Genomic DNA, 115,343 nt, shown 5'->3' on the forward strand with positions numbered 1-115,343 from the left:
CCGCACGCAGCTCAATAGCCAGAATGCCCCCCGGATCAGTCGAAGCAAGTCCCCTTATACGGCGGACAAGCGTGAGCATCGAATTGTTCTGCCCCGGCAGGATGCTATGATTCAAAACACTCAGACTGCCGTTCTGGTTCGTGTTTCGCTTATAAAATTCCAGCTGCCGCTTGACCTCCTCCTTGCTGAACGATTCGCCTGAAATGCCGTTATAGAAATACATCGCATTCCCGTTGAAGCTCAGGAGGAAAATATCCGCGACCTCCGGATTGCGGATAAAGAGCGGCTCGATGCCGAGCTCCCGAATGTATTTACGCAATTCATAATAGGGGTACCCGTTCTCTCCCGGCGCCAAATCAATGAACCGCTTAACGTCATTGCTGTTCAGCAGCGACACCATCGACCGCTCATAGTTGCGTATATACAGATCCGTGTGATGGACGGCATTCCCCACCACCTGCGAGAGCTGGTTCTGCACCAGCTGATCCAGCTCACCGGACGAAGCCCTGTAGGAAAACACTCCGACGCCCGTAAGCGAAATCAGAATTACGATCAGGTACGAAATAAACAGCTTCTGAGACAGATTCAGATTCCTCATCATCGGATCCCAAGCGAAGCGCGGTATTCCGACGGAGAAACACCGAACAGCTTCTTAAATGTCTTCGTAAAATGCGGGTAGTCGTCGTAACCGACCTCGGCCGCTACATCTACGGTCCTCATATGGGGTACGGCAAGCAGCTCGCACGCCTTTTCCATCCGCTTATGAATGCGGTAGCTGACGAAGGTTTGGTTGGTCAGCTTCTTGAACAAAGCGCTGAAATATGTCGGCGTGATGCCGACCATATCCGCCACTTCCTTCAGGGTGATCTCCACGGATAAATGAGAGTCGATATAAGCCTTCGCCTCCTCCACCGGATCCTTGAAGTTGCCGCGGCGGGCGGCGAGCAGCTCGTCCATCACTGCCTGCAGCCGGTCCTCGAACTCCCGGAACAGCTCAGGCTTGGTTCGGGCTTGGAAGGCTTCGAGCAAGCCGCTGGGAATTGGGCGGTTTTTCTCCTGAAAATGCTTCTGCAGCAAGCCCAGCACGTCGTGCATCAAATCGTTCAGCTGCAGAGCCGGCAGGTGCGCGCAGCTCTCTCTCCATTCCGCAATAAGCCGGGCCGTCTCATCGGCCTGAAGAGACCACACACTCTGTTCGATCCGTTCCACCCAATCCACGTAGCGGGAGACGGGAATGTAGCTTTGCGACTGGCTTTTCAGGATCTGGTCGAATACCTCATGCAAGTCAGGCGGCGTGATCGGCTTTAGCAGGTAATGCTTCACCCCGTATGACAAGCACTTCTGTGCATATTCAAAATCACCGTAGCCGGACACAACAACCATGAGAATATGCGGATAGGCGTCATATACCCTCCGGCAAAGCTCCAGGCCGTCCATCTTGGGCATTCGGATATCGGTCACAATCAAATCAGGCTCTGAGCGTACGATCATTTGGAGCGCTTCGTCCCCGTTCTTGGCGGTTTCGATAGACTGAAACCTGTGTGTATAGTCTTGCGCCATCTTCATCAAGCCGCTGCGAATAATCGGTTCATCATCTGCGATTAATAGTCTCATGTCTCCAACCTCCACCTCTGCAGGATCTCTTTAGAAAATGACGAGTCTTTTCATAGATCTTACTATGGGTCGAAGGATTGGACAATGACTAAACGCAGGTAACGAATTCAGCCATCGTACCCCATTCTCTTTACAGCGTTCCAGCAGTACAGCCGCCGCCGTCGCCCCCCTTCATCTTACTGCCGTGCCGGCAGGCGAGCCATTGGGAAAATTGCAGCTCTCTTGTGTTTTTTTACGATGGTCGCAGCAGGTCAGGTCATCTACTCGGAATCACCCGAGTCAGCTTCTCCCCACCCCGAGATCTGACTTGCCGATCGGTCTATGCCGGTACATACAAGCGCCTCTGTCCCAAGCCGCTCCTCCAGCTGACGGGCGTAGAGGCTGAGCGGCTCGACATGCCGGCCGAAGCTTTCCCAATAGCCCTCCTCCCGGGGACGCGGGTCGAACGAATTCGGAAGGAACGGCGGAGCTTGAACGCCTACGTGGCCAATCGCGTAATTTTGCCCGGTCGGGGGCCGCTGCACCGTCAGTTGGCCTACCGTATTCCAGGCGACATACTGCGCGCCCGACCACCCGTGGCCGCTGCCCATCCAGCCGCGGTCGCGGATATTAATCGGTGCCCTAACCCGGTCATACAAGCCGCCGACCGACCACCGGTGATGCGGCTCGCTGGTGTTATAATCGTGTCTGGATTCACAGTCCACGAATGCATTAGGGCCGGGAACCATGCTGTCGACCACGAAGGCATGCCTCGCCGTCTCCACGTCACAGCGCTGCACTAGCGTCAGTTGACCGGCAAGGTGAAATGCATACCGCCGCCCTCCGGTAATGATGCTGACCATCTCGCGTACCGTGCAATCTTGAATCGTTACCCACTTGGCCGAGCGCTCGACGGTGACCAGCGAGTGCTCCAGATGAAAGCCCGTAACGTCGCGAACCCAAGCGTTCTTGACATGGTTCAGAACGGCAAAGTTGACAGCATGCTCCTCATCCGCGGCATACAGCATATCGCCCGGCTTCCCGTCAATCTGGGTATCGGTGACATGAGGATCATAATCCGACTCAACGCGCAAATTTTCCACACCAACGTTCTCTATGCGCTGCGGATCCTCATAGCGGACAAGAGTTCCTCCTCCGTAGCATTGCTCCAAGGCATTCGCGATCGGGGCATCCAGCGTGATCAGATTTCCGCTTATCCCGGTGACGATCCTGTCGAAAGCCAGGTCAAACGGTTTCCACTGTTTCGTGCCTCCTACCTTGGGACGGGGGACGATATCGTCCATGCCGATCGCGTGAATCCACGCTTCGTTACCATGCCGGACCAGCATGACGGGGTCACCGATGCGGTACGCATCCGGCTTTTCTACATGGAAAGACTTGGCCCCTGAAGGCACGTATATATCGGTGATCCTTACCGCCGTCTCAGGCAGCAGCCTGGGACCCGCCTCGCCTTCGATCCGCAGCATATCCCTGCGGCCGGCACCGGACGCATGAAGAATTGTACCGTCCTCGCCTTGACCTTCTCCGCGCAGCACGACGCCGCTCTTGCCAATACGGAGCGTCCCGGACAGCAGATAACGTCCCCGCTTCAACAGCACGGCTCCCCGAACGCCATCGGGCCCAACCGGTAGAGAGGAGACCCGTTCGATGGCCTCCTGAATCATGCCTGTCGCATCTCCGTTTCCTGGCTCCACAACGGCACGTACGGACGCCTCCGGCAGCCGGACGCCTCCGCCTTTATAACCGCAATGTGAAAAATCGGCGATTCGATTGCCCTTGTAATCGGGCACGTAGATCATGGCTCCATCCGCGCCGGCATAGGCGATACGGCCTCGGCCAGACGGTTCGCCATCTTTTACTGCTGTAAAAGCAAATGCGTCATATGCATGGGAAGCCCCGTCCTCGGAAGCAAGATGGAGAGTCAGCTCATACAGTCCTTCCTCCCTGCAGCTACCATGCAGCGAAATCACCCGTTCTTCCCCTGCCGTCAGCTCCACCTGCGGAAGCTCAAGCGTTTCCAGCTTGGTGCCGGGAAGCCGAAGCTTGAGGGTGCAACGCAAAGATACGGCTGCCCGGACCCGCAGCACAGGATAAGGGTCGCCCAGCTTCAGAAGGGCCGGTATGCCGACAGACAAGCTCATGGTCGGATGCTCCATGCTGATTTCGGCCAATGGCCTCGGTTGATGCCGATTATCAATAGTCATTCGATTCGTCCTCCCCTGCTTCTTCGTTAGTTCTCAATTGGGCAGAAGAATCAACCGTTCACCGATTGCCGTGCCGAAGGTCAGCCGATCTCCACTCAAGCTCTCGGCAGCCCTACCGTTTCGATAAACGGTTACCTCTTCGCCAGGCCAAGGATTGTGCAGCGTGCATGGACGCCCGCCTTCACTGTCCAATGCCACATAGCTCACACGGCCCTCGATGATTTCGCTGCTCACAACGAAAGCCCCGACCGCACGCAGCTTGCGGAATCGGGCCGATCGGCCCGCGGGCCATACCGGGAACAGCCGCAGCGTCCTGTCATAGCTTTGCAGCAGCATCTCCTGTAAACACACGGGTACGGCTGACGCATCCTCGATCCCTCCGCCCCCATGATGAATCGACAGGTTGGGCAGCGACTTGGTCTCACACTCGATGCGCAGCCGCTCGAGGATCACCTCCGGATCATATCCAACCCGGGCCGCTGCCGCGTAATACGTCGGAAACGCGTTAAAATCGCTCCAGCGCTGCATCTCATCGACCGTGTCCCGGGCAACGGCAAGTATTCCCGGATCACTCCCCAAGCCGATCTGACCGGCCGGAAATACATGCTGAACCGCGAGCGAATTGCGATCCCTCCAGTCCGTTCCCTCCTCGGTCAGGCGGAAGACAGTCCTGCCGCTGCGGGTCATCGTAGGATAAGCGCTGAGATGCTCAAGCATATGGCGCCATTTCTCCCGGCGATCGGCGTCAAGTCCCAGCTCCTGTCCGAGCTCCAGCGTCGCGGTTAAGATCATGCGGACGAAGCCCAGCGACAGAATGGGATTTTTCCGGTCATGCGACCTCTCATGAATATCATCATCGTAGATGACATACCGGCCGTCCTCGAAGACGAGATAATCCTCCCAGAAGCTTGCGACCTCTAGCAAATAGGGATAGACTCTACGGGCATAGTTCATATCGCCGGTATAGTCGATGTGCATCAGCAGATTCACGGCTGCGAATGCTGCGTTGGACTTTTGCCCGTGAAAGAACATAGAGCAGATCATACCTTCCGGCCCCAGCTCTACCGGCATATAGATCCCGCGACACTGCAGCTTCTCACGGGCAAACAGCCGTCCCCATGGCAGGAAATCGAGCAGAGGCTCGCAGTAGGATTCGGCCAGCCGCGTTCGATTGCCCGCATAGAGCCCCCAGTAGGGTGCCTCATAGTTGTAATTCATCGTATAGGAGCCGGTCCAGGCCGGTCGGTCTGTCGTAACCCAGTTGCCGAAGAGGCCCGGCTGATGCTTCCCGCTACGGGTACAGCAGCCGATAATATAGAACGAGCCGTAATAATATTTCTCAAGCAGCGGATCGCCGATCTCAATCTCAGACGCTTCCCAGAAGCTCCGCCACCAACGCCGATGCTCCGCTTGGTGTCGGGCCAGCGCTTCATCACCGCCGGGCCGGATCATGCAGCTCTTCACTAATTGCTTAGCGGCAGCGAAAGGATCGGCTTGATCCCGGTTGCTGATAATAGCCGTGATCACCGTTAACCGCTGCCCTTCTGCGAGGCTCGCCACAGCCTCCACATTCTGAAACCGCCATTCATGTCGAACCGATGCCCCAATCACCGCGGTGATGACCGCTACGCGCCTAGTCTGAGGCAGATTGGCGGAGTTGGCGGCATAGTGAAACCACATCAGATCCGCCTCCGCACCGTTCTCATAATTGAACACTTCGTCAGTCGTTTGTTCTCCCGCATGCAGTCTTACTTTAACCTCGCCCAGATCGCCCTTCAGACAGACCACCTCGGTAACCAGCAGATTGGTCTCGGCCGCTACCCAGGATCGCAAGCTGACCTCCGCCCGCTCCCCCGTGAAATGGCCGCGAACCTCAGCATGAAGCGGATCCTGCTCCTGGTAGTACGCCGCCCCGGCCAATCCGGGCATAAACAGCGTAACCTGACCGACGGTAATAATACGTGCCCCTGTCCTCCTTCCATGGTCGTTCAGCAGCCGCTGCTGCCGCTGTTCCCCGGTTTCCCCTACATGAGGCTGTACCCAGAAGTCGTTCTTTCCAATGTAGAAGGTTTGCTGTTCCGGTCCTCCGCCTATAGCAACTCCGACATCGCCATTGCCGAGCAGCGGGGCATCAGTCCATTTGTCCGTAGGAATTCGCACTGGCGGCTCTGTGAAAACCCCCTTGCGTCCAGACCATCGCTCCTCTTGAATCGTAATGGAAAGTTCCCTCTCGATACCCCGAATTCGATCCTTCCTTTCCTTCGTGTCCATGTCGCGCCCTCCTTCACTTTTTTGTGATCATCCTGCCCACTGGAGTCTGTTGATACGAATAAAAGGGAAAAGTATTTGTTGGCCCGCATGCGGGAACAAATACTTTTCGAGAAATTAATTTCGATTATTAGAAACAATCACATTTGTTTTTTTCTTATATCGTTCCGTAGCTTCCTTCACGATTTCGTTTCCGCCTTTGCTCTTATATTCCTCGATCACCTTCGGCCAGTCGGAGACGGCTTCCTTGCCGTAGATGATCTTGATCATATGGTCGATGATCAACTTCGGCCCTACATCGTCGCCCTGCGGCGCCAAATCCGGGAATTTCGAGAACGATTCGAGAGCCGGCACGAAACGAACGGAGCCTAGCCCCTCCTTCGATACGACCGTATCCATATACTGCATCATGTCACGGCCGTCCTGCGTCAGCTCTTCCCTCGACTTGTTATAGACCATGTCGTGGATGAACCAGAACATGCTGCGGAAGCCGTCGTCGTCAATCGCTTCCGGGGCGGTCGGCGGCGTGAACTTCACCTTGCCGTTCTCCATTGTATACGTTTCACCCTCAATTCCGAAGGAGAAGTATTTCTCCGCTTCCGGCGTTGTCATCCAATCAAAAAACTTGATGATCTGAATCGCCTTCTCCTTCGGTACCTTGCTGTTAATGTAGTAAGAGGTGTTGATGCTCGAGTACAGCAGGTGTCCGCCGCGGCCTTCCGGTCCCCGTGGGGAAGGAATGATTTCGATCTTGCCGTCAGGCAGCACGTTCTTCAGCTTGCTGCGGTAGTTGGACAGCCCTTGCGCGTTGGCCGACCACATGCCGGCCTTGCCGGATTCGATATTTTTGCCATAATCGGTTGAGCTGATCGAAGCAAAATCCTTCGGAATCAGACCCTCATCGAACATGGTCTTGAACGTCTGCAGCGCTTTCATCATATTGTCCGCGTCATAAAACTTAGGTACCACCTGATCTCCCTGCACTTCGAATTGCGACGGCAGCACGTCGTAAGCTCCAAGAATCGTATCGGCATACTTGAAATTCTCGCGCATTTGGTAAGGGTGCTCCACGCCCAGCTTCTTCATTGCTCTCATCACATTCAGGAAATCATCCACCGTTTTCGGAGCAGGCAGCCCCGTCTTGGCCAGAAGGTCGGCACGCACGAACAACGCGCGTCGCGACGGGTTGGACAGCCAGGACGGAATGCCATAGATCTTGCCGTTAAAGCTTGTCTCCTGCCAGGCTTCCTTAGGCACAAGCTTCATAATGTTCGGCGCATGTTCCTTGAGAAGCTCGTCCAGCGGCATGAATACCCCGGCTTCAACGGAACCCGACATGCCCTTCGTAGTAGCACCGCCGACATTTTGTACGACGTCCGGAATTTCATTGGATGCGAACATCAACGACATCTTCTGATCGAAATCCTTCAGAGGAATCATGCGGATATCGAGATCCGTCTTTGTCAGCTCCTCGAGCTTCTTCACCCATTTCTCCTGATTCACATCCGCGCTCTTCTCGGCAACCTTGTTGCCGCTTGTCGCCATCGAAAGTGAGAATTTCAGCTTTTCATCACCCTTCGTCCCATTCCCTGCCTTCTGGCCGCTGTCCGTACCGCCGCATCCGGCTACCGTACCGACGGCTAAAGCACAGACCATCGTTAACCCAAGCATTTTCTTCATGATTCGATTCGCCCCATTTTTCAAATTTAGTTTACGACTGGAGTTGCTTACCCACATCTTACCCTCCTAGGCATCCGGCCGGAATGTATTTTTTTATGGTCGTGCTGTGTTTTGTTCTAGAAAAAATAGATAGGTAAGAGTCCATTTTGCACGGACGACCGCGGAAATTGCCGAGCAATGGAGCTTGGCAAAATCAAGCATTATGTCCGTAAGGCGGGAGCCTGTTTAGCTTTGTACATTGTATTTGTGCCAATATACAACGTTCCCCCAAGTATCTATAAAAATCAATAATATTTCTGCGTAGATACAACATTCAGAGCCATTTGCCTCATTATCAGCCGTTGCTCCCTCTCAACGCTGCCTAATCTCACAAATCTCGTTCTGATCTTCATTTGGGATCATATGTGTCTGCTCTAAAGCAGCATTATTTCCGATGCCCAAATGAAACAGAGGGTATCCCGGTGGGAATGCTCATCCACTTCATACCATGAAAAGGCCATCCCCGAGTGACTTGCTCGAAGGATGGCCTCCTATCCTAGCGCTGACTATTTCCAAGCAGCTTCATCATAGCATTAATCATGCCAATGTGGACTCCCTCATGGTAGACGCTGTAAATCAACAGCTCCCCTATCGTGTTCATAGACATGCCGTTTCTTTTAAACGGCTTCCTCAGCCTCTCATCCATTCTATTTCCTAGGCAATGAACGATATGGTCTGTCTGTGATTGCAACAACGACACAATGTCCACAAACGGCGGAGGGGCATCGTCCCAAGAGATCGGACTGCTGTGCTGGCCAAAGTATCTCATATAATCGTCCGGCAATTGAGGTTCTACGTTGCCGAAATGAATCGCAAGCTGTTCCTGCACGATTAATATATGCCCTAAATTCCAAAAGATAGAGTTATTATACCCTCCTGGAATGATATACAGCTGAGTTTCAGGCACATCGGCTGCGGTACCTAATGTTATAGACCGGACAACATGTAATTGATGTAAAATAGAATCCTTCATGGTTCTCCCTTCCTTTCCTCAGTCCATCCTGCCGAATCGAATCAGACTTATGTAGTAAGGGTAGTTTGATTTCATTGGAATTTCAAGTTCTTATTGTTTTACAGCACAAACGACTCCTGAAGGATCAGGAGCCGCCTGTGAGTCTCGAACCTATTCGTTATCTGTTCGCTTTAAAAATCACCGTACCTGTGTCAGGGTCATAGCTGCCGTTATTTACCGTATACAAATGGCCGTTGTCATCGAGCATATAGATGACGATTGGATTGGTATTTCCGCCCGAATACGGGACCGAGAGCCGCACATCGTCTCCGAAGCCTCGAATTTCTTTCCCGTCGATGCTTAAAGTGAAGGCGTATACCGGCTTGCCATCGGCCTTCTGTCTGTCATTGGCGGAAAGCTGGGTCACATCAACAAGCCTTGACGAAATCTCCACATGTACTGATGTGCGTTCCAAATTGTGCCGCTTGAACAGATTCGGGTCAATGAAAGCACGTAGAATGCCTGTATCCATCTCGAGCCGTTGGAGCCCTTGACTTTCCGCCGAGAATACGAACGACGCCGGCAGGTTGATTTGCGCCGAGGTGTAATCGGCTTGTGAATGCAGGGTTACTCTGACCTTTTGGTCGGAGGCCGCGCTTGCCGCCTCTTGAATATCTTTCGCTTTCACATCCGCAATCACCTTGCCGTCCTTCTCAGGAAGGATGTATTGGTGGATCGTATTGCCTTCGATTGCGGTCGAGCGAATGCGCACCCGTGTGCTTCCCGAAGCTCCAGAGCCGTCAGCAGCCGTAGCCGTTACGAGGACATTGCCTTCCGCCAGACCCCTCAGCTCGCCGGAGGCGTTAATCACAGCATTGGCTGTCGGTCCTCCGTCCTCCGAAGTCACCGTCCAGATGACCGATTTGTCCGTTGCCGCCGCTGGAAATACGGTAGCGACCATCTGAAGAGACTCCGAGACAAACAGCCCGTCGGCCTTCCCGGCTCCGGTCACCTCGATGCCGGACACCAGCACCGGTGTTCGCTTCAGCTTCGGTACGGGCGGAGCGGACATGCCGTCGCCTAAGTAGAAGCTCGGATGCGGCGGCTGATTGTAGCCTACATTCTGCCATGCAATCGACAGACGGTATTGCGTATCATCCATGAGCGTATACAGTCGGTGCTGAGTCATCTCGCTAGTTGTGTAGATGTGCAATGCACTGCTATCCTCCGTACGCCATACCGCCTCCTCCCGCCAATCTCCGAACAGATCAGCCTGCAGGTTCGGTGTCCCTTTCGTCGTGTTGTTTGAGTACGTGCCTGTTGCCGTCAATAAATTGACAGCCCGGCTGTTCATATAGTCCCATTTGTCTATTTTTCCGGTACCGGCTCCTGCCGTACTGGAGTAATTGTGATCAAGAAGCTCGCGAAGCAAATCCCCGTCCCACCAAATGCCGAAGTTTATGGAAGGCATTCTGGTGGAAATCCGTTGTCCCTTTGCCGTGTAGACACCCCCGGATTCCCCGGAAGCCCACATCTCTTCGCCGTGATAACGCGGGTCAATATCTCCTGACATCCCGCGTCCTACATCGTAATTGGTCGGAATTCCCCAGAGAAGCTCGCCTGTTTCCGCATTCCGGAGTTCAATGCCGGCAGAGCTCGGATAGTGCTCATGTACACTGAATACCTCCAGCCCCGGGTTGCTCGGGTCAAGATCTCCAGCGTGAAGCGCGTCCCCGTGTCCGAGTCCGGTCCGGTACAGCGGCTTGCCGTTATCGTCAAGGACCATAGCGCCAAAAATGATTTCATCCTTGCCGTCCTTGTCTACGTCCGCAATGCTGAGCTGATGGTTGCCTTCGCCGGCATAATCGCCGTATCCCGGAGTGTTGGTATCGAAGGTCCATTGTTTGCTAAGCTGTCCGTCTCTCCAGTTATAAGCAACCACCACTGTACGGGTGTAATAGCCGCGGGAGAAGATCAGACTCGGCCGTTCCCCGTCCAAGTAAGCAACGCCGGCGAGAAAACGGTCCACACGGTTCCCGTAGCTGTCTCCCCAGCTCGATACGTTGCCGCGCGGCGGATCATAGTTCGTCGTGGCAAGTGCCTTCCCTGTGGTCCCTTCGAAGACGGTCAGATACTCGGGACCGCTCAGAATATAGCCGCTGGAATTGCGGTAATCCGCGTTCGGGCTGCCGATAATCTGCCCCGTACCGTCCACGGTTCCGTCCGCCGTTTTGAAAGCAACCTCTGCTTTCCCGTCGCCGTCCAGATCATAAACCATGAATTGAGTATAGTGCGCGCCGGCCCGAATATTCCGTCCGAGATCGATCCGCCACAGGAGTGTACCATCCAATCGGTATGCGTCAATAAAGACATTGCCCGTATACCCGCTTTGGGAGTTATCCTTCGAATTGGAAGGGTCCCACTTGACGATCAGCTCATACTTGCCGTCTCCGTCGAGATCGCCGACACTAGTGTCATTTGCACTGTAAGTATAAGCGGCGCCGTTGATCACCCCGTCTGCAGGCTTCTGAAGCGGAACGGACTTGTATGGATCCCGCCATACGGGAAAAGCTTCCGAGCTCGGCTCCTCGATTCCCCCGATGACGGCCCGGACCTCATAAGTCGAGTCGACGGTTCCCTCAGGATCCAAGTAGTTCGTGCTTGTTGATATCGGTGCACTGTTGATTCGCTGTCCGTTACGGTAGAGGTGGAAGGAAATATGTTCCGGGTCGGTGCCGAGCAAACGCCACCCGATATAAATACCTCCGTCCGAAAGGACCGCAACCGGGCTTCGGTCGAGCGTCTCCGCCTGACGGTACAGCACGGTAGCCGCCGGCACATTCAACACAGCGGACGGATTGGATTTACCGCCGGCATTAACGGCAACGACCTGATAATAATAAGGGATCGTCGTAAACACATCCGTGTCAGTGAACTCGGCTGATGTTGAGGAACCTACCTGGATGAACGGCCCGCCTGGCGACTTCGAGCGGTAGACATTGTACCAAAGTGCACTCGCCGAGGGACTCCAGCCGATGATAATTTGCTCCTTAGCCGATGCCTTCACATACAGCTCTGCCGGAGCAGACGGTGGCGGAGTCGCGGGATCTACAACGCTCACCGTGATGGGCGGACTGGAAGCGGATTCATAATTTTGCGCTGTCAGCTGCGATACTTTATATTGATACGTTTCCGTAAGGTTGACCGTTGTATCCTTAAAGCCGGGAGCTGCCGAGCTGCCGATTAGTGAAAAATTCCCGTCTCCCGCCCCGGTCCGATAAATGTTATAGCCTAAGGCACCATATACAGCCTCCCATACTAAGCTGACGGATGCAGCAGGGGCATAGGTCATTTCAGATACGGTCAAGCCTGATGGATACGTTAAAGGGTAAATCTCTATTGCATTCACACGGCCGTTGTTCGTAAATTGGAAGGTCATTTGGCCGTCCTCTAGGCGTACCGTCTTTGTAAGCTCGCTAAACAACCCGCTGCCGGACGAAATCGTTCCATACGAAACGCCTTCCATTCGAACATCCGTTTTATTGGAGGCAATGGCGTCACCGGCAACGATCTTGACCGAATATTCCCCGTTCGGAAGATCAACCATAAACAAGAAATTGCTGTTGATCACGAAATCCCGCAGCAACGGATCGGAGCCGCCGCGGTCGCGAAAATCCGTAGAGATATTCAGTCCATAACCTCTGGCGGCGCTGTAGATCATCTTGTTCGTAACCTGATTGTAACCCGGCGCAACGGGACTGGTCTCGGAACCGAAATCGAATTTCAAGCTTGGCAGCGCTGCTGCCGACGCGGCCTGTGAGCCAACGATGCCTGTGCCGGCGAGCAGTGAGACGAGCATAATCGCGCTTAGTATCGCGGACAAACGTTTTTTCCACAGCTGAACCAACCGTATCCCTCCCAAATTTATGTTCCATGCCACTTGCTGTTTCCTAATAATTACGACAATAGCCTTAGTTTCACCCCGTTACGATCACCCCCTTACTGGCTAGTGAGGAACATTGCGTTACGTTCCATGGAAAACTCAAGGTAATAGTAATGGAAAGCATGCCGGGCGGCAATGAGACTTTTCTTGCTCTTGGATATATGGCGGTTAGACTTTCTTGCAAGGCTTACCCTGTTGAGTATCCGTTGTATCGTTTTGGTTATATCCGGCATAATTTAAAGTTGCTTGCTGCACATCCATGATTATGCATCCGTAATTTTTACAATATGTATACATAGCAATAATACTGCAATAACATCCCTTCGCTATGCTTGTGGAAGACGTATCCAATATATATAGAAGCTGAAGGAGACCTCCCCCATGATGAAAAAACGTTTCATTACCGCTATAACGACGCTTACACTTATGACAGGAACAGGAGCTGCCTCCGCTGCCGAAGTAACCGGGACTACAGCGGAAGCCATTCGGTATACCGACAACGGACAAGCACTCACGCCCGCCTCCCCCGCCGTTAATCTGGAAGGCTCATTGTACCTGCCGCTTCGCGCCTTCGGTGAAGCCGTAGGCAAGTATGTAGACTGGGATGAGTTTCAGGAAGCCGTGGCACTGACGGATAAACCAACCTTGACCGGCAAGTATAAGCTGACAGCCGACAATCTCGCGGATGGGGTGAAGATGGGCATCGGCTCCTCCCTAACCCATTTGCCGGGTGATCCGGATAATATCTTCTACACGACGGCGGACCGTGGCCCGAATGGGCAAATGGTCGTTAACGGCAAGGAAATCAGAACCTTCCCGCTCCCTGACTATGCACCTACCATCTACAAAATCGAGCTGTCGGGGAACCAAATCAACATTTTGGAGAAGCTCCCTCTGAAGGTTGCCGGGACGAACCCCGTAACCGATATACAAACCATAACCGGCCTTCCTAATATTAAAGGTCGTGATGAAATGCCTTACGATGCTAAGGGAGAAAAAGAGCTGGCTTACGATCCGTATGGTCTCGATGTAGAGGGCTTGGCCTATAACGCGAAGGATCAGACGTTCTGGATCTCCGATGAATACGGTCCGTCCATCGCTCATGTGAAGCGCGACGGAACGGTGATCGAGCGGATTGTTCCGCAGGGCTGGGCTGCTCAAGCTTCCACTCCGCTAATGAAAATTCATGAAGAGCTTCCGGCGGTCTATAATCAGCTCCGGCAAAACCGCGGTGCCGAAGCCGTAGGCATCACACCGGACGGGAAGTTTCTGTTCATGGCGATGCAAAGCCCGCTGCGGAACCCAACGAAAGAAATGGATCAATCCCGTCAAATCCGCTTGATCAAGTTTAATCTGGAAACATTAAAGCCTGTCGCCGAGTTCGCCTATGTAGCTGAGGATGCCCGGCAATTCAAAGATTTGAAGCAAGCGGATATTGTTATCTCCGATTTGGTCGTAGTTCATGAGAATCTGCTTCTTATCGACGAGCGCGATAAGAACGCCGGGGATAAGGCCCAGCTTAAGCGCATTTATGCTATTGATCTTACGAAAGCTACCAACATCCTTGGTAAATTCGATGATGCCGCCGCAGCCGGCAAAACCTTGGAACAAATGAGCATACAAGATCTGAAGACTCATGGCATTACTCCTCCATCCAAGCGTACGGTAGTGGATCTGGTCGCCTTTCAATTCCCCTATGAGAAGGTGGAGGGCCTCTCGCTTGTGAATGGCAATAAGCTGGTCATTGTTAATGATAATGATTTTGGCGTCGACAACACCTCTCCTGAGAATGGTACAGAGCTTTGGACGTTTGAACTGCCTTATACAATGGAATAGCAACAGGAAGAAGGCTGCTTCCATCACACAATGTGATGAATGCAGCCTTTTTTGTTCTGCGGCTGAACGATTTTCATGTAACTTTCCCGGCTGTTCCGCGTCTTAATTTATATAAAATACGGGAAGGTGAGCGGTATGAAAATAAGCATACTCGGCTCCTTGGCTGCCGCACTATGGGCAGCGGGTACCGGTATCGTCTGGGGTTCACCCGTACAAGCGGAAACAACGGTCCCTGTGGGCACGCCGGTCGGAACCGTGTTATCCACCGATATCAGGGCTGATATTAATGGGGAGACCATTCCCTCCCTAAACATTGACGGTTATACGGCAGTCATAGCCGAGGACCTTAGGCGGTACGGCTTCGATGTCGCCTGGATTCCGAAGGAGCGCCGGGTGGACATCACGTACACGCCCGGCAAAGCAATCAACCCGCTTCCCGGCCCTCCCTTGGAACCTTCCTCGGTCGGGGAAAAGCTCGGTGATGTAGTGTCAACGGACATTCGGGTATATTACGCCGGTCAACCGCTCCCCTCCTATAACATCGGCGGTCATACGGCCATTTCGCTTAACGACTTGTCTAGCTTTGGGCAGATAGAATGGAAAGAGCAAGAACGAAAGCTATCGTATTCCCCTTCACGGAACGTCTCCGACCCTTCGCTCAAGGATAGCCCGCCGCTTGTGCTGCGGCAGACGAAGCTCACGGAGCTAGGTCCATTTAAGATCACAGGCCCCGACGTCCTCCTCGATGGAGCTGCCTTCGGTCTTGTCGCGGGCGATGACCCGATGCTGCCGGTTCGTCAGCTCGCGGAGAAGCTCGGGTACAAGGCGGAATGGCAGCAGGACGGTTCCCTTGTTATGGACGACGGAACAAACCGCTTTCACATCGTCCCCGGGCTGAGCGCTCCTGAGCTCACCTGGCTTGGAGGCGAAGCCGAGAGCTTCGACTGGTATCGGACACCGGTCGCCAGGTCGGGAGACCTATACATTCACGAACAGGATGCGCGTTCGCTGTTCGGCTGCTCCACCGAGCTCCCGGACAGTACTAACGGTCGCACCTCCTTCTCACTGCGCTGTCCCGAATATAAAGTTGAAGATCACGGCGTACCGCAAGCCTTTCCCGGCCTCAGATACGGTCTGCAGGCTGCTGCATATCTTGACGACAGCAAGCTCTTTATTCCCGCGCTGCAGTAAACTAATTCCGTTCAAGGCCAGCGGCAGTTCGACAATCGCTTTCATGTCCGTAGAGACGGGGCGGCCGAAGGCGGGCTCGTGAAATACACGCTGGCTGCGGAAGCGCAGATTGACATCGCCGATAATGACATGATACTGCAGATCACCGACGGACATAAGACCCTCTACAGGAAGTCATTTGCGCCTGAGGTGGAAGTAAGCAAAGCGAGTCCGATTTTGAAGTATAGCGACATCATTTCTCATGGCACCTACAGCCACATCCGGCTGAGTCAGCCGGCTCTGGTCTACTCGGAAACTGCAGACGACCTTGCCCGTCTCAGCGGATCGGTAGAGCGAGCGGTAGGCGAGCAGCTCCGGTTTGTCGTGGAGAAACGAGAAAACGGCGGGTACCGGGAAATATGGAGATACGGAACACCGCTTACCTCCGAGCAATTCGAAGCTGAGCTGCCGCTTCCTTCAGGGCAAGGAATCTACCGGATTCGGATTTTGAGTGAGGAGCAGGCTGACGGAAGAAGCATCCAAACCGAGTTTGACATCGCCCATCTATTCATCAACAAAACCGCCGGCGATCCGTTTCCTTCTCCTGTCGATCCTAACGTATATCAGCTGCCGGCTAGCAGTGAAGCGGCTCGTATTCCAAGCCAATGGAACTTCGGCAGCTATCCTGCCAGGTATACCGGCTATGACGGCTATCCATTGTCGCTTTCTTTCGGCAGCTATGGATTGTACGGCCAAAACACTTGGCTGGGGACGCCCGTCGACCTTAAGGTACGGCTTACCAATGTGGGCGAAGAGCCGATTACGCTTAGTAAGCCTCTCGATTTTGAGGCTCAAATTGTACGTTATATCCCGAGAGGCGACACAAACGAATACCAGATCGTCTGGCATGGTCTGCTGCCCGCTTTAAGCGGGTCATTACAACCGCTGGATTATGCAGAGCTTTCATTCCGGTGGGATATGCTGGACGATGACGGCAAGCTCGTTCCACCGGGCCAATACACAGTTCAGGTTAAGCTGCCGATGACTTTCGAGTTTACCAAACAAGGAGAGAACGAAAAAGCGATACAAGAAATGCAAGGAGGAATGCGGACGCGGGCACCGATTTTCGTGCTCTGGCCCAACGAATAGCTGCTGCCGGATTATTTTTCAATTGCCAATCTGAATACCAATACTGCAAGTACACCGGTTAGCGGCGTCATTATCATGGCTTCCAAGCCGGAGCTAGAAGCGAAATTGCCGATTGTATTTAACACCATAAGTCCAAACATAACCCATGTACCGAAATTCACTGTTCTCCTCAACTTCCCTTTGAAAGCATATCCTGCTTTAGCAGCAATGACTGCAATAAATAGGGCTTGCACACCTAGCGATATGCTTTCAAAGAGGATTACATCCCCCTCACCCTTTAATCTTCCTCCCCAAACAAAATTATAGGGCAACACTTTAAGCAGGATCATGGCATGCATCAAAATCGCTAAGGTATTGATGGTGATAATTATATTGCCTGCCAGTCGAATGCTAATTAAGCTTTTCATTTCCATAAATTTCATATCCTTCTCCTTGTTTGAGTACGGCATTGCTTGCCCATATTTATATTATTCACGCTGTTGAGAAACTAAGCCGCGTTTGAGATGGTCTGAAGTAAGCACATATTTTCTGCGGCTTCATATGGTAAGAGCATACCATACAGGAGAGTGATTGTATGCGCCTTACCCAAACACGAAACCGAACGCTAATTGCTAGAAGACTCGGCATTTCCGCCAGACGCAATGCCCCCTTATTCAAAAAAATAATCACGAATCGCACCTATGCCGGTAACCTCGTATTAGCTATTCGTGCACGCAATTTCAACCGAGTGGAGCAGTTGATTCAGCAGGTCGTACCGCAAGCTGCCGTCAGCGTAGGTGCAGGCTTCGAATCGGACATCAACTTTACGAACCCCACACAAAGCTTCGGGTTCGGCATCTTCCGTCCAGGGCAAACCATCCGTACGCCGCAAATCCGACAGGTAGCGCGTATCATGCAGCCTATCATTCGGCGACTTGCCGCAAGCCGCTGCTTCCGGTTGCTCGTCGTGAAGCTGTACCTTGGTAATAAACAAGCTGCACTGCTTCGGTTACTAAGAGCAGTCTCCGGGTCCCGGCGGTTGGAATCCGTAGGTATCGATGAATTTGGCTTCTTTGCTGTCGTTCGCTTGTCTAACAACGTGCGATACAACGCTATTTTTTCCATCCAGGTATAGTCTCCCGTTTTACGGGAGCGGCAGCAATGCTGCTGCCGGCAAAGGGCTGTCCTCCGGTAACAGGAGGCGGCCCTGCAAATCGACGGCTGTAATCGACATTTGAACGAGAAATATAGGAAAATATATCCTTTTATTTACTAAATTATCATGTTAAAGTATTCGTAATACGACAACTTTTGCCATGATGGAGAAGGCCGATGAAACGAAACTTTAGACAAGCAGCCACCATTTGTACGATACTGTTCGCCATGATGTGGATCTACTCGGACCAAGTAAAAGCGGCAGGCAGCCATAGCGCCAAAGTAGCGGTACCCTCGTTGAATGTGCGCAGCAAAGCGGATGCTCAATCTCCTGTTATCGGATCATTGAAACGGAACGATGTTGTTACAATATCCCAGGAGTCGTTCGGCTGGGTAAAGGTTACCTCCGGGCGTACCACCGGATGGGTAGCGGGGCAATATTTACAGAGAACCAGTGCCGGATCAGCGGACAAGCAGTCTACTGCAGCCACTCGCACCGGTCGAGCTGATCAAGGGAAGACCACGAAGCAGACATCCGTTCCCCCCGGGCTAAAGGGGAAAGTAATCGTCATCGATCCGGGGCATGGAGGGAATGACAGTGGGGTTATCGGCAAGAAGTACGGTAGCTTGGAGAAGACGCTTAATTTGTCAACCTCCTCCTACTTAGCCGATATGCTTCGTCAAGCCGGGGCAAAGGTTATTATGACGAGGATTTCCGATAAGGAGAAGCCTGGGCTCTCCGAGCGAGTAGCCGTTAGCGAACGGAACCGGGCGGATGCGTTTATCAGCATTCATTACAACTCATCCTTGAAGTCGAACTCCGGCACATTAACGTTTTACCATGATCAATCGAAAGATTTGACATTGTCTAGAAAAATCGAAAGCCGCCTTCGTGAAAAGGCAGGCTTGAAGAGCAGCGGCATTTCTTACGGCAATTACCATGTGCTTCGCGAGAACGATAGGCCATCAACTTTAGTGGAGCTAGGGTTTCTATCCAACCCCAAGGATGAAGCAATCGTCCGGACAGGCGCTTACCAGAAGAAAGCAGCGGAAGCAATCGCTGCCGGATTGAAAGATTATTTTAAACTGTAGGACTGCTAACTAAAAGCCATCCACTGATTTAGTGAAATCCTATAAATCTTGGATTAAGCTATTGTTTTCATCTCTTTCCTGTAGCTGAACAAAATTGAAACAGCAGCCAAACAGCTTACAGAGCACCAAGTAAACATCCCCGAATAGGATATATATTGAGCCAAAACCCCCATTAGCAGCCCGCCGACGGAAAAGCCAATGTCATAGGATGAAATAAACAACCCCAACAGCAAGGCTCTGCGCTGAGAAGGCAGCACAAAAGTCAAGTAAGTAACCAGCGTTGGGTAGATTAATGCTATCGCTAGTCCGTTACATAAAGCAGCGGCATATAAAAACCATTCTGCTGCATCAAGCCACGCAAGCAGCTGGGAGCCTAATGCTGCTGACAGCAGCAAGCACGTTATAAATCTCGGGTGCCATCTGCCATCGGAAGGCAGTCTTTTTCTTAATGAAAACCGGCAAACCACTACCGCCAGCCCCTGCAATATCAAATAAAGGCTGGCGTCGCCCACCCCTGTTCTGTCCGTATATAACGGGATAAAGGTAAGGACTGTACCGTATACACATGAAACAACCAGCATGATTATCGAACAAACCAGGAGGTTTCGGTTCTGCCACAGCTGGCTGAATGATTTGAGCAGCTCCAAGAAGGAAAGAATGTCTCCCTTTACCGCCTTTTTGGGTAAAGGCGCCGCATATCCCGCCACCACCGTAGCTGCAGCAAGCACCGCCATCATTAGGATGAAATGGAGCCATTCCCCCGATCTCCACACGGCAAAGGCTAATATAGGGGTAACAAGCTGCGGCAGCATGGTAGAGAGAGTGTACAGAGACATGCCCTGCGCACGATCTCCCGCCGCAAGGCGCTCTACCAAAGCCAACTGCATGATCATCGAGAAAAAGGCTGTAATTCCTCCTTGCAGTGCGCGAAGAGCCAGCAGCGGCAGCAGGCTGCCACTTTCTGCAAACATATACGCGACAAGGCATCCGGCATGAATCAGGACCAACCCACGCATTAGCTTAGCAGCCCCATGCTTGACAATCATTTGTCCCGCCCATGGCCGCAGAAGCATGCAGGTGAACATATATCCGCCCATCATGAGCCCGATCTCCCCTTGCCTCATCCCCATGGCATCGCCCTGCAGCGGAAGGATAACGGTTAAGATCGCATTAGCCGAGAAGAAGAGCACGGCAAGCCAATAAAGCTTTAACTGCCCCCTAGACATTGGGCCTTCTGTACGGTTCATAAACGTCTAACCCCAAACCTCGCCCGTTCAAAAGGCTGCTCAAGCAGCATGGAGTCAAACAGCCGTTGTACACCGGGGTGCCCGCTTCGGCCAAGCTCCTGGGGATGGTCGCAGCGGGCAACGACTCTCCCTTGCTCCATCACTACGACCGAATCCGAGAGCGAAAGTGCCGCTTTCAGATCGTGAGTGATAAACAGATAGGATAAGCCATGCTCCTGCTTCAGCCCCTTTAACAACCCTAGGATTCGGGCTTGCGTTACCGCATCCAGGCTGCTTACCGCTTGGTCCAGCACGATAAGCTTCGGCTTCAATGCCATCGCCCTGGCAATGCTGATGCGCTGAAGCTGTCCGCCGCTGAATTGATGCGCTCGCTTACCCATATCGTCTGCGCTCAAGCCAACCTCTTCCAGCAATGATCCCACCGTACGCTATAACTCTTGATAAGATAGCTTGGCATAATTTTGCAGCGGCTCTGCAATGATTTGTTCGGCGCTCATTCTCGGATTTACGGAGGAGTGGCAATCCTGGAAGACAACCTGAAGATCCCGGCGAAGCCGTCTTCGGACGGCAGGCACTGCTGTGTAAAGATTCTCTCCTTGAAAAACAACCTCACCCCGCTGTGGATTCTCAAGCCCAAGAATGACCCTCCCCAGCGTGCTCTTCCCTGCTCCGCTTGAGCCAAGCAAGCCTAGACATTGCCCTTGCTCAATCGAGATGGACACATCGTGCAGCACCGGCGTCTTTCTTCCGGATGTCCCGAAAAGGGAGAAGGAGGAATAGCCCTGCGTTACATGGTTAACCCTTAATAAGCTCATAAATGTCCCCCTTTACACCGAAGCACAGCAATTATCATGCTTATCGCCCCAATCGCGGCGCACGCCCCGAACATCGCTTCATAAGAATACAATGCGGCGATGAAGCTTAGTCCCATGGTTCCTACGGAGGTGCCGAAATCAGCTGCCGCTATAAATACTCCAAGTCCACTCCCCCTATGCCGGGCAGGCACGATAAAGGAAACATACGATACTAAAGAGGGATATAGCATTGATAAGGCAGCCCCGTTACAAGCAGCGGCAATCAAAAGCAGCGGAAGTGTGTTTGTGATCCCGATGAATCCCGCCCCCGCTGTCAGCAGCAATAGCAGTACTCCAATAAGTCCTTTAGGGAATTGCCCTCCTGTCGGAACGAAACGCTTCCCAAAGAGCCTCAGCGCGATTAAGACAAGGGTTTCCGTCAAAAAGTAATGTCCGGTATAAGGCAAGTGCTTTTGCCCTAAGTACAACGGCAGGAACGCCGCCGTCGAGCCGATAACGGCTCCCGCCAGGAGCATAATCAATGAAGGAAACCATAGCGCCTTGTCCTTCCATGCTTGATAATCGTCAGTTAACGCTCCCTTGCCCCGGTCATTGTGACCCACGGCTTGACTGTACTCGGGGAGCTTTACAGCATAACCGACCAACAGTGTCGTTACTCCAAGACCAATCAAGCCTATAAATAAATAGGTATTCGGGACCTCATTGACCAGTTGGACAATTAAGAGCGGCCCGTACGCATAAGGCAGCATCGATGCCAGCGAAAACAAGGTCAAACCCTGACCCCTGGATTGATCGGGCAGAGCCTCAATGATCATCAAATGGGATATCATAGAGAAAAAAGCAAGAATCGCTCCCTGAACCATACGCAGTACGGCGTAGACGATCAGCTCTTGAATCAAATAAAGCGATAATACTGCTACATTCAATAGCAGCAGCACGGTAAAAATGCGCCTTCTGCCGAAACGGTCCACAAGCTTGCCGGCCACCGGGCGAAGAAACATGGATATAAACATATAACCGCCCATCATGAGCCCAATCTGAGACGGAGACGCTCCCAAGGAGCTCGCGCTGAGCGGTAAAAGAATCAACAGCACATGACTGGTGGTATAGAACAACAGCGCCAGCAAATAAATTTGCAGCGCTACAATACTGAACGGCCCCTCCCGCCGAAGTGAAATCATGACGTGACAAGCTCCGTCGTCTTTTCGCTGTAAGCCACTTTGGGTCGAGCATCCATTAGCTGTTTCGTGTACGATTGCTGCGGATTCCTAAACAACTCATATACATCCGCCCGCTCTACCAGCATACCCCGCTGCATCACAGCCACCTCATCCGACATCTCGGCAATCACGCTAAGATCATGCGATATCAGCATAATAGCCGTACCGTGCTCCCTGCGGCATTTCTCCAACAGACGAAGCACCTGCAGCTGATTTACCGTGTCGAGCGCAGTTGTCGGTTCATCGGCAAGCAGTAAAGCAGGCTTCAAGCACATCGCCAGCGCGATCATGGCACGCTGCAGCATCCCTCCACTGAGCTCAAAGGGATATCGCTTAAGAACAAGCTGCGGCTCCGGCAGGTTCATATCCAAGAGCGCCTCTGCCGCCAATTCCATCGCCTGCTTCCTGCTGAGCGGAGAATGCGTGCAAATCGAATCCGCGAATTGACTTCCTATGGTAAATACAGGGGAAAAAGCATTCATCGGGTTTTGCATAATGTACGCGATCTCTTTCCCCCGAATACATCGCAGCTCCGCCTCTTTCAAACCGTTTAGCTCCCGCCCGCGCAGACGAATACTGCCCTCCACTTTGGTCGTCTTCCGGTCCAGCAGCTGCAGGATGGACAAACAGGTCATCGTCTTCCCGCTGCCGCTTTCACCGACAACCCCCAGGACGGAGCCTTGCTTCACTGCAAAGTCAATGTCATTGACAAGGCAAAGCTCTTCCCGCTGCCGGGATTCGGTCGTTACTCGCAGCCCCTTTACCTCAAGGAGCACATTCGTTTGTTCCTTCATGAGCTCATTCCTTTTCAAAGCGTCGCTTCACCCCGAAGCGCTCAGATAATGCCTCACCCAACAGGTTAAAAGTGACAACCACCAATAAAATCATCATCCCCGGATAAAGCATCAGCTCCGGCTGGCTCCGAATATACTTTTTCCCTTCTTGAATCATGGCTCCCCACTCCGGGGTAGGAGGCTGAATGCCCAGCCCGAGAAAGGATAACGCCGATATGTCCATAATTGCCCAGCCCATCTCCAGCGTCCCCATCACGGCGATTGGCGGCAGCACGTTCGGAAGCAAATGTCTTACGATAATTCTGAGCTCGGAAGTCCCGCTGACCCTGGCAGCCGTAATGAAGCTTCGTTCCTTTAAGCTCAATATCATACTCCGGAACATCCGGGCATAATACACCCACTGTACCAGCATCATGGCAAGCACTACCTGCATAAGCCCAGGCCCGAATATGCCTACCAATCCAAGAATAAGCACAAGATTCGGAAAGGCCATGACCCCGTCGCAAAGCCGCATTAACAGATAATCGATTATGCCGCCTCTATAGCCTGCTATAGATCCGATTACTAGCCCGATCCCGAGAGAGGCAATAAATATCAACGAGGCAAAGCCTAGTGAATACCGGGCTCCATACAATAGCCGCGAAAGATTGCACCTGCCTAAATGGTCTGTCCCTAAAGGGTATTCCATAGAAGCGGCCTGCAGCTTGTTCGCCAAATTTACTTGTACCGGGTCGTGCGGTGCAATCCATGGAGCGAGTATCGTTACAAGCGCGAGCAATGAAAGCAAGCCTAAACAGACAGGTATAACCTTCGGGCCTCTCAACCCGATTCGAATGCTTCGAATACTCGCGATCATGATTTAGCATTCCCTCCCCTTGTAATTCTCGGATCAAGCAGCATTTGCAGCAGATCCACCAGGAGATTGCTAACGATGAAAATGCAGGCGACCAGAAAAACATAGCATTGTATAACCGGCAAATCGCGGTTAAAAATTGATTCAACAAAATACCGGCCGAACCCCGGCCAGGAAAACACCTCTTCAACTATAATTGTTCCTGCGAGCAATCTGCCGATGTTCATGCCTAATCCCGTGATCATCGGGGATATCGCAATTCGAAGCACATGCTTGCTCATAATCAGACGCTCACGCAAACCTCGTGTCCTCGCAAAAATCACATATGGCTCATGCAGCTGTTCTAAGACGTTCGCACGGAGCAGCCGCGTATAGATGGCAATTAAGCCCATGGCCAAGGTCACCGATGGCAGGACGAGGTTTTCCCAGGAGCCTCTGCCTTGAACTGGAAGCAAATCCAGCTTTAACGCAAAAAAGAAGATGAGCAGGTAACCCATCCAGAACTGCGGAATCGATGCCCCTAAGAAAGCGATGCCTCTGCTGAGCTGATCGATGATGCCGTTCTTATATATGGCTGAGAAAAAGCCAAGGGGTACACTTACGATGATAGCCACTAGAATGCTGCTGAAAGCCAGCTGAAGCGTTGCAGGCATTCGCAGCTTGACCTCATCCCAAACCGGCGTCTTCGTAATATAAGATATGCCGAAATCCAATCGGCACATCTTGAGAATCGAGCCGGCATATTGAACCAAGAGCGGCTGATCCAAGCCAAACTCCTTGCGGACCTCCGCGAGCACCTCTTCCGTTGGATGAATATGGGCAACGGTTAAGTAGACCTCCGCCGGATCAACCGGCGAAAGTCGGATCATACCGAAGGAAAGCAGTGTAGCAAATAAAAAGATGGGTATCACGGCAAGCAGCCGCTGAGCGATATATCGGGCCATACGGATACACTCCCTGCTATTTGCCTAGCATAATGCTGTTAAACGGGTGATCCTCACGATTGTCTGGAAACGCAAAGCCGCTGATTCCTTTTTGGTACACGGCTGTTTTCTTAATATACGACAGCGGTACCAGCGCCGATTGCTCCTGCAGCTGCTTCAGAATGGAGCCGTAGAGCTCCTTCCGCTTATTTTCATCGGTAGAAAGCAGCGCTTCGGCAATTTGCTTATCCATCTCCTGCTTTCCTTCAATTTTCGAGAGAGCGTCGGAGAAGCCGAAGCCCTTTTCCTTCACAATATGTATAAACGAATGCGGGTCATATGGAGCACCGTAGTTGCTGGAAAAGTTCATTTCAAACTCGCTTCCGCGGAACCTTTTAATTTGCTCTGCCAGCTCGAGACCCGTAATTTTCAGCTTCACGCCGATCGCAGCCCATTCCGCTTGAAGTGTTTCAGCCATAGGCTTTTGGATCTGATCCGTCTTCTCATAGATCAGCTCGAATTCTAAAGGCTTGCCATCCTTCTCACGTACCGCTTTCCCCGCTGGCAGTGTCCAGCCTGCCTGATCGAGCAAAGCCTTCGCTTTATCGACATTGTACTCCCTTGGCGTTACGTTAATGTTCGTGTACGGGAAGTTCTTCGAGAGAATATTGTCAGCTTTCTCCTCCAAGCCTGCGGTAATGCCGTCTACCATCGCTTTTTTATTAAAGCCGTACTGCAGGGCTTCGCGCACCTTCAGATCACCCAAGGCACCCTTCGTTGTATTCAAGACAAGCAGCCTTGTGCCTACAGGCTCGGACAGACTCGTCTCATACTTACCGCCTGCTTTCAATTGTTTAAACGAATCCATGCTTATGACGCCTTCCCCGAAGATCAAATCCAAATCTCCTTTTTCAAAAGCAAGGACTCGCGTTTCCCCATCCGGAATAATTTTTACGACAACCTTATCGATTTTCGGAGCCGGACCCCAATAATTCGGATTTTTTGTAAATTCAGCATATTCATCCTTCTTGTATGTAGACAGCATCCAAGGTCCCGTCCCGATGCCTTGCTTCACGCCCTTGGAGGTGTCCCCGTCATCCGGAAAGCCGCTATCCGCCAAGAATCTGACCGGTCTGACTACTGCCAAATCCTGAAGGGTTGGGGAATAGGGCTGCTTCAGCATCAGCTTCAGCGTTTGCTCATCCGGTGCTTCTACCTTCTCTATTACGTTAATCACGCCAAGCCATGTATGGTTTTTGGAGTTGGTTAAGACAGCATCGAAATTTTTCTTCGCATTGGCTGCAGTAAATTTAGTACCGTCTGAATACTTCACATTGGCGCGAAGCTTGAACGTATACTCCTTACCGTCCGGAGAGATCGTCCACGATTCGGCAAGGTGCGGCTCAAGCTTGCCTCCGTCGCCATATCTGACAAGCGGTTCGAAAATCATTGATTGAGCGATTAATTGTGATGGATTATATACATGGGGATTCATCGGTCCGATATCTCTTGGCCAAGACATCGTTATGATTTTTTCCTTTGGAGTCTCCGTCCCCCCCTGTTTTGTCTCTTGGGACTGGCTAGAAGAGCATCCCATCAGGATTGTAGAAACAACTAACAAGCAAGCCGCAAGTGTTTTGATTCTTCTTGACGCAAACATTAGAAACAAGTTCCCCTTTCGATCGCGCTATATAATTGATAATGATTATCATCCTCGTTGATAATGATAATTAATATCATCTTCTATTGCAAGTAAAATTTTCATCAATAAGAAAAGCTTCTATCGAAGCCCTCTTCTCGCTCGGGGAGGTACATTCGTGAGCAAGAGGAAGCTTTTCGTGAACCATTAGAATCCTTAAGCTCCGCTCAAAACTTATAAATTCTAGCGATCTATAGATTCGCCCGTCAGACCGGTTGGAATCTTGTCCGCTGTTGAAGTTACAGGAGCAACCACTACGGACTATCGCCCAAAAGCGTCTAGCTGTTTTTCAATTTTTTCGTTGAGACCGCCTGTGACAGTTCACCGCAGGCATCATAAATTCTAACCTATCGATTTTTAACGTTGGAAGACGCTGGAAATACCTTGCTATTATGGTATAATTTCTTTGTTGAGTTATTGCACGATATTTTATTGAAGAAGAATAGTGTAACAGAAAAGGAGGTCTGACATGAATCTAAGAAGAACATTGGTAGTATCCATATTGTCTCTAGCTATGGCGCTTTCCCCTGTGGCGGCAAGTGCAGCAACCGAGTCACTATAAAGAAGCCTTAACCGCATAGTACGGGCTTCTCGCCCCTTTGCAATAGAAACAGCGGCAGGCATGGACTGATGGTCCATGCCTGCTGCTGTTTACGTTTCTGTGTAGCAAAGTTTTCATCAAACATAAATTGGAAATGAATACATATTTCAAAATAAAAGTTAGCACAATATCACTAACAAGACTTTCCATATTCGGAGGGATTCCGTTGAAATCGTCTACTTCTTTTACCCAGGACATTGATAGCACCAAGAAAAACACGCTAACCGCTGCAGAAGTATCTGCCCTTTGGAACCAATACATGGGCGATTCGATGTCCGTCTGCATGTATAAATATTTCTTATCCATTGTTGAAGATAAGGAGATCAAGCCGATACTGGAATTTGCATTGCAATTGGCTAAGGAACATATTGCGAAAATTACTATGTTCTTTAACGACGCTAATTTCCAAGTTCCTCGAGGATTTACTGAATCGGACGTCAATGTTAATGCTCCGCGATTGTTTTCTGACTCCTTTCTATTATTTTACTCTTATATTATGAGCATACACGGCTTAACTGCTTATAGTCTGGCCGTAGCCAACAGCGAGCGGAAAGACATTCAAGATTATTATTTTGAATGTCTCGAAAAAACGAAAGAATTGTTCCAAAAAATTTCCAATTGTGCAAAATCTCAACCGAAATTTTCGGGGGTTCCCTCTGTCCCTTCTCTTCAAGAGGTCGAATTTATCCACTCGACGGGGATCATTTCTAATCTTTTCGGAGACAAAAGACCGCTTAATAGTACTGAAATAGGCAACCTGTTCTTTAATTCCAAAAAGACCGGGTTTGTACGAACGTTAAGTTTGGCTTTCAGTCAAGTGACGGAACATGAAGATGTTCGCGAATTCCTGGAGAAAAACGTTACATTGGCTGGGAAGGACGCAGACAGCTTTGACGAAATATTAAAACAAGATGATATCTCCTTACCACAGAGATGGGATGATGAGATCACTGATTCAACGGTAAGTCCGTTTTCGGACAAACTGATTATGTTTCATGCCGCTTTTTTAGTAAACGCGGCGCTTACTTATTACGGCGCATCCATCGGCTCCAGCTTAAGATCGGATATCATTTTAAACTACCGGCAAGTGTCTAACCACGCCATGCAGGCCGGTGCGATCTGTTATAACCTAATGGTGAAACATGAGTGGCTGGAAAAACAACCACAAGCGATTGACCGAGATGCCCTGGTAAAAGACTGACTCAAGTATGTTTTTAGAGCACATTAAGTATTTTAACTCTTATGTAAATGCTTAACTGATGCAAAATCTGCAATTTTGAAGTTTCCGCTTTCGTAAGTAAGTTTTGTTATCGAACATTCCGTAACCAATTCACTTTGCACGGATATGAAATTAGGATGCCAGGCCTCAAGATCTTCCTTATGAAATGTATGTACTAGAAAGTCCGTTATTAATCCGCCATGAGTAACAATGACAATATTACTATGGGGCGGGTGCTGCGTTGCTATTTCAAATAGTAATGAGGATAAGCGTTGCCTTGCCTGTAATACAGAGTCACCCACCGGCGGTATATAATCAGGTTCACGTGTACAGCGCTCCCACATCGCAACAAACTCATCAAAGGTTTGTCCCGGTAAGTCCCCCCAATTGGCTCGTTCCCGTAAACGGGCATCCACACAAATTGTTGATTTCGCCTCTAATGCTATATACTCGGCGGTTTCTTTCGCTCTTCGAAGCGGGCTTGAAAATATGGCTGCAACGGGTAAATTTGTAAAATATCTGGCAGTCGCTTGTGCTTGTGATATGCCCATAGAAGTTATGGGGACATCCCCCATTTTCTTCTCCTTTAGAGCATGCCTTACCAGAAAAAAAGACGTGCTCATTCATTGGTACCTCCCATTTGTCTTGTCTCAAGCTAAAAGGATAATCACCGAATGAGTGACTATCCCTGTGTAACCGAGTAGGCGTTCTATTGACTCTTATGTGATTGTAACAAGGACTTCAATGGTTGTTCGTAAGGCGAAATTTTTGGTTTTGAACCATCATTTTCTCTCTTTATTGTTATTTTCTGATGACCGTCGTATTGTAAAGCTGATCCGCACAAAAGAACCGCTGCCAGGCAAATGGTTACAATGATTGATTTTTTCATGTAGATCACCCCCCGCTATATCATATGACGATCACTTCGAGAGGGGAATAAAAAGTAGCGGTTCTTTCCTATGCACTATAATCCCGGAGAAGCTTCTCCAAAGCTCCTTTTACATCACCTTGAAAAACCCCTCCATGAAAGCAAATTAGTTGAGCTATGTCATATTGGAGCAAACGTCGAACGGAACTTAAAGCCTCTGCCATATCCAATGTAAAATGGGGATTCGCAATGTCCAGTTTACCTTGTTCCAGTACAACAGCATCTCCTGCGATAAGCGTTTTACTGGATGGCACATAAATGGAGATATGTCCAGGCATATGACCCGGAGTATGGACAATCTCCATCCCGCCGCACCAAGGTAACGTCTCATCCGAGGAAACGGTACGATCGACCGTAACCGGTTCTATTGTTTTCAGAAAGGATATAAATTGTTCCGCGTATGGCTTTTCCAGTTCGGACAAAGCATCCAACCCGGATTCCGCTTGTTCCAGCCGCAACGACTTTTTTGTTCCTTCGATATACGGCTTTTCCAGCTCGTGCGCGATAATCTCTACTTGCGGGTACAAGCGCTTCAATCCCGCAAGCGAGCCCATATGATCCATATCGTGATGAGTGACGATTACTTTGGTTATCGAAGCTAAACTGACGTTTTTGCGGTCGGCAGCAGACTCAAGATAAGCTTCAAAATTCGGATATCCACAATCAATAAGAATCGTGTCCTGCTCGTCTTGAAGAATAGTTGGAATAATGACTTGCCTTTGTCCGTTAAATTCAAAATCGATCTCAAGTAAATGTATGCTATGCATAAGTGCCCTCCGATAATTAACCTTACTACGTAACATCTTATCAAAGTGAGCAACAAAATAATCCGTACATTTTTATTTAACCTATTCTCTCCGGGCGTAGCCGGTATCAAATGTGAGAGCATTGCCTTTGCGGTCCAAGAGCCGGTAGTCTTTTCAGATATTCTGCATGGCGGCGAACCTCCTTCGCCCCCAGCGGGCCGCCGTGCCCCACATAAAATGTCTCGTGGCCGGAAGAAATTAAACGCAGAAGTTCCTCGGCAACCCGATGCGGATCATCCTCGAATGGCGGTCGAATGGCGTGGTTTTTTCTCATGATGCCTCCAAGCAAAATACCCGAGGCCAACAGATCACCCACCATAGCGTCATTCGACTCCAGTACGACTGATATTGATCCTGAGGTATGCCCAGGTGTATGTATCGCCGTTCCGGGTACGCCGAAACGCTGTAAATCAACAGGTTGTTTTCCGGAAACCAATAAATCCGGCGTAAATCCCTCGTAAGGCTGACGGATAAATCCCGTTTTGAAAAACAGCCGGGCAAACCGTCCCGTCGGACAGAACGTCATCTCCTCTTCCCGGTTATAATGCTTGGCATCGCCCTCATGGGCGAGAATGGGAGCTCCCGTAAGCTCCCGCAATCTTGCAGCACTGCCGGCATGATCGACATGGGCATGGGTTATAATGATAAGCTTGATGTCCTTAAAGGTGAGCCCCTCTTTCGCGAGCGCTCTTCCTATTTTTTGCTCCGATCCCGGTATACCGGCATCGACCAAAACGCAGCCATCCGGTCCGCGCAGCAAATAGGCGTTCACCATGTGCATCGGAAGAATGGGAATCCGTACAATGCTCACTTTCTTCATAAACAAGTCACCCCTCTACAAAAAATACCGAACGGTTCGGTTTTTTATAGCTTACCAAATATTTTTCGATAATGCCATAGTAATGTTAAAATGATAATATTCAATTATCTTAAGTACGGGGGTTATCTTTCATGCGTAAGGGCGAGAAGACACGCCAGCATATTATCGAGAAATCCGCCGGACTCTTTAATCAAAAAGGGTATGCCGGCTCTTCCATACAGGACATTATACAAGTCACGGGATTGACCAAAGGCGGCGTCTATCGGACATTCTCCGGGAAAGACGAAATTGCGCTGGAAGCGTTCGATTATGCCTCGCGGATTATGATGGAGCATTTCTTGGAGGCTGCGGAAAAGTCGGAGACGGCGATCGGGAAGATCTTGGCGGTATGCGCGGTATACGAAGACCCTGTTAATCAGCTTCCGATCGAGGGGGGATGTCCCTTGCTCAACACGGCGGTGGAGGCGGATGATGGTTATCTACCGCTCCGAGAGAAAGCGGTAGCCGCACATGGTCATTTCACGGCGTTCATTCAAGGTATATTGGACGAAGGGGTCACCTCGGGGGAGCTATCTTCAGGTCTCAACACGGAGGCCGTAGCTTCGTTCGTGGTTTCTTCATTGGAAGGCGGCGTCATGGCAAGCCGGTTAACCCGGGACAATAAGCACATCGGGTTCGTGATTCAGCAGATTAAGCTGGTTCTCTCGACTTATCAAACCATTTAGCGAGGAGCGGTTCTTGGTAAATAGCGCCGAGTAGCGCAGCAAGGCTGCCGATTTCTTTTCGGCAGCCTTTGAGGATCGCAGGGTCCTTTTCTCATCCGTATAAAATTACTCCGATACTTCGACGACAATCGTATCAAGCAGTCGTCCCTTTACGTAGGGAAGCAGCCTCCAGCGCCCTGCTTCAGGCAGCTTCATTGATGTGACGACGTGACGGTCGGCTCCGTTCAGTTCACCGGCCAAGGCATTGGCCGAGCTTATCCGATTTGAGGAGTACACATCGACGATCTTGGCTGTACCTTGCTTCACCGCCTTTACCTCAAAGGGCCCGTTAAGAATGTCATCGTTCCCCCAGAAATGCCACATGTACTTTTGGTTTCTCCCGGCAATGAATCCGGCATCGATGAACCCCACTTTTTTCTCGACACCGCGCATCATGTAAGCCCCGGATGTAAACTCAGGCGTAAGATCCCATGAGGGCTCAAGTATAAACAGCTGTACATTGCCATAGGGCTTATCGTCGAGCAGCACGCTCAGTTCCCACATCCCCTCCAGCGGCAAAGCGAACTGGGTTGTGAATCTTTCCAGTCCTGCATAACCGGGGCTCGGCTTCGTAATGACTTCGGAGGATACTATCTCCTTCGCGCCCGATTGGAGATGAACGGCTTGAAGCGTTACCATTTTTCCCAAGTAGGTTTCTAAGGCCTCGTCAAAATGAAACATATATCCCGTGGTTTTCCCCGCCGTCGCATACGGGTCCGGATAGACTGTGAATAGTCTTCGTCCGTTATCATAATAGGTATGCCGCGCTGTCGGTTTACCGGATATTTCGACGGGCGGTTCAATTCCTGACGGCAACACCATGTCTTTGAACGGAAGCCAGCCGATAACCAATGATGTTATGACCAAAGGTACACACACAGCCGATACTACGGAAAAAGGGATCCTTTTCGACTCACCAGCACGCTGCAGCACCTTATGTTTCAAATCAGCGGTAAAATGGCGATCGGCAAAAGGCGGATCCGCCATACTACTGGCCCAGCCCGGTTTTTCCTCACTCATGCTCTACACCTCCTCACGGGATATAAGCTCGCTCATCCGTTTCTTCGCACGATGCGATCTTGATTTAACCGTACCTTCCGATATTTTCAACAAAACGGCGATTTCCTTTTGCTTCAGGCCGTAATGAAAATCGAGCACTAATACCTCTCTATATTTGCGTGGCAGCTGCAGGACTGCATTCCAAACCGCGCGGTTATCGAGACGGTCGAAAACCACTTGCTCCGCAGCCGGGGAGGTCCCCCATTTCGTAAATGTATCGGTCAGGGTTACTTTACGAAGGAAGGTGCTTTGCAAATAATGCAGTGCCTTATTCCTCGTTATCGTCAGCAACCAGCTTTTGACCGAGCATTCTCCTCGAAAGGCGTACAAGCTGTTATATGCTGCTAGGAACACCTCTTGCGATATATCGTCGGCCACTTCAGAACGATTCGTCAGAAAATAAGCGAAGTTCCATACATCGTCTCCGAACGAATCCATTAAGTCGCGCAGCACGATACTCCGATCATAACCCTGTGCCAGATGTTTCAAGTAATCCCACTGGTCCGTCAATGCCTTCACCCCAATTAATAAGACCGTAGACTACAACAGATGGTTCCCCATTTCAAAATAAATATCTTCTTCCGCTTGTCCAAGCAGCGGCCGAGCCAAGGCAGGGACGATTACTGTTTGCGGAACGCCGTGGGAGAAAGGCCGAACTTGTTTTTAAATACACGGTGGAAATACGTATAGCTTGCGAAACCGGAGCTCTCCGCGATTTGCTCCAGCGTCAGGTTGGTATGCTTCATTCGTTCCACTGCGTCGGATAAACGAATTTCCAGCGCATACTGCATGATCGACTTGCCGTAGAACTCTTTAAAACAATGCGCAGCGCGGGATACGCTCAAGCAGGCATGCCTTGCCACGTCCTCTACTTTAAACGCTTCCCTTGCATGCTCCTCTATGTATCTCCTCATATGCAAGGCCGTTTGCCAGCGGCTGTGAGAAGTCCGCGTATCATTAATGGCACGGTCCAGGGCCAGGCAAAGCGCCCGCAGTAAATATTCGGTCATCTCGGAATTTTCGTCTTCCAAACGCTGCTTTTCTTTGATGATCTGATTCCATAGGGAAAGAATGACATCGGTCATGCCAATGCGGATTCGAATCGGTTTAGCGGAACGATGCCACCAATCGTCCACCCAAGCTCCCCGGCAGTATAAATAATAATCCCCGCTGGTCACCTTGGATAGGGCAGCTTGTTTATCCTTATCATGTTCCCCGATACGAAGCTCATAAAAACTGCCGGGCTTTAGCAGGATAAGATCTCCGGGCTCAATAGTGAGCTCCTGCCCCTCAGCATGTACGACGCACCTTCCCTCCGTCTGCAATCGAAGCAGATACGTTGCGAGCCCCTTATTCTTGTTTCCCCTCTGGGTACGATGAGTGTGGTACGAATAACCGCAAAGCAAAACATTTTTTTCCAAGTCATCACCATCCAACTATTCATAAAAATAGCAGAATCTATCATGTTTTCGATTATATTGATTATTCTTTTCAGTCGCAATATGAATTAGTATGGTAGAGTCAAACCGGCAATCGCAGTCAACCATGATAACGTTTATCAACCATGCAAATGGAGGGGTAACAATGAAGCAGCGAATTAGAAAATACGGATGGATCGCTTTATCGGCGCTACTTATCGTTTCGGGGTGCGGAAATGGCGGAGCCGACAGTAGTAAGGAGACCGCCGGCAAGGAGGAGCTGTATAATAACGAACCTGTCACCTTGACGTTCTATTCCCACTATGCAGGGATACTGGGCGAAGCCGACTTGGAAGCGCTGGTAGCCAAACCCGTGAAGGCGAAATTCCCTAATATTTCGGTTCAATTAATCAGCGGAACCACGCTCGACAAGCTGATCACCGCCGGTGAAGTGCCGGATGTCATTCTTACAAGCAACTATTATTTGCACGATCTGTTGCAGCAAGGCTTGGGAAGCGATTTAAACGACATGGTAAAAAGCCATAACATCGATATGAGCCAGTTCGAACCCGAAGCGATCAACTTGCTGAAGAAATTCGGGAAAAACGGGGAAATCTACGGAATGCCCTATGCTATGAATTACGGAGTCATGGCGTATAACAAAGATATTTTCGATAAATTTGCCGTTCCGTATCCCAAGGACAATATGACCTGGAACGAGGTGATTGAGCTGGCACGCAAGGTCACGCGGGAAGACCAGGGTACGCAATATATCGGACTTGATCCGGGAGATCCGCAAGTGCTGACGCGGGCCTACTCGCTTCCCGTAGTGAATGATAAGCAGGACAAATCGGTTCTGACGAACGACGCTTACAAGAAGGTATTCGGACTTTTCGAGCGGCTCTACAGCATTACGGGAATCGTCGGCCCCAATAATAAATATACATACGGAATCGACTACTTCCTTAAGGACCAGAAGCTGGCTATGTTCCCTTACTGGATCGCCAATCTCACTACGCGGCTGCCGCAATTGCAAGAGCAAGGCAAAAACTTCAACTGGGACGTCGTTTCCTTCCCCTCGTTTGACGATAAACCGGGATATGGCAGAGAGATTGACTTTCATCTTGCCATGGTCACACCGACCGGTAAAAATAAGAAAGCGGTTTATGCCGTTCTTCAAACGTTAGTTTCCGAAGAGGCGCAGAAGGCTATGAACAAAGGAATGCGACTAACCGTCCTTAAGGATCAAAATCTGAAAAAGCAGTTCGCGAGTGATACCAAATTATATGAGGGCAAAAATTTGGAAGGAATTTTCAAAGTGAAGCCGGCTCCATTACCGGAAGCTACGAAATTTGATGTGAAAATCTATCCGTTCCTGAAAGAAGCGGCAAAAGGGGTAGCCACGGAGAAGAAGGATATTAATACTGCCCTTAGGGAAGCCGAGGAGAAGGCGGATAAGTTTATTAAAGAAGAGGGCTTGAAATAAACATTCGATATAGACAAAGCGGGCTTCCGGAAGGAGGCCCGCCTTCTGTTGCATCGGAATGTAATGGAACAGTGCACAAGACGTGATAAAGCTTTATAGCATTTTTTTCGTCATTATGATTTCCAAGGGTTCATTCTCAAGCAACAAACACCCTGCATCCCGATAACCTAGTTTTCTGTAAAAGTGCTGTGCCCTCTCATTAGATAAAGTAGACGTCATAACCAATGCAAAGCCCTTTCGTTTCATTTCGTTCTCCCAAAAGAGTACCGCTTGCGTCCCTAACCCCTTACCTCGAAATGGCTCAGATATCCAAATCATATTCATAAATGGTGTGTTATCCCAAAAATATCCGTACCTCATCCATCCGATAATGCTTTCGTCTTCGTTACGCAGTATATAGATTTCTTGGTTTTTCAGCTTTTGCAATAGCAAGCTCTGTGAAATATGACAGTCATGCTCATGCAGGTACCCGTAGTCTGAATCGGCAGCGATATCAATCTTCATCTTTATCTCCCCTTACATTTATTTAACATAAAAAAGCTGCCGTTTTGTTGCCGCGGCAGCCTCGTGATGATCAGATAACAAATACCTTCAACGCATTTCATGCTAAATTCGAACCTGCTCCAAGCTGCCGCCTTTAACGAACAATCGCTCGATCCGCCTGGTTACGTCCGGGTCGGGAATCAGCGGAGGCGCATGATGCGGCTTGAGACGCGCGTCGAGAATAAGATTGTCGCAGCCCCAATGCTTGTGCTCGTATCGGCTGTTTACGCCATACAGATCGTGCGAAGGATTACTGCGCGTAAACGCCGCCCAAAGAAAATTGTCCAGCCGCTCGCTCAGGAAATCGCTGTCGTCACAGACGACGATGAGCGGACATGAGGCTAGTTCACCTCTATCCTTGAGCGCTTCGCTCAAGGCTGCGAATTCCTTCTCAGCCTCCGGGTATGTCGTGAAAGGCCCGGCCTGCAGGGCAACAACGCCCGGCATGACAAGACGCGCGTTAGGAAAGTCACGAAGTCCCTTCAGCGCCTCCGGCACCTCTCTGCACAGCTCTCTTTTCTTGTCGCCGTAGGCTGCAATGACGACCTTACTGCCGCTGTTCAAACCGGTTCCGGAATAGTCCAAAGTGTCGATCGTCGTGTTCGTCTGGAAGTGGATATCCCGTCTTAAATCCAGCCTCTCCAGAATATAGCCCATAAACTCCGCCTCTCGGTGCGTGCTGATCGGAATCTGCTCCTCCGCGGTAATGAACAGGTACTTCGCCAGACTAAGCTGGCCTGTCCCGAGGATACGGTTCGCCAGTGTGAGCAGTTCGGTTGGCTGCTTCACGCGCTGATAAGGCGTGTAGCGCTCGCTGCCGATCGCGAACAGCAAGGGATGGACACCGGCCGCGTCTACCGCGTGCACTTCCTCAAGGCCGGGGATTTCGACTTTGATCGCGTCGCCGGTGAGCTCGTGGATGAGGGCGCCGAACGTCGTATCCTCCTGAGGAGGCCGGCCGACGACGGTGAAGGGCCAAATCGCATTCGGTCGGGCATAAACCTTGTGAATGTGAAGATAAGGGAACGGATGCGTCAGGCTGTAGTAGCCGAGATGGTCGCCGAAGGGCCCTTCCGGCTTCGTCTCGCCCGGACGGATTTCTCCCGTGATGACGAAGTCCGCATCATGGCTGATGCAGTAGCCGTCCTCATAGCCGTAGCGAAAGCGTCGGCCCGCAAGCAGACCGGCGAACGTCATTTCGCTCAGCCCCTCCGGCAGCGGCATAACCGCGGCGAGTGTATGTGCCGGAGGCCCGCCGACGAAGATGCTTACCTTGAGCGGCTGGCCCTTTTTCACAGCTCGCTGCTGATGAACCCCAATACCGCGGTGAATCTGATAATGAAGACCTACCTCGCGGTCAATAACATATTCGTTGCCTGTAAGCTGGACCCGGTACATGCCGAGGTTCGCATTCATTATTCCCGGCTTCAACGGGTCCTCCGAATACACTTGCGGCAAGGTGACGAACGCTCCGCCGTCCATAGGCCAGTGATGAATGAGCGGCAAATCGGAAATCTTGATTTCCTGTGCGGTGACGGGAGCGCCTCCGCTCTTTCGGAGCGGCAGCGCCTTGGCTGCAGCGAGCCCCGTAGCCACATGGAGAAACGGCTGCCTGAGCGCCTTGATCGGATCGTTCCGAAGCTTCATAACCTGCTGTACGCCGGCCAGCGTGCTCCGAAACATATATTTGCTCCGTTCCAGGGTACCGAACAGATTAGAGACCGCCCGGAATTTCGAGCCTTTCACATTTTCGAACAGCAACGCGGGACCGCCCGCCTCATACACCTTCAGGTGAATCGCCGCCATCTCGAGGTAAGGATCCACTTCCTCCTTCACGCGAACCAGATGGCCTCCCCGCTCCAGATCCAAGACGCAATCTTCCAAATTCCGATACATCGTCATGCTCCAATCCATAAAAATAATTGTTACTACCACTCTAGCATCATTGCTTGATGTCGTCAAAATCCGCTCAGCCTCATGGCCTGTATCGGGTCAGCAGTTCGGAAAGTCTTCTCCGGATCGACTCTACTAATTCCTCCGGCTCCTTCAAATCCACTTCTTTTCCCAAGGAAATAAAAAATTCCGTGTAAAAAGGAACGTCACTTCGTGACACGTCCGTATCGATCGTGCCGCCCCCATCTGCTCTCACCCGCAGCAGGGGAGCAAGCCAGAGCTCGGCTTCGCAGCGCTGGACTCCTATGCGGGTCAGCTCCGCTCTCAAACGTATAGGCTCCCTCGGCTCGTACGTCTCACGCCGTTCAAGGGAAACATCGTCTAAATCAAGCGGCTCAATGCCGGATGTATCTTCCGCCGCCTCACTGATCCGGTCGCACCGAAACACACGGAGACCCTGTCTCAGGAAACAGTACGCTTTACAATACCAAAAGCCGTTATGCGCATAGACGGAGCTCGGCTGGATTCTGCGGCTGGTCTCCCCTTCCTCCTTCGACCCGTAATTGATTACGAGCACCTTGTTATGGATGGCGGCATCAAGCAGTATAGCTAAGCACGGGGCATCGCCCCGCCTTGTCGGCGTAATGAAATCGACCCTGTGCTTCATACTGTCGATTCGATCTCGGACGTCTCCCGGCATGTGAAGGTAGAACTTGCTCAGAGCTGAGGCGGACTCCGCTTCGAACGGCAGCGAGGAATAATGCCGCAGCGCATGGACGGCAAAAAACATGGCGGCGGCTTCCCCTTCCGTGAAGGCAATCGGCGGAAGTACCCTCTCCCTTACCACCTGATATCCACCGTGCGGCCCTACTTCAGAATAAAGAGGTACTCCAAGCTCGCTTAGCTCTTGTAAATCCCTAAGAATCGTACGCTTGGATACGCCGAATTCGTCGGCAAGCTCTTGCACCTTAAAGCGTCTTTTGCGGTTAACCGTCATCATGAGCTCCATAAGCCGTTTCGATTTGGTCACGATAATCAGCACCTTTAACAAAATTTATACAGCAAAAAGATTGATGACAGGTATTGTCACTATTATGACTTAGAATAGGTTCATCAAGCAACTAACCATAAGGAGCGATCACTATGCGAAAATGGACTGCGCTGTTTTTCTTCATCATGTTTCTTATCGGGACGGATACGTTTCTGATTTCCCCCTTGCTCCCGACTCTTCAGACGAAATTTTCAGTTTCAACGGAAAGGGCCGGATGGATGATCGGCTCGTACACTTTGGGATCGGCCATCTTTGCTCTTATCGCCGGACCCCTCTCCGATGGCTGGAACCGTAAAGTCGTCATGCTCTGCGGCTTGCTCGGATTCGCCGTTTCGACGATCCTCTGCGGTTTTGCCGACAGCTTTTGGACGATGTGCCTATTCCGTTTTCTTGCCGGTGTCAGCGCGGCTTTCACAGCTCCGCAAGTATGGGCCTCCATCCCGGCCGTCCTGCCTCCGGAACGCATCTCAAAGACGATGGGCATTGCGTTCTCGGGGCTGGCAGCCGCTCAAGCGCTTGGGGTACCGATCGGAAGCTGGCTAGCGGTCTTCTCATGGTCCGTGCCGTTCTGGACCATTGGCGCCGCGGCGCTGCTGCTGGCGGTCGTGGTCCGGTCCTCGCTGCCGGACATGAAGCCGACTGTCCGTCAAGCGGAGAAGACATCGGTCTTTCGCCGTTATGTTCCGCTCCTCACAAGCGCCAAGGCAAGAAGCGGTTTTCTAGCCTACCTCCTTCTTCACTTGGGAAGCGGAACCGCTTTCGCATTTGTCGGTAAGTGGGTTGCCGACCGGTTTCATCTGCCTGTCGGGCAGGTTGGCACGGTGATGATGTTCCTCGGCTTCGGCACGCTGCTGGGAAGTCTGATTAGCGCATACGTCACGCGAAAGCTCAGCCGGATCAAAGCATTTTCGTTTGGTATGCTGCTGCTTGCAGGACTTTATATAGGGGCGCCTTACTTACCCGGCATCGGTTACGTAACCTTCGTCTATCTTATCATCTTCGCAACGCTTGGGATTTTGTTCCCGATTGCCATGGAAGCACTAATCTCCTTACATTCCTCTATCCGGGGGACGATCTCCAGCTTGGCCAACTCAACCATGAACGGCGCCAATACGCTCGGAGCATGGGTGGCCGGTATCTTGTATGTCCAATTCGGCGGATTTTCATCGATCGGTGTGTTCACGGCCGTCTGCCTTGCCCTCTCGCTTGGAATGTTCCTGTTAGGAGGCGTACTGCAGAAGAATGAACTGAAACACACCACACCATCGCCCTAAAATACAAATAAACGGCTGCTCCCTCAATGAGGAGGGAGCAGCCGTTTCGGAGAGTCTTATTGACTCGCTTCTTTCTTCAAATAGGCAAGATCAGCCAGCAGCTGCTTCGCAAAGTCCGCATCGATATGCTTCCCTGCCTGGGCAGACACTTCATTCTCCAAAGCGTTTAATGCGTTGACAAGCCGAGCTTGGTTGCCCTCGTTTTGAATTTGATTCACTTTGACACTCAAGCTGTTCAGCACGCCCGGATTGTTGATCTTTCCCCTCGCGTTCGCCAGCTGCAGCGCTTCGTCTAATTGATTGCGGTCCATCACGACTGCCAAAGTGAATTCCTTCACCGTGACGTTGCCTGCATGGTCCGCCGCCCTGATCGCAATTACGTGCTCGCCAATCGGTAACGTGTAGGGCTCTACGCTAACAGGCAAGCTGAAGGCTGCGCCGTCCAGCGTTGCCTCCACCTGGCTTACGCCGCTAAGCGGATCGGTGATGTCGAACGGGATCAGTACGGCATCGGTGCGATACACCGCGGTCGTTACCGTCGGTTGAATCGTTGGACCCGTGAGATCTATGCTAACCGTTGCCGACTGTTCGGCTTCCTTGTTCCCCGCCGAGTCCATACTGTAATACCGAAGCGTATGCACGCCTTCCGTGCTGACCACAGCCTCGGTTCCCATTGTGAACGGACCCTCGTCAACGCTGTAATAGCTGGTAGTTTCGGAGCCCTCGGCATCGACGGCAGACAGACGAATCACCTGGGCTGTGTTCTGCCAGCCGGACTTGGCATCAGTGGTCGTGACAGGAGACGTTACGTCCTTAGCAAGGGTCTTCACCGTTACCGTATTGGAGGAAGCCGACTCCCCGGCGGCATTGCTGCCTTTGATATAATAGGTGTACTCCACTCCGGGCTGAACGGTTCGGTCATAGAACGTATCTACTTTGGCATAACCGACATATTGAGCCGGTTCTCCTGCAGACGAACGATATATATTGTATTGCGTCGCACCGCCATGTGACGTCCAGATCAGTCCGACAAACGTTTCCCCCGTTAAACCGACAAACAAATTCGAAGGGACCGCCGGCAGCGGCATAGCCAGTTCAAGCTCGCCCGACAGGCCCGACTCGCCCATCTCGTTCTCCGCGCTCACCTTGTAGCTGTAGCCCGAACGATCGGCACTCACGCTTTGATCGGTATACTGAGAGGAGGTGGTGCTGCCGATGCGGGCAAAGCCATTCTCGCCGTTCGCCTTCCGGTAAACATGGTAGGTTTCCGCGTGGCTAACCGGATTCCAGCTCACCGTGAACGACGAAGTCGTTACAGCACCGGCCGTCAAGCCTGCCGGCGTCTCGGGAACAGACACCGGAGGGTTCGTCGTTACGCCGATACTGCCGGACAAGGCGGATTCTCCACCCATGGATGTTGTAGTAACCTTGTAATAATACGTCGTTGAAGGGCTCAACATCTTGTCGGTATAGGCAGACTCGGATGTATGGGCGACCTTCTGATACGGCCCGTCAGCGGAAGCAGCCCTGTAAATCCCATAGCTGATAGCCTGTGTTACCGGCGTCCATTCCAGCCCCACCGAGATACTCTTCGTAGAGGCAACCTGCAATCCTTGCGGCGCAGGCGGAATCGGCTGCGAGGCATCGTAGGCAAATATTTCAACCGAGGCAGTGTGCGGAGATTCGCCCCCCGCGTTCAAAGCGGCCACCTTGTAATGATAGGTAACCCCCAGCTGAACGGCTGTATCCGAGAACGTTGTCGTGCCCGAATCCGTACTGCCAATGACTTTAAAATAAGGATCCATCGAAGTGGATCGATAGATCAAGTAAGAGGATGACCCGTTTACAGCCTCCCATTGAAGTGTAACGGAAGGGCCGTCCTTAAGCTGGCCTGTTAGTCCCGTCGGCGCTAGGGCTGGCGGGAGTGTACCGGGACTCACCTGCTTCAGGATGACAAAATAGTTCATTCTCGATGTATTTTGATTGGGTCCCATTACTACGTGAGAGCCTGCAGCATAACGCTTCTTGAATAGCTTGAACTGCACCGGCTGGTCATCTGTGATGGTTAACCCCGTATCCTCGTAAGAGGATGTCAGCCACTCTGGCCTAGGGGAGATTCTTGCATCGTGGGCGACATACACATCGGCATCCGCTGCCAGGTAAAAGGAGACCAGATCCGGGCTCGTCGCGCTTCTGGAGGCCACGGGGGAACGAATCCATTCCATCCCCTTCACTTCGTCCGGAATCGTAACGAATCGATAGGTTTTGCTCCCGGTCAGCCGGTCGCCGGCTACGTAGTCCCCTGCCTGAAGATTGTCTTGGATGGACCAGTTGGCCTCGTTGACCGCCCCGCTGCCGCTGTTGTCATGGATAACAACGCTGCGGATCGACCTCCCGTCCATACTCCGCACCGGCTTCTCCTCCGGCTCCGGAGCCGGCTTCGTCGGAGGAACGAACGGTGTGCCCGACCATGCCGGCGGGGTCAAAGGATAATGGGCGGGAAAGCCCGGCGCGGCCAGCTCATTCAGGTAGTCCTCCAGATTCGTGTAACCGTCTCCATTTCTGTCCGCGTTGCGATCCTCCGCATCGAGCGGATTCAAGCCGTTCGCCGTCTCCCAAGCATCCGGCATGCCGTCACGGTCGGTATCCACAGGAGCCGTACCCTTCGCCAGCTGAGGGAAGCCTCCTACATCGTTCTCATGACCGATGATCACTCCGGTTTGCTTGCGCACGCTATCCACTACCCGTTTATCCACGGCATCTCTGGCAAGAGATGAACCGGAATAGCCAAGAATATGCCTATAGGCAACCTCCGGCTCCTGCGTATGGACAGGAGGATACTCGAAACGCTCCGGCACAATAAGACTAGGCCGTTCCACTTCCATCATCCCGATGCCGGTATCCGCCCCATCAAGAACACCGTTCTTATTGCTGTCGATCCGGTTGTTGGCAAGGTAAAGACGATAGTTCTCGTTGCCGCGAACAACCGCATACTGGGGATCCGCCGAATTCAAGCCTGCGATAAAATAATTGCCTACGACATTCCCATAGCCTTGAGTGCCCGATTCGCCACCGGCTACATACGGATAGCCGCCCCAGTTATAAACGATATTATTGACAAAATCGATCTGCCCCTTCGTTTTCGGATTGCGATCGTTATTATGGGCATAAAGATTATGATGCATGGAGATTGTATTCATCTCGATCAAGCCGCCCATGGAGTGAGTCAGGAGACCTTCCGATATGATCGACCATTGCACCGTAATATTTTTGGATTTCGGATTGTCGTAATTCTTGCTCTTGATGGACAATACTTCATCCGTCCCCCACGAGAAAGAGGAATGGTCGATGATCACATTCTGGCAATCCTCAAAATACATTGTGTCGTCTTGGAAGCTTTGAACTCCCATGCGATAACGCAAATAACGAATGACAATGTCACTGCACTCGATAAAGCGGATATTGTTGCCGCGAATCGTTACGCCGTCTCCCGGCGCCGTTTGTCCCGCAATCGTAATCTTGGATTTGTTCCTTACTACCATTTGCGGAATGGTGATTTCACCGGAAATATCGAAAACGATCGTGCGAGGTGTCGTGCCTGCGGTCATCAGCGCATCGTGAAATGTACCCGGACCGGTGAGCTCGTAGCTGGTAACGTGATACACTTCGCCGCCGCGTCCTCCCGTCGCAGCGTAGCCGAAGCCTTCGGCTCCCGGGAAGGCCGGCAGCGCGTCATAGGCTGCTCTGGCTGAGGGCATCGGCACTTGGAATAAGGTGACGGCTATTACAACAGACAACAGGAGCGCCATCCATTTTTTCATATCGAACCTCCTTGTGAATGAATAGGTACTGACAGCAGCGCGCAATAATGGAACCTGATTCCCTCCCTTCAGGAAACGTACCGTCATCGTACCCGCAGGACCTGCAACATCCAATCACCCAATCCTCTAATTCATGAACAAATACGTGATTCTCAGCAAAGATGTCATCTAAAGTGGGGTCCCCCGTTAAAAAAGGAAATGGTTCATTGACTAGAGCTTCGGTATACTTGATACTGGATGATCATCCTGATTATGGATTAAAAAAAACACTGACTTGACACCCGATGGTTTAGTACTGTATAGTACTAATTATGAAAAAGAATCCAACGCGTCAATCCAACAAGGATACGGTGCTTCAAACGGCTGCGTCGCTCTTCTTGACTCGAGGGTACCAGTTGACAAGCATGGACGACATCGTCGCCGTCAGCAACGTGTCAAAAACCAACATCTATTACCATTACAAAAACAAAGAAGAGCTGTTACTCGCCATCGTTGATCAACTGATTGACGGGTACGACCGGCAAATCTCGCTTGTGTTGTCACAAGATGAGCTATCGATTCCGGACCGCCTGGACCGAATGCTTCGCCTGTTCGCGGACCGGCAGGAGCAGCAGGACATTCTCGGGGGCTGTCCCTTCCTCACGCTGTATACGCAAACGGCCCATACCTCCGAAGAGGCTGCAGCGAAAATCAAAGCGTTCTTCGACCGGCAATTGGCCGGGGTGGAACGGCTTCTGGAGTCCGGGAAGCAGAGGGGAGAGCTCTCCCCGAATGTGCCGACGGCGGCGACGGCCGCTCTCATCGTGACCTCCGTCGAAGGCGCGCTGTTCGTTGCGAAGGCCTGCGGACGTCCCCAGGTGCTGGAGGAACTGCGGCTGGGTCTAGCTTCCATGCTTATGCTTGAGCGTTAATCGCTTAGGCGTTTTTTTTGGAGTGATTAGTACTATGTAGTACTAGTTATTTGAAACCAAGGAGGAGTTTATGTTGAAAATTTTCCTAACCGGCGCGACCGGTTTCATCGGTAAGGCTATCCTGGCCGAGGTAACGGCTCAAGGCCACGAGGTGTACGCGTTGGTGCGCGACTTGGCACGCTTCCGTCGGGCGATCGCGCAGCTGCCGCCAGGTGCGGCACAGACGGTTCAACCGGTCACCGGGGATTTATCGCATGCGAAACTAGGCATGAACGAGGCCGATTACGAGCGAATCGGGGACGTCGATGTGATCATCCACGCCGGCGGTCCTATGGATATTCGGCTGAGCTCGACAGAAGCGGAACGCGCATTTCTTCTGCCCGCGAAGGAGCTTGCGGAGTTGGCTGTGCAAATTCATCGAAAACGTGTGTTGAAGCAATTTATCCATATCGTCGGGTTCATGAGTCCTTACGACGAAACGAACGCGCTGACGAACCAAGACGCCGCGCTCCGGCATGCCCCGCCGTACGAACGTTCGAAATTCCAAGCGGACGGTTACCTCCGGCAAGCGCTCCATAAGCACGCAATCCCGTTATCCACGGTTAACCCGAGCGTTGTGATCGGCGACTCCGTGACCGGGAAGACCGAACAGCTTGGGGGACTCGGCATTTTGGTGGACGCCGTACGCAGAAACCTGATGCCCCTTGCACCAGGAGGAGATAAATACTGGCTGCCTATGGTGCACTTGAACCATGTCGCTTCGTTCATCGCAAACCTCGTCCGCAGGGAAGATGTCGCCAGCGATACATATTACTTGCTGGATCCCCGGAGCAGCAGTCCTACTATGAGCTCGCTGATCGGCACGATCGCGACGGAGCTGCGGATGATGCGGCCGATCGGAAGCGTTCCTCCGACGCTGCTGAAGGCCGCTTTGGGCGCAGGCGTCGGGGACCTGCTCGGCGTCCCCTCGGAATCCATGAACTTTATCGTGAATCGGGACTTTCCGGTTCACTCGAAGCGGCTCATTGAGGAGAAACAGGGCCAGGGCGGCACCTCCTTGGTGAAGGGCACCCTCCCTTTCGTCATCTCCGATCTGGATTATCGGTTATCCCACCCGGAAACCGCAGCCCCGGAGGGGTTCATACAAAAGCGAAGATCCAAGGTCGTCACGTTGGAACAGGAGGGCGAAGGGCCATCGATTGTGCTGCTGCACGGTACGTTCAGCAGCGCGGATCGGCTCGTCCCCGTCGCCGAACGGCTGAAGGGCCATAGAACGATCATCGTAGACCTGCCGGGATTCGGCAGAACCCCGGTCTCTCACGGCTCTTCCTTGATCGAGGACTGCGTTAACGTCGTAAGCGAACTCATTCTTGGGCTGCAGGAGCCGGTCATCTTGGCCGGTCACTCGTTCGGCGGGCTGATTGCCGCAAAGGTCATGGAGCGAATCGAGCCTCATATTCGGAAGCTGGCTCTGCTGCAACCCGTCCTGCAGCCCATTTCGGCCAAATATCGGTATGCGGCAATCACCGGGACGGTCTTGAAGCGTCTGAAGCCTGCCGCCTTCCAGAGCGAGCTGCGAAAAGGGGGGGATTTCCCCAAGGGGGGCGAGACGCTGGAAAGGTATGTCGCAGCAACGATCCGGGATCTTCGATCGCCGCGCATTCGTCATTCGAACGCTTGGGCGATGTCGGTACTGACGCATGACCGCTCCTTCGAGCTGCGGCCGGAAACCTGGAATCCGGACAAGGTTCGGATGCTGCTAGGCGAGCGGGACGGCGCGTTTGGCCTGCCGGCACGGTACCGCCGCTTCGACGCCGACACGCTCCCTTACGGCCATCAATTTCCGATTGAAGCTCCGCATCTTACAGCGGATTGGCTTAGGAGCGAGGTCCTGTCGGGGGATGAAATGTCTACGCAATGAATCGGCCCCGATTATGCCGGGCTCAATCTCCTTTCTTGGCAAGAGATAGGCTAACGGAGACGGGCCCGCCGGGCAGCATTCGACACTTCAGCTTCATGAGACGAAAAAGAGCCGCCCGTCGTTGTGCTTCCTTGGCGGCTCTTACCCTATGCTTCTATTATTATTTCAGCCCCGTCATGGCAACACCCTCGATAAAGCGCTTCTGCGCGAAGAAAAACACGAGCATGAGCGGTAGTGTAGCCAATACCGATGCAGCCATCAAAAGATTCCACTCGGTCCCTGCCGCATCCGTAAACAGCTTCAGCCCGACTGGCAGTGTAAACAGCTTATCCGTACTGATAAAAATGAGCGGATCGAAGTAGTTGTCCCAGCTGTGCAGGAAGGTGAAGATGGCCAGCGTCGACAAGGACGGGCCTGCAAGCGGCAGCATAATCCGCCAGAACGTCTTCCAAGGCGTACAGCCGTCGATCTTGGCCGCCTCATCCAGCTCGCCGGGTACCGTGATGAAAAACTGCCTGAGCAGAAACACCCCGAACAGCCCCTCGCGCCCCAGCATTGGCGGGAATACTAACGGGAAATGCGTGTCAGCGAGACCCAGCTTCGTCATCCAAACAAACATCGGAATGGCGGTGACCTCGGTCGGAATCATCATCCCGCTAAGCAGAATGAGGAAAATCACATTTCGCAGCTTGAACGAAATCTTGGCGAAGGCGTAGCCGGCCAGTGCGGAGATGAGGCAGGTACCTATCGTTACCACGGCCGCAATATACAAGCTGTTCCAAAAATACAACAGAAAATTAGGCTGCTTGATGAACACATTCACAAAGTTGCTCCAGACGAACGGGTCCGGAATCCACTGCGGCGGAAACATGAAAATTTTGGTCGGATCCTTCAATGCGGTGGTGATCATCCACAGGAAAGGAAACAAGACCACGATGGAGATGACGGTCAAGAGGGCGTAAATTGGACCGTTTTGCGCCAGCTTACTGCTCATGATACACCCACCTTTTTCGCAAATTCCACTGAACGAGAGTCAGCACCAGCACCAGGAAAAACAAGATGAATGCGACGGAGGAAGCATAGCCGAATTCGAAATTTTTGAAGGCCGTCTTGTAAATATAATAGACCAGCACGTGCGTGCTAGTACCCGGACCGCCGTCCGTCATCACCTGGATTTGGGAGAACACCTTTAAGGACCCGATCAAGGTCAGCACCAGCGCCAGAAATACCGACGGAGAAATCATAGGCAGTGTAATGGACCAAAAGGTGCGGGGCTTGGAGGCGCCGTCCAGCTTAGCCGCCTCGTAATACATCGCAGGAACATCCTGCAGGGCCGCAAGGAAAATGACCATGTTCAGTCCGACATTCTTTAATACGCTAATGACGATGACCACCGGCATAGCCAGCTCGAAGCTATAGAGCCATGCGGGACCGGTAATGCCGAACAGCTGAAGAATTTGGTTGATTAATCCGGAGTCCGTAGCGAAAATATATTTCCATACGATCGCCCAGACGACAATCGATGTGATGACCGGGGTGAAGATAGCCGTACGGAACAAGCCGATTCCCGGGAGTTTTCGGTTTAGAAGCACAGCGAGCCCCAGCGCCAGCAGCAGATTGAGCGGAATCAGACCTGCCGAGAAGTAAAGGGTGTTGCCGACGGACGTCCAGAATAGCGGATCTTCCGTAAATGCGCGTGTATAATTATTCAATCCGATAAACTGGGAGGAGCCCATTAGCGACTCATTCGTAAAGCTCATCACAAACGCCCAAACGATGGGCACCAGCATGAAAACCGCGAATCCCAGCACAATGGGGGATATGAATAGATACCCGTACCACTGATCTCTTGCATGCAGCTTGCTTTTCTTTTTCCCTGCAACGTTGTACGGACGGTTCGCCATAGCTGCGTTATTCTGTAAGGTATTCATTCAGCGTCACTCCTTCCTGCTCCCAAGGCTTAACCGCCCCATACGGGGCGGCTTGCCTCTTTCTCTATTTCAATAAAGGTCCGACCTCTTTTTCCGCTTTCGTCAATACATCCTTCACGGAAGAATTTTGGGCGTACAGATAATCCATGATTGTCTGCATCTTCGTATCGATCTGCTGCCAATTTTTGTGCGACGGCAAGGAGTTGGCTTTCGGCATCTGATCCACAACAGACAACTTGACGCTTTCCGCAGATGGTCCCTGCTTCAGGAAATCTTCGGACTCCAGAATCGATTTGCGGCTAGGAACGAAGTATTGGGAGGTCAGCTTCATATTGTCCGGGTTCGTCATGAACTTCAGCAGCTCCAGCGCTTCCGCGTAATTCGGCGAATCCTTCAAGATTGTGTAGGAGGCATAACCGATGGTTGTTCCCGGACCGTTCGGACCGGCCGGCAGTGGAGCAATGTCCCACTCAAAGTCCTTTACCGCCTTGGCCTTGCCCATGTAGCTGAACAGCTCCTTCTGCATGGCGATTTTGCCCGTGTCGAAGGTCGTCTGATCTCCCGGTTTCGGATGCACCTTATCTTTAAAGATCATATCCGAGTAGCTCTGCAGCGCCTGCTCGCCTTCCTTCGAATTCAAGGTGAAGGCCGTTCCGTCGGCATTAAACAAGGAAGCTCCGTACGCGTTGAAATGGGATTGCATCGCATCCGGCCAATTTTGCCAGCCGTTACGTACAAAATTCACTCCGTATATGCCTTTGGCGGGATTCGCCAACGCCTTGGCGGCCTTCATCATTTCATCGTAGGTCCACTTGCCCTGCTTATATAATTCCGTCGGCGTAGGCAGGTTTTTCTCTTTAAACAGCGTTTTGTTGTAATAAATCATCATCGGCGGCGTAGAGAACGGGATGCCGTACACCTTGCTGTCCTTCGTGACCAGGTTCAGTGTGGACGGGATGACGTCATCGTATTTATAGTCCGCATCCTTCTTCAGCGGCTCCAGATCCGCCAACTGACCGGCAGAGAGGAACTGCGGAATCATGCGCTCGGCCATCCATGCGATATCCGGAGCGGATTTGGACGCGCTCATGATCGACAGCTTCTGCTGATAATCCGCGAACGGGATCGTTACGATTTCGACGGATACGTTAGGATGCTTTTCCTTATATTTAGCAATGATATCCTCGTACATCTTCTTGTGAGTATCGTTGCCCCAGAAGCTGAATTTCAGGTTTACGTTCTTGGCGGGCTTCGCCTGATCGGCTCCTGATGTGCCCGGCTGCAAGGATTGCGACGGCTGAGCGCCTCCGCATGCAGTCACTGCTAGAGCCACAGGCACTATGGTTAGTGCGGCTTTCCACATTTTGTTCATGTCATAACTCCCCTTTACGATATATAAGCGCTTACAAGCACATTATATAGCAATCACCTTCCGCTCATAATGACACTGCGTTCAGAAAAGGTTTAAATTGTATTGTTGTTTTCTCTGTATTCTGAAGGAGTGCAGCCGATATTCTGCTTAAACAGGTGCATAAAATATTTGACGTTCGGGTAGCCGGATAGCTTGGCGATGTCCTGGATCTTCATTTGAGTATCCTTAAGAAGCTGCTTAGCTCTTTCCATCCGGACCTGGGTCACGTAATCGGATAAATTCTGCCCTGTCTCCGACTTGAACAGCACGGACAAATACCGGTGGTTCAAATGCACCTGATCGGCTAAGTACTGCAGCGAGATATCCTGCTCCAAGCGGTCTCCTATCAATTCCTTCACTCTGCGGATAACCTGGCGCTCCTCCGCTTCCTTCGGCGGGCTGCTGTCCGGCTTTCCCTTCAAGGTCCGCTTCTTGAGCCGCTCCACCACCTGGGCAAGCTCTGCCGTCTCTACGGGCTTCAGGAGATAGTCTACGGCTTCATACCGGATCGCTTCCCGGGCGTACACGAAGTCGTTATATCCGCTTATGATCACCACCGGAAGGGCAGGACTCTGCTCCTTCAAGCGCTTGATCAGGTCAATTCCATTCATTTCCTTCATGCGAATGTCGGTAAACACGGCGTCTGTCGTATGCGATTTCAGCCATTCCAAGGCTTCCCGGCCGTTGGAGGCTTCCCCCGCGACATGAACGCCTCCAATTACGTCCTCCAGCACCTTGCGAAATCCGCTCCGAATCGTAGACTCATCCTCAACCAACAATATATTCAGCTTCATTCCTCATTCCCCCATTGTAAAGGTATACGTATACAAAAGGACGCTCCCTGCTTCGGATGGTTATCGAAGCTGATGCCGTAGCCCGGTCCGTACAGCAGCCGGAGCCTTTCGCTCACATTGCGCAGGGCAAAGCCCTTCTTCCTAACTCCGAAGGAGCCGATTGTACCGCGCCGCTGATCCGGCTCACGCCAGCTCCGCTCCACCTGCGACATTTGGGCGGGCGTCATTCCCTTGCCGTTATCCTCCACATAAATCAGCAAATCCTCTTCCTCGCAGCATGCCCGAATCTGAATGTGGATCGGAAACGGGCCGTCCTTCATGCCGTGTTCGATGGCGTTCTCCACAAGCGGCTGCAGAATCAGCTTCGGCATCAGGCAGGAACCGAGGCTTAGATCGGATTCAATCTGCATACTGAGCTTGTCCCCCAGCCGAAACGACTGAATTTGCAGATAAGCCTCGGCAAACTGCAGCTCATCCTCCAGATGGACGAACCTCTCATGCCTGTCTACCGTGTAGCGCAGCAGTCTTCCCAAGCTCACTACAGCCTCGGAAAGCTCTGTGTTTCCCCATTCCAGCGCTTTTACATTAATGGATTCCAGCGTGTTATATATAAAATGCGGGTTCATCTGGCTCTGAAGAGCGGACAGCTGGGCTTCCTTCTCCCGGAGCTCGCTTTCGTAGACCTGGTGGACGAGCCTGTCCAATTCGGAAACCATGGTGTTGAAGCCTTCCGTCAGCCATCCGATTTCGTCGCGGGAGGTTACCTTGGCTCTCTCCTTGAATTCTCCCCGCTGAATCTTCCTCATCGTGGCTGCCAAATGATGGATTGGCCGAGTCAGCCTTGCCGCCAGAAAGCCAGACAGCAGAAATGCGCACAGCAAAGCCGCAGCCGACACGAATAAGCTGTATCGGATCAAGGCTCTGGCATTTTTCTTCAGATCCTCTTCAGGCACGAGCGCTTTGACTACAATGCCCGATACCGGAGAATACTCCTCCGCCGTTAGGAAGAACGGTCCCCCTTCAGACTTCCCCAGCATGAGGTCCTGCATTTCCAGAGAAGAATACAGCGTCGCTCCTTGGCTGCTCGCGACATGGATCACCGTATCCGGCTTCATGTCCTTAAGCCCAAAGATGCTGGCGAACCCCCGCTGCGTTAGATCGATCTTAACAATTCCCAGATGCTGATGGTTTTGCGGATCCCGAATGACCCGGGCCAGCGAGATGACCCTCTGCTCTCCGGACTTATAGTATCTGGCGCTGTGCGGCGGGATGGCGACAATCGCCCCATCCGCAGCAATCACGGACTCCATCCAGGAGGTGGCTTCTTGGCTCCACGATTTGTTCACGGAATCGTCCGTATTGGTAAACAGCACACCATCCATCGCGAAGATCAGAATGTTTTGTATCTCCGGTCTTTCGGCTGCCAGCGATGAGATCAGCAGGCTCATTCTGTTGATTTCCTCCAGCGGCACGAAATCCCTGGAGCTCTCGGTTAGCCGGCTCCGCAGAATATGCATAACCGACTGGTCATAATAAGGCGCGGTCGTCAGTCGGTCCATCTCTTTATAATAGCGGTCGATGCTGTTCAGGATCTGATTTGCAATTTGACCGGTGTAATTGTTGGCGTCCTTTTCTACCTGACTCATATACTGCCTGTAGCTTAGGACGCCAATCGTCGTCAGCGGGACCGTAATCAAAACGCAGAATAGCAATATGAATTTTACCCTCAAGGGGAAGAAAAGCCGAACGGCTTGCATGGAAATGACCTCCAGATCGTTAAGTCGGCTAGGCGAGTAAGTTTACATTCAATATAGCATACCGGCCCGAGCCCTGATACCTATTCCAGAAGCCGCAGATGACTTTGCACGTGTCCCTCCTTAGCCTCACGATACGTACTTGGGGACATGCCGATGATTCTGCGAAACACTTTGCCGAAGTAGCTGACATTGCTGAAGCCGGAGAGTCCCGCTATATCCGTTATCGGCAGAGCTGTCGTGCGCAGCAGCTCCGCCGCCCTCTCCAGCCTTCGGTTTCGAACATAATCCATGGGAGAAACGCCTAGGTAAGAGGAGAACTTTTTGCACAAGTGATATTTATTCAAGCCGGCAATGTCAGCAAGCTGATCAAGCGAGAGATCCTGCTCATAGTGGTTGTCAATGAATGACGTCACACGCCGATACGCCTTCGGAATCTCCTCCGTTCGATAGGAGGCCCGGCTAAGCAAGGAACGCTGCAGGGCTATTAGCCACTCGTAGATTCGCAGCGACAGGTCGAACCGGTCCCCGAGCCTTTTGGCTTCGGCATCGCGATACAAGGCCCACAGCAGCCGGATCGGCAGTTCCTCCGCCCCTATCTCCACAACAGGTCCATGCTGCTTCATCAGCTCTTGCGTCAGCCAGTCCTCCCCCGGCAGCTCGAAGCGGATCCATAAGAACTCCCAGCCCTCCCCGGACCGGGCACCATCATAGGAATACTCATGATCGCTTGGAATTGCCACCGTGAATGCCAGCCCCTTCGGAACCGAATAGTGCTCCTTCCCATACCGAAGCCGGCCTTCTCCCTTCAAGGTGTATTGAAAAATAATCCCCTTGCCTTCCCGCTTCAGTCCGTTCCATCGATAGGAGCCATCCTTCGCACAGCCGTGCCCGATGGAGAACAGCTTATGCAAATGATTGCCCTCATCCTCCGTATATCGAAAACCATATGACGTCTGCACAATATCGTACCACCTCAGGACAAATATTTACTGTTTAACAAGAAATTACAAGGTCTTATAATCATTTTAGATGACAAATATTATACCACTCGGAGGTGTGTTTTGATATGGACAGCTTCATGACTTGGGAAGACTGCTATGTCGGAATCGAAGGATCGGTGCTTCGGATCGGAAACAGCCGGATCGAACGAAGCTGGTCCTTTGCCTGCGGAAGGCCTGTGAACGTGTCCGTTCTGGACAAACAGAGAGGCAAGGAATGGCTGAGAGAGAATTCGAATGCCGCATTGTTCGACGTACCCTGGCTGCCTGCCGGTTCCCGGTTGACGGTTGTATCTGCCAATACCTCAGTGGATGATGATTGCGGCGTTGGCAGATCGCATCTTCGGACGGATGTCAACATGCTGTTCGGAGGGATGTCCCGATTCGTTCGACTCACCGTCAGGGTTTACCCGGCCGCTGCTTTCATTCGACATGAGCTGACTTCGCTGCCTGAGGATGTCATTGCGGTACAGGGAGGCTTTGCGATTCCGGTCGGCTCTCCCGATTCATTCGGCGGTGTCGGCTTACCCCCTGTTCTGCAATTGGATGATAACCATAAGCAGCACTCCTCCGGCAACAACGATTATTGTGACCGGCTGGACCTGCAGGAGCTCCACTGCCGCTGGGAAACCGTCAGCTTCCGGGACCGGACGGATGTCAACAATAACCTGGTCAGCCGGGAGTCAGGATTGCTGTACAAGAACGAAAAGCGGGGACTACGCGGCAGCATCCTCTTGCTGAGCAGCAGCTTGCGGAGTAGCGGCCTGCTTGTGATTAAGGAAAGCGCCACGCCGACCGGGCACGTGCAGGATCGGGGAATGGATTTGCATTTTGAAGGCATCTGCTTGTCGGTAGTCGGCACAGGCTTTGATGCGGATACTCTTGCGCAGCAAGAGGAAGTGACGTCCTATGGCGTTACGGTAGGGGTTTATGACGGCAATGAGCTTAGCGGATACGAGCTGATCCATCAATACCACCGCTGCCTTCGGGAGTTCCATGCGGAGCGCGACAGCTTCGTGATGAGCAATACATGGGGAGATCGCTCAAGAGACGGACGGGTTGGTGAGCAATTTTTACTTGCTGAGCTGCATGCGGCTTCTCGACTTGGGATTGACGTCGTACAGATCGACGACGGATGGCAGAAAGGCGTTACCACCAATTCGGTGAATGCCAAAACGGCCGGCGGGCGGTGGAGCGATTACTACAACGGTGGGGGCGATTTCTGGACGGTTCATCCGGAGCGGTTTCCCCGCGGCTTGGCGCCCGTCACCGAGCTGGCGAAGCAGCTTCGCATCAAGCTGGGCTTGTGGTACTCCCCGGATTCGGAGAACGATTTTGCCAACTGGGAGAAGGATATTGAGACCCTGCTGTGGCTGCATCGGGAGCATGGCGTTTGTATGTTCAAAATGGATGGAGTACACATTCGCTCCAAGCTTGGGGAGAGCCGCTTCGTCAGGATTCTCAGGCGGGTCGTACAAGAAACTGGCGGTCAGGTGGACTTTAACCTGGACACAACATCCCAGAAGCGCCTTGGCTATCTGGGTAAAACGCAGTACGGCAATCTATTCCTCGAGAACCGCTATACCGATTGGAAGAACTATTATCCCCATTGGACGCTGCGGAATTTCTGGATGCTGTCACCCTTCGTCCCGGCCTCGAAGCTGCAAATGGAGTTTCTGAATGTTAACCGGAACAAGGATCTGTATGCTGACGATCCCTTAGCCCCTGCCGCTTGCGGGCAGGTGTATTCCTACGCAGTGACGGCCTTCGCGAATCCGTTGGCGTGGATGGAGCTTACCGGGCTGGACGCCGCTCAGACGGCAGCCTTGTCTGCTGTGATTCAGGCGATTAAGCCGTATCACAAGGATATACTGGCAGGGCATGTGCTTCCTATCGGTGATGAACCTACGGGAACGGGCTGGACGGGACTGCAAAGCCTACAGGGGGACGACAGCGGATATTTATTGGTGATCCGGGAGCTGAACCCGTCGTCAACTCGCATGCTGAAGCTATGGGGGCTCGGCTCGTGCGAAGCTCTGCGGCTTACGGAGATTGCGCGAATGGACAGCAAGGACCGGGTCATTACTCCTCAGAGTCATGAGGAGGCTTCATCCAAGCTGCTTCAGCCTGATTCCCGAGGGGAGTTTTCGTTCACCAGGCCGTCACCGTTTTCTTTTGCGGTATATCGGTATGCGGCATCCCGGTGAGCAATTCAGAAGAAACCTAAGGCCGCGACGCATGGTACAATTTAGGAAATACGGTTTTCCGGGGAGGCATCTGCTTGGGCGATTCACAATGGATTTTATCGTACAAAAGCGATTTGACACAATACACGGAAGAGCAGCTACGTTATCAAGCCTCGCCTGAGATATGGTCGCTTGGCCAAATGTACGACCATCTGATCCTAACCGCACTGGACTACCTGGATCAGGTAGGGCTCTGTAAGGCGGCGGCCGCAGACCCCACACTTGGGAAGACGGAAACAGGAGAGCGCATTTTCGAAAGCCACACGTTTCCCCCTGTCAAAATCAAATTGCCGGACGGGCCGGAAAATTCGCCAAGCAATACCGAAAGTAAAGAAGACCTGGCGTGCGGACTCGATCGGGTGCAGGAACGCATGAGGGAATGGACAGGGAAGCTGGAGGAGATCGATCCCCACAGAAAAATACAGCACGGCGGCTTCGGTTGGTTAAACGCCAAGGAGTGGTTTGCTCTTATCGACATGCATTTCCGTCATCACCTTCTGCAACAGCGCGAGCTGGAGGCCCGTTTGCCGATTAATGAAAGGGCTGTCCGCTAGAGACAGCCCCTTCTTTTTGCGTTGAAGCTTATTTTCCTTCCAAACAGAGCTTGACCAGATCATCCACATGGGCTGTCGCAAGACACTCTACGGTATCCGCTGCGCCGTAATAGAGCTTTACCTCTCCATCGTCCTCCAGAATCATCCCGCCTGGAAAGATCACATCGTTGCGGAATCCGCCCTCTGCCTCGTAGGGCGCTTCGGGTGCCATGAGCGGCTCCTTGTAAAGTCCGACTACTTTTCTGGGATCCTCCAGGTCCAGCAGTGCAATGCCTGCGGTGTAACGCTTGCGCCAAGCCGCTTCCCAGCCGTTCTTCCCGCGGGAAGGATCCCGATCCACGGCATGGAATGTGGTCAACCAGCCCTTCGGAGTTCGAATAGGAGGCGCGGCCGGACCGATCTTATCGTTCGCGAACGGGATATCCTCTACCCCGAGTACGAGCGCCGAATTGCCCCAATACACAAGGTCCGGCGAATCGGACAGCCACATGTCGAACCGGTCGCCCCCCCCACGGCCGTATACAGGGAATGGTCGCTCGAGCCGGACGTATTTTGAACCTATTTTTTCGGGAAAAAGCACCATGTTGCGATTGTCCGGCAGGCTCAGGTGCAGCACCTCAAAGTGCTCAAAGTCCTCGGTTACCGCGATCCCTCCGCGGAGTCCGTGCTTCGTGTCGACAGCAAAGCACATGTAACAGCGTCCATCGATCACTGTAAGGCGCGGATCGTAAGTGCGGATGATTTCCTCATCCTTCAGTCCGAAGCATGGCTTCGGTTGTACCTCCCACTGAATCCCGTCCTTGCTATAGGCGAGACCCAGATTCGTCGTGCTGCTTGGCTCTAGCGTATGCGTAGCAGGATCTCCGTAATCATTACGGAAAACCATAACGTATCGGCCCTCATATTTGGTAACACCGGCATTAAACACAAGCGCAGGCTTGTACGGTACGTCTGCTGCGGTAAGAACAGGGTTGCCGGGATATCGGGTAATCACAGTGCTGGATTTCAGGGCTCCAATAAGCTGAATCGTCATGGATTTATGTGCCTCCTTCGATATGGGGAATGACATAAGTGATGCCTCTATCGTAAAATAGAGTGAGCGTCGCAGCATCTTAAGTTTTCACGATAGGTCTCAACTTTTTCCGAGGAGGCGGTCCGCTTGACGGTATTTCCTTCAAATAAGCAGCTGACGGATTATGTATACATCTCACCCGAGCTCCCTCTTCACATCTCGCTTAATGAAATTCAGCGGCACTTTCCTGCACACCGACATGATTTTCTGGAGTTCTCCTTGGTCATCGACGGCGAAGGCTGGGAGGTCGTCAATGGGACAAGGCATCCGCTTCAGCGAGGCACGTTCTCCTTCCTGCTGCCTTATCAGGTTCATGAGCTTCACGCGAAGCCGGATGCCCCGCTGAAGCTGTACAACTGCATGTTCGATATGAGCTTACTGTTTTCCGTTTTGCCTTCGGAGCAGGAATGGAAACGCTTATTATACACCGAATCCAGCTCGCTTCCCTACGTGCAACTCTCCTATGAAGTCGCAGAGGAATGGCTCTCGCTGATCCGCAGCATCGTTGCCGAGCTGGCTTCGGGAGATGCCTGGCGACTGCCGATGATCAAGCTCCGATTGGCCGAGCTGTTAATCCGGTTCGCACGGGCACGAGACAAGCGTGAGCACCCGACGGCGGCGGGGAACGAGCGGCAGTTGAACGCAGAACCGGATACGAGCATCTGGTATATCATCCATTACATCCACCAGCACTATCGAGAGGAGCTGACGCTCTCCGGGCTGGCTCAGCGCTTTGACAGGAGCGAGCCTCAGCTGAGTAAGGAAATCAAGCGGCATGTGGGCCAGACGTTCGTACGCTTCCTTCACGAAGTGCGGATTAGGCATGCCTGCAGCCTTTTGCTGTCGACCGATATGAAGAGCATCGATATTGCCGTCGAGGTCGGCTTCGGTTCGTTTCAAACGTTCTCGCGCATCTTCCGGGAGCTGAAGAAGATGACGCCCGGCGAATATCGCTTAAGTTCCGGACGTAAAGCGGACGCTGAATCGCGGCAATGATATTTGGGGGAAATCGGTGGCGGCTTTTGCTTTACTCATCGGGTGCGTGCAACGAATTAATGATAGTTTTTGCCGTTTTATCTACACCAAGAAGAAATCGAAATGTTGGCCCATGGCTATGTGAAGATAACGGGCCGGCAAAAAATAGACCTTTTTGACTCGATTCAAAGTTCTTGTTTAGCTTGGGTAATCGAGGAGCATTTTCTTCCCGGGTAATATCTTCCCGCAAGTCACCATCAAGAAATGGCAGCTTGCCGATATCCATTTTGTAGCCGGTTGCAGTAAGGATGTGATCTACAATTCGTTCCGTCCCATCAGAAAGGACGATTCTAATCTTACTTCGCCATTCCGAAACGGAATCCATGGTAACACCGCTGGTTTCATGAACCTTGCCCTCCACATAGGGGCGCAAAAAAAGAGCAATGGGAACCGTTTCAGAAGCTATATTCCACAATTTTGTTTTCACGAACAAAGGCAGTTTAAAGAAAACATGGCCAATCAGCTGTAATAGTTTTTCTTGGCTTTTGTTTGGTTTAATAAACATCGGTTTATTTCTACGATAAATCAATTCAACCTTTGCATTGGCTTCATACAGCAACGCAGCGGCTTCCCACGCACTTTGACCACTTCCAATAACAGCAACGTTTTTCCCTTGAAACTGTTCAAAGCTGGTGTACCCTGAGGTATGAGTTACCAAGCTTTCGGGGAATTCAGTTAATATTTCGGGAATGTATGTAAAATGTTGAATTCCCGTTGCAATAATGACGTTTTTTGCTTCGTACACTCCTCCCATTTTCGTAGTAACGATGTATGTGCTGCCGTCTTTCGTTACATTGCTTACTAAATCAGGTATGTACTCAACGCCTGTTTTTTGAATAAACCAGGCTGCATATTTGACGAAAATCGTTCGTTGCAACGGTGTACCAATCATTGTACCGGTTTCCTTAGAGAAGCTTTGCAGCGTGTACTTTCCCTGTGGGTCCGAGAAGCTAACCAGTTCGTGAGGTGTACGAATAAACATATTTTGAGGCATTTGATTTTTCCAAAAGTCCATCGGGTATCCGATTAACTTATATGACAGACCCTCTACAACAGCGTGAGCCGCTAAGGATATTCCATAGGGTCCAGCCCCAATGATTAAGACATCTAACATGAAGAAAACCTCCCGGATTCATTTTATTGGCTAAAGTATACATTTTATATTTGCAACTTGCAAGTATGTGTGATATAACTTAAGCATGAGGTGAGAACAATGGAAAACTTACGAAGCACATTTCAGCTCCTTGCACGAAACTTTGGTTTTCTTAATGAGAAATGCTGCGAGAACTGTTGCGGCTCGGATATATCCTTATCTCAGAGCCATATTCTTTATGAAATCAATCGTCAGCATAATCCATCCATGCAGGATATAGCAGGAGCGTTGGGAATTGATATCACGACCTTTAGCCGGCAAGTAAAAGCCTTGGCAGATAAGGAATTGGTTAAGAAAACGCCACATCCCCAAGATAACCGAATCCATATATTATCGTTAACTCCCGAAGGCTTGGCGATTGAAAATCAAATTAATTATCAAGTAAATGCCCAGCTTACAGGAGTTTTATCCAGTATGACTCCATTTGAGAGAGAAACGGTCATACGGTCAATTGACTTGCTTAACCATGCAATGAAAAGCTCCGGTTCTTGTTGTGTTCCTCCGAAATAATGGAGGATTTCTTTTTCGGTTTATAGTTGCAAAATGCAAGTTATCGTTTAGGATGGGACATGTATGCAATTAGATCTTGAATACGTTTTATACTCTGCGAAGGAGGTGATTTCAATGGTTCTTTACAACCAACAATGCTGTGATGATCAATGCTGCACTACCGAAGAGCAAAACCAAGATTGCTGCGATACTACCTGCTGCTAGATCATATGAATAAGGAAATGGGGCTTCGATAGTAGGAAGCCCCATTTCCTATTGAGCATATCTTCAACATCGGCTGCGCCACCGAAGAATATTTTCTCATCAATTAGGCTATGATAATTTTTTTGCATAGTTGCCCCCTTATTTTTTCTTAAATGAAGTGAATTCAACGGATACAGGTGCCGAAGGAGGCGCACAGCATAAGGACAGATCCCGTGGAGCTCCTGCGGATTCAAATTCGGAATCCTCTTTGGTATAGAAGATTTCCCATGCATTTCCGTCAGGGTCGTAAACCCAAACCTTGTCTTGAACCGCATAACAACAAGTGGTATTCATTTCGTCAATTAGCAGCAAACCGCTTGTTCTTAGACGTTCGCCCATTTCCAATACTTCTTCCGTACCATGAACCTGAAACCCCAGGTGATTTAAAACACCGTTCTTTTCAAACGGTCTAACGTTCAGGGAGAAGTGAAGCGCTGGGTTATCCAGTTCAAACTTTGCATAATTGTCTTTAACCTTTGTGGGCTCAGTACCGAAAAAGGCTTTGTAGAACTCTAAGGATCTAGACAGGTCAGTGCAATTAATCGCAACGTGCATACGTAACATAACTTTATTTGCCTTCTTTCACGAATTGTTCGATACGGGCTTGAATCGAATCACGAACCTCACGGAACTTAGCTGTAATTTCTTCCTCCGTTCCCGTTGCCTTTGCAGGATCGTCAAACCCCCAATGCCATCTTTCCGCTTTCTCGTTGCGGACGACGGGACAGTTGTCGTTGGCGTGTCCACAAAGAGTAATAATGTAGTCGGCTTTACTCAAAATTTCAGGATCAATTACATCTGATGTATGGTTGGAAATATCAATACCGGCTTCCTTCATAGTTTGAACTGCTCTTGGATTTAATCCGTGCGCTTCAAGTCCTGCGCTTTTTACCTCATATTTACCGCTACCCAATGCTTTCAAGAATCCGTCAGCGATTTGCGATCGGCAGGAATTTCCCGTACACAAAAAGTAAACCAATTTCTTTTCCATCTTCTTTCTCGTCTCCTTTACATTCCGGTTTCCGGTTTAATGAATGACTGTAAGCCATACGTAAAGACCTACAAGCGTGATCAATAGGGTTGGGATGGTCAATACAACACCTATCTTAAAGTAGTACCCCCAAGTGATTCTTACTCCTTTAAGAGAAAGCACGTGAAGCCATAGGAGCGTAGCTAATGAACCGATAGGAGTGATCTTTGGTCCCAAATCCGAGCCAATGACATTGGCATAAATCAAGCCCTCTCTAATGACTCCCTCCGTTTGAGTTCCCTGGATGGCAAGGGCATTAATCATCACCGTAGGCATATTGTTCATTATCGAAGAAAGGACAGCTGCCAGGAATCCCATTCCGACTGTTGCCGCAAACAAACCTTTACCGGCAAAGGAGTCAATTAAGTCTCCGAGTGCATTCGTTAAACCAACATTTCTCAAACCATAGACAACGACATACATACCAATTGAAAAAACAACAACTGCCCAAGGCGCGCTTTTAATTACTTTTACGGTATCAATTCCTTTGCTATTCCGTGCGAACAAAATGAAGATGATCGCTGCAATCCCGGCAATAATTGATACGGGTACCTGAATAAACTCACTAATCATATAAGCGACCAACAAGATGCCCAAGATAATCCAAGAAAGTTTGAATAATTTTTTATCTTTTATGGCATCGGCAGGTTTTTTCAATTGTGCAAGCTCATAGTTCAGAGGAATACTTTTTCGGAAGAACAGATACAACACAACGATGCTTGCCCCTAATGAAAATAAGCTGACAACAAACATTCTGTTGGTGTACTCTACAAACCCGATTCCAAAAAAGTCGGCTGAAACGATATTGACCAAATTACTTACCATAAAAGGGAGGGAAGTGGTGTCAGCAATAAATCCGCTTGCCATAATAAACGGCAGCACCATTTTTTCATCAAATTTCAAAGCACGAACCATTGCCAGTACAATCGGAGTTAATATCAAGGCTGCTCCATCGTTGGCGAAAAAGGCGGCAACCGCAGCTCCGAGCAAAATGACATAGATGAACATGAATTTCCCGTTGCCTCGTGCGATACGGGCCATATGGAGTGCCGACCATTCAAAAAAGCCAATTTCATCTAAAATCAAGGATATTAAGATGACCGCAACAAAGGCAAGCGTCGCATTCCAAACTATCCCTGTTACCGCGGCAACGTCAGTAAGGCTAACTACACCAAAAATTAACGCTAGAACTGCTCCTACACTTGCTGACCACCCAATGTTCAATCCTTTAGGCTGCCATATCACAAAGGTTAAAGTCAGAACAAAAATGATAACTGCAATAGTAGTCATAAGGTCTCCGTTATTCGCAACATACCGGTGTTATGGTTTCAATTTTATTTTTTAATGATGGGATATAACTTAAAGCATCTTGTATATGCGGTTTATCACTCAAATTCAAGGAGTAATAGATCCACTGCCCTTTTCTGTTTTCAAATACTAAGCCGGCCGCTTTAAGCTTGCGTAGATGCTGACTTACATTTGGTTGAGACATTCGCATAATTTCAACGATTTCACAAACACATAACTCACGTTCCTTAAGCAGCGCAAGTATGGTTAAACGAGATTTATCCCCCAGCATTTTGAAATGCTCAGACATCAACCCTAGCTGCTCCATGTATTGCACCTCGATTCTATAGGAATTTCGCCTTCGGGAATATTATTAAATAAATATATAATTATTTCATTATATATGCAAGGCCTTCCATGTTAATTCTGTGTAAATGTAAGGTTCCCCCCTACTACTGGGGAGAGCGGATACATGGCCGCGTGACGTACTTATCGCAAAATGCCACTGCTACGCGCCGGTACAGCTGACTACGTGCGTCCAATGGCATTTTTGCGATATTCGCTTCGAACGACGGGCTCCAGCAGCTAGATCGGCTCGCTAAACACCCGCTCCTCCGCGGCTACGTCTCGTCGTCGAAGCGGATGCGCTCGTTAAGCGCGGCCACCGTATCCGCCGTGCCGGGCTTCTCGCCGAGCCATGCCCCCTGCTCTATCAACGTCCGCTGGAGCTGCGGCACGGAGACCTCACGGAAGCCGGCTCCCGCCTTCGCCGCCATGGAGGCGGCGACGCCCGCAGCTTCGCCCATCGCGAAGCAATTCGGCATGACACGTAGCGAACCCTGCACCGGACGGTCAGAGGACACAGCCCGGCCGGCCACAATCAGATTCGTTATTCCCTTCGGCAGCATGCAACGGTAAGGTACCCCGTGAGACCGGCCCTTCGGCAGATGCTTCACGGTCATTGTACTGTTCGCGTTAGCCAGATGAATGTCAATGAAATACGAGTTACGTGCAATATCGTCTTCGAAAGTCCGCATCGACAAGAAATCCTCTACCACTAGCTGATAATCCCCCACGATGCGGCGAGTTTCCCGTATGCCGATCTGATCGCCGGAGTGCACTAGATGAACCTGCTCGAACCCGGGGACATACTTGCGCAGAAAATGCAGCTGCCGCTGAATCAAGCGCCGTCCCTCAATGGCCGCCCTCGTGAGATCTTCCGCCTTCGTCCCGTCCACACCAAATATATGCCCGAAGTTAAAGCCGGCCACCGTATCGGAGATCCAAGCGATACCGGAGACCTTTTTTCGCCCTTCCGGAAGATCCCCGTTCCGCTGCGCTTCCACCACCGCCTTCTCCAGCTGGCCGGATTGCTCCGTCTCCTTAAGATATTGATCGAACCGCTGCCGGTTTGCCCCGGTTACGAGAAAGCACATCGTGGCCGGCTGCAGCTCCCCCTGCTCTCCACCCGTTAAGAACGGCACTCCAGCTAATGCAGCCAGATCCGCATCACCGGAGGCGTCGATATACAGCTTCGCCTTGACCAGCTGTCGGCCGCTTTTGTTACTGATGACGAGCCCTTCGATCCGCTCGCCGTTTACTAGGACCTGATCCGCCACGGTATGAAACAAGAGGGATGCCCCACTATCCATGACGGCCTCATCATATACCCACTTGAGCGTCTCTACATCGATAGGCACCCAGTTGAGCTTATCTTTGTTCCGTTGGTAAAACTCCTCCCCCGCGGCCTCCTTCATCCGCTCCAACAGCGTCAGCCCAACTCCGCGAATGACCGGCTTCTCCCCATCCGTATACGGACAAAAAGCAGGAACCAATGCGGCTGTTCCCATACCGCCAAGGTAGCCCCGCTGTTCAATCAGCAGGGTGCTTGCCCCGTTCCGGGCTGCTGCCACTGCGGCGGCAACCCCTGAAGCGCCGCCACCCAAAACAACGACATCCGGCTCGTAGGTCACAGGCAGCTGAGAAGAAATCGATACTTGTTCTCCAATCGAATCCATACAATGAAACCTCCTAAGAAGGAAAATGAAATCGCTTGCCGCATAAGCTGCAAGCACTGATAATTTCATTATGCGTAGGGATACCGACCTGAGCTAGTTTCACTTTTGTTTCATACCCGCAGCAGAAGCGGCGATTTACTCCAAAGGACAAGCGCTTGCTTAAAAAAAACAACCCGCCGTTCCGACTGCAACAGCGGGTTCCATACGATTCACATCACCGGATAATATTGCGTATACCTGGGGTTGCAGTAATAAGGCGGTCGCGGACCGATTAGAGGCAGGAGCAAAGGCTTAGTATTGCCGTTATAACTGACCTTTACCTTTTCCTCGGATCGATTGACCAGCAAAAGCTTGACTTCGGGACTAGCAGGTGACGTCGGCATTTCGGTTTCCTCCTATTGGCGTCCATTTTCCCTTCACTGTATTCAGCGGCCTAGGGGAATGCTACGTGCAGACTTGCTGTATTTCTTTTCCGGGCAGGCACGGCAGGAGCCCATTTGACATATGGTATCCGGTAGCCAAAATTTTTCGAGGAGGGATCGTCATGTCCGAAGAAAAGAGCAAAGAGCCCGCCAAGCAAGCCTATCCCCTGTACCCGAACTACGGTAAAATAACCCGTTACGAGGATGTTGCCATTACCGTTCCCGAGCAGCGGCAGCTGCGGCAGCCCGGCCTGGAGAGCCTCATGGTGCCCAGACCGATCATTGAGAATCCTGGGTATAAAGGATCCGGCAAATTGAAGGGTAAAATTGCCGTTATTACCGGCGGAGACAGCGGAATCGGTGCCGCTGTGGCCATCGCCTTCGCCAAGGAAGGCGCCGATGTCGCCATTGCTTACTTGGATGAGCATGAGGATGCCAATCGGACCAAGAGGAGAATCGAAGAGCTGGGGCAGCGCTGCTTGTTAGTGCCTGGGGATGTTAGGCAAAAGCAGCAATGCATCGATATTATCGAACAAACGATTCATGCGTTCGGTCAGCTTCATATTCTTTGCAACCATGTAGGAATTCAATTCCAGCAGCTGAGCCTTCTGGATATTACCGATGAGCAATTCGATGATACCTTCAAGGTCAATGTTTACTCCCACTTCTATACGACGAGGACCGCGCTGCCCTATTTAAAAGCCGGAAGCTCCATCATCAACACGGCTTCCGTGGTAGCCTATTACGGCAATGAGCAATTGATCGATTACTCCGCAACCAAAGCGGCTAATGTAGGTTTTACCCGTGCGCTCGCGAACAGCTTGGTGAAGAAGGGAATCCGTGTCAACGCGGTTGCTCCCGGTCGCATCTGGACCCCGCTGATTCCCTCCAGCTTCTCGGCTGACCAGGTGCCGCTCTCGGGCAATCCAATGGACCGTCAAGGACAGCCCTTCGAGCTGGCTCCCACGTACGTATACCTGGCATCCGACGATTCCCGCTTCGTCACCGGACAGACACTTCATGTGAACGGAGGGCAAGTCACCTCCTCCTAAAAAAAGAGGGGGGGCGTTAGCCCCGCTCAACTACTATCTCCCGACCACTCAGCTGCTTCCGACAATGAAGCAAAGTTCAATATTTTAGCTTACCCGAGTGGTTCAGGTTAATCTCTGCTTTGATATGGCCGATGGAGCCCGAATGCAGCCTGATGCCTCCTTGGCTCTTTAAATTCTTCCATTCCCGATTGTTATCCCGGTATAAAGTATGCTCCAAACGAAGAATATCGCTTTTGACACGAAGCCCTTCCAGGAAGGTACTTTTAATTTCCGATTCAACCTTCTCCGCTATCTTCTGCTCCAGCTCCGATTCGGGCAGCTTTTCGAATTCCTCACTGATATATCCGCTTAGCCTCACGTTAATGTCAAAGGTGACCTGACCCATAGTAATCCTTGGGCTGATGTGCGGCTTAGGGCTCTCTAAAGATACGGCGACCTGCGGTTTTCCATCAGTACGAATCAATAGAGGACTTCGATGGGTTTCCGGATTCATCCAGCGTAGTCCCAACACGCGCTTCCAATCAAGCCATCCACAGAAAGCCTGATCCTGAAAAATATAGATGCCATCGATAACGAGCATATCCTTTGCTTTGTCATCGCTTTTCCAGTTCTGTGCAGTGGTAGTCAGCGAAGGCAGCAGTGTCGCGTTCCCCGGTTCACGGTACTCAGATATAAATTCCCGCACCGTTATCGGGGAGATGAGCGATTGCTGCCGATACGTTTCCTGCGGTTGGTGCAGCAAGGACAAAATGGATGAAAGATTAAACATTGGGGATATGCTAAACAATTTGTCAATTGGCTGATTGGTGCCGAATATCCACGGTGTATAACGGATTTCGTAATAACGGCTAATCAGCTCCTTGACAGGCTTCAAGCCTGTTTTCAATACACTATCACTAACGATAACCGCATTGACATGGCCGTAAAAGATCCGCATTTGTGAGCTCCGGTACAGATCATTGTAAGCACCGACTAAAGTCTCCCCTTTGCCTATGCCTACCCAAACCGGGACAGGCTGCGTCGGCTTGCCCGACTCCACTTTAGCTACCGAGCTGAAGTCGATCATTTGCCCGTAGACGCGATACTCATTATCGACATAATCAAACCCGATCCCGGTGAAATAGTTGACATCTTCGATATTCTTAATATCCCAGCAGCCTGTCAGCAGCAGCGACAGGAATAGGTAAACGGCGGTGACCCTCCGGAAACGCTTCATGACCAATCCCCTTTTTTCCGAGTGGAATCTACGGTCTGTAATATTTCCGGACGGCGGTTTTTCTTATACCAAGGCTTTCTGGCTATGGCCAGCCAGATGTCCCTCCAACGAATCGGAGAAAGGGGGGCAAGATAAGGGACCCCAAAGGATTCTAGGGAGGATAAATACATTACGACAGCGATGAGAGACAGCACAAAACCGTAAATCCCCAGCGTGGAGGAGCAGAGCATAACCAGCAATCTAATTATACTGACGGTGCCGACAAGCGATTGATTCACCAAGGCAAAACTGGAAACAGCCGTTAATGCGGCCACCACGAGAAAGGTAGTAGAAGCAAGGCCTGCTCGAATGGCCGCGTCACCTATGACAATGCCCCCGACAACGGCGACGGTTTGCCCTACGGCTTTGGGCAGACGTTCTCCGGCTTCCCTGAACAATTCGAACAAGCCGATCATGATGAAGCCTTCCAATGGAGCAGGGATGGGCAGCCCTATTCTTGCCATGGAAACGGTGGCGACGAACGGAAAAGGAAGCTGATCGATGTTGTAGGATACCATGGAAATCCAAAAGCCCGGTAAAAACAAAGCGATGGCAAAACCGAGGAAGCGAAAGAGAAGCCCAAACGAGCCCATATAATAGGGAATATAGAAATCCTCCGGCGTCTTCAACAGCAGCATTAGATTGGCAGGACCAATGACTGCGGTCGGAGCCCCGTCCACTATTACGGCGAATCTGCCGCGGACAAGACAATCCACTACAAAATCGGGACGTGTGGTGTAGTGCAGCAATGGAAATAGCGAGCGCGAGCTGTCCGATAGCATTTCTTCCAACGGACTGCTGCTGTTCAGCAGGTCCATCTCGATATTCTGTAATCTGTCTCGAACTTCATTAACGATGTCGCGATTCGTAATATCCTCCATGTACAATAAGGCTACCTTACTCTTACTCCTCTTCCCGATTGTGAATTGCTCGTAGCACATGGTGCTGGTGCGGAGACGCTTGCGAATTAAGGCTACATTGGTGATCAATTCTTCCACGAAAGCGTCCTTGGGTCCCTTAATGGAAATTTCCGTATTGGATTCTTCAGGCGTGCGTTGAGGCGGCTCGGCTATATCGAAGGAATATAGGATGTTCAATTTTTCGAAAAATAAGATGAGCTGACCGGAAAAAACACTTTCAATGAGCTGTTCCCTTTGAGTGATCCGGTTCAGCTTCCATTTGTTATCCAGTTCCCTGCTTGCATCCTCATTGATCAGCTTCGCCAAACACGGAAGAATGTATTGATTGATCTTGTTATTGTCAGCTAATCCCTGACAGTAGAGAAGGAGCACAGGCTGTTCATGCTCTGCATCTCCCAGTACCATTTGCTCCATGACGATATCCGCCGATTTATGAAAAATATGCCGAATGTCTTCGATTGTCCATTGCTTCTGGGGAGAACTAGGTTCCATCGTGCTTCACCCTCTGTTTATTGGATATGAGAACTAGTAAAAACAAAACCAGCAGCATTCCCGAAACGGCCCATAGGGTGACCGGCAAATACATATCCCTTAAGAATACGACATATTGCATATCACTAATTGGCAGTTCCGCCAAGAACACGGCAACCAAGCCAAGGAGCCATATGATGAGAACACGGTGCTTACCTTTTTGACCGGTTGTTATTAATTGAACAATTAACAGCATGGAGAAGGAGATACGGATAGAAGCTCCGGACAGCCATTGATAGATCGATAGGAAATCGACGTGCCGGATATATTTGCCGATGCTGACAAGCTTCCATTCCTCATAGGCAGGATACCGCAGCTCAGCCGCCTCAAACGGGCCAAACTCGGCAATTGCTCCCATGACAGGGCCAAGCACCAAAAGAATCAAAAAGCAAGCCAGCAGATAAAGCGGCCAAAGACGCACCTTTGATTTTATTTGATGCTGAATCAGTAAAAGGAGCGCAAGCTCGACGAGACCTCCGCCAATAAAGATACTGCCACTGAGAATCGGCTGCCATCCGTTTTCCATCATCGGCGTCAACATAGCGTAATTTTTGCGAGGAAGGTTGGCACTCATGACAAAGTCACCGAAAATAATCACGGCGGGCAATAAGATTCCCGAGGTAATTGCGATGGTTTTTATGCCTGACTGAACCGCAAAGCAGCACAATAACACCATTGCGGTGGAAAGGACCCAGAATGGGGTCTTGGGTAAATACGAGACGTGAGTCCACATCGTCGTATCTTTGAGTGTCATGACCAAGATCAGAAACAAATAAACGAGAAAAAAAGCCCGAAACACCCAAGCAACAAAACCTCCGTAATGGAGCTTCAGCCAGGCTAGAATCGGTTGTTGGTCGGTCCGTTTTATAATGTAATGTAGAATGGTGGTCCAAGCCAAGTAAGGCAGTATGGCAGCCAAAACACTGATCCAAGCGTCCCGTTTGGATACCTGAAGGAGCGGAGGGAGAACCATCACATGGTTCATAAGCCCGATTGCCAGTATAATGATTGAACAGGTGGATAAAATTCCAATGGCATGGTTGGGTTTGTTGTACACGCAGGATCCCCTTATTTCAGTTTCTTAAGGGTATTGTTTCCAACGAAGTTCAAAATAACCACAAAAAAGCACAAGAGTGAGGTTTCCCCTTCTCTTGTGCTTCTCTCTAGACCCTTTCGTAACAATACCGGAGATAATCCTCGGTTCCAGATTGCCACGGACGGTAACTATGTTCTTTCGATCGGGATCGCTGCATGGGACAAGCTGCAGCTCTGCAAATCCTGCTCCGACACCTCGGTATCCAGAAGCGAGAGATAAACTCCTGTCCCAGGCAGCGCCTTCGTTCTTTCGATCGCCAGTCCCTGCACATGCTGCAAATTGATGACGCTCAGGCTGTCCTGAGCAGCCTTCCCTCTGAAGCCTTGAATCTGAAGCTCCTCCAGATGCTCTCCGTACAAAGCGTTGGACCAGTGGGCATTCCTCTCTTCTCCCCACTTGACTTCAACGTCGCTAAGGGTAACGTCATCAGCATAACGCAAGAAGATAGCCGGAATAGGATGCTGGAAAACGCCTCGGGCCGATGGCTGGGTGTCGAATACACCGCCCGGGTAGCCGCTTTTCACGCGCATCGTCTGCTTCACGTTACGGAGGGATATGCCGCTTATCCGGCTCTCTTCAGAGCCCTCTATGTAGATGCAGCCTTCGGATTCAATCAGCAGCTGGTCAAACCTGATGTTGCGGATGGTACCCGGTGCCGGGGCGTTAGGCGTATTCCTTCTCTCGGCGGTCATGAAGATCGGCTCCGACTTGCCCCACCAACGGAGCGTGCGCTTGATCTCCTCATCATTGCTAAACAGCCTCGTCTCAATAAACAGATTGGAGAAGAGCATGTTCTCCATCGTCGCGCCGTCCCGCACCCAGATGCCGACGCCGCGGTTCGAATTTCGAATGACACAGTTGGTCACGGTAATATTGCGGATATCCGCATGCGTTTCCGTACCGATCTTTATGGCCGAATCGTGCGATTGCAGCGTACAGTTGGTCACCGTGATATTCTCGCAGGCTCCATAACGCTCCGCACCGTATTTCGTCGTCTTAATGACGATGCAATCGTCCCCCGTTTCAATATGGCAGTTCGAAATATGAACGTCCTTACAGCAATCCGGATCGATACCGTCATTGTTCGGTCCGCGGACCTGCCCGAGGATTTTGACCCCGTCCACCGTCACTTGATTACAGCCGGTCATATGCAAACCCCAGGAGGACGCCCGGTACAGGGTGACATCCCGGAAGACGACATTCGTACAGCCCTCGAAGTCGATCAGCTTCGGGCGAAACTCGACTAACGGCTCCAAGACATAGTCGCTCACTCCGTCCTCCGGCTCCAAGAAGTGCTCGCCCCGGCCGTCGATGGTCCCAAGGCCCGTTATAGCGACATGCTTCGCATGCCTTGCGCAGACAAGCGCCCTGCTTCCTTGCCCTTCGCTTAGTTGCGCGGCTTCCTCCTCCGCCGGAGCGATAAAATCGGATTTCTCCGTACTGCTTACAATTCTGGCTGCCGGCGTTAAGTGCAGCTCTACAAAGGAGCGCAGTTGTATGGTTCCCGATAAAAATTCACCCTTCGGCACCATAACGGTACCCCCGCCTTGCTCTGCACAATAATCGATCGCCCTTTGGATGCTTGCCGAATCCTTGGTAACACCGTCACCTATGGCTCCGAAGTCTTTGATATTATATAACATGTACTTCCCTACTCCTCCCCGGCGCTTGTGTCTTTGCCTCTATCGTTCTTCTACCATAATACACAGCGTTCTTAACCCGCAAGCTTCATTTTTTGAAAGGCGGATATAGTCGCTCGCCGGAGAGTAGTACTTTTTTGCCCGATTTCGACTTCGTTGTCCAAAGCCCTGAGGCCACTAATCAAAATTACTCCTCGTAGCTTTCCCAGTAACGTTTACGCTTTACCAGCTTTCGTTTGCGCAATTGCTCGGCTACGGTCAGCCCGATGAGATAGGCGGGGGCGGAGGTGTTCCCATCTACGGTAAACGGAATGATGGAGTCATCGGCTACATGCAGGTTTTTAACGCCATGTACAGCTCCGCGTCGGTCGACTACTCCCGCCTTTCGAAGAGGTGCCATCCGCAGTGAGCCTTGCTGGTGGTGATTGTGTTCAAAGGTTTCTTTAATGAAGGCTTCCAGCCTGGCGTCGTCCTGAATAATATCCATAGTGGGAGAAAGCAGGCGGTAGGACGGATCAATAGCCTGCAGCTGTGCAGCGATTCTTCGTATATAAATTTTATATATATTTTTTACCGCGGTAAGATCATCCGGATTTTGAAGAAATCCTTCATTCGCAAGAACGATTTGCAAGGGGTCGTTGCTTTGAAGTCGAATCGAGCCGCGGCTCTTGGGCTTCAGGAAAATAATCCCCAGCGTTAAAGTGTCACCCGAACCAATTCCGAAAAGCTGTACGGCACGCTCCAAGGGATCGGCGCCGGGGGTAGGGTCGGGAAGGAAAGCCCCGCCGGTATAAAGCGCATTCGGATCTCCGGCGGGCAGTGCCGCGTCCCTTGGATTGGTTGTAAAGGTTGCAAAATTTAACGTATGATTTCTTAGCCCTTTGCCCACGGAGGGATTTGCGAATACAACAGGAATTCCTGCTGCCTTAAGCTCCTCTTTGGGACCAATGCCCGAGAGCATTAAAAGCTGAGCGCTATTAATACCTGCTGATACGATGACTTTTTTTCGGGCGTACGCCCTATGCTGCCGTCCCTCTTTTAAATAGGAAACCCCCACTGCCGTTTTATTTTTAAAAAGGACGCGAAGTGCCGTTGATTTGAAGAATACATGTAGTTTTCGTCCATGTACGCCGCGGCCGTTCGGGTTCATGATATCTGCTGACAGGAAGGCAGTTGATGAGCTTTCTCTTCGTCCGTTCGGCTTTTGGAAAAGCTGCCATCGGGTGAAGGGACCAAGCGGGGTATTCGGATCGTTATAATCGATAATTTCCGCAAAGCCCGTCGCCCTTTCGATAGCGGATACAAGCTTCTTCGCCATGGCTGTCGGATGCTGCGGAGCCTGGCGAATATCGATTCGCCCACGATAACCATGCGCCTCAACATTGTCGGTTTCGCCGTTGAAGCGTTCCATCCGTTTAAACCGCTGTAAGGCCCGCCGGGGCGACCACGCAGGTCCGAGCAGCCTCTGCCACTTGGACAGAACAGCTGCCGTAGGTCTGACGTATTGCTCCCCGTTAATGGAGGAACCGCCGCCCGCCAAACGCCCTGTTGTCCATTCAAAGGTTTGTTCGTCAAGTCCTTCCTGAGGAGTCCCTTCCCCTTGCCAAAAGTATTGCGCAAAAAATTGCTCTTCAAGCTCCGGTGCAAAAGTGGAATCCCGAATCGGCCGGTCCTTGTCTTTGTTTTCCCCGGCTTCGAGAACAAGAACAGAAGTTTTTTTATCATCCGTCAGGGTCTTGGCTAATACCGCTCCGGCAGGTCCCGTTCCGATAACAATATAATCATAGGTAAGACCCCTGTCGTTTCTTACTCGAGCACGCAAAGCACTTCCTCCTTTAACCTTAAATGCCTACACCTGCAAAATATTGCTTCCCCCCCCTCCATGTGACACATTTGCCAACTTTATTTTTGCTATAGCTTGGAAAACGGCAAAGAGCTGCCACGCGGCAGCCCTTTGTTTTTATAGGTCTCAATCAATGGATCTCCTGATGCTTGAACCGATCAATAAGGTAATCGGCCGTTCTTGCAGCAATAGCCATCACGGTATTGGTCGGATTGCCGCCGCCGGAGGTAACAAACAAACTGGCACTGCAAATAAACAAGTTCGGGATGTCGTGTGTCTGCCCAAAGCTGTTCGTGACAGAGGTTTCGGGATCATTACCCATACGGCATCCGCCCATCAGATGTGCCGTATCATTGGTAACATAGGCCGGGGTTCCCCCAGCCGCCCGAATAATATCTTCCATTTTTGAAACGGCATGGTCGATTAGCTTCAAATCATTGGCTCCGTAAGTGAAGGAAACATGGGCCAGCGGCATGCCGTACTCGTCCTTATCCTCCGCCAGCTCGACGCGGTTCGCAGGATCCGGAAGCACTTCACCGACGAGCGTAATTCTATTGTAAAAGTTGTAATCCAGCATCGTCTCGCGCAATGCGCGCCCCCATAGCTTCTCTGAAGCGGAAATTCCCTTGGCCATTTCCACCGGGCGGGAGCCGTGGGCGTGAAGCGTATAGCCCCGTGCAAACCCCCGATCAACATCCGTTTCATAGAACTCCTGTGTGGTTGCGAGAACCGGCGTGCCCTTGTATAACCGGATTTCCTCCGGGAATTTGCCGTAGACATCGTTACTGCTGTGAACGAGTATGCTTTTGCCTACCCAGCCGCTTGAATTGGCCAGTCCGTCGGGAAACAGAGCGTTGGCGGAGTTCAACAGAAGGCGCGGCGTCTCGATGACGAAATTGGCCAAGATGACGATTCGGGCTTTTTGTTCGTAGGTTTTCCCTTCATGAACAAACGTGACACCGGTTGCCAGGCCCTCCCGGTTGACAAGAACTTGGGTCACCATGCTATCGGAAATCACTTCCGCGCCGAGCTGAATCGCTTTCGGGATATGATGAACCAACGTGCTGAATTTGGCATTTGGCATGCACCCTTGATTGCAAAAGCCTCGGTTGATGCATGGAGGCCGTCCGTCGAACGGCGCAGAATTAATGGCTAGAGGTGCCACCACACTTCGAATGCCAAGCTTCTCACAGCCGATCCGAAAGATCTCCGCGTTCGCGCTAAGGGGCTCGCGTTCGGGATAAGGATACGGGCCGTGAAAAGAGCCCCACGGGAAATGCTTCGGTCCGGATACGGCGATTTCTTTTTCGATTTTTTGGTAGTAGGGCTCGAGATCTTGATAGGTAATCGGCCAATCCTCCCCTACGCCGTCCATCGTTTTCGTGCGAAAATCGCTTTCATGAAAGCGAAGAAATACACCGGTAAAATGAGTCGTGCCGCCCCCTACGCCCCTGCCGGAATTATTATGGCCGAGCTTGATCGGGTTGCCGCCGCTCACGATCCGTGTGTCCTGCCAGCCCAGGTGGGTCATCGACAGCTCATCGCTGGCGAAATCCGTTTGCGGATTCCAGAATGGGCCGGCCTCAATCACGACCACCTTGAGACCGGCTTTACTTAATTCGTATGCGAGTACACCTCCGGCAGCACCGGCTCCGACAATACAGATGTCCGCATCCTCTTGATATTTACGTTGTTTCAGACTGCTGCTGCGGTGATTCAAGTAATGATCCGTATGATGTGTAACGGAATCGCGGCTAGTTCCCATCTCTTTTGGCCTCCCAAGGATCGGTTAAACCCATCTCCGAACGGACATACCCTCGAGGATAGGCAGGACCCGCGTACCCGATTTCCGACCAAATGAAGGGATGCGAGTAATACGCCGCCACAGCCTCAGCGAACAGCTTATCCCTGAAATCTTCCATCGAGACCCCGTGCGGACCTGGGTTCGAAGAAATATCTCCCTGCATGAAACGGCTGACGGCTTGGTTTTGGGCTTCATCCTCTAGAGCTGTAAACGCCCCGCCATACCGTTCTCTGCAAGCTTGATCAAATTGAGCAAGCCCTTCGCGAAGCAGAATGGATTGCTTCGGCACACCAGCTTTACGTTCAGACTCGCCTATTCCTGCATGCAAGCTTTTGTCGAAATGATAAACCATGTAGGCCATCACCGCATCGCGACGGTCATCAAGCAGAATCGAGCAAAGCTGGATTAACGTTTCCGCTTCTTGCGGGTTGAAAAATCGATAGGAATAAAACGAATCGGTCTCCAACCGCTCCTTGACAATTTCCCTCGTATGAGGATCCCAATGCTCCTCCTGGTCCAAAACATCAAACTCAGGATAATGAACCTTATACTCGGACATCTTCATCCCCCCCAATACAATGCAATCAGCCCAAGCAAGCTTAAGGCAGATATCAAAGCGGGCAAGGTAAGCGGAGGGCCGGTCATGAAATTACGAAGCTCATAGCCTCCTACACGTTCACCTACACCATGGATATGCATGTAAGATCCGTAGGCTCCTGCCAGGATACCGACGGACAGCAGTACTGTCAGTAGATTTAGCAGCCAGTTCACATGGTAATAGGTAAAGAGAAGTATGCTCAAACCGAACAGCGGAGTGGCGATCACAGGAATCCACATCGACCAATGCCGGAAATTTTGACGATAATGGAATAACGTGACCTGCACAAAAACAACAAGGAATAACAAACCCGTCGCAAGAAGAAAAACGCGATCCTGCGTCCATCCGTTCCAACCCAAAGCCATCACCATCCACGATTGTTTTTCATACAACGTGTAGGATTCCTCCATTTGGTAATTTCATGCAGAATTCATAGGGCAAAAATAGAAAAATTGGGGGTTATAGTGAAACGAAAAAAAGCCTGGAGTATCTACTCCGGGCTCAATTCGTGATTTGTATTCAAATGCACCGCCGACTCCGTAAAGCTTTGTCCTAACCCCTTTCGTACCAATACCCGGGAATCCCTTTTTCCATGCGAAGCAGCGCTTCCAAATAATAATAGTCACCCCAGATGATATAATCATCAGGTCCCAGGTTGCCGCGGACATAGTAGGAGCCGTGCTGCAGGATTCCCTCCGCCTCCGGCTGATCCCGGGTGGAATAGTTCTCGTACAAGGACTGCATGGTGCGTTGAACAGCATCCCTGATGTCGTTGTATTCCTGATCGCCCTGCCCAAGCTGCTCGAGGTGCTCCAGCAGCTCCAGCATCCCGCAGGTCGCAATAGCCGAGGCGGAGCTGTCACGATACGTTCCCTCTCCTTGGGTCACATCGAAGTCCCAGTACACCACATGATCCTCCGGCATACGCTCGATAAAGTAGCGTGCCAGCCGCTTCGAGGTTTCCAAGTAAAGCGGATTTCCCGTATACCGGTAGCATAGAGCAAAGCCATAGATGCCCCAAGCCTGGCCCCGCGTCCAGGTGGAGCCGTCGTGAAAGCCTTGATGCGTTCCGCCGCGAACCGGCTTGCCGTCCTCCTGATCGAAGTAAAAGGTATGATACGAGGAGTCGTCTCCACGCACCAGGTATCTCCGGCTCAGGTCCGCGTGCTTCACGGCGATCTCCTTATATTTGAGCTCACCGGTCTGCTCCGAAGCCCAAAACAGAAGCGGCAAATTCATCAAGCAATCGATGATGATCCGGCCCCCGTTCTCGGGATCCCCCTCCGGTCCCCAGGCTTGAATATACTGCCCCTTCGGACGCCACCGCTCCAGCAGCTTATCGGCCGCATCAAGAGCCAGACGCCTAGCCTCCTCGCTGCCTTCCACGATCCAGCCGGCCAAGGCCGAAGGACAGTAGAGGAAGCCGATGTCATGATGATTCAGACTGACATTTCCGTCCAGCCGCCGCCGGAAATCATCGATTTGCCGGACGGCCGCATCCCGGAAGAACGTATCTCCCGTATACTCATAGCTGAGCCACACCATTCCGGTGTAGAAGCCTTCGATCCAGTCCGTATTTTCCCGCCAGACGTAATGCTTTTCGGAGCTGTCACCGTTCTTAATATGGGGGAAGAGATCGCCCCGGCGCAGCAAATTGTTTTTGATTTTCGAGACAGCGTCCTCGATGGCCGTAACGTAAGTCATTCGGTTTACTCCTTTTATCTGGTGTTATAGATGAATAGCTTCCAGCCGGTTTTCCTTACGTGCCCGTTCGGCGGCAAATGCGATGGCATGACCGTAGATGGATTCCTCAAGCGCCGTGTAGGAAAGCGAAGGCTCCCTTCCCTGCAGCACTTGCACGAAATCCTCGACGAGGAGCAGGTCTCCTCCTCCATGACTGTCATTGGTCACGCTGCAATCGATCCGCCTTTCGTCATAATCCAAACCGTGGGTTGTATTCGGTTTGCGGACCACGAAATAGCCGTCCTCCAGATTCCCCTGAATGTCGCCCTTGGTCCCCACGATGTGGAGGGTTCGATACGATTTCGCTGCCCCGCCGATCATATTATGAGTAGCCGTGGCCCCGTTCTCGAACTCCATCATCACGGATTGCCGGTCTACCACGTCATTATCGCTATGCCACACGCATCGACCGTAGGGACTCTCCCCTTTCAGAATGCGACCCTTTTCCTCCTCCGTAAGCTCTACACCCAAGTCGAAGTGGTCCCACACATGAAAATTCCATTTGTCATTTTCGATATAATGCTTCTTTGCGGAATAGGGACATGTCGCTTCGATGCCGCAGTCCAGCAAACACTGCTTCCCCGCTCCTTCCGGAGCATGCTCCGGCCTGAAATGGACCAGACCCCCGAAGCTCCCGACTCGTACGGGTTTCACCCCATTCATTACCCAGGCAATAATATCCAGATCATGGCAGCATTTTTGCAGCAGCATGGGAGAGCCGCAAGCCGCTTCGTTGTTCCATTTCCCCCTGACAAAAGATACGGCCATATGATGGTAGCTCACATGCTCCGCCGTTTGAATGTTGACGATCTCTCCGATTTCGCCGGAGGCTATCGTCTTGCGGATGCCGGCATAGAACGGAGCGTACCGCAGCACGTGGCAGATCATGACAATCCTATGATGTCGCTGCGCCGCCTCGCGCAATACGGCGATCTCGTCCATATGAATGCCTATCGGCTTCTCCAGCAGCACGTGATACCCCGCATCCAGAAGAGGCAGCGTCGTATCCACATGCAGACGATCCATCGTCCCGTTGATCGCCGCATCGGCAAGCTTAGGGGCTGCCGTCAACGCTTCCACGGAGTCGAAGCATTGTGATTCCGGAATGCCGTAGAGGGCCGCCGCCAGTCTTCTTCGCTCCGTATCCGGGTCTGCGACACCTACGATCCTGAGGTGCTCCGGATGCTTTTTCGCATAGGAAGCATAAATCATGGCCCGCTGCCCTGCGCCTACAAGCACCGCAGTAACAGGCTGTAATAGTTTCATGGGTTGCTCAGCTCGCTCTCATAGGATAGTATCCGTCGATTCACTTTCTCTCTCGTGGCTAATAGCCATTCATCTTCACGGGGATACACCTTGAACGTGAGAGGCGTATCCAATTCCTCTTCGATCAGCGCCAGAACCTGTTCCCTGCCGATGTAACGCTCCAGCAGCTGCAGTGCCCTTATATCCTGAAGGGCATCGTGGAACACAACTAGCCTAAGGGATTCGATCGGCCCCTCCGGACCGGGATAAACAACGAAAGCATCCCCGGAAGGGAAGGCAAGACCGCAATCGGTAACCCGGAACGGATCGATGAGCTTCTTGGAATACTGGCTGTACCAAAAGTTAAAGCCCCAATGAAGAAAGCCTTTGATATCATATTTGTATAATTGGTAGCCTATGATCCGGTTTCGTGCCGACGCGTGCGCAAAGAAACGGTTCGAGACGTCAACAAACTGAGAATTACAGTAGTAAGTCCATAACCCGGTGACGTTTCGCTCGACAAATGGCTCGATGCGATCCAAGGCAGGTACCGGTGTCGGCACCACGCCCTTCTCGTAGAAGGCAATATCGGACAGGGCGTCGATTCTGGGGAAGCCCTTCAAATGTTCGTCGAGAATCCCGGCGGCGGAAGCATACGCTTCCAAATGCGGCAGATGCGGCTCGTCGGAGACATGGAAGAAGACGAGCTTCTCCAGGCCGTTTTGCTTGATAAACGAAACCAGCTCAGGAAGAAAGCGGGCCAGGAAGCCCTTATACTCGGGGCCGGAAGCATCCGTTTCCCAGCCGAAGAGCCTGCGGGCTTCCCCCTCCTGCCACCCGATGATCTTCGGAGCATGTTTCGCTCCCCACTGGGTAAACAAATGGGAAAATTCAAAGTACTCGATCCCTTTGCTTCTGCCAAGCTCCACCCAGCGCTTCAGCCTGTTGAAGCCAAAGGCATAGCCATCCTCCGTCAACGTAACGTCCACCAGCTGAACGGTCGGACGTTCTCCCCCGACTTGGGTATCGAGCGGAGGCGTAAACAGCGGAGTCAATAACAGGTTGACCCCGTTCTTCACAGCCGTTTCGATGAATTCACCGATCAGCTCCCAATGCTTCTCGCTAAAGATGCCCACCCGGTAATACTCCGCGATGCAGTCCGCGTGAAACCATTCCGTATGGAAAAGAGTTTGCTTGGGAAGCAGCGGAGGCAGCACCTCCAAATGAAAGGTTTCCTCGCTTAGCACCTCGCCCTCCGATGACTTGAACACAGTGCGGATCGGGTGAAGACCGGCCGCAGACTGCTCGGTAAGCCGGACAGTAACCCATATCGCGTGCCATTGCCCTCCCAATGCGGGTACTTCCTCCTGCCATGACAAGGGATAGAGGGGATCCGGGTATAAGCCGGGCGTCGACCGCAGCACATAGCCGTCGTGATGATCCCTGACAGGATACTCCGAAGGCGCAAGTCCTACACGGTGAAGCGTTACGGCTTCCTGCAGGTCTGACTCTACCGAAACCCTCATATTGCGGATGCGCTCAGCGGCACGGTAGGCAACCTGAAATGAAAAGGTTTCATTCCGTAAGGCCGATGCTTTCGAGAAGACCGGCGAAGAAAGCTCCCCGTCGGCGAACACCTTGGCGAGAGCGCTTATCAATCTTGTTTCTAAATGAATCCCATGGTTGCTGTTCATGACTGCTCTCCTTAGTCCAGCGCTTGTATAAACCGAATCAGCAGGTCGGCATGCGCTTCCGTGAGCTTATTGCCCCTTAGTGCCCTAACCTCTTGTATCAGCGCATCGTACTGCTTTTTCTCCAGCTTTACGTTCATGGATTGGATCAGCCCGAATTCGCCCGGTCCCGATACCCACCCGCGGATCAGACTGCTCACAGCTTCCCTGGTCACCCGAATCGTAACGACTGCTTCCGCCGTACTTTGATTTCCCGCCGCATCAGAAGCGTATGCGGAAATCCTGTGTTCGCCCGGAATCAGCTGGTACGCCGGAGACTGAAGCAGCGGCGCTTCACAGGAGCTGTACGTCACACCGGAGACCGTGTCGGTTGCCGTGCAGGTAACCTTCACCAGCTGATCCACCGTGTATTCCCCTGCTCCCTCCAGCCGGATGACCGGAGGTGTCTTATCGACGAGGAAGACGCCTGCGTAGGCCGACTCATCCTTGCTGCCGTAAGCATCATCAGCCGTGACAAGAATATTCCGATACTCGCCCTCCGGAAGCTCAGCTCCGCTCCAGGAAAATTCCACATTAGGCAGCGCGGGCTCTGTCCGAGGCGGGACCTCCAGCACTACGTACTTCGGTATCCCGCCTACAGCGGCCGTTATCTTCACCTTATCCCCGTCCGCATCCCACACCTTGGCACGAATGCTGTAGACGGATGCTGCATTGCCCGTTTGAACGGATGCCCCTTCGTTACTAACGGATACATGCGTCCCTGTGGATGGGTTATACACACTCACGGTGACGCTGACCTCGCGAGCCTTCCTCCCAGCCGGATCCTGAGCGTTATATCTAAGCGTGTAATCGCCGACTATGGATGTATCCACGTTTCCTTCCACCGTGACCCGGGAGGTCACATCGCCGAAAGAAATGCTGTCCGCTTTATATTCGGGCGCCTGGAACGCCTGAAATAAAGGCCAGCTCAGCTTCTGTCCGCCGCCCACAGTAATGACCGGATTCAACGTCTCCAGTAAACCGCCGGGGTAAACCTTCAAATTATCCATATAAAAGCTGCCCGAACCTCCTGTGGCGGTAGAAGCCGCGAAGCCGGCGAAATGGGATACCGAGTACCGGAAGCTTTGATCGATCACCTTCAGTTCGCCGTTGACATACAGGGAAAAGCGATTTGTCACCGGATCCGCAATGATTTTAAAGCGATACCAAGTGTTTTCACTATACGGCTGAATGACGGTGTCCCCACCGGATGAATTCTTATACGTAAAGACATGGCGATTGTTAATGTTAGAAGACATTACCGTAATCCCGTTCGTGCCGGCTTGATCCTTCAGGTTCCAGGAATGGAAGGTGCTGTACGATGGAAGCATCACATCAAACTCCGCGACAATCGGACCGTATTGGGTGAAAAAGGTTTTCGTTGCGACGGAAGCGCGGCTGTTGCTGTCTTCGAATTTCAAGCTTCTATCCGCTGCCGTCGGCGTCTCGCTTATCGTGATGGGGCCGCCGCGTGCGTCCAGCACATAGCCGGACGGAGATTGGCCGCTGGGCTCGCCGTTGTAATCGTCGTCGATCAAATATTCATACGGATAGATTTTCACGTTGTCTGTATAGACCGTGCCCGTCTCTTCCACACCTGAAGACACTAGGAATCCGGAAACCTCGGGTACAGGATGCTGCAGCTCCAGCTCGGCTGCTTTCCTGCCGTCGAAGAAGACCGAGTAACGGTTCTTGGCTGCGTCAACCATCATTTTGACAGAATGCCAGGTGTTCGGAGCCATGTTGGCCACGACCTCATGGGATCCTGCGGCGCCTTGGACGATCAGCCCGGCTTTTGAACCTTGAATCGTTGCCGCTGACACACCGGACTCCCCTTGCAAACTCCAAGAGAATCCGCCGGACTCCTCGGACAGCAGGATGTCAAACTCAACAGCCGTTCTCTTTGCGGGCAGGAACGATTTTCGCGCTGCAACCGTCGCGCTGGCGCTTGTGTCGTGCAGCTTGAGACTTCCGCCTGACGTTCCCGGTGCAGCGGCAATGACGGCAGAACCGCCTTCCGTGCGGAGAGTGTACCCACGCGGTTCCGCTCCCATTGCCTCATGATCGAAGCTGTCTTCAGCCCAGACGGTGAAAGGATAGACGACTACGTCATCCAGGTAGTGAACGCCCGTTCCCGAAGTACCAGTGGAGGCGGAGAAGTTGTTCAGCGAGGCTACCGGCTTCCTGAACGGAACCCCGCTTGCCCTCAGGCTGCCGTTTACGTAAATATTCACTCGGTCGGTTACCGGATCGGCTAGAATCGCAATCGTATACCAGACCTGCGGCGAGTAAGGCTGAAGGACGGTATCACCTCCGGCTGAGTTTTTAAATATGAGATTGCCCCCGCTCGTCATTACCGTAACTGCGTTCACCGTCCCGTCCCCTTGCAGGTTCCAGGAATGGTAGCTGCTTGCCGCCGGCAGCATGATCCTGAACTCGGCCCGGACGGGCTCCGACTGCGAGCCGATCGGCTTGGTAGCGACGACCGCTAGGCTGCCTGCGGTATCGGTTAGCTTCATGCTTTTGTCGGAGGCATCCGGCACCTCGGCAATGGCGATTGTTCCGCCTGTAAGATCAAGCGTGTATCCGGGCGGCGGCTCGCCTGTAGCGGATGTGTTGAAATCATCGCGGATGAGATAAGCATTGGCATCAAGCGTCACAGCCCTTACCGTTTCGCTCATGGCGGATCGGAGACCGGCCGGGTCGAAGGCGGCTACCGAATAGCTGTAGCTTGTATTCGGCGCCAGGCCGGTATCCTGGAACGAAGGCGAATAGACAACGCCGGCCTTCACTCCGTTCCTGAACACCTCATAGCCGGCCACACTGGAGTTATCGGTGGAAGGCAGCCAGCTCAGCCGAATCTCGCTCTTCGATACCGGTGCCGCCGACAGCTGCGCCGGTGTGCTGGGAGGCAGCTGATCCGCATCCGGACGGGTTAAGGCCAGCTTGATATGCAACGAGGCTCCCTTTGCACCGACAGGGTCCACGGACAGCTGAACCGTAGGACTCAGCTGCAATACCTTCACACGCGGATCCAGCTCCAGAACCCCCTCAGCCGCCTGATGAACTTCGAGCATCAACGGCTCGGTTTGCGTTTGTGTCGGATCCGATACCGTTACGTTTAGTGTATTCACCGTCTTCTCTGTCATGACGGATGCCTTGGAACGGCTTGTGATCCATGGCGAGCCGTTCATGAAAACACTGGCCGGACGCTCCGTCCAGAAGTTGGCGCCGACGATGCCCATGCTCCCTTCACGGACTGCCTGCACTTCCGGCGTATTACTCAGCACTTGAATGGAGGAGTCTCCCGCATAACGCTCCGTCTCCGCCGCCGTCATGCCCGGAAGCAGCACATAGGCATAGGTGTCCCCAGCCGGCCTGGTTCCATGCTCGAACCATAGCCTTTGATAGCTGCGCGTAATCGGTTCCGTTTCCGCAGGACCTTGAATCGCCCCCCAAGTACCGGTTTGAGCGGTCCTAGCGCCTTTCACCGTACCCCCGTTCGGGAAATAATAACCGATATCCGAGCCGGGCGCCGGACCGGTCAGATGCGCCCATCCTGCGTTGTCATACGTCTGCACTGCTCCATCCATGCCCTTAGACTGTTTCACCCCGTCTACGGTCAGTACGGACGAGCCGGTTGCATCCAAGCGCCGATTCTCCATGATCGTCTCCACGGGAAACTCCCGGGAGGAAGAGATGCCCGTGCCAAGCGCAACAATTTCATCATCGAACATGAACCATGATTTATGTCCGGTCAGGCTTGTGCCATACGGATTAAACTGCATGCCGGCCACGCCGAACTCCCCGTTCGATACGCCGCCCACCCAGTTATGCGGCGTTTTCGTGCTTTGTCCCGCGCGATCGGCCAGCGGCTGAATATCCGCCGTGATCCCGGACAGCCGGTAGGGGTCAACCGTCGCCCAGTAATCCTCGTCATACTGGCCTAAATCTCCGTTATACAGGTAGGTCGCTCCATCGCCGGTACGCCAGCCGTGCAGGTTGTTGCCGTTAATCGATTCATAGCGGAATACCCGGCTTGACGACATGCTGATGCCAAAGGCAAATCCGGGGCGTCGGTGCACCACACGGTCGGACTGGGTATACACTTTATTCATCGCCATGTCGCCATAAGGCTGTATCGCGGCATCGTTCACAATCCTTTTGGCAGCGGCGGAATAAAACAGCGGAGCATGGACGAGAAAGGGACGAAATGTATCCTCCGTAACCCAGGCTTTCACCATCCCTGCAAATACCGCTGCATCCGCAGGTGGAGCGAACAGCATGGCCGTCAGCACCCCCTGGATGACCCTGTGCCCGGCCACATGGCTTTGCACCCCAGAGTTCGAGATCAGCCTTCCCCGGAACATATCCATCTGCCCGCCCTTATACAGGGTTGGGGCGAAGCTGTCATACACCCATCGGAACAGGTTAGCCGCCGAAGGGTCGGTCACCTCCCATGCAGAGCCGTCTAACAAATACACGGCATTCGCCAGCAGCTGGAAAAAGGTCGTTCCGTAGTTTCCGATGTACGGATGTGGCCCGTGCTGAAGGAAGGATCCGTCCTCATGCATCCCGTCGGCCTCCGGGATCGTCGTATAGGCGAATACATTGTTAAGCCCATTCGTCGAAGTCGCCGTGCGGGTGTTATCGCTTAGCGCATCCCGAGCCAAGGCGATTTCGGAGCCGTCCTTAGCCAGGACGCCTCTGAGCATGTAGACCCAAGCCTTCTCCACCCGGTTCGCCCCGGTAGCGGCGGAGCCGTTGGTCAAATTAGGATCGGGTGAGAAGGCCTTCACCGCTCTGAGATAGCCCCCGATTTGCTCTGCCGTCAATTCGTCATATAACAGCACAATCGTGTCCATTAAGTTCTGGGGAGCTGACATCTCCCAGTGATACCAGTTGTCGTACCGGGCCGTGTTTTCGTTATATCGATTCGCGTAGTTCCATTCCAAAGCATCGATTATGGCCGACCGCAGCGACGCATCCCCGAAATAATGGCTTCCCCGGGTTGAATAGGCTAAGGCCATAGTGCGAATTCGCTCATACGCAACGACATTGTTGCCGGACCGGGTCTCCCCGGTTAGATCCGTCCACAAGCAGTCGCAAGCCTTGCGCCCTTCCCCGGTCTGGAGAGATTCCCATACGCCGGCAGCCTTCTCTTCAAGCAGACGAATCTGACCTGCCTGATCAGGGTCGCCGGGATCGGCCCAGGCTCCCCCGTTCAGCACGTCCTTCCATTTCAAACGAAGCGTATCGAACGCATCCCAAGGATCTTCAGCTTTTGCCGATACCGGCAGCAGACTTGGCAGGAACAGCAGGATACAAAGGGTCAAGATGAACCGTCGATTCTTCTTCATAATGCATCACCTCTTTTTACACGGGTGGGATTCGACTCATCGACTCATCGATCAGCCTTTAATGGCTCCGATCATAACACCTTTCACGAAATACTTTTGCAGAAAGGGATAGAGGAACAAAATCGGAACCGTCGCGACGATAATCGTGGCGTATTTGATCGTTTCCCCGATCGACATCTTATCCCCGCCGGCGGCCCCGGTTAACATGGAATCCGTACTATTGGTGATTAGAATTTCCCGCAGAATCAACTGCAGCGGGTACAGCTCCCTAGTTCGCAAATAAATGAGAGCGTTGAACCAGCCGTTCCAGTGGGCTACGCCATAGAACAAGATCATGACCGCCACAACCGGCATGGACAGCGGAAGCACGATGCGGAACAAGACGGTGAAATCCCCCGCTCCATCTAGCTTGGCGGATTCCTCAAGACTGACCGGGATCGCTTGGAAGGCCGTGCGCATAATGATCAGATTGAACGCACTCATCGCACTGGGAATAATTAAAGCCCAGCGCGTATCGAGCAAGCCGATGTTCTCAACCAGCAGATACGTCGGGATCAAGCCGCCGTTGAAGAACATGGTAAATACGATCAGGAACATGATCGGATTTTTCCACATGACGCTTTGCCGGGATAAGGCGTAGGCCCCCAGCGATGTCATAAGGATATTGAGCGCGGTGCCCAGAATTACATACAGGATCGTGTTCGTATACCCGGTGAGAATCGACGGATTGTCAAATACGAGCTTATACGCCTCCAGCGTAAAGCCCTTGGGAAACCAGATCAGACCGCGGGTCTGCACCACCCAGGCCGGGTCGCTGAGGGAAGCCGCCAGGACATACAGGAACGGGTAAATGGTGAACACCGACAAAGCGATCATGAATAGAACGTTAAACGCATCAAACAGCTTTTCTCCCCATGTACGTTGATTCATGGACGATGCCATCCCCCTTTACCACAGCTTGGTTTCGCTGGTACGTCGGCTTATGGTGTTGGCGAATACCAGCAAGATGAAGTTAATGATCGAGTTGAACAAGCCGACAGCCGCGCTGTAGCTGAAATCGGATTCGAGTATCCCTTTGCGGTACACGAAGGTGCCGATGACATCCGCCGTTTCGTACGTGCTGCTGTTGTAAAGCAAAAGAATTTTGTCCGTCCCAACCGTCATGAAGTTGCCGATCTGCAGGATCAGCAAAATGATCACGGTCGGAGCAATACCCGGGAGGGTAATGTGCATCGTTTGCTTCCACCGGTTTGCGCCGTCCACCTTCGCCGCTTCGTATAAGGACGGATCGATGCCGGACATGGCGGACAAATAAATAATGGAGCCCCAGCCGACGCTCTGCCAGATCCCGGAGGAAATGAAGATCGTACGGAACCAGCCGCTTTCGCGAAGAAACGCAATGGGCTCGATGCCGAACCAGGCGAGCATATTGTTAATCAGTCCGTCCCTTGCCAGAAAATCGACCATCATCCCGGCAATCACGACAATGGAGATGAAATGCGGCATGTAGGTGACGGTCTGCACGGCTCGCTTAAAGACGGCGCTGCGAAGCTCGTTCAGCAGCAGAGCCAAAAGGATTGATGCAGGGAAAGCAAATAGAAGCTCATACAAGCTGAGCAGCAGGGTGTTGCGGAGCAGTCTCCAGAAATAGTAGCTGTTAAAGAAGTCCTGGAAATGCTTGAAGCCTACCCAAGGACTTTCCCACATCCCTAGACCCGGAGAAAAATCCTTAAATGCAATCTGCAAGCCATACATGGGCGTGTAGTAAAAGACGAAATAATAGAGCACTACAGGGGCCAGCATGAGATAAACATATTTATTCACCGCCAAATCCCGGATGGCCCGGTATTTGAAGCTGTTCTTCTCCTCTGCTGAAGGCCGGCCTGCTTGCTCTTTGATTACGGTGGACATACGTGGCCCTCCTGTCGGTCTGGGTCTGGAAAGCAGCTCCGGCGGAATCGGAGGGCTATCTTATCCTTGCCCCCGCCCCCGCCGGAGCCTTATCTCTACTTGCGGCTGTTGAAGCGGTCGAGGGCTGCTTGACGTGCTTTGATCGCTTCTTCGATCCCCATCCCCTTGATCGTACTGACAAATTTATCGAAATTCGCGATCGGCTCGGAGCCCATGATGAATTTGCCGAACATTTCGTCGCGGTACGTTTTCACATCATTCATAATAGAGGCCGTTTTCGAGCTTTCCTCCGCCGACAGCGTAACCGGAGGCATAAGCTTGGAATGGTCCGCCTGCATCCACGTCTTCTGCGCATCCCGCTGCTCCGGCATCGTGTAGAACTGCTCGATGTACCGCTTATCCTGCACGAACGGTCCGCTGTAGGAGGCTTGGAAGAACTTGGCCATCGCCTGGGCAATCGGGAGCTTATCCGGATTGTTCAGTACAACGTCCATATACTTAGGGTAGCCGTTCTCCATTTTGTAGCTTTGGCCTTCGATCCCGAAGTTGAACAGCATATGACCTTCCTGCCCGAATTTGTAGTCCAGCCATTTGACGATTTGCTCCGGATTGGCGGCAGTAGCACTGACTGCCGCACCGATGCCGGTGAACGGATAGCTGTACTGTCCGAGCGCCTTCTGCCCTTCCTTAGCCGAAGGATAAGGGAGGCCGGCCAGGGTAGCTTCCGGATTCGAGCCCTTCAGTAACGGAATATAACGGCCGATGCCGCTTCCGGCATAGGCGTTCAAGACACCGACTTGATGACCCGTCACCTTCGCATCCTTCAATTTGGAATCGGTCGTGGCATAGTCCCGGTCGAGCAGCCCTTCCTTGTACCACCTGGCCATTGTGGTCAAAAATTCCTTATACTCCGGCTGCATCGGGCCGAACTTGACCTTTCCATTCTCCTGGTAAAACTCGTTCGTAATGCCCCAAGCTCCCACAAGCATATGGCTCAGCTCGATTTCATTGCTCGGATGCACCGTGAACAGCAGCGGAATCTCGTCCTTCCTCCCGTTGCCGTTCGGATCTTTATCGCGGAAGGCAACAAGAACGTTCTCCCATTCACTGATCGTCTGCGGTACCTTCAGACCCAGCTTATCCAGCCAATCCTTCCGGATGGCGGGTCCATTGACGACGGATAACATTTCGTCTCCATACAGGAACGGCATAACATAGATATTGCCTTCGTCCGTAGTAATCAATTTGCGGAATTCCGGCTTTTCCTTCAGCAGCTTGGACAAGTTGGGCGCGTGCTTGTCGATCAGCTCGTTTAATCGAAGAATGCGCTTTTCCTTAATTAAGCTGTCTGCTCCCTTCGGTGCCGCGTTCCAGCCGTACTCGATGACATCCGGCAGCTTGCCGGAGGCGATCATCAGGTTGAACTGGTCTTTTTCCTGCCCGACCGGCGGATGCTGAAATTCAACCTTCGTTCCGGTGATTTTCTCCAATTCCTTGTAAGCGGCAATTTCATTGTAGTTTTTCATTGTAGCCGCTACGTTGGCATTCAATGCCGTCCAATAGGTGATGGATTTAGGATATAGCGCTTCTGTCTGGGCCTGAGGCGTTGTCGCCGGCTCGCTGCTCTTCGGTGTCTCTCCTGTGCCGCCGCAAGCGGCAAGAACTCCGGCAAGAAGCGATACGCTAACGGTACAAGCCGCAGCTTTCTTTGTTTTCATCATAATGGGTGGACCCTCCTTCATGGTTGAGTGACCTCTTTCACGTTTTACTTTAAGCCGTCGCCGGCTTTCTGCCTATAATCTGTTGCAAACCGCACCAACAGTCCTTCACATCAGGCATAAACCGTTTTCTATCGGGCAAACCGTTCTTCACATCTTCCTGTATTTCACTTGTCTTTACTAATTTTATCATGGTATCTTGGAGGAGTGGGTGTACTTTAAGCGAAAAAGGGGGAGTGTAGATGCGAAAAGCACGGAAAAGCGTATTTCTGACCTTATGGCTTTCCTACCTCCTCATTCTGCTGATTCCCGTGTCGATCTCCGTTCTTCTCTACGCCAATGTGGAAAAAAACATGGTCGACAATGCCAACCGTTCGAACCTGGCCATGCTGGAGCAGGCAGGCGAGATTATGGAGAATGAATTCCGGGATATCGATCGGCTGCTCCTGCAAATCTCGACGCATCCCAAGCTGCAGACACTTTGGAACCTGGATAACGGCGAGCAGTATTTGGGGTACACCGAAGCGGTAACGGCACTGAGGAACATGCGTTACGGCGAAATGCTCGTGGACAATTTTTTGATCCGGCTGGATCAATCGGATATCATTCTTACTCCAAGTATGAAAACGGATACAGAAACCTATTTCAGCCAAATCGCACCGTATCGGGATATGACGGTTCGAGAGGTCAGGAATCGCTTTTTCTCCGGCTCCCATTTCAAAACCTGCTGGCCGTCCTCACCGGTTATGGACACGACGGTTCCCAAGAATGTAATCACCTGCGCGGTTACACTGCCGTTAGGCGAGAGGGACAACGTTCGGGCCACCCTGCTGATTCAATTAGGGGAACGGCAAATGGCATCTATTTTGAAAAAAATGGACTGGGCGGGCGAAGGCTCCATCTTCATAGTTGATGCCGCCGGGCAAGTTCTCTTTTCTACGCCGAAGGGCCGTCTGCCGGAGGAAATTCAGTACCAAACCATGAGCGGCGGCCACTCCGAGACTTATTCTATGGATGATCAAAACTATATGGTTTCCTACACCAAGGGAGAAAGCGGATGGAGATATGTGTCCGTCATCCCGGAAAGCTATATCCTGCATCGCGTTAACGAGCTCAAGGTATGGGCGCTGACGCTTCTGTGCATCGCTCTGCTGGCTGGAACCGGCGCCGCCTTATGGATGGCCTACCGGAGCTACAGTCCCATCCGGGACATGGTCGTCACCTTGCTGGGCGGGAAAGAAGAGATCAAGCATACGGGGAATGATTACGAATTTATTCAATCCTCCATCAAGCGGCAAATGCTGGAGAGCAAGGAGCTTCATCAAAAGCTGAAGGACCATCTTCCCGTCGTCCGTGCCCACTTCCTCACCCGCCTGCTGAAGGGCCAGACCCATCGGGATGACTTGAATGACCAGACCTTCGGTTATATGGGGATTCAGTTTCCGTACGGCTGCTTCAGCGTGCTGCTCGTTGAAGTGGATGATCATTCCGGTTTCGCGCGTAATGACAGCGAAGAGGAGTGGGCGCTCGGAAGGTTTATTCTTGTCAATCTCAGTACGGAGTTAATCGGAGAAAGTGGTTATGTGGTGGAAACGGACAGGAATCGGCTGGCGGTCCTGCTCAGCCTGCCGGATGGCTCCGACAGCTCAAAGCTGGCACGCGCGGAGCTCATCGGGAAGCTGAAGGATGTCGTAGAGAATCGATTCAAGATGAAGATTACGATTGCCGCCAGCTCCATTCATCAAGACGTCCGTGAAATGAAATATGCCTATGAGGAAGCGCTCAGCGCCCTGGACTACCGCATTATTCACGGAATTAATTCGAGCATTTATTATGACGAGCTGGTTCAGCTGGAGACGGCATACTACCATTACCCGATCGAGACGGAAATTCAATTGATGGGTTATTTAAAAAGCGGCAAGTCCTCCCATGTCGTCGAGCTGCTTAACGAATTGTATGAGTATAATATTGTCTCCCTCGGGATTACCCCTCAGATGGGCAAGTGCCTGTTTATCGATCTGTTAAGCACGGTGATGAAGGTCCTAGGGGCGCTGCAGATTGATGAACGCAAGGTTTTCGGAGGTGCCGATCCTACGAAATATATTATGAACAGTCTTTCCGCACAGGAGATGCTCTCTAAAATCCAAGACCTTTGCCAAGGGATTTGCGATAGTGTAACGGAGGCAAGGAACGGTCAAACCTCACAGTTAAATGAAGATATCCGCATGTATATCGAAGCCCATGCATCCGACAACGGTCTGGGGCTTACATCGATCGGAGACCGCTTCGGCCTCTCCCCTCAGTACGTGTCCGCTTTATTCAAGAAACAAAACGGCATCAATATCACGGATTACATCGTGGAGACACGTATGCAGCTGGCTAAGCAGCATCTCTGTGATCCGAGCCTGACGATCCTGCAGGTGGCGAACAAGGTCGGTTATGCTACCGATATCGGCTTTATCCGTGTATTCAAGAAGCAGGAAGGCATGACGCCCGGCAAATATAGGGAAATCAATGCCGGTTCGGCAAATATAGCCGACAGCCGGTTATAATGCTGACAAACTTTCTATAGATTCCTCCCCATATTCACAAAAAGGGGGGTGTCCCATAAGTAGAAATTCTACTTGAGGGAACACCCCGTTTCTTTATGTGGAACTAAATTTCGCTTGAAATAGTGGAAGGAGGAAGCCTATCCCGCCGAATTTGGAGCTCCTTTGGCTTTTCTTATTACTAACCCCTAAAAGGGCTGGCCCAGTTCCTTGAAAATAGGACTCATCTGCGAGTCAGTGGGAAAATAGCTTCAGCGCGAGTTTTGGATTGCCGTCATTTCCACAAAATCTAATCTATTGACGGCAACCAAGTGTTTGAGCTTAGGTTGAAGGTAGTTTCCCACGACCAACGATAAGATGGTCATATTTTCACGGACTTATGGGGCAGCCCCCTTTTGCCTTGGCATTTGCAGCCGCCTGCTCGGGAGACTTCGCACCTGGTATGGCTACTGCCCTCTAAGTCCGTTGAACAGCTGATTAGAGGGCGTTGTTAACATTATTTATTTTCGGTCATGGCTGCACGGATCGCTGCACTCTCTTCCTCATTAGGGCCATAAATTCCCGGAGGAACCAAGCCTGCTTGCCGTATAAGAATGGTCATTTGTCCGCGATGATGGATTTGGTGCCGCACTGCCATGTTCAAAACTCCTGCGTAGGTTATATCTATAAATCCGAACAGCTTAAGAGCTTCGGACAGCTTCTCATCGTTCCATTGCCCCTTCAATGCCGTAACAACGGCATCGCTCATTTGACGGTAGCTATTGGAGATCTCTGCTGCACTAGTTGGCGTAGGCAGTTTATAATCAGGTCCCTCGATTTGCAATCCCGCGGCTTCGAGAATCGCTCCAAGACCGCCTACCAAGTGCCATCCTAAATCGCCAAGCGTCTTAGGCTTCTCCTTTGATACCGCTTGGTTAAGAGACGAGTCAGTTAACGTCTCCAGTACTTTCAATGTGAATGAAGCCTCCAGCTCCCAATCCTTAACAAATTGATTGATGCTTTGATACATGTCTGCACGCTCCTTCTCAAATGTTAATATATGTATATGATAAGAGCATATCATTTTGGGAAGTATCGTAGCAACATTGGGCACAGTCTTTAGGTGGACGCTATGAATGGAATCAGCCAAAATCAACAATAATAAAATAGAGCTTTTACCTACATATTTGAGGAGACATCCGTATGTGGCCTGCTATCTCCCCCGCCGATTGGATACTCATCGGGCTTAGCGTTGCCGGTCCCGTTCTTGCGCTGTTCGGTTTCAATGTGTACCGAAGAAAAAGAAAACAAACCGGGAAGTGACGGCGATTCCAAAGCTGTCTAATTACGAAAAAGCACCTGGCTGACAGGTGCTTTTCTTGTCCCTCATTTTCACTTGCCACGATAATTCGATTGAAGTCCGCGGAATAAGGTAAGGTAGAGCCTCAAGCCAAATCGGTTTTGCATTTTTTTATGATGTTGTCCATTTTCGGCGCGGGTGGTAATATAAAATGATCTTCAATGCCTCGCTGATGGTACTTACTATTACCATAGTATAACTGCTTTTATGTACACTACATTAAATATAGGGGAGGTATCTACTACCATCATGTATAACATTCCGGTCGAAGCCACTCTCGACGTGATCGGCGGCAAATGGAAGGTTGTTATTTTGTGCCATTTGGATAAGGGAGAAAAGCGAACCAGCGAACTGAAGCGATTAATGCCCTCCATCACTCAAAAAATGCTGACTCAGCAATTACGAGAGTTAGAAAACGATGGAGTGGTAAAACGAACAACTTACAATCAGGTGCCGCCAAAGGTCGTTTATTCGCTGACCGAATACGGTTGGTCGCTTAAACCGATTCTGGATGCCATGTGCTCATGGGGTGAGAAGCATATCGATGCGGTTGCCGTTCCCCAAAAGCTTTTGCAAGAAAACTGATTTAAAGATAAGGGGCATACCCTCATGTTGAAGGTAAACCCCTGATGTAGGTCAAAAATCAAAATGGTCCGGATCCGGGCCGACGCGAAGGTTTTGATTCAATCCGTCAATCCGCTCCATCTCTTCTTGGGTGAGTTCAAAGTCGAATACGGATGCATTTTCAACGATGCGATGCTCTTTGGTCGACTTGGGAATCGTCACAATGCCGTTCTGCAGGTCCCAGCGTAGAATCACTTGGGTAACGGATTTGTTGTGCCTGTCCGCAATTTCTTTTAAGACCGGATTGTCCAGCAATTGACCTTGCATTAACGGAGACCAAGCCTCAAATTGAATCCCCTGCGATTGGCAAAAATCACGAAGCGGGACTTGTGTCAAGCGTGGGTGGAATTCCACTTGATTCACCATGGGCTTAATTTCCGCTTGCTGCAGCAGTCGTTGCAGGTGATGTATGTGGAAGTTGCTTACGCCGATCGCTCTCACCCGGCCATCTTTATAAAGTGTTTCCAATGCCCTCCAAGAGGATTCAAACTTTCCTTCTACAGGCCAGTGAATGAGATACAAGTCCAGATAGTCCAGGTTCAGCTTACCCAAGCTTGTTTCAAACGCGGCTAACGTCGATTCGTATCCCAAGTCGGCGTTCCATACTTTGGAGGTGACAAAGAGCTCCTCTCTCCGTATGCCGCCCGCTTCCAGACCTGCACGGATGCCTCGGCCTACGCCTTCTTCGTTACCGTAGATGGCCGCCGTATCGATGCTGCGGTATCCATAACGGATAGCCGTCTTGATCGCATTCTCAAGCTCGGGGCCTTCTTCCACTTTAAATACTCCCAGCCCGAGCCAGGGCATGGCAACACCGTTGTGTAGAGTTGTCGTATCTTGCAAATGTTTCATCATAGGGAATTCCTCCATTTTATGTCGCATTCTTCTTTACTTCCTCGTTCTCACTTCAAGTTGTCGCCGCGCGCTTCCTGTCTTTACGTTCCAATGCCATGCTCCAGCCGGTAAGAACAACAGCTCCAAGCACCATCAAGGCACCGATCCAAGCCGTATGGATGAGACCGATCGAATCCGTGATCACTCCGCCCAAGTACGAGCCAACGGCAATTCCGGCATTAAATGCGGCAATATTGATCGCGGAGGCGACATCAACCGCGGAGGGGACGAAACGTTCGGCCAACATAACCACGTAGAGCTGCAGCCCCGGAACATTCATGAAAGCCATCAAGCCCATCAAAAAAATCACGATTAATGCCCCTGCTTTAAAAGCGGCGACGAAGGTAAGCAAAAGCAGTACAACCGCTTGTATGATGAACATATAAAAGAGGGCCGAAAGCGGATTGCGGTTGGCCGCCTTACCGCCGATTACGTTGCCTATGGCGATGGCTATCCCGTATACCAGCAAAATAACGGCGACCGCACTTTGGTGAAAGCCGGTGATTTCTTGCAGCAGCGGGGCCAAATAGGTGAATACAACGAACGTTCCTCCATAGCCCAGGGCCGTAATGATAAACAACAGCAAAATGCGGCCGTTGGTTATTAATTTGAACTGATCACTGAAGGCGGCGCGTTTACCTTTCTGTAAACCCGACGGCACCATAATGCTGTTGGCGATGAGTGCAATAAGGCCGATAGCGACGATGGCGACAAAAGCGGCTCTCCACCCCAGCTGCTGGCCGATAAAGGTCCCGAAGGGCACCCCTGTGACGATAGCTACGGTAAGTCCCGTGAACATAAAGGAAATCGCGCTCGCCCGGCGATGCTCGGGAACCACCGCGGCTGCGATCGTCGAACCGATCGACATAAATACGCCGTGGGAGAAGGCGGAAATGACGCGTGCCGCCAGAAGCAGCTCGATGCTTGTAGAAATCGCAGCGACGGTGTTGCCTATAATGAAGACGATCATTATCCAAAGCAGCAAAGCTTTGCGCGAAATGTTCGACGTCAAAGAAGTCAGGACGGGAGCTCCAATCGTAACACCGAGCGCATACAGAGAAACGGTCAACCCCGCGGTTGTAACCGGAACGTTCATATCTTGTGAAATAAGGGGTAACAGCCCTACGCTGATAAATTCCGTGGTTCCAATGGCAAAGGCGCTAACCGCCAAGGCCAAAAGCGCCAGTGTGCTATGTTTTTGACTCAATGCATGTGCCTCCTTACTCGTTGATTTGTATAGGAACAAGCTGTGATTACCTCGGCCGGCCGGCACATGCTATTATGATGCATAGTAGACGCAGAGAAAAGTACGCACTTTTAAGTACTGTAGGTACTTTGAAGTACCTATACCGTTTTTGCTTGGAAACAAATAACGTCCCTGAATGAATGGTTCAGGGACGTTACTATTGTAACCGGGCTATTTTATTGAATGTAAATCGCCGTCACGGTTTGGCCTGTTACATGCAGAACTACCTGCTGATTCGAGACAAGTTTCGATGCGTCGCCATAGATTGTCACAGGGGACGATACGCTGTACGTAATGTTCTGCGTTGTTCCGTCCGTATACTTCTGATTAATGGATATGGCGGAAAGATGACCTTGACTGTTGAGCGTTTTGCCGGTGATTGTGCCAACCGCGGTATAGGTTTGATTGGAAGTGCTGCTGTTCCGGGTCACTTCCACATAAAAGACGCCGTTATTATAAGAACGGATCGTAACGATATCTCCAATCTGCAGATCGGAAACGTTCGCTTTCACGCCGTTTCTTATAACAAACGCATTCGCATTCAGCGTCAGTGTCGATGTTTGACTGCCGTTAAGAATCGTCAACGTGTTATTGTTAACGGTGGTCAGCAAAGTTCCCGTAGTCTGGCTGACGGCCGGTTGAGAGGTCGAGCCTCCGGCCAATTGCGTCACTTCGGCGTAAACTACGCTGTTATTATAGTAGCGGACGGTGATTGCGTCCCCCGGCTGCAGAGCGCCCGCACCGCTTTGCCCGCCGGCGCGGAAAATAAACGCATTCGAGTCCAGATTCAGACTGAAGTTCTGGCTTCCGCTTGTCACCACAAGAGCATTGCCGTAGGAAGGTACTGCTACGGTTCCTGTTATCGTCCCGCTTGCGGTGCTCGGTTGAACGGCCGTTCTGGTTACTTCGGCGATAGCCACCGTATGATTATATGCATACACGGTCACAACGTCCCCGGCTTGCAGCGTGGAAGAGCTTACCTTGGAGCCGTTGCGGTAGATGAAGGCGCCGCTGTTCAGTGCCAGGTTCTCCAGCTGCCCGCCGTTGACCAGCGTCAAGACATTGCTTCCGGCAGAAACGACTGTGCCCGTAACCTGCTTGCTGTATGTCGGCTGTGTGCCGGTGCTGCCGGCAGGGGTTGTCACTTCAACGTATACTACCGCATTACTATAAGCTCGGGTGCTCACGATATCTCCGATTTGCAGTGCTGAGGCATTGACCTGTGTGCCGTTGCGAAAGAAGAGCGCATCCGCGTGAACGGGCAGGCTCACCGTTTGACTTCCGTTCGTAATGGTGAGCAGGTTATTGCTCGCGGCGGCTGTGACCGTACCGGTATTTACTCCGGATGGAAGCGTCGGCTGAGTCGGTTGATTCGGCCATTGCCCGACGTGGCTTGTTACTTCGACAAAGAAAACGACATTATTATACGATCGGGTTCTTACGACATCTCCGGTCTGCAGTGCTGTTGCGCTTACCCTGGCTCCTCCGCGGAAAATAAATGCGTTAGGATCCAGCGTCAGCGACACTGTCTGGCCGCCTTTGTTTATGGTCAACACATTATTGACAACCGCCGTCGTTACGGTGCCCACTATAAGTCCGCCGCTGCTGTCAGGCAACTGGTCTCCCGCGCGGTCCAGCAGCGCCGCAATTTCCGCGCGCGTAACCGGCTGCATCGGTCGGAAGGTGTTGTCCTCGAAGCCATTCACGAGCCCTCGCTCCACGGCCACAGCCACATAGCCTATGGAACCGGCGGGAATTTTACCTGCATCGGAGAACGCCAGCTTCACGTTCATTTTTGCTTTAGCTTCGCTTTCCAGCTTCAGCGCTTTGACAAGCAGCGTCGTTGCCCATAAACGGTCAGACGGTTGATTCGGTTGAACCATCGTTTCCGATTCGGAGAACAGGTCGTTCTTCAAGGCCACCGATACGTATCCAACGGCCCATGATGGTACTTGTTTGGCATCTTTGAAGTTCAATTGGGTTTGCATTTCCGCCGCGGATTCCGCCTGATCTCTCAGCCCCATCAACCGAACGGCTGCGGCAATCGCCTCGATACGGGTTACCTTTTCGTACGGCCGGAACGTACCGTCCGAATAGCCTTCAAATATATTTCTTGACGCCAGGCTGGCAATATATCGCAAAGCCCATTCCATGTCTCTGCCTTGAATATCCTTAAAATCAAGATTTCCTCTTGGCCCTTGCCGACCGTTGCCGTTATTTTGTTTCTTTTCGTTTTGCTTCGAATCTTTCCAATCCTTCCAATCGTCTTTCCAGTCCTTTGAATCCTTTGCAAACGCGCTGGTGCCTGCGCCAAGTACCATTGCGGCCGTCAAGCCGGTAATGACAAGCTTTTTCATTGGAAAACGCTTCATCCCGAAATCTCCCCTTTACTAAGATAAGAGCAAGATATGAAGTATACTTAGAGCGAATACTACAATCTTTCGAGCGCTTACCATATTATGGAGGGGTTGTAAAATATTTTTCTTTTTTTTACTCACCTAGAAGAGTGACGGCTTTGTTTTTCCATATCTCAATGTACGGAGCGTCGATAGCCCACTGGATCATCACGACGGACTCCCCTGCGGCTAATGGCAATGTTATCAATGGGCGAGAGCTTATCTTCTTATCGTACGAGTAAACGGTAAGTTCCTTGTCCGACACGATACCGACCAGCTCTCGCTTCGGAGAAGTGAAGGCATCCTTCGCATCCGGACGAACCTGCCGGACCTCGCTCCAATCCACTGTCAGCCGATCGTAAGAAACGACTGAGTCCGGCAGGTCCATGGAGATGTCATGGAGCCGGTAATGATAAGCATGATTCTGCTCGTTCATTGAATAAAGTGCAAGTTGCGGAACCCATTGACCTCTTTCACGCACGATGGCCCAGCTTTCACCGGGTTCGATCTGAGCACCTTTCATAGCGCCGTTATTAGAGGTTTGCTGTGAAGTGGCGTTTAAGGCCATCAGTTTGGCTTGTACCGATGCACCGTATAGCTTGTTTAATGAGACATGAGAATCTTGAGCAGGAACCGGATTCTGTTTGGATTTCGCCTGCATCAAATCCTGGACTTCTTTTACCCACACGTAGTCATATTGAACTTCCTTGCCCCCCTCGACATGCCGCATGGATTGGGCGACGGACAAGTAACGGTTCCCCGCGAAAAGCAGCTTCTCCGTTGTCTTTAGGGGCTTGGCCGGCATTGTTTCAAATGCTTCAGGCTTTTTAGACAGGGAAGCAAGCGAAGCATTAAGTCTCCATGATTCTTCATTTCCCTCTACCTGCTTCTGCGGGGCGATTTTGAGAAAATCCGTCTTGTATGGCATTAAGATCCCTTCTCCTTGCGCAAGGGTTTGCAGTTCTCCTTCTCTATCGGCTAACAATACCGTTCGGTATGAGCTGTACTCCGGCGTACCCGCAGCTGATGGGTGATCCTGCCTTAATCCGATTAACACAGCGGATTGGATTTCCACTTCATTTTGATCATACGATCCGAATGATGGGGAGGCTGATGAATCCTTGAACGAGCGCTGTTCTTCGCCTGTATCGACGGGTCCTTTCCCCCATTTACTTTGCATTTCTATCGACAGGAAAGCGGCAACTATTAACAGCGAGACACTAACCATACTGAACCAAGGAAACCACTTTCTTGATTTACTTTCCTGCTCGTTCGCTCGTTCAATTATGCGTTTTTTTAATGTGTCGGAGAACCCGTTCCGGGTAAGCGGTCCGTTAGCCAAGCCATTTTTCAACTCGTCATCGATCTGCTTCATGACTCTGACTCTCCCTCTTTTTCGCCATTTTTTTTCGAGCATGAAATAAACGAGATCTTACTGTTCCTTCGGTTATCCCAAGTATTGAAGCCATTTCCTTCATCGATAATTGATAATGAGCGTATAATATGAGCACCTCACGGTATTTGAGCGGCAGCTCCAACACCATTTTCCACAAATCATTGGCAGCGAATTGATCAATAACCTCTTGTTCCGCAGAGGAAGTCACTGAGGAATTTGTAAGGAAATCAATTAAGGTCACCTTGCGGTAAAATGCCGAACGCCGGTAGTCGACCGTCATATTGCGGGTTATCGTCAGAATCCATGTTTTCACGGAGGACTCGCTTCGGAAGGAGTACAAGTTTTTGTATACCTTTAAAAACACTTCTTGTGTGATATCATCCGCCTGATCCCACTTTTTTGTCATGCTAAAGGCATAATTCCATACATCTTTCCCATAGGCAGCCATCAGCTCTTCAAAGATGGCTTTTTTATCGGAGCTCTCTGATAAATATCTTAAATAATCCAAATTCACATTAGATTCCAATCCCGCCACCTCGACTATTAGACGAACAACTCACATAATTAGTTCAATTTTCCTTAAAAGTCCCCCAAAATAACGTATTTCTGAGTGCTGCATGAGGCTCTGACAAGTTGACGGAGTGTGTAAGCATAATCAAACAAACATTTGACTGAATAGAAGCGCAGAAGTAATATAATATTATAATCAAATGCTTATTTGAGTGATCGGAGAATTATTATGACCGAAAAGGATACATGTGAGCTGTATTGTTTTGACGAAGCCAAAGTCAGCCGTGTCCAGCAGGCGCTGAAGCAGCAGGACATTCCAGCCATGGCAGGCATGTTTAAGGCGCTTGCCGATGAAACGAGAATGAAGGTGGCGTTCGCCCTTTGTCAGGAGGATGAGATGTGCGTTTGTGATGTAGCTCATGTAATTGTGTCCTCCCTGGCGACGGCATCGCATCACCTTCGAACACTGAAAAAGTTAAATATCGTGAAATACCGGAAGGAAGGCAAGCTCGCGTTTTATTCCCTAGAAGATGAACAGGTACGGCAGCTCATTATGCTCGCTTCCACCCATAGCAAGGAGTTGATTATCAGTGGAACCTAGTACGCAGCAAGGAGAAGACAAAAACATATACCGCGTGCAAGGATTTACCTGTACAAACTGCGCCGGCATCTTTGAGAAAAATGTGAAATCTCTCCCCGGAGTGCTGGATGCTCAGGTCAATTTTGGTGCAGCCAAAATTACGGTTTTCGGGAGCACTACCGTGGAAGAGCTGGAGAAAGCCGGGGCATTTGAAAACTTAAAGATTACGCCGGAAAAACAGCGTGTGATCGAAAAGAACGAACCGTTCTGGAAAACAAACTGGAATGTGCTTGTATCGGCACTGCTTCTGGCCGCAGGATACATTCTAGGTGAGCTTTATGGTGAAGGAAGCACGGGATCCTCCCTTGTCTATGCAGCGTCAATTGTGACGGGTGGTTACGAACTCTTTCAAAAAGGCATCAAGAACCTGTTTCGGCTGCAGTTTGATATGAACACCCTCATGACGGTCGCCATCATTGGTGCTGCGGCGATTGGCGAGTGGGGCGAAGGTGCGACCGTCGTCATTCTCTTTGCTATCAGCGAAGTGTTAGAGCGTTACTCCATGGAAAAAGCCCGGCAATCCATTCATTCTCTAATGGACATCGCACCAAAGGAAGCGCTCATTCGCCGCAGCGGCACTGAGCTTATAGCCAGCGTCGATGACATCGTCGCGGGTGATGTGATGATCGTCAAACCCGGTCAAAAGCTAGCCATGGACGGTATCGTCATCAAAGGAAGCTCGACCTTGAACCAGTCAGCCATTACCGGCGAATCGATGCCGGTGGCAAAGACAATCGGTGATGACGTATTTGCCGGCACGCTGAATGAAGAGGGCTTGCTCGAGGTGAAGGTAATCAAAACTGTTGAAGACACCACGATCTCGAAAATCATTCATCTGGTGGAAGAAGCGCAAGCCGAGCGGGCACCTTCACAAGCATTCGTAGACCGGTTCGCGAAATACTACACGCCGGCTATTGTGGTTTCTGCTCTGCTCATTGCCGTCATTCCGCCGCTGGCGTTTGGCGGAGCTTGGGGCGAATGGATATACAAAGGCCTGGCGCTGCTTGTCGTCGGATGCCCCTGCGCATTGGTGATATCCACGCCGGTTTCGATTGTGACTGCGATCGGTAACGCAGCAAAACACGGCGTGCTTATCAAAGGCGGTATACATCTGGAGGAGGCAGGTCGAATCTCTGCAGTGGCTTTTGACAAAACAGGAACGCTGACCAAAGGAGTTCCGCAGGTCACGGATTTCGTTTCCTTTGGCGGCGATCCGCATGAGCTGCTTAAAATCGCAGCCGTTCTGGAAAAAGGCTCGCAGCATCCATTGGCCTCCGCAATATTGCGGAAAGCGGAAGAGGAGCAGGTTGATTATAACGAAGCTGTAGATGACTTCAGCTCCATCACCGGCAAAGGCGTGAAGGGAAGCTTCGGAGGACAGATGTACTATATCGGCAGCCCAAAGCTATTCAGTGAGCTGCATACGGCAGTTGATCCAGAAGCGGTAAGAAGCATTAAGGAACTGCAAAACCAAGGGAAAACGGTCATGGTGCTCGGAACACAATACGCGGTCCTTGCAGTCATAGCAGTTGCCGATGAGATCAGGGACTCCAGCAAAAATGTCATTCAAAAGCTGCATGAGCTCGGGATCAAGAAAACCATCATGCTGACCGGCGATAACAAAGCCACAGCAGATGCAATCGGCAAGCGGCTCGGCATCGCCGAAGTCAATGCAGAGCTCCTGCCGCAGGACAAATTAGCATATATCAAGACGCTTCGCTCAAAGTACGGTAATGTGGCTATGGTCGGCGATGGTGTGAACGACGCTCCTGCCCTTGCCGCATCCACTGTCGGTATAGCGATGGGTGGAGCCGGCACCGATACCGCTTTGGAAACAGCCGATATCGCCTTGATGGGGGACGATTTGAGCAAGCTGCCCTACACCATGAGCCTCAGCCGAAGAACGCTTGCCATCATCAAGCAAAACATCGCTTTTTCGCTCGGTATCAAAGTAGTGGCGCTGCTGTTAATCCTTCCAGGCTGGCTCACGTTATGGATGGCGATCTTTGCCGATATGGGGGCAACCTTGATTGTGACGCTCAATGGTTTACGTTTGCTGCGTGTGCACGACAAATAAACCTGCAGCCCTTCATTGCCGGTTTCAATCGTATTCCATTATCATGGCTGTATTCTTTGCTCTCTCTTCGCCCAGCAGCTTTCCTACAACGTACAAAGAAGCATCTATGCCTGCAGATACACCGGCGGACAATACCATTTTTCCATTATCAACGAACCGGGCTTCCGGTACAATTTCTGTGGATGATGGCACCACTTCTTTCAACTCATGAATAGCTGAACGATTTGTTGTTACTTTCAGTCCATCCAGCAAGTTGGCTTTTGCTAAGATCAAAGCTCCCGTGCAAACAGACAGTACGTTGAGCTCCGCTAAAAACTTATAAATTCTAATGTTATAATAAAAGTATTCGGTCATTGACCGAATACTTTGCCCAGGCGCACGGCTATGATTAATTTATCCAGGTTGAAGATTAGATTACACTTCGTCGACCATAGGCAAATAAGATCATACCCACGCCTAACATAGCGCAAATCGTATACATAAATGAATAAGAGGAAAGATCGGCGATTGGGCCCATAATAATTCCACCCAGAGAAACACCTAAATCGGCCATTGCAATAAATAAACCAATGAGCACATTGCGATTCCATTGCGGCAGAACAAACGTCAAATACGTTGTTAACGTAGGATAGAGGAGCGCTTGTGCGATTCCCATGAATACAGCTCCCATGTAGAATAAGTACACTCCAACCGCCACAGAGAAGCTTATGCTTAGCGCAGCTGCCGTCATTATGAGCATAATTCCAATAATGAAAGGTGAATGCCACTTGCCGTCGGAAGGAATTTTGCCTTTAAGAGCGAATCGCGACAAGACGATAGTACCTGCTTGAAGCATGAGATAAATCCCTGCGTTGCCGCCTTGTATTTGATCCGCGTACAATGGAATAAATGTTGTAACAGCTCCAAATACAATAGAAGCAACCAACATCAAGACGCTGCATTGGAACAAGTACGGGCTTTTAACCAGCTCGCCGTAGGACCTGAACATCGCAAGCCCTTGCACAGCCTGAGTCGGGGCAGGATCAGCCTCTTTCCCCTCCAACCTGGCGCTATAGCCCACAATTCCTGTTAGAATGGCTAAGGTAATCATGGTCACTGTAAAATAACTCATATCCCCGGCTTGCCAAATGCCTAAGGCCAGTAAGGGGCCAAAAATTCCAGGCATATAGGAGCATAAGGAATACATCGAAATGCCTTGGGAACGATCCTTGTCCGGCAGCGCATCAATAATGCCCAGCTGTAATGCCATGGAGAAGAAAGCCGTGCACACCCCCTGCAGAATACGGGCAACGAAATAGCCTCCTAATCCGGTAACCGTGTACAGAATTAATGCAATCCCATTGATGACAAGAATTGTGCGCAGCACTTTAATAGGGCCAAGCTTGTGTATCATGTGGCCTGCCCACGGACGAAAAAGCATGGTGGTCAACAAATAAGCTCCCATGACGATCCCGATGGTAGAATTCGCAGCGCCTAGTGACTCCCCTTTCAATGGAATGATGACATTAAGTATGGAGTTGGCGCTGAAGTAACAAAGAGTTAACAGATATAACCGCAGAAAAGGCCATGACAAGGCTCCCTTCACATCTCCTGCTCCTGTCTCTATTGAATTTGCAATCCAAATTTCCGGATCAACTTACGCGATGATCATCTGCAGCAGCATTCTCGCATACGATGACTGAACGTTCTTAAGCTCTCCTATAGTAACCATCTCTTCGATCCGCCCATTTCTAATGATCATGACCCTATCACATAGATAGGCTGCAGCCTGTATATCATGAGTTATGAAGATATATCCCATGCTGTACATTTTCCTCAAGCTCCTTAGCAATTCAAGCACTTGTATTTGTACCGACCCATCCAGAGAGCTGATGGCTTCATCTAAAATAATGCATTTCGGTTCCGTAGAAACAGCGCGTGCAATACACACCCTTTGAGCCTCTCCCCCGGAAAGCTCATGGGGGTATTTTTTTCGATAGGACGGATCAAGTCCCACTTGATGCAATAACAGATCAATCTTACTTTGTCTTTCTTTCTGACTATATTTTTTCATCCTCAAGGGCTCCATGATGGCTTCCTCCACCGAATAGAAGGGATTGATGGAAGAGGTGTAGTCTTGAAATACGGCACTAATGTTTCCCCATCTGGATTTTCGGTCCCCTACACTCTTTCCCTCAAACAGAACCGAGCCTTCATCCGGCTTTTCAATACCCAATAGCAGCCGCCCTAATGTGGATTTGCCGCTTCCGCTTTCTCCGATAATGCCGAGACATTCCCCGGGCTGCATTTCGAAGCTGATGCCTTTCAATACACGCTGTCTCTTCGATGAGAACAATCCGCCTTGTTTATAGGATTTCTCAACACGATGAACGCTCAGCAATGCCGACACCCCCCATAATTTGCGTAAAATGCTGATGTATCACTTGCTTCGTGGATACTAAGTACCGGGTATATTCCTGCTGCGCCCCGGAAAAAATCGCTTTCGTTGTCCCCCTCTCAACAATGACTCCATCCTTCATGACCAAAACTTCATCGGCCATTTTTCTAACAACGCCCAAATCGTGTGAGACGAAAATCATGGAGCAGCCCATCCGTTCCCGCAGCTGAATAAATTGTTCGACAACCTCATATTGCGAAATCGTATCGAGTGCCGTTGTCGGTTCGTCAGCGATGATGATGTCGGGCTCCAATACGATGGATAGAGCAATCATTACCCGCTGCAGCATCCCCCCGGAAAGCTGGTGCGGATACTTATTCATCACCTCAATGGGGTTCATCAACCTTACGCTTTCCATGGCATGCTTCATTCGGTTCGTTATTTCCTCACGGCTCCAGCCGTAATGCTGCTCGAGAGTCTCCTTAAGGTGAACGCCAACCACGCGTGAGGGATCGAATGCGCGCATGCCATTTTGCATAATCATGCAGATCTGTTTCCCTCTTTTCTTCCGCATTTCCTTATCTGTAAGTGTGGTCAAGCTTTCTCCTCTGAACCAAATGTCCCCCGATTGACGGAGCCCGGCTTTGTTCAATCTCATAATCGCCCTGCAGGTTACGGACTTGCCGCTGCCGCTCTCTCCTACGATAGCCAGACAGCTTCCTTCTTTAACCTGAAAGGAACTATCAAGAACAATCGCTTCCCCGGTTTCATGATTCCAAATTTTCAAATTTGCAACCTCCAATAAGTTCATCACTCGGTTAGGCCACCTCTCTTTCTTTAAGCCTGGCAGCAGATCCTATTGCGTAACCTGTAGTCACCCTCTTAGAGGTCATGAGTTTAGGATCTAACGCAACCTGAAGCGCATCAGACAAAAAGTTAACGGCCGATACGGTCACGATGATGGCTAAGCCGGGAGCTAGCATGAGTTCAGGACGCGAGAACATGACCTCCCTCGCCTCATTTAGCATCATACCCCATTCCGCATGAGGAGCCTGAATCCCTAAACCGAGAAAGGAGAAGCCTGATATTTGCAAAATCATGGATCCGAAGGAGCTGCTTGCTATAACTGCAATATCGGGAATGGCAACCGGCAGAACATGGTTAACCATAATTTTACTATCCTTCACGCCTAGCGCTTTGGAGAATTTGACATATTCCGATTCGGAAAATTGCATTACCGAGGTCCGAATGATGCGAGCAAACCATGCCCACTTGGACAAGATAAACGCGATGAGAATATTCTCCAAACCGACGCCAAGAATGCCGATAACCGCCAAAGTCATGACATATCCCGGGAAAGAAAGCATAATATCGCAAACTCGCATCAAAATTGCATCTATTTTCCCCCGGAAATAGCCCGCAATGAAGCCTGCTACTCCCCCGAATAAGATAGTTACAGCTAAAGCAAACAGTACCCATAACACACTGGGACGGATTCCGTATATTAATCTGGATAGGATACACCGACCAAGATGATCATTGCCCAATAAGTACTCCCATGATGCGGAGGCAAATCGAAGCTCCATATGGACTTCCTCGGGGTCATGCGGTGCGACCCAAGGTGCCAATAATCCGGCAAGCATCGTTAGAGTCAGTATGGATAAAGAAATCGCTGCTACTTTATCTTTGAATAGATGGTTTAACCGTATCATCTAAAGCTCCTTTCTTAGCTTAGGGTTCATTGCAGCATGGATCACATCGGAAACGGTATTGAACACAACAAAGGCTGCCGCCAGCACAAGAACATAGGCTTGGATAAGCGGAAAGTCCCTGCTTAGAATGGATTTTACGCTTAAAGTCCCTAGGCCGGGCCATGCAAACACGTTTTCCACAACGACCGTGCTCCCCAGAATAATAGGAATTGCCATACAAAAAACCGAGATGGCTACCTGCATTGAATTTCTTAGTATACGCATCGTTACTTTCTTTTCCGTCAATCCGCAAGCCCTACCGTACAATACATAGTCCTCATGCAGGTTGCTTAACATAGAGCTTCTTACGATTCGAAAATATACGCCGGTGTAATTAATCGCAATGACACTAATCGGCAGAATAAAGCTCGTGTACGATTCCATCCCGCTTGTCGGTAACCAATCGAGTTCTACGGAAAAATACCAGATCAGTATCGCAGCCAGTCCGTACGAAGGCATGGACGTCAGAAAAAAGTTAACGCCTCTAACGGATTTATCAAATAACTTTCCTTCTTTCCATGCACATAACACGCCTAGTCCAATAGAAAGGACAATAATGACAAGAACCGAAACTACCGTAAGCTTGAACGTATTCAGAAAAGCCGGACCTACCAAAGACCACACAGGCTGCCCTGTAACATAGGAATACCCAAAATCCAACTGCATGCACGCAAGGAGCCAAGTAATGTATTGAATCAGAAACGGCTTATCCATGCCGAGTTCCGCCTTTGTCCGAGCGATTAACTCCTCCGTAATTTGGGGTACTCCTTGCGCTTGCAGCACTACTTCAGCCGGATCCATTGGAGATAAATGAATGAAGATGAACGTTACAAAGGTAATCGTTAAAAGCAATGGAATGGACATGAATAGCCGCTTGATGATATATGTTCCCATGGCGCACCTCTATCCTATTTCTAAACAAATAAAAGGGGGATGCCCCCTTTCTATTTGTCTGTTTATTCAAAGTACATTCGCTCAAAAGGAAGCTCAAATTGTGTTTGCTTAAAGGAAATCCCCTTTAGTTGTTTGGGGGCAACGATCGTGACGCTTCCATTGGTAATGGGGATAAAGACCGCTTCATCATGGACCATTCTTAAGATATCAGCGTATAGTGCTTTTCGACTGTTCTCATCCATGGACACCATGACCTGGTCAATCTTCTTGTACAGCTCATCAGCCTTCGCCATGCCGCTGGTTGTATGGAAGTACGATGACTTTGTGGTAAATGCAGCAATGGTGCTTTGAGGGTCATAAGCCAGTCCCCAGGTTTGATTAAATAACAAATCATAATCCCCCGAGGATCTTCGATTCGCGATGGAGCTTGATTCCTCTCCGATGATCTCCAAATCCATCCCTATTTTTTTCAACGAGCTTTGGATAAACTCTGCCTGTGTCTTTTGGGAGGAAGAACTGGCGTCATAATATAGCTTCATAGATAATTTGCTTCCGTTTTTCGTTCGAACCGTTTGGCCCGCTTCCAGCTTCCATCCGGCTCCATCCAGAATTTTTTGAGATGCTTCCGGATCATAGACGCGGTTTTTCAGTCCAATGTCGGCGTAATTTACATTTGTCGAGAATAAGGTATGTGCTGCTGATTCCGTGCCGTTGAAGATTTGCTTGCTAATCGTATCCCGGTCGATCGCATGCCATATCGCTTCACGCACGGCAGTCTCATGTACCGGATGATTCGATTTACTGCTATTGGCAACGATCATCTTGGTATTCATCGCTTTACTTCTAACAAGCTGGTAGTCACCCGAATCCGTTAGCTTTTTCATCGCTTCCACATCAAGACTATCCGTACCCCGATCATCCGTAAATACAAAATTCACTTCTCCTTTTTTCAAAGCCAAGAAGGTCGTTTCCCCGGCCGGAAGGACTTTAGCAGTAATTTTCTTTACTTGAGGCACACCGCCCCAATAGCTTTCGTTAGCTTCGAAGACGGCATACTGATCGATTTTATGCTCTGCGAGCTTATAAGGACCTGTTCCATTGTAGCTGCTTACCCCGTTCTTGGTTTCTCCGTTTATAAAGCTCTTTGGTGAAATGAAAACAAAGGGGCGGGTCATCGACAATTCGAGCAACGCCGGATAGTAAGGTTCCGACAATACCAATTGGACAGTATGTTCATCCAATACATTGCAGCCGCTGATTTTCGTTGAAAGCTTGATCCATGCATGCTTGCTTGCATTGCTTTGCACAGCTTCTATATTTTTCTTTACCGCTTCGGCGTTGAGCGGCTCCCCATCGTGAAATTTCACGTCTTTTCTTAAATGAAAGGTGTATGTTTTACCATCGTCCGATACTTTCCAGGATTCCGCCAATAAAGGCTTGATGCCGTCCTCGGTGTTTTCGACCAAAGATTCATAAACCATCCCTTGGGCTGGCATTGAACCCGGATACAAATGGGGATTCATATCATTGATATCTTTGGCTGTTGCATACACGATCTCTCTTCTTGTATCTGTCGTTCCGGTGTTGACCTTGCGTCCGTCACTGCAGCCCGCTATCAGTAACATGAAGGCCATTAAAGCAGATACAAACATAACCACACTTTTTGTCACGAAATATCCTCCCAAAAGTAATATTCATTTAATCCACGAAGTCTAAACAAGTGCTGCAAGGCAAAAAAACGTTTACTTATTTGTAATTATTACGATTTGATTCTATACAAATTTTAGGTTCCCGTCAATACTTTCCTTTTCAGCTTTCATCCGCAGCTAGGGTTCGCCGCTTAGCGCAACAAAGGCCACCGATCCTTATCGGCAGCCTTGTCATGGTGAAATTGTATCTTCCCGGATATGGTTGTTTATCGACAAAAATGACGCTTATCTTTCGAATAGTATTGTACCAAGCTTTGGACAGGGAGAGAATCATGCAAAATGACATAGAATTAGCTGTAACCAAGATTGAAGAACTAAATGTTCGAAATCAACGAGCAATGATGGAATTGATCAAACGAAGACTGAAAATGACTGACGATGATTTCAATAAGGAGCTCTTGCTGGCTTACGCCTACCAGAACCCTGTTCACATATTGGAAATAGCTATTGCACTCCAATACGAGGAGATCCTTAAGTCACTGCCGGACAAATTTCTTTGACCTGAGCCGGCTTACTCTGTATCACTCATTCATTTCAAAACCACTCTTTCTCCTCTCATGGTAATACTTCCTAGTAAGAAATACCCAATTTGTTAAATTTACAAGCGATATGACAACTATCCATATGATCAAAGATGCCATGGTGGTCCATAACCCGAACCAAGGCAATACTCGCCCAGCTGCCACAAATGTAGTTAATGGTGAAAGTAGCAAGAGGATCAAGATAGGTAGCAGCCAACCGAGCGATGAAACAATCCATTTCCCGGTCGAAATGCCCTTTCTGCTCCTATTGATACGTTTATATGAAAATAAACCCCAAGCAACTGTAGACATGACGAAAAAAATGATACATCTTTCCATGGTACTGCTGTTTACGATAGGAGCTTCGGGCGTTTGACCTCCAACGATCTTTGCAATCCCGTCGACAAAAGCTCCATAATCGACAAAGGTATTTAATCCCGAGTTAAACATCATCGCGATGCCAAGTTGTTGGTCCAAATATATCGTTTCCTCTGCTTTATACGTCCAGAATATTCCGTTATGAGAAATGGTCCGCCCCCCCTTTTCCTCCTTCCCTGCCATCCAACCCATTCCATACGGGCCACTCGGTCCGGCCTTATGGTACTCCTCCATCAGCTCAGGTACAAGAAGACGTCCATTAGATTGAGCAAGCATCCATCTTGCCATATCTTCTGCAGTTGAAACAATACCTGCTGGACCGTCAATAAACCAAGGCGGTTCAGCTTGCCTTACAGGATGGCCTAGCAATAAATAATGCCCCCGCGGAATGTCAGGATTATCATTAATTTGCTGCGTACTACTAACGCTGAAGGTATGCCTCATACCAAGCGGCTCGAAGATATTTTTTTGCATATAGGCGTGGAAGTTTTGTCCGCTTACTTTTTCCACAAGAAGAGCCAAATATTGATAATTCGGGTTGTGATAGTTATAGGATTTTGCGGGATTGTTAGCAAGCTCGACTATGCTTAACGATTGATTAATCTCCCGCAGAGATTGATATTGGGGGGAACGTGTCATGTCAGGATTCACTTTATCATTAAGACCGGTAGTCTGATTCAACAAATTCCGTATCGTAATGGTATTAACACGTTCATCCTTAGGAGAGATTTCTGGAAAGTAGGCTGCGTAAGGCGTATCAAGGTCGATTCGTCCTTTTTCCACCAACTGCAGGACTGCCAGTGCCGTGAAAGATTTGCTTAAAGAAGCAATGGGAAAAGGGGTGTTGCCGGTGATTTCGCGGCCATCTGAAAAGGTACCGTAACCTGTCGCATAGAGTACCTCTTCGTTATTAGCTATCGCGAGAGCCGCAGCCTTAATATTGTTGACTTCCATGCTTTTTTTGACGTAATCATCAATTTCTTGAAGTAGTTCGGCATTGTTTCGAAGCTCAATTGCAGCAACAGGTTTAGCCAGGATTGACAACATCAGTAGTGCACTGCTCAAGCATAAAATTAGTTTTTTATAAACGGTTGTCATGGTAACACTCCCTCCGTACTAGTTACAGCTACTGTAACAGGCAAATCTTAAGAAAATAGGAGGGTTTTTCTTGCTATTTATTAATTTCTTTTTTTTTGACCGCGATAAGAACTAGTCTAAATGAAAACAAAAACCCGCAATTTGTGCGTGTTTCAATTTGGGTTGTAGGTATCATTCTACTAACTCATGAGCCTCAGCAACCCATTCAACAATCTCATTGTTTTCAATAAAAGTACGGATGATTTGATTAATTCCATCTATCGTTTCGGGACTTGTTCCTTTTTTAAAGGCAATGGCTGATCCAAAATCCTCGTATACCAATTGTACCGGCGATATGAACAGATTATTGTTACGGTTGATATATGCATAAGCAACATCAGACGAAACGACAACGGCATCGGCTCGCTTATTCGTTAAATCCGAAAAGACTTCTGAAATTCTATTATGGGTTGATATGTTTGCATTCTTAAGTTGTTTTCGAACAAGATATTCCTGGGTTGACTCACCTTGTACACTAATCTTCGTTCCAGATAAATCCTTTAACCCCATATACTTAACCCGCTCTTCTGCACGAACAACGATAGCCTGCCTAGCAACATAATAGAGGTTTGAAAAATCGACTACCTTTTTACGTTCTTCTGTGGGGGACATCGAGGCAATAACCATATCTACCTCGTCATTTTTCAAAGCATTTATCAATTCACCAAATTTCATGTCCTTTATTTCTAAAGAAACGCCAAGCTCCCTAGCGATCCTATTTGCAATTTTTATATCGGATCCGATAATGGACGCTTTCCCATTGATTATCTTATAGAATTCATACGGTGGGTATTCTGCCGATGTTCCGATGACAATCTTCCCTTTATTCTTGAACGTATTAACACTAAGAGACGATTTGGGTCTCATTAGTGGCGAACTAACGCCGATGATACTTACCGTTCTCGTCTGTTGGTCCCAGTTGACTTGTGTACCTAGCGCCTCGCTTACTAAACGAAGTGGTACCATCGTATTTCCCTTAACAACTACAGGAGCTTGTTCTAGAATGACATATTTTCCATTAACGACGGCTACCGTTGACCCTATATGCAACTGAATTTTTCTGTTATCTCGTGTCCCCGTTACGGTTTGAATATTTTCGTGCCATGAGATTTCGGCTCCTAATTCTTCAAAGATCTTCCTCATTGGAACCATTGTTGTGTTGTTAAGCAATATTGGCGGCTGCTCAAAATGCATTGGCCTCTTGTTAATGGTTACATGGACATGGTCTACCCTGACCTCACTAGCATTTGCATTAGTGAAAACATTTAAAAAGAGGCTTATAAAAATAACCAAAATTAGGGATTTACGCAATTTCATCATTCCTTATTCAAGATCTTTAAAATTTCCATAAAAAAGAGCCAGTATCCTCCTTCGTTGCTAGAATAATGTTTTAATATTTACTTAATACAAACAACTACGGAGTATATAAAACAAAGACATTCGAATGATTAATTAAGGCTTGTTCCACGTACTGCATTTTAGGCTAGCATATTATTTTCCTATCCGCCTTGTTGATTCACGCTTCCCTTTTGTCTATTTAAAACGTCGCCCCATTCGATGCTAATTATTTCTTTCAAGTGACTACGTTACTTCAAAGTGCGTACTATTCACTTGCTGCCCGATGGTGCACAATGACATAGAAAACAATATGAAAGGAAGGAATGCATATGCATATTCATATCAGTGAACCCTCTGTTCGCAAAACTGCTCTTGTAGTTGGGGCTAACGGTGTCATCGGACGCAATCTTATTGAATATTTGATGAAGCTTCCTGATTGGGACATCATCGGAATATCGAGACGCGCAGGTGAACGATCCGATAAGGTTAGGTATATTTCCGTCGATCTTCTCGATGAAACAGATACTCAAAAGAAACTCGGCAACCTCACAGAAGTCACCCATATCTTCTATGCCGCGTATCAAGATCGACCTACATGGGCTGAGTTGGTTCCACCAAATCTTACCATGCTTGTTAACGTCATCAATGCGATTGAGCCGGGTTCTCCTTCGCTTCAGCACATCAGTCTCATGCAAGGGTACAAAGTATACGGAGCTCACCTCGGCCCATTCAAAACACCTGCTAAAGAAACGGATGCCGGCCACATGCCGCCGGAATTTAACATCGACCAACAACAATTTCTTGAACAGCGGCAACAAGGACAGAATTGGACTTGGTCGGCGATTCGTCCATCTGTCGTTTGCGGGTTCGCTATGGGCAATCCGATGAACTTGGCTATGGTAATCGCGATCTATGCTTCGATTTCAAAAGAACTCGGGTTGCCGCTTCGCTTTCCAGGTAAACCGGGAGCTTACCATAGCTTGCTGGAGATGACCGACGCGGAACTGCTGGCAAAGGCAACTGTTTGGGCGGCGACTGATAGCCGCTGCGCAAATCAAGCGTTCAACATCAATAATGGCGATCTCTTCCGTTGGAGTGAGCTCTGGCCGAAAATTGCCGATTATTTTGAACTAGAGATCGCGCCTCCGCTGCCTATGCCGTTAGAGGTGGTGATGGCGGACAAAGAGCCGTTGTGGAACACAATGGTCAAGAAGCACGGCTTGGAGAACAACAGCTACAAGGACGTTTCATCTTGGCGCTTCGGGGACTTTGTGTTTTCCTGGGACTACGATTTTTTTGCTGACGGCACAAAGGCCCGCCGGTTAGGTTTCCACGAATTTATTGATACAGAAGCGATGTTCATGAGCATTTTCGACGACCTCCGTCGCCGTAGAGTGATTCCTTGACTATCTAGCGGTTTACAAGGCCGGTTCTGCATACTAGGGGCCGGCTTCTTCCGGTTCATTATTCATCAATTTCTTTATCCCGAAGAGTACCTTAGCCCTGCCACCGT

The 115,343-nt window shown here is 50.8% G+C and carries 92 protein-coding genes and 1 pseudogene (2 of these 93 cut by a window edge); 22 read left to right on the top strand and 71 right to left on the bottom strand.

Annotated elements, in window-relative coordinates; all coding sequences use genetic code 11:
- The 7 genes from RAC89_RS26495 to RAC89_RS26525 all read right to left on the bottom strand — a co-directional run.
- On the bottom strand, positions 1 to 601 hold the 5' portion of the coding sequence (locus RAC89_RS26495; RefSeq protein ID WP_306616730.1) for a cache domain-containing sensor histidine kinase. 1,223 nt of this gene lie to the left of the window's left edge; 601 of the gene's 1,824 nt are visible here — the first part of the coding sequence; it begins with the start codon at positions 599 to 601; the stop codon falls past the left edge of the window.
- Positions 598 to 1,614, bottom strand: a complete 1,017-nt coding sequence (locus tag RAC89_RS26500) for a response regulator (RefSeq protein WP_306616731.1) — start codon at positions 1,612 to 1,614, stop codon at positions 598 to 600. The genes RAC89_RS26495 and RAC89_RS26500 overlap by 4 nt, the downstream gene beginning before the upstream one ends.
- 260 nt (positions 1,615 to 1,874) lie before the next feature.
- The gene (locus RAC89_RS26505; protein ID WP_306616732.1) at positions 1,875 to 3,818 is read right to left on the bottom strand and encodes a pectate lyase family protein; all 1,944 of its coding nucleotides are present in this window, start codon (positions 3,816 to 3,818) and stop codon (positions 1,875 to 1,877) included.
- A 33-nt stretch (positions 3,819 to 3,851) separates the two neighbouring features.
- Positions 3,852 to 6,089, bottom strand: a complete 2,238-nt coding sequence (locus RAC89_RS26510; protein ID WP_306616733.1) for a glycosyl hydrolase family 95 catalytic domain-containing protein — start codon at positions 6,087 to 6,089, stop codon at positions 3,852 to 3,854.
- Positions 6,090 to 6,203: 114 nt separating this feature from the next.
- The gene (locus RAC89_RS26515; RefSeq protein ID WP_306617807.1) at positions 6,204 to 7,766 is read right to left on the bottom strand and encodes an extracellular solute-binding protein; all 1,563 of its coding nucleotides are present in this window, start codon (positions 7,764 to 7,766) and stop codon (positions 6,204 to 6,206) included.
- A 535-nt stretch (positions 7,767 to 8,301) separates the two neighbouring features.
- Entirely contained in the window at positions 8,302 to 8,778 is a 477-nt protein-coding gene (locus tag RAC89_RS26520) for a DinB family protein (RefSeq protein ID WP_306616734.1), read from the bottom strand.
- 157 nt (positions 8,779 to 8,935) lie between these two features.
- Entirely contained in the window at positions 8,936 to 12,616 is a 3,681-nt protein-coding gene (locus RAC89_RS26525; protein WP_306617808.1) for a rhamnogalacturonan lyase family protein, read from the bottom strand.
- Positions 12,617 to 13,081: 465 nt separating this feature from the next.
- Between RAC89_RS26525 and RAC89_RS26530 the strand changes: the two genes are divergently transcribed.
- The 3 genes from RAC89_RS26530 (at position 13,082) to RAC89_RS26540 (ending at position 16,855) form a co-directional block, all read left to right on the top strand.
- Positions 13,082 to 14,536, top strand: a complete 1,455-nt coding sequence (locus RAC89_RS26530) for an esterase-like activity of phytase family protein (protein WP_306616735.1) — start codon at positions 13,082 to 13,084, stop codon at positions 14,534 to 14,536.
- A 135-nt stretch (positions 14,537 to 14,671) separates the two neighbouring features.
- Positions 14,672 to 15,727: a hypothetical protein gene (locus RAC89_RS26535; protein ID WP_306616736.1), complete on the top strand. Its 1,056-nt coding sequence runs from the start codon at positions 14,672 to 14,674 to the stop codon at positions 15,725 to 15,727.
- Between the two features lie 78 nt (positions 15,728 to 15,805).
- Positions 15,806 to 16,855: a flagellar hook assembly protein FlgD gene (locus RAC89_RS26540; RefSeq protein ID WP_306616737.1), complete on the top strand. Its 1,050-nt coding sequence runs from the start codon at positions 15,806 to 15,808 to the stop codon at positions 16,853 to 16,855.
- An 11-nt stretch (positions 16,856 to 16,866) separates the two neighbouring features.
- On the opposite strand, the gene RAC89_RS26545 is transcribed toward RAC89_RS26540, so the two are convergent.
- Complete coding sequence (locus RAC89_RS26545; RefSeq protein ID WP_306616738.1) at positions 16,867 to 17,277, bottom strand: hypothetical protein; 411 nt, start codon at positions 17,275 to 17,277, stop codon at positions 16,867 to 16,869.
- Positions 17,278 to 17,429: 152 nt separating this feature from the next.
- Here RAC89_RS26545 and RAC89_RS26550 point away from each other — a divergent pair, with 152 nt between their 5' ends.
- Both RAC89_RS26550 and RAC89_RS26555 read left to right on the top strand, forming a co-directional pair.
- A complete protein-coding gene (locus RAC89_RS26550; RefSeq protein WP_306616739.1) occupies positions 17,430 to 17,969 on the top strand; it encodes a hypothetical protein in 540 nt (179 codons plus the stop codon).
- Positions 17,970 to 18,166: 197 nt separating this feature from the next.
- Positions 18,167 to 19,081, top strand: coding sequence for an N-acetylmuramoyl-L-alanine amidase family protein (locus RAC89_RS26555; protein ID WP_306616740.1), 915 nt, complete (start codon positions 18,167 to 18,169; stop codon positions 19,079 to 19,081).
- A 53-nt stretch (positions 19,082 to 19,134) separates the two neighbouring features.
- On the opposite strand, the gene cntE (RAC89_RS26560) is transcribed toward RAC89_RS26555, so the two are convergent.
- From cntE (RAC89_RS26560) to nikA, 7 genes and pseudogenes are all read right to left on the bottom strand, one after another.
- The gene (gene cntE / locus RAC89_RS26560; RefSeq protein ID WP_306616741.1) at positions 19,135 to 20,328 is read right to left on the bottom strand and encodes a staphylopine family metallophore export MFS transporter CntE; all 1,194 of its coding nucleotides are present in this window, start codon (positions 20,326 to 20,328) and stop codon (positions 19,135 to 19,137) included.
- A pseudogene (locus RAC89_RS26565) lies at positions 20,325 to 21,143 on the bottom strand (ATP-binding cassette domain-containing protein). Before RAC89_RS26565 ends, cntE (RAC89_RS26560) begins: the two are co-directional and overlap by 4 nt.
- Complete coding sequence (gene cntE / locus RAC89_RS26570; protein ID WP_306616742.1) at positions 21,140 to 22,324, bottom strand: staphylopine family metallophore export MFS transporter CntE; 1,185 nt, start codon at positions 22,322 to 22,324, stop codon at positions 21,140 to 21,142. The pseudogene RAC89_RS26565 and the gene cntE (RAC89_RS26570) overlap by 4 nt, the downstream one beginning before the upstream one ends.
- The gene (locus tag RAC89_RS26575) at positions 22,321 to 23,157 is read right to left on the bottom strand and encodes an ABC transporter ATP-binding protein (protein WP_306616743.1); all 837 of its coding nucleotides are present in this window, start codon (positions 23,155 to 23,157) and stop codon (positions 22,321 to 22,323) included. The genes cntE (RAC89_RS26570) and RAC89_RS26575 overlap by 4 nt, the downstream gene beginning before the upstream one ends.
- A gap of 4 nt (positions 23,158 to 23,161) precedes the next feature.
- On the bottom strand, positions 23,162 to 24,013 hold the full coding sequence (nikC, locus tag RAC89_RS26580) for a nickel ABC transporter permease subunit NikC (RefSeq protein WP_306616744.1): 852 nt from the start codon (positions 24,011 to 24,013) through the stop codon (positions 23,162 to 23,164).
- Complete coding sequence (gene nikB / locus RAC89_RS26585) at positions 24,010 to 24,954, bottom strand: nickel ABC transporter permease subunit NikB (protein ID WP_306616745.1); 945 nt, start codon at positions 24,952 to 24,954, stop codon at positions 24,010 to 24,012. Before nikB ends, nikC begins: the two co-directional genes overlap by 4 nt.
- Before the next feature lie 16 nt (positions 24,955 to 24,970).
- Positions 24,971 to 26,593: a nickel ABC transporter substrate-binding protein gene (gene nikA, locus RAC89_RS26590; RefSeq protein ID WP_306616746.1), complete on the bottom strand. Its 1,623-nt coding sequence runs from the start codon at positions 26,591 to 26,593 to the stop codon at positions 24,971 to 24,973.
- A gap of 806 nt (positions 26,594 to 27,399) precedes the next feature.
- Between nikA and RAC89_RS26595 the strand changes: the two genes are divergently transcribed.
- Complete coding sequence (locus RAC89_RS26595) at positions 27,400 to 28,434, top strand: DUF3231 family protein (RefSeq protein ID WP_306616747.1); 1,035 nt, start codon at positions 27,400 to 27,402, stop codon at positions 28,432 to 28,434.
- Between the two features lie 32 nt (positions 28,435 to 28,466).
- Here RAC89_RS26595 and RAC89_RS26600 read toward each other — a convergent pair whose 3' ends face one another.
- The 4 genes from RAC89_RS26600 to RAC89_RS26615 all read right to left on the bottom strand — a co-directional run bounded on the left by RAC89_RS26600 (position 28,467) and on the right by RAC89_RS26615 (position 31,006).
- Positions 28,467 to 29,075 (bottom strand): histidine phosphatase family protein, encoded by a 609-nt coding sequence (locus RAC89_RS26600; protein ID WP_306616748.1) that lies wholly within the window; start codon positions 29,073 to 29,075, stop codon positions 28,467 to 28,469.
- An 86-nt stretch (positions 29,076 to 29,161) separates the two neighbouring features.
- Entirely contained in the window at positions 29,162 to 29,341 is a 180-nt protein-coding gene (locus RAC89_RS26605) for a hypothetical protein (protein ID WP_306616749.1), read from the bottom strand.
- Between the two features lie 68 nt (positions 29,342 to 29,409).
- A complete protein-coding gene (locus RAC89_RS26610; RefSeq protein WP_306616750.1) occupies positions 29,410 to 30,147 on the bottom strand; it encodes an MBL fold metallo-hydrolase in 738 nt (245 codons plus the stop codon).
- 106 nt (positions 30,148 to 30,253) lie between these two features.
- The gene (locus RAC89_RS26615; RefSeq protein WP_306616751.1) at positions 30,254 to 31,006 is read right to left on the bottom strand and encodes an MBL fold metallo-hydrolase; all 753 of its coding nucleotides are present in this window, start codon (positions 31,004 to 31,006) and stop codon (positions 30,254 to 30,256) included.
- A gap of 131 nt (positions 31,007 to 31,137) precedes the next feature.
- Between RAC89_RS26615 and RAC89_RS26620 the strand changes: the two genes are divergently transcribed.
- Positions 31,138 to 31,731: a TetR/AcrR family transcriptional regulator gene (locus RAC89_RS26620; RefSeq protein ID WP_306616752.1), complete on the top strand. Its 594-nt coding sequence runs from the start codon at positions 31,138 to 31,140 to the stop codon at positions 31,729 to 31,731.
- A 105-nt stretch (positions 31,732 to 31,836) separates the two neighbouring features.
- Here RAC89_RS26620 and RAC89_RS26625 read toward each other — a convergent pair whose 3' ends face one another.
- The 3 genes from RAC89_RS26625 to RAC89_RS26635 all read right to left on the bottom strand — a co-directional run bounded on the left by RAC89_RS26625 (position 31,837) and on the right by RAC89_RS26635 (position 34,250).
- Entirely contained in the window at positions 31,837 to 32,790 is a 954-nt protein-coding gene (locus tag RAC89_RS26625; RefSeq protein WP_306616753.1) for a DUF4871 domain-containing protein, read from the bottom strand.
- Between the two features lie 3 nt (positions 32,791 to 32,793).
- Positions 32,794 to 33,348, bottom strand: coding sequence for an RNA polymerase sigma factor (locus RAC89_RS26630; protein ID WP_306616754.1), 555 nt, complete (start codon positions 33,346 to 33,348; stop codon positions 32,794 to 32,796).
- A 101-nt stretch (positions 33,349 to 33,449) separates the two neighbouring features.
- Complete coding sequence (locus tag RAC89_RS26635) at positions 33,450 to 34,250, bottom strand: AraC family transcriptional regulator (RefSeq protein ID WP_306616755.1); 801 nt, start codon at positions 34,248 to 34,250, stop codon at positions 33,450 to 33,452.
- Between the two features lie 163 nt (positions 34,251 to 34,413).
- Between RAC89_RS26635 and RAC89_RS26640 the strand changes: the two genes are divergently transcribed.
- Positions 34,414 to 35,733, top strand: coding sequence for an ABC transporter substrate-binding protein (locus tag RAC89_RS26640; protein WP_306616756.1), 1,320 nt, complete (start codon positions 34,414 to 34,416; stop codon positions 35,731 to 35,733).
- Positions 35,734 to 35,826: 93 nt separating this feature from the next.
- Here RAC89_RS26640 and RAC89_RS26645 read toward each other — a convergent pair whose 3' ends face one another.
- The 3 genes from RAC89_RS26645 to RAC89_RS26655 form a co-directional block, all read right to left on the bottom strand.
- The gene (locus tag RAC89_RS26645) at positions 35,827 to 36,237 is read right to left on the bottom strand and encodes a GNAT family N-acetyltransferase (protein WP_306616757.1); all 411 of its coding nucleotides are present in this window, start codon (positions 36,235 to 36,237) and stop codon (positions 35,827 to 35,829) included.
- Between the two features lie 102 nt (positions 36,238 to 36,339).
- A complete protein-coding gene (locus tag RAC89_RS26650) occupies positions 36,340 to 38,172 on the bottom strand; it encodes a UbiD family decarboxylase (protein WP_306617809.1) in 1,833 nt (610 codons plus the stop codon).
- A 79-nt stretch (positions 38,173 to 38,251) separates the two neighbouring features.
- Positions 38,252 to 39,199, bottom strand: coding sequence for a helix-turn-helix transcriptional regulator (locus RAC89_RS26655; RefSeq protein WP_306616758.1), 948 nt, complete (start codon positions 39,197 to 39,199; stop codon positions 38,252 to 38,254).
- Between the two features lie 113 nt (positions 39,200 to 39,312).
- On the opposite strand from RAC89_RS26655, the gene RAC89_RS26660 reads away from it, so the two are divergent.
- Entirely contained in the window at positions 39,313 to 40,494 is a 1,182-nt protein-coding gene (locus RAC89_RS26660; RefSeq protein ID WP_306616759.1) for an MFS transporter, read from the top strand.
- A gap of 56 nt (positions 40,495 to 40,550) precedes the next feature.
- Here RAC89_RS26660 and RAC89_RS26665 read toward each other — a convergent pair whose 3' ends face one another.
- Positions 40,551 to 44,315, bottom strand: coding sequence for an OmpL47-type beta-barrel domain-containing protein (locus RAC89_RS26665; RefSeq protein ID WP_306616760.1), 3,765 nt, complete (start codon positions 44,313 to 44,315; stop codon positions 40,551 to 40,553).
- A gap of 311 nt (positions 44,316 to 44,626) precedes the next feature.
- On the opposite strand from RAC89_RS26665, the gene RAC89_RS26670 reads away from it, so the two are divergent.
- Together RAC89_RS26670 and RAC89_RS26675 are read left to right on the top strand one after the other, a co-directional pair.
- Positions 44,627 to 45,226 carry a TetR/AcrR family transcriptional regulator gene (locus RAC89_RS26670; RefSeq protein WP_306616761.1) on the top strand — a complete coding sequence of 200 codons (600 nt, stop codon included), beginning with the start codon at positions 44,627 to 44,629 and terminating at the stop codon, positions 45,224 to 45,226.
- 70 nt (positions 45,227 to 45,296) lie between these two features.
- On the top strand, positions 45,297 to 47,147 hold the full coding sequence (locus RAC89_RS26675; protein ID WP_306616762.1) for an alpha/beta fold hydrolase: 1,851 nt from the start codon (positions 45,297 to 45,299) through the stop codon (positions 47,145 to 47,147).
- Positions 47,148 to 47,307: 160 nt separating this feature from the next.
- On the opposite strand, the gene RAC89_RS26680 is transcribed toward RAC89_RS26675, so the two are convergent.
- The 6 genes from RAC89_RS26680 to RAC89_RS26705 all read right to left on the bottom strand — a co-directional run bounded on the left by RAC89_RS26680 (position 47,308) and on the right by RAC89_RS26705 (position 53,999).
- Positions 47,308 to 48,141: a carbohydrate ABC transporter permease gene (locus tag RAC89_RS26680; protein ID WP_306616763.1), complete on the bottom strand. Its 834-nt coding sequence runs from the start codon at positions 48,139 to 48,141 to the stop codon at positions 47,308 to 47,310.
- The gene (locus RAC89_RS26685) at positions 48,131 to 49,078 is read right to left on the bottom strand and encodes a carbohydrate ABC transporter permease (RefSeq protein WP_306616764.1); all 948 of its coding nucleotides are present in this window, start codon (positions 49,076 to 49,078) and stop codon (positions 48,131 to 48,133) included. Before RAC89_RS26685 ends, RAC89_RS26680 begins: the two co-directional genes overlap by 11 nt.
- Positions 49,079 to 49,142: 64 nt before the next feature.
- On the bottom strand, positions 49,143 to 50,450 hold the full coding sequence (locus RAC89_RS26690; RefSeq protein ID WP_306616765.1) for an ABC transporter substrate-binding protein: 1,308 nt from the start codon (positions 50,448 to 50,450) through the stop codon (positions 49,143 to 49,145).
- A 92-nt stretch (positions 50,451 to 50,542) separates the two neighbouring features.
- Positions 50,543 to 51,283: a response regulator transcription factor gene (locus RAC89_RS26695; protein ID WP_306616766.1), complete on the bottom strand. Its 741-nt coding sequence runs from the start codon at positions 51,281 to 51,283 to the stop codon at positions 50,543 to 50,545.
- On the bottom strand, positions 51,280 to 52,929 hold the full coding sequence (locus RAC89_RS26700) for a cache domain-containing sensor histidine kinase (protein ID WP_306616767.1): 1,650 nt from the start codon (positions 52,927 to 52,929) through the stop codon (positions 51,280 to 51,282). The genes RAC89_RS26695 and RAC89_RS26700 overlap by 4 nt, the downstream gene beginning before the upstream one ends.
- A 191-nt stretch (positions 52,930 to 53,120) precedes the next feature.
- Positions 53,121 to 53,999, bottom strand: coding sequence for a helix-turn-helix transcriptional regulator (locus RAC89_RS26705; RefSeq protein WP_306616768.1), 879 nt, complete (start codon positions 53,997 to 53,999; stop codon positions 53,121 to 53,123).
- 107 nt (positions 54,000 to 54,106) lie between these two features.
- Here RAC89_RS26705 and RAC89_RS26710 point away from each other — a divergent pair, with 107 nt between their 5' ends.
- The gene (locus tag RAC89_RS26710) at positions 54,107 to 56,245 is read left to right on the top strand and encodes an alpha-amylase family protein (RefSeq protein WP_306616769.1); all 2,139 of its coding nucleotides are present in this window, start codon (positions 54,107 to 54,109) and stop codon (positions 56,243 to 56,245) included.
- Positions 56,246 to 56,319: 74 nt separating this feature from the next.
- A complete protein-coding gene (locus RAC89_RS26715; protein WP_306616770.1) occupies positions 56,320 to 56,838 on the top strand; it encodes a DinB family protein in 519 nt (172 codons plus the stop codon).
- A gap of 28 nt (positions 56,839 to 56,866) precedes the next feature.
- Here the strand turns inward: RAC89_RS26715 and RAC89_RS26720 are convergent, their stop codons facing one another.
- The gene (locus RAC89_RS26720; protein ID WP_306616771.1) at positions 56,867 to 57,871 is read right to left on the bottom strand and encodes a glycoside hydrolase family 130 protein; all 1,005 of its coding nucleotides are present in this window, start codon (positions 57,869 to 57,871) and stop codon (positions 56,867 to 56,869) included.
- 126 nt (positions 57,872 to 57,997) lie between these two features.
- Here RAC89_RS26720 and RAC89_RS26725 point away from each other — a divergent pair, with 126 nt between their 5' ends.
- Positions 57,998 to 58,906: an AraC family transcriptional regulator gene (locus RAC89_RS26725; RefSeq protein ID WP_306616772.1), complete on the top strand. Its 909-nt coding sequence runs from the start codon at positions 57,998 to 58,000 to the stop codon at positions 58,904 to 58,906.
- 31 nt (positions 58,907 to 58,937) lie between these two features.
- Here the strand turns inward: RAC89_RS26725 and RAC89_RS26730 are convergent, their stop codons facing one another.
- Positions 58,938 to 60,059: an NAD(P)-binding domain-containing protein gene (locus RAC89_RS26730; RefSeq protein ID WP_306616773.1), complete on the bottom strand. Its 1,122-nt coding sequence runs from the start codon at positions 60,057 to 60,059 to the stop codon at positions 58,938 to 58,940.
- A gap of 99 nt (positions 60,060 to 60,158) precedes the next feature.
- Between RAC89_RS26730 and RAC89_RS26735 the strand changes: the two genes are divergently transcribed.
- The gene (locus RAC89_RS26735) at positions 60,159 to 60,608 is read left to right on the top strand and encodes a MarR family winged helix-turn-helix transcriptional regulator (RefSeq protein WP_306616774.1); all 450 of its coding nucleotides are present in this window, start codon (positions 60,159 to 60,161) and stop codon (positions 60,606 to 60,608) included.
- 342 nt (positions 60,609 to 60,950) lie between these two features.
- Here the strand turns inward: RAC89_RS26735 and RAC89_RS26740 are convergent, their stop codons facing one another.
- From RAC89_RS26740 to RAC89_RS26765, 6 genes are all read right to left on the bottom strand, one after another.
- Positions 60,951 to 61,415, bottom strand: a complete 465-nt coding sequence (locus RAC89_RS26740) for an ArsI/CadI family heavy metal resistance metalloenzyme (RefSeq protein ID WP_306616775.1) — start codon at positions 61,413 to 61,415, stop codon at positions 60,951 to 60,953.
- A 4-nt stretch (positions 61,416 to 61,419) separates the two neighbouring features.
- Entirely contained in the window at positions 61,420 to 61,842 is a 423-nt protein-coding gene (gene arsC / locus RAC89_RS26745; RefSeq protein WP_306616776.1) for an arsenate reductase (thioredoxin), read from the bottom strand.
- A 36-nt stretch (positions 61,843 to 61,878) separates the two neighbouring features.
- Positions 61,879 to 63,171, bottom strand: a complete 1,293-nt coding sequence (locus tag RAC89_RS26750) for an arsenic transporter (protein ID WP_306616777.1) — start codon at positions 63,169 to 63,171, stop codon at positions 61,879 to 61,881.
- Between the two features lie 10 nt (positions 63,172 to 63,181).
- The gene (locus RAC89_RS26755; RefSeq protein ID WP_306616778.1) at positions 63,182 to 63,496 is read right to left on the bottom strand and encodes an ArsR/SmtB family transcription factor; all 315 of its coding nucleotides are present in this window, start codon (positions 63,494 to 63,496) and stop codon (positions 63,182 to 63,184) included.
- A 292-nt stretch (positions 63,497 to 63,788) separates the two neighbouring features.
- Entirely contained in the window at positions 63,789 to 65,186 is a 1,398-nt protein-coding gene (locus RAC89_RS26760; RefSeq protein WP_306616779.1) for an FAD-dependent oxidoreductase, read from the bottom strand.
- A 209-nt stretch (positions 65,187 to 65,395) separates the two neighbouring features.
- Positions 65,396 to 65,569, bottom strand: a complete 174-nt coding sequence (locus RAC89_RS26765; RefSeq protein ID WP_306616780.1) for a hypothetical protein — start codon at positions 65,567 to 65,569, stop codon at positions 65,396 to 65,398.
- 161 nt (positions 65,570 to 65,730) lie between these two features.
- Here RAC89_RS26765 and RAC89_RS26770 point away from each other — a divergent pair, with 161 nt between their 5' ends.
- Positions 65,731 to 66,660, top strand: coding sequence for an SDR family oxidoreductase (locus RAC89_RS26770; protein ID WP_306616781.1), 930 nt, complete (start codon positions 65,731 to 65,733; stop codon positions 66,658 to 66,660).
- Positions 66,661 to 66,736: 76 nt separating this feature from the next.
- On the opposite strand, the gene RAC89_RS26775 is transcribed toward RAC89_RS26770, so the two are convergent.
- The 15 genes from RAC89_RS26775 to RAC89_RS26845 all read right to left on the bottom strand — a co-directional run bounded on the left by RAC89_RS26775 (position 66,737) and on the right by RAC89_RS26845 (position 90,054).
- Entirely contained in the window at positions 66,737 to 67,876 is a 1,140-nt protein-coding gene (locus RAC89_RS26775) for a Ger(x)C family spore germination protein (RefSeq protein ID WP_306616782.1), read from the bottom strand.
- Positions 67,873 to 69,327, bottom strand: a complete 1,455-nt coding sequence (locus RAC89_RS26780; RefSeq protein ID WP_306616783.1) for a spore germination protein — start codon at positions 69,325 to 69,327, stop codon at positions 67,873 to 67,875. Before RAC89_RS26780 ends, RAC89_RS26775 begins: the two co-directional genes overlap by 4 nt.
- The gene (locus tag RAC89_RS26785) at positions 69,317 to 70,423 is read right to left on the bottom strand and encodes a GerAB/ArcD/ProY family transporter (RefSeq protein WP_306616784.1); all 1,107 of its coding nucleotides are present in this window, start codon (positions 70,421 to 70,423) and stop codon (positions 69,317 to 69,319) included. The genes RAC89_RS26780 and RAC89_RS26785 overlap by 11 nt, the downstream gene beginning before the upstream one ends.
- Before the next feature lie 167 nt (positions 70,424 to 70,590).
- A complete protein-coding gene (locus tag RAC89_RS26790) occupies positions 70,591 to 72,105 on the bottom strand; it encodes a glycoside hydrolase family 28 protein (protein ID WP_306616785.1) in 1,515 nt (504 codons plus the stop codon).
- A 184-nt stretch (positions 72,106 to 72,289) separates the two neighbouring features.
- Complete coding sequence (locus RAC89_RS26795) at positions 72,290 to 73,924, bottom strand: GMC family oxidoreductase (protein ID WP_306616786.1); 1,635 nt, start codon at positions 73,922 to 73,924, stop codon at positions 72,290 to 72,292.
- 151 nt (positions 73,925 to 74,075) lie between these two features.
- A complete protein-coding gene (locus RAC89_RS26800) occupies positions 74,076 to 75,710 on the bottom strand; it encodes a GMC family oxidoreductase (protein ID WP_306616787.1) in 1,635 nt (544 codons plus the stop codon).
- Positions 75,700 to 76,308 carry a gluconate 2-dehydrogenase subunit 3 family protein gene (locus tag RAC89_RS26805; RefSeq protein ID WP_306616788.1) on the bottom strand — a complete coding sequence of 203 codons (609 nt, stop codon included), beginning with the start codon at positions 76,306 to 76,308 and terminating at the stop codon, positions 75,700 to 75,702. Before RAC89_RS26805 ends, RAC89_RS26800 begins: the two co-directional genes overlap by 11 nt.
- Before the next feature lie 2 nt (positions 76,309 to 76,310).
- The gene (locus RAC89_RS26810; RefSeq protein WP_306616789.1) at positions 76,311 to 76,739 is read right to left on the bottom strand and encodes a hypothetical protein; all 429 of its coding nucleotides are present in this window, start codon (positions 76,737 to 76,739) and stop codon (positions 76,311 to 76,313) included.
- Positions 76,740 to 76,899: 160 nt separating this feature from the next.
- On the bottom strand, positions 76,900 to 78,051 hold the full coding sequence (locus RAC89_RS26815; protein WP_306616790.1) for a glycoside hydrolase family 88 protein: 1,152 nt from the start codon (positions 78,049 to 78,051) through the stop codon (positions 76,900 to 76,902).
- 24 nt (positions 78,052 to 78,075) lie between these two features.
- Entirely contained in the window at positions 78,076 to 79,356 is a 1,281-nt protein-coding gene (locus tag RAC89_RS26820; protein WP_306616791.1) for a Gfo/Idh/MocA family oxidoreductase, read from the bottom strand.
- Entirely contained in the window at positions 79,353 to 81,029 is a 1,677-nt protein-coding gene (locus RAC89_RS26825; protein WP_306616792.1) for a DUF4091 domain-containing protein, read from the bottom strand. The genes RAC89_RS26820 and RAC89_RS26825 overlap by 4 nt, the downstream gene beginning before the upstream one ends.
- Before the next feature lie 11 nt (positions 81,030 to 81,040).
- On the bottom strand, positions 81,041 to 86,425 hold the full coding sequence (locus RAC89_RS26830; protein ID WP_306616793.1) for a polysaccharide lyase family 8 super-sandwich domain-containing protein: 5,385 nt from the start codon (positions 86,423 to 86,425) through the stop codon (positions 81,041 to 81,043).
- A 51-nt stretch (positions 86,426 to 86,476) separates the two neighbouring features.
- On the bottom strand, positions 86,477 to 87,355 hold the full coding sequence (locus RAC89_RS26835) for a carbohydrate ABC transporter permease (protein ID WP_306616794.1): 879 nt from the start codon (positions 87,353 to 87,355) through the stop codon (positions 86,477 to 86,479).
- Positions 87,356 to 87,373: 18 nt separating this feature from the next.
- Complete coding sequence (locus RAC89_RS26840; protein ID WP_306616795.1) at positions 87,374 to 88,336, bottom strand: ABC transporter permease; 963 nt, start codon at positions 88,334 to 88,336, stop codon at positions 87,374 to 87,376.
- 95 nt (positions 88,337 to 88,431) lie between these two features.
- The gene (locus tag RAC89_RS26845) at positions 88,432 to 90,054 is read right to left on the bottom strand and encodes a type 2 periplasmic-binding domain-containing protein (protein WP_373430110.1); all 1,623 of its coding nucleotides are present in this window, start codon (positions 90,052 to 90,054) and stop codon (positions 88,432 to 88,434) included.
- 242 nt (positions 90,055 to 90,296) lie between these two features.
- On the opposite strand from RAC89_RS26845, the gene RAC89_RS26850 reads away from it, so the two are divergent.
- Positions 90,297 to 92,606, top strand: coding sequence for a helix-turn-helix domain-containing protein (locus RAC89_RS26850; protein ID WP_306616797.1), 2,310 nt, complete (start codon positions 90,297 to 90,299; stop codon positions 92,604 to 92,606).
- A 493-nt stretch (positions 92,607 to 93,099) separates the two neighbouring features.
- On the opposite strand, the gene RAC89_RS26855 is transcribed toward RAC89_RS26850, so the two are convergent.
- Positions 93,100 to 93,612 carry a DinB family protein gene (locus RAC89_RS26855; RefSeq protein WP_306616798.1) on the bottom strand — a complete coding sequence of 171 codons (513 nt, stop codon included), beginning with the start codon at positions 93,610 to 93,612 and terminating at the stop codon, positions 93,100 to 93,102.
- Between the two features lie 579 nt (positions 93,613 to 94,191).
- On the opposite strand from RAC89_RS26855, the gene RAC89_RS26860 reads away from it, so the two are divergent.
- Complete coding sequence (locus tag RAC89_RS26860) at positions 94,192 to 94,527, top strand: winged helix-turn-helix transcriptional regulator (protein WP_306616799.1); 336 nt, start codon at positions 94,192 to 94,194, stop codon at positions 94,525 to 94,527.
- Positions 94,528 to 94,578: 51 nt separating this feature from the next.
- Here RAC89_RS26860 and RAC89_RS26865 read toward each other — a convergent pair whose 3' ends face one another.
- From RAC89_RS26865 to RAC89_RS26885, 5 genes are all read right to left on the bottom strand, one after another.
- Positions 94,579 to 95,421 (bottom strand): aldo/keto reductase, encoded by an 843-nt coding sequence (locus RAC89_RS26865; protein WP_306616800.1) that lies wholly within the window; start codon positions 95,419 to 95,421, stop codon positions 94,579 to 94,581.
- Positions 95,422 to 95,473: 52 nt separating this feature from the next.
- Positions 95,474 to 96,667, bottom strand: a complete 1,194-nt coding sequence (locus tag RAC89_RS26870) for an MFS transporter (RefSeq protein ID WP_306616801.1) — start codon at positions 96,665 to 96,667, stop codon at positions 95,474 to 95,476.
- A gap of 215 nt (positions 96,668 to 96,882) precedes the next feature.
- Positions 96,883 to 99,078, bottom strand: coding sequence for an S-layer homology domain-containing protein (locus RAC89_RS26875; RefSeq protein ID WP_306616802.1), 2,196 nt, complete (start codon positions 99,076 to 99,078; stop codon positions 96,883 to 96,885).
- A 118-nt stretch (positions 99,079 to 99,196) separates the two neighbouring features.
- Positions 99,197 to 100,477 carry a hypothetical protein gene (locus RAC89_RS26880; protein WP_306616803.1) on the bottom strand — a complete coding sequence of 427 codons (1,281 nt, stop codon included), beginning with the start codon at positions 100,475 to 100,477 and terminating at the stop codon, positions 99,197 to 99,199.
- Positions 100,461 to 101,024, bottom strand: coding sequence for an RNA polymerase sigma factor (locus RAC89_RS26885; protein WP_373430066.1), 564 nt, complete (start codon positions 101,022 to 101,024; stop codon positions 100,461 to 100,463). The genes RAC89_RS26880 and RAC89_RS26885 overlap by 17 nt, the downstream gene beginning before the upstream one ends.
- A 213-nt stretch (positions 101,025 to 101,237) precedes the next feature.
- Between RAC89_RS26885 and RAC89_RS26890 the strand changes: the two genes are divergently transcribed.
- Both RAC89_RS26890 and RAC89_RS26895 read left to right on the top strand, forming a co-directional pair.
- Positions 101,238 to 101,609, top strand: a complete 372-nt coding sequence (locus RAC89_RS26890; RefSeq protein ID WP_306616805.1) for an ArsR/SmtB family transcription factor — start codon at positions 101,238 to 101,240, stop codon at positions 101,607 to 101,609.
- The gene (locus RAC89_RS26895) at positions 101,599 to 103,725 is read left to right on the top strand and encodes a heavy metal translocating P-type ATPase (RefSeq protein ID WP_306616806.1); all 2,127 of its coding nucleotides are present in this window, start codon (positions 101,599 to 101,601) and stop codon (positions 103,723 to 103,725) included. The genes RAC89_RS26890 and RAC89_RS26895 overlap by 11 nt, the downstream gene beginning before the upstream one ends.
- A gap of 24 nt (positions 103,726 to 103,749) precedes the next feature.
- On the opposite strand, the gene RAC89_RS26900 is transcribed toward RAC89_RS26895, so the two are convergent.
- The 7 genes from RAC89_RS26900 to cntA all read right to left on the bottom strand — a co-directional run bounded on the left by RAC89_RS26900 (position 103,750) and on the right by cntA (position 110,417).
- Positions 103,750 to 104,079 carry a DJ-1/PfpI family protein gene (locus RAC89_RS26900; protein WP_306616807.1) on the bottom strand — a complete coding sequence of 110 codons (330 nt, stop codon included), beginning with the start codon at positions 104,077 to 104,079 and terminating at the stop codon, positions 103,750 to 103,752.
- 55 nt (positions 104,080 to 104,134) lie between these two features.
- A complete protein-coding gene (cntE, locus tag RAC89_RS26905) occupies positions 104,135 to 105,310 on the bottom strand; it encodes a staphylopine family metallophore export MFS transporter CntE (RefSeq protein WP_306616808.1) in 1,176 nt (391 codons plus the stop codon).
- A 51-nt stretch (positions 105,311 to 105,361) separates the two neighbouring features.
- Positions 105,362 to 106,105 carry an ABC transporter ATP-binding protein gene (locus RAC89_RS26910; protein ID WP_306616809.1) on the bottom strand — a complete coding sequence of 248 codons (744 nt, stop codon included), beginning with the start codon at positions 106,103 to 106,105 and terminating at the stop codon, positions 105,362 to 105,364.
- Entirely contained in the window at positions 106,083 to 106,913 is an 831-nt protein-coding gene (gene cntD / locus RAC89_RS26915) for a staphylopine uptake ABC transporter ATP-binding protein CntD (RefSeq protein WP_306617810.1), read from the bottom strand. Before cntD ends, RAC89_RS26910 begins: the two co-directional genes overlap by 23 nt.
- 7 nt (positions 106,914 to 106,920) lie before the next feature.
- Positions 106,921 to 107,814, bottom strand: a complete 894-nt coding sequence (gene cntC, locus RAC89_RS26920) for a staphylopine uptake ABC transporter permease subunit CntC (protein ID WP_306616810.1) — start codon at positions 107,812 to 107,814, stop codon at positions 106,921 to 106,923.
- Complete coding sequence (gene opp1B, locus RAC89_RS26925) at positions 107,815 to 108,747, bottom strand: nickel/cobalt ABC transporter permease (protein ID WP_306616811.1); 933 nt, start codon at positions 108,745 to 108,747, stop codon at positions 107,815 to 107,817.
- Positions 108,748 to 108,809: 62 nt separating this feature from the next.
- The gene (gene cntA, locus RAC89_RS26930; protein WP_483874689.1) at positions 108,810 to 110,417 is read right to left on the bottom strand and encodes a staphylopine-dependent metal ABC transporter substrate-binding lipoprotein; all 1,608 of its coding nucleotides are present in this window, start codon (positions 110,415 to 110,417) and stop codon (positions 108,810 to 108,812) included.
- Positions 110,418 to 110,728: 311 nt separating this feature from the next.
- Between cntA and RAC89_RS26935 the strand changes: the two genes are divergently transcribed.
- A complete protein-coding gene (locus tag RAC89_RS26935) occupies positions 110,729 to 110,956 on the top strand; it encodes a hypothetical protein (RefSeq protein WP_306616812.1) in 228 nt (75 codons plus the stop codon).
- Between the two features lie 21 nt (positions 110,957 to 110,977).
- Here the strand turns inward: RAC89_RS26935 and RAC89_RS26940 are convergent, their stop codons facing one another.
- Together RAC89_RS26940 and RAC89_RS26945 are read right to left on the bottom strand one after the other, a co-directional pair.
- Positions 110,978 to 112,453 (bottom strand): serine hydrolase domain-containing protein, encoded by a 1,476-nt coding sequence (locus tag RAC89_RS26940; protein ID WP_306616813.1) that lies wholly within the window; start codon positions 112,451 to 112,453, stop codon positions 110,978 to 110,980.
- Between the two features lie 171 nt (positions 112,454 to 112,624).
- Complete coding sequence (locus RAC89_RS26945; RefSeq protein ID WP_306616814.1) at positions 112,625 to 113,812, bottom strand: stalk domain-containing protein; 1,188 nt, start codon at positions 113,810 to 113,812, stop codon at positions 112,625 to 112,627.
- A 347-nt stretch (positions 113,813 to 114,159) separates the two neighbouring features.
- Here RAC89_RS26945 and RAC89_RS26950 point away from each other — a divergent pair, with 347 nt between their 5' ends.
- A complete protein-coding gene (locus tag RAC89_RS26950) occupies positions 114,160 to 115,236 on the top strand; it encodes an SDR family oxidoreductase (RefSeq protein ID WP_306616815.1) in 1,077 nt (358 codons plus the stop codon).
- 33 nt (positions 115,237 to 115,269) lie between these two features.
- Here the strand turns inward: RAC89_RS26950 and RAC89_RS26955 are convergent, their stop codons facing one another.
- Positions 115,270 to 115,343: the final stretch of a winged helix-turn-helix transcriptional regulator gene (locus RAC89_RS26955; protein WP_306616816.1), read on the bottom strand. The gene runs 322 nt beyond the window's last position; the window shows 74 of its 396 coding nt (coding positions 323–396); its start codon lies off the right edge, out of view; the stop codon is at positions 115,270 to 115,272.

The organism is Paenibacillus sp. GD4 (assembly GCF_030846225.1).
In the GTDB taxonomy this organism is placed as follows: Bacteria; Bacillota; Bacilli; order Paenibacillales; family NBRC-103111; genus Paenibacillus_G; species Paenibacillus_G silviterrae.

Coding starts and splice junctions, on each gene's coding strand:
- nikB (WP_306616745.1), bottom strand. CDS start 24,954: ATGGCCCGATATATCGCTCAGCGGCTGCTTGCCGTGATACCCATCTTT.
- RAC89_RS26675 (WP_306616762.1), top strand. CDS start 45,297: ATGTTGAAAATTTTCCTAACCGGCGCGACCGGTTTCATCGGTAAGGCT.
- RAC89_RS26790 (WP_306616785.1), bottom strand. CDS start 72,105: ATGTTATATAATATCAAAGACTTCGGAGCCATAGGTGACGGTGTTACC.
- RAC89_RS26700 (WP_306616767.1), bottom strand. CDS start 52,929: ATGAGTCAGGTAGAAAAGGACGCCAACAATTACACCGGTCAAATTGCA.
- RAC89_RS26840 (WP_306616795.1), bottom strand. CDS start 88,336: ATGTCCACCGTAATCAAAGAGCAAGCAGGCCGGCCTTCAGCAGAGGAG.
- RAC89_RS26945 (WP_306616814.1), bottom strand. CDS start 113,812: ATGATGAAATTGCGTAAATCCCTAATTTTGGTTATTTTTATAAGCCTC.
- RAC89_RS26710 (WP_306616769.1), top strand. CDS start 54,107: ATGGACAGCTTCATGACTTGGGAAGACTGCTATGTCGGAATCGAAGGA.
- RAC89_RS26735 (WP_306616774.1), top strand. CDS start 60,159: ATGGAAAACTTACGAAGCACATTTCAGCTCCTTGCACGAAACTTTGGT.
- RAC89_RS26695 (WP_306616766.1), bottom strand. CDS start 51,283: ATGAAGCTGAATATATTGTTGGTTGAGGATGAGTCTACGATTCGGAGC.
- RAC89_RS26865 (WP_306616800.1), bottom strand. CDS start 95,421: ATGATGAAACATTTGCAAGATACGACAACTCTACACAACGGTGTTGCC.
- cntE (WP_306616741.1), bottom strand. CDS start 20,328: ATGAACCGTACAGAAGGCCCAATGTCTAGGGGGCAGTTAAAGCTTTAT.
- RAC89_RS26610 (WP_306616750.1), bottom strand. CDS start 30,147: ATGCATAGCATACATTTACTTGAGATCGATTTTGAATTTAACGGACAA.
- RAC89_RS26845 (WP_373430110.1), bottom strand. CDS start 90,054: ATGAAAACAAAGAAAGCTGCGGCTTGTACCGTTAGCGTATCGCTTCTT.
- RAC89_RS26665 (WP_306616760.1), bottom strand. CDS start 44,315: ATGAAAAAATGGATGGCGCTCCTGTTGTCTGTTGTAATAGCCGTCACC.
- RAC89_RS26685 (WP_306616764.1), bottom strand. CDS start 49,078: ATGAATACCTTACAGAATAACGCAGCTATGGCGAACCGTCCGTACAAC.
- RAC89_RS26615 (WP_306616751.1), bottom strand. CDS start 31,006: ATGAAGAAAGTGAGCATTGTACGGATTCCCATTCTTCCGATGCACATG.
- RAC89_RS26555 (WP_306616740.1), top strand. CDS start 18,167: ATGAAACGAAACTTTAGACAAGCAGCCACCATTTGTACGATACTGTTC.
- RAC89_RS26645 (WP_306616757.1), bottom strand. CDS start 36,237: ATGAAGATTGATATCGCTGCCGATTCAGACTACGGGTACCTGCATGAG.
- RAC89_RS26505 (WP_306616732.1), bottom strand. CDS start 3,818: ATGACTATTGATAATCGGCATCAACCGAGGCCATTGGCCGAAATCAGC.
- RAC89_RS26775 (WP_306616782.1), bottom strand. CDS start 67,876: ATGAAGCGTTTCCGGAGGGTCACCGCCGTTTACCTATTCCTGTCGCTG.
- RAC89_RS26830 (WP_306616793.1), bottom strand. CDS start 86,425: ATGAAGAAGAATCGACGGTTCATCTTGACCCTTTGTATCCTGCTGTTC.
- RAC89_RS26660 (WP_306616759.1), top strand. CDS start 39,313: ATGCGAAAATGGACTGCGCTGTTTTTCTTCATCATGTTTCTTATCGGG.
- RAC89_RS26750 (WP_306616777.1), bottom strand. CDS start 63,171: ATGACTACTATTGCAGTTATCATTTTTGTTCTGACTTTAACCTTTGTG.
- RAC89_RS26720 (WP_306616771.1), bottom strand. CDS start 57,871: ATGACGATTCAGCTTATTGGAGCCCTGAAATCCAGCACTGTGATTACC.
- RAC89_RS26935 (WP_306616812.1), top strand. CDS start 110,729: ATGCAAAATGACATAGAATTAGCTGTAACCAAGATTGAAGAACTAAAT.
- RAC89_RS26860 (WP_306616799.1), top strand. CDS start 94,192: ATGTATAACATTCCGGTCGAAGCCACTCTCGACGTGATCGGCGGCAAA.
- RAC89_RS26875 (WP_306616802.1), bottom strand. CDS start 99,078: ATGAAGCGTTTTCCAATGAAAAAGCTTGTCATTACCGGCTTGACGGCC.
- RAC89_RS26800 (WP_306616787.1), bottom strand. CDS start 75,710: ATGGGAACTAGCCGCGATTCCGTTACACATCATACGGATCATTACTTG.
- RAC89_RS26535 (WP_306616736.1), top strand. CDS start 14,672: ATGAAAATAAGCATACTCGGCTCCTTGGCTGCCGCACTATGGGCAGCG.
- RAC89_RS26890 (WP_306616805.1), top strand. CDS start 101,238: ATGACCGAAAAGGATACATGTGAGCTGTATTGTTTTGACGAAGCCAAA.
- RAC89_RS26755 (WP_306616778.1), bottom strand. CDS start 63,496: ATGGAGCAGCTAGGGTTGATGTCTGAGCATTTCAAAATGCTGGGGGAT.
- RAC89_RS26520 (WP_306616734.1), bottom strand. CDS start 8,778: ATGAAGGATTCTATTTTACATCAATTACATGTTGTCCGGTCTATAACA.
- RAC89_RS26850 (WP_306616797.1), top strand. CDS start 90,297: ATGCGAAAAGCACGGAAAAGCGTATTTCTGACCTTATGGCTTTCCTAC.
- nikC (WP_306616744.1), bottom strand. CDS start 24,013: ATGATCGCGAGTATTCGAAGCATTCGAATCGGGTTGAGAGGCCCGAAG.
- cntE (WP_306616742.1), bottom strand. CDS start 22,324: ATGATTTCACTTCGGCGGGAGGGGCCGTTCAGTATTGTAGCGCTGCAA.
- RAC89_RS26740 (WP_306616775.1), bottom strand. CDS start 61,415: ATGTTACGTATGCACGTTGCGATTAATTGCACTGACCTGTCTAGATCC.
- RAC89_RS26515 (WP_306617807.1), bottom strand. CDS start 7,766: ATGAAGAAAATGCTTGGGTTAACGATGGTCTGTGCTTTAGCCGTCGGT.
- RAC89_RS26805 (WP_306616788.1), bottom strand. CDS start 76,308: ATGTCCGAGTATAAGGTTCATTATCCTGAGTTTGATGTTTTGGACCAG.
- RAC89_RS26690 (WP_306616765.1), bottom strand. CDS start 50,450: ATGAACAAAATGTGGAAAGCCGCACTAACCATAGTGCCTGTGGCTCTA.
- RAC89_RS26620 (WP_306616752.1), top strand. CDS start 31,138: ATGCGTAAGGGCGAGAAGACACGCCAGCATATTATCGAGAAATCCGCC.
- RAC89_RS26605 (WP_306616749.1), bottom strand. CDS start 29,341: ATGAAAAAATCAATCATTGTAACCATTTGCCTGGCAGCGGTTCTTTTG.
- cntD (WP_306617810.1), bottom strand. CDS start 106,913: ATGAACTTATTGGAGGTTGCAAATTTGAAAATTTGGAATCATGAAACC.
- opp1B (WP_306616811.1), bottom strand. CDS start 108,747: ATGGGAACATATATCATCAAGCGGCTATTCATGTCCATTCCATTGCTT.
- RAC89_RS26575 (WP_306616743.1), bottom strand. CDS start 23,157: ATGAAGGAACAAACGAATGTGCTCCTTGAGGTAAAGGGGCTGCGAGTA.
- arsC (WP_306616776.1), bottom strand. CDS start 61,842: ATGGAAAAGAAATTGGTTTACTTTTTGTGTACGGGAAATTCCTGCCGA.
- RAC89_RS26900 (WP_306616807.1), bottom strand. CDS start 104,079: ATGACCGAATACTTTTATTATAACATTAGAATTTATAAGTTTTTAGCG.
- RAC89_RS26825 (WP_306616792.1), bottom strand. CDS start 81,029: ATGAACAGCAACCATGGGATTCATTTAGAAACAAGATTGATAAGCGCT.
- RAC89_RS26880 (WP_306616803.1), bottom strand. CDS start 100,477: ATGAAGCAGATCGATGACGAGTTGAAAAATGGCTTGGCTAACGGACCG.
- cntC (WP_306616810.1), bottom strand. CDS start 107,814: ATGATACGGTTAAACCATCTATTCAAAGATAAAGTAGCAGCGATTTCT.
- RAC89_RS26950 (WP_306616815.1), top strand. CDS start 114,160: ATGCATATTCATATCAGTGAACCCTCTGTTCGCAAAACTGCTCTTGTA.
- RAC89_RS26625 (WP_306616753.1), bottom strand. CDS start 32,790: ATGAGTGAGGAAAAACCGGGCTGGGCCAGTAGTATGGCGGATCCGCCT.
- RAC89_RS26835 (WP_306616794.1), bottom strand. CDS start 87,355: ATGAATCAACGTACATGGGGAGAAAAGCTGTTTGATGCGTTTAACGTT.
- RAC89_RS26530 (WP_306616735.1), top strand. CDS start 13,082: ATGATGAAAAAACGTTTCATTACCGCTATAACGACGCTTACACTTATG.
- RAC89_RS26760 (WP_306616779.1), bottom strand. CDS start 65,186: ATGGATTCGATTGGAGAACAAGTATCGATTTCTTCTCAGCTGCCTGTG.
- nikA (WP_306616746.1), bottom strand. CDS start 26,593: ATGTTTGCGTCAAGAAGAATCAAAACACTTGCGGCTTGCTTGTTAGTT.
- RAC89_RS26670 (WP_306616761.1), top strand. CDS start 44,627: ATGAAAAAGAATCCAACGCGTCAATCCAACAAGGATACGGTGCTTCAA.
- RAC89_RS26680 (WP_306616763.1), bottom strand. CDS start 48,141: ATGAGCAGTAAGCTGGCGCAAAACGGTCCAATTTACGCCCTCTTGACC.
- RAC89_RS26940 (WP_306616813.1), bottom strand. CDS start 112,453: ATGACAACCGTTTATAAAAAACTAATTTTATGCTTGAGCAGTGCACTA.
- RAC89_RS26510 (WP_306616733.1), bottom strand. CDS start 6,089: ATGGACACGAAGGAAAGGAAGGATCGAATTCGGGGTATCGAGAGGGAA.
- RAC89_RS26525 (WP_306617808.1), bottom strand. CDS start 12,616: ATGCTCGTCTCACTGCTCGCCGGCACAGGCATCGTTGGCTCACAGGCC.
- RAC89_RS26640 (WP_306616756.1), top strand. CDS start 34,414: ATGAAGCAGCGAATTAGAAAATACGGATGGATCGCTTTATCGGCGCTA.
- RAC89_RS26820 (WP_306616791.1), bottom strand. CDS start 79,356: ATGAAACTATTACAGCCTGTTACTGCGGTGCTTGTAGGCGCAGGGCAG.
- RAC89_RS26550 (WP_306616739.1), top strand. CDS start 17,430: ATGCGCCTTACCCAAACACGAAACCGAACGCTAATTGCTAGAAGACTC.
- RAC89_RS26855 (WP_306616798.1), bottom strand. CDS start 93,612: ATGTATCAAAGCATCAATCAATTTGTTAAGGATTGGGAGCTGGAGGCT.
- RAC89_RS26600 (WP_306616748.1), bottom strand. CDS start 29,075: ATGAGCACGTCTTTTTTTCTGGTAAGGCATGCTCTAAAGGAGAAGAAA.
- RAC89_RS26780 (WP_306616783.1), bottom strand. CDS start 69,327: ATGGAACCTAGTTCTCCCCAGAAGCAATGGACAATCGAAGACATTCGG.
- RAC89_RS26815 (WP_306616790.1), bottom strand. CDS start 78,051: ATGACTTACGTTACGGCCATCGAGGACGCTGTCTCGAAAATCAAAAAC.
- RAC89_RS26650 (WP_306617809.1), bottom strand. CDS start 38,172: ATGTATCGGAATTTGGAAGATTGCGTCTTGGATCTGGAGCGGGGAGGC.
- RAC89_RS26500 (WP_306616731.1), bottom strand. CDS start 1,614: ATGAGACTATTAATCGCAGATGATGAACCGATTATTCGCAGCGGCTTG.
- RAC89_RS26765 (WP_306616780.1), bottom strand. CDS start 65,569: ATGCCGACGTCACCTGCTAGTCCCGAAGTCAAGCTTTTGCTGGTCAAT.
- RAC89_RS26730 (WP_306616773.1), bottom strand. CDS start 60,059: ATGTTAGATGTCTTAATCATTGGGGCTGGACCCTATGGAATATCCTTA.
- RAC89_RS26770 (WP_306616781.1), top strand. CDS start 65,731: ATGTCCGAAGAAAAGAGCAAAGAGCCCGCCAAGCAAGCCTATCCCCTG.
- RAC89_RS26545 (WP_306616738.1), bottom strand. CDS start 17,277: ATGAAATTTATGGAAATGAAAAGCTTAATTAGCATTCGACTGGCAGGC.